This is a genomic window from Halobacteriovorax sp. YZS-3-1 (assembly GCF_047084945.1).
Taxonomy (GTDB): domain Bacteria; phylum Bdellovibrionota; class Bacteriovoracia; order Bacteriovoracales; family Bacteriovoracaceae; genus Halobacteriovorax_A; species Halobacteriovorax_A vibrionivorans.
The window spans coordinates 281785-397127 of record NZ_JBKIYI010000002.1 but is presented as its reverse complement, the minus strand read 5'-3'; the positions used below and the strand labels follow the sequence as shown (position 1 = coordinate 397127).

Sequence of the window (115343 nt, the reverse complement as noted above, 5' to 3'; positions counted from 1 at the left end):
CTAAAGGTGAGCCAAGGGGATTAAAAGATAAATCATAATCACACATTTGGCAGCGATCATTTTTAATATTATCGCTATTGCACTTAGGGCAAGTTATAAGATGCACTTCCTGTGCAAGTACTTCGTCCTTGAAGAGATGTTGATGTTTTTGTACGTCGTTTAGAAATTCTGTATCCATAAGAATATTGTAATTTCATAAGGTTAGTATTGGCAAATGTTAAATCATATATAACAATAGAGTATGATTGGAATTCTTAAGCACAAATTTGCTCTGCCCGTACTGCATGTTCTTGCAGGAATTATTTATGCTTTAAACTTTCCCTTTATTGGTGAATTCACAATTTTTCCAACCATATTCATTAGTGCGGCCATCATCTTCTATGGCCTAGATAAAGAAAGACGCTTCAAATTCAATCTCCTCAATATCTTCTTATTTTGTTGGGGTTATAATTTAGCAGGCTACTATTGGTTAATGTTCACTTTAAATGAATTTGGTGGACTATTTTTTCCATTTAACTTTCTAGTATGGCAGCTCTTCTCTTTAGTGATTGCACCACAATTCTATCTCTTCTTAATCATCTTCTACTTTTTAAGAGATCGTATTAAGCTGGAAAGTTTAATCGGTGGCATCTTCTACTGCCTAGTATTTGTGATACTTGAGATATTTACACCACAGCAATTCCCTGCTCTCTTTGGCCATCCTTGGCTTAAGATTTCACCTTATTTAAAACCAGCAAAGTATTTAGGTCAGCCTTTTTATAGCTTTCTGACTCTTTATATCGGACACCTTATTTTTAGTTTTTCAAAAAAGAGGCGTCTTCCATCCTTTGCGGCCGTGGCCATCCTTGTTCTCTTATCGGCCAATTTTCTTATGGGGCCGATTAAAAATGAGCTCAACAATGAACTTAATATTCGTGTTGTTCAAGGAAATATAGGAAATGATCTAAAACTTAAGTCGGAGCAAGGAGTTCGTCTTGCCGCTTCAGAGGTCGTTAATATCTATAAGTCGATGAGTCTAAATGACGGCATTGATAAAATGGACTTAGTCATTTGGCCTGAGACTTCATATCCAAGATTTGTTTTTACAAAACTAAATAAGAAAGTGAATGCTGAACTAAGTGAGCTCTTTATAAATTCAAATTCAAAGTACTTTATTGGGACTTATGATCTAGCATCTACAAAGCCAGATGTTTTAGAAAATACATACAATGCTACAATCTTGGCATCAAAAGATGGCGATATTGAGCAAGCCTACCACAAACAGGTTCTTATTCCATTTGGTGAAGGTCTTCCATTTGGCCCATTAAATAAGTATGTGGCCCCATACCTCACTAATGTTTCACTTTTTGCTAAAGGTAAATCTTTTACAAATTTTAAAGTGAAAGATAAGGGATTCATTTCCCTAATCTGCTATGAAGTACTCTTTCCTCGTTATGTCTCAAAGTATTTAAACGCAGTAAAAGAGCGCGGAGAAAAAGTCGACTTCATTGTTAATGTAACCAATGATTCATGGTATGGGCCTTACTCAGAACAGGAACAACACCTATTTCTTGCAAAGTGGCGTGCGGTGGAATTTGGACTTCCAATCATTCGCGCAACGAATACTGGAATCTCATCAGTAATTCTCCAGGACGGAAGTGAGTTAATTCGCACTAAGAATTTCGAACAAACTAATATGGACTTTAAATTCTAAAAGCCTTCTTTTAAAAGGTCGTGCATGCGGATGAAGCCTTCAAATTTACCATCAGTAATTACTGGTAGAACGTAAATTTTATTTTGCTCCATAAGTTTTAAAGCATCCATTGCAAGCTCATTAGAAGTGATATACTTTGGCTCTTTTGTCATGATTTCAGAAAGTGGTTTTTCAAGAGCATTCTCTTCTTTTGCAATAGATCGGCGAATATCACCTTCAACAAGTATTCCACTGAATTTGTTATTATCCATTACTGCAAGAGCACCTAGAGGCTTATTAGTCATCTCTAGAACAGCATCTTTTAATAGCTTTTCTGAAGTTAGAATAGGACTTTCTTTCAATGGCCACATGAGATCGCGAACTTTCATCGTTAATGACTTACCTAGTTTTCCACCAGGGTGATTAATTGCAAAGCCTTCCTTTGAAAGCCCTACAAATTTCTCATAGGCAACTGCAATAGCATCTCCCATAGCAAGAGCAACTGTTGAAGAAGTGGTTGGAGCAAGGTCATTTATACAAGCTTCCCTTTCAACAGAGCAATCAAATGCAATTCCACATTCCTTTGCAATTGCTTTTGATAGGTCTCCAACAAGAGCAATTCTATGGTCTTTGTGAATGCGAAGAAAAGGCATAAGCTTCATGATCTCACTAGTTGTTCCCGACTTTGATAAGAAAATAATGGCATCATTCTCACTTGTTCTTCCAAGATCCCCGTGAAGGGCCTCAGTTGGGTGAAGGAAAATTGAACGCAGCCCCAGAGAGCTAAATGTTGAAGAAAGCTTTTCACCAATTAGGCCAGACTTCCCAACACCACAAAGAACCATTTGGCCCCCTTTAGCGTGAAGGAACTCAAAAACATTTGTTAACTTGTTGCACATTTGCTCATCTAATAAGCCGATAACTCGGTTTATTGAGTCTGCTTCAAGTTTCAATACTTCCTTCATTTGACTAAAATGGTCCATTATAACCTCATTGTGTACCAAATTTTCATTCTCGATCGAGTGTATGACTATGTTATTATAAATATATGAAAATGTTAAAATTAATCGTCATCTTTACCCTACTTTTTAGTTGTAGTTCATATGAACAATTTGAACAATTAGTTGAAGAATCAGAAATGCCAGCTAAGACCTATAAGGCCAATTTCAATCAGACTTGGCAGGCCGTCTTAGAAATTATGCAACAATATGATATTTCAGTAAAAAACCAAGAAGCTGGGACAATTAAGACACGTTGGATAAATAACACGAGTCAGGTTAATTTCTCGGATGCATTTGGATCAAAAGAGATGGTTAAGGCCGCTCAATTTAAACTCGTTATCAATGTCATTAAAGGATATCGAGGAAAGAGTGAGGTTTCTAAAGTCTCAATCTATCGTCGCCAAATGATTGAAAAAGACTTTCTTCAAGGTTGGAGGGTTGTAAGATCTGATGGAATCCTTGAAAAGACGATTCTCTACCGAATTGATCGTATTCTAAAAAGAGAGAAGATGATCAAAGGTATCGAAGAACAAAAGGCCCGCGAGGCGGAGAAAGAGTTATTCTAATGAATAACGCTTTCTTCCTCTAAATTTTGATTTACGAGAACAATATCCTCTTCAACTTCAATCGTATCATCCATATAAGAATCTCTTCTTCTTAGAATCTTACGGCTAAAGAAAACCATAAAGTCTCTCTGCACTAGAAGCATACACGGTAAAACGACAAGAGTTAGAACCGTCGCAAAGAGTAGACCCCATCCCATACTCATGGCCAGACTCTTAGTGAAGCCAGCATCTCCACCAATTGCATAGGCCATTGGGAAAACACCACCTAGAGTTGTAATACTAGTTAGAATAATAGGTCTTAGACGGCTTGCTGCCCCATCAATAATCTCAGGGCGGTGAAAGCTAAACCAGTCCTTACGATTCTCATTTATCGTTACCACAAGAAGAAGACTATCGTTTACAACAACACCGGCCATACCGATAATTCCAATAATGGCCATTAAGCTAATATCTAATCCCTGTAGGTAGAATGCCCAGATAACACCAATTACACCAAATGGAATTGCAGTACAGATTAGGATCGGTTGCATAATACTTCTAAGAACAATTGCTAAAATGAAGAAGATACCAAGTAGTGCAAAAGCAAACTTTTTGGCCATGGATGCCTTATTCTTACGAGACTGCTCATCTGCATCCTGAGCGTTAAATGTTAAATCAGGATATTTCTTTGAAAGCTCATCTGTAACAAGTTTTACTTTGTTAATTAAGACTTCTTTTTTAATCACTTCTTTGTCAAAAGGAAGATCAACAACAACTCTTCTCATAAGATTTGAGTGCTTAATCACTGACTGCCTCTTCTCCTTCTTCCAAGATCCAAGCTGAGAAGCTCTAATGATATTTCCATTAGAAAGAACAACCGGTAGTTTTCCAAGATCTTTAAAATTCAATTCATCACCGTCTTTTACATATGTGTAGAATTTAATCTTACGATTACCTACTGCATACTCATAGACCTCATTCTTATTAATGAATTGCACTAGTTGATTTGAAACCTGAGCTAGAGTTAGGCCCCTTGATTGGATTTCATTCTTCTTTGGTGTAAATATCCATGCATCTTTAAATAGAGAGTCGTCTAGATCGACTGACTTTATCCCCTCAATTTTTAGATCTTCAATTGTCTTCTTTGTATCAGCAGTTACTTTCTCCACGTTAAATGGAGTTTGTGAACGAATTGTTACCTCAACTAGGTTTTCACGACTTTCATCATTTCCACCCTTAGCTATCTTCACTTCTAATCGGCTAAAGACACCTGTCTTTTGAAGCTTATCAAGCTTATCTTTTAAATAGGCTTCGACATCCTTCTTATTAGCTTCCACATTATCATCTAGCTGAGAAAAAGATAAACGGTAACTAAAGTATTGCGGGCCAACTTGTTTTTTACCATTTGTATAATTCTGACCTACTGTAATTTGATAATTCTTATATTTATCCTTATCAATACCTTCCATGATCTTCTCGACTGGAGCTAGTTGCTTATAAGTATCCTTAAGCCCCTTCGTCTCTTTTAACTCTCCAATAAACTCTACAGACTCTGAAGAGATACTTAGATTGAAGTTAAAGTTGATATTCTTACTAGCAAAAATCATCGAAGCGATCATGATAACCACAAATGAAGCCAGAACGATATAGCGCCACTTTAAAGAGAACTCTAGTAGCTTCACATATCCTCTTTTAAAGCGTTGAAAAACGCTAGACTCATGATGAATATTGGCCTTTGAAACAAAGTGATGTAAGTGATTTGGAAGAATAAAGAAACTTTCAAATAAACTTAAAAGAAGTGCTGCAAACACAACGACAGGAATGGCCAGTAAGATATTTGACATCGAATCTTTTCCTACAAGGATAGGAGTAAATGCGATAAGTGTCGTTGCAACTGTTCCACAAATAGGCTTCCAAGTAGAAAGTACTGCTCCAATAGCAGCATCTCGTGAAGAGGCGCCCTTTTCTAAGTTTTGCATATATTGTTCAGCAATAATAATTGCATCATCAACAATAATTCCGATAACAAGAAGTAGACCAACGACAGAAATTAGATCAATTGAAATTCCAAAAGTATCAAGAACTGTAAAAGTGAAGAAATACGCTAAAGGCATTCCTAAAGAAGTCATTAGAGACGTTTTTAATCCTAGGAATAAAAAGAGAGTGATAACAACGAGGATAATTCCTAAAAATGCATTTGATTGAAGAGCATTAATTTGTCTCTCAATAAATGCAGGGCCATCCTCTACACTAATGACATGTAGCCCTTCTGGAGCATTTTCATTAATTTGAGCAACTTCTTTTTCTAATACATTCTTAAGTGTAATAGAGTCTGCTTCAGTATCTTTGAAGATATTAAAGCTGCTTGAACGCTTTCCATTTGTATAATACTCTCTCGTCTTCTTTGGTAGTCTGTACTCAAGAGAAGCAATATCTTTTAGCCTAAGGGTGTGGCTAGAATTATTTGATCGAATAATAATATTATTTAGGGCCTCTAGATCATATTCGTTATTTTCTATCTCTACAGAATATGTATCACTTCCCTTAGTAATTGAACCAAGTGGATAAATTCTAAAAGTATCATTGATCTTTCTATAGATATCAGCAGGAGAAAGACGATAACGAGCAAGTTTTTCTTCATTTAATTGGATATATAAATTCTTTTCAGCGTTGTAATTATCAACTCTTGAGACTCCATTTACTCTTTCAAGCTGCTCCTTAATTTTAAGCATCCATTTTTGGTGAGTATCATTTTGTTCATCAAAGTTTTCAATTGCATAATAATTAAACCAAGATTCAGTCTGTTTAAGGTGGCGTACAACAATATCTTCCGTCTCACTTGGAAGATCTCCACGTATATTTTCGATTGCATCTTTGATTCTTGATTCTAACTCAGAGATATCTTCGTAATCATCTTTTACATTAACGTTTATTTTCATGTAGCCTTGTTGTGAATTCGACCAAATCTTATCGATTCCAGCACTACCTTTAATGGCACGCTCAATTGGATAAGTGAGAAACTTTTCAACTTGTGATGGCCCTGCTCCAACAAGAGTTGCAGTAATTTGAATCCTCTTGGATGCCCAATTAGAAATAAGATCTCTTTTCATATGACTTAATGAAATAATTCCAAATAGAATCATCATGACACTTAAAAGATTTACTAAGAAGCTATTATCAACGAAGTATGATACGAGTTTTTTCACAAGCTACTGCCTTATTTAATAAAATAATAAACAGTAGCTTCTAACATTAAGTATGTGAATAAATTAGATTTTTTGAATAAATGATCGAATTTACATGACCTAAGTATTTAAAAATACTTAGTAGGCCATGATATAAGTCACCCAAGACTCACAATTTTCTTCATCATTTGATTGGTAGAAGTTTCCGTCCCCTGTTCCGTCATCGTCCTCACCTTCCCAGTAAGTAACAACGTTCTCGAAACCAGCATCCTTCATAATGTCTTTAATTTCACCAACTGACCAATGTCTCCAATTATAAGAGAAAGCTTCACGGTAAAGCTTATTATCGTGGTGAGTTTTAAAATGAATATAATATTGTACTTCTTCTGTAAGAGGATTGTAGCTATCGCAATCCCAGAAGTATGTATGGTCTTCGTGCTCAGTCTCTTCTTCTAGTTCTTGGCGACATTCTTCTCCACCAAAGATATCAACCATGAAGATACTCTCAGGGCCCATATTCTTTTTTACTTGTTTGAAGTAATTTAAAAGAACATTTCTTTCTTTAAAAATGAAATATGAGAAGTTAAATGCAACAGTAACATCTGCAGTAAAGTCATAATCATCAAGAACATTTCCACGAATATAGTGCATACGTGTTTTTTCTTCTTCAGTTAATCGAGAGTAATGATTTTCGATACCATAGGCCTGTGGTTCTTCATCAAGATCAATTCCCCAAGCTTGGCGATCCTTACCTTCTTTAACCCAGTCACAGGCCATTGCAGCTGTTCCACCAAAGTCTTCACGAAGTGTCTTTGGCTCACGACCAAAAACTTTCTTATATTCTTTGTTAATAAATTCAATATCAGCTTCATGATTTTGAACTGACTTTTCATACAATTCGTACTTTAAATTCGTTGGAATTTTACTCATTCTCTCTTCTCTTTTTTATTTTAAAAATTACTTGTAAGACTTTACTTCTTTAATGCCAGAATTGTAACTCATATTGATTGAATTTTTAACCTTAAATCTCAAATCATTTGTCACATAGACACTACGTGCCAGAGAAATAAAACCTTCACCAAAATCACCCTCTTTTTCTTTAATTCGGATATCATCTTCGATCACCCAAAGCTTTTCATTTATCTCTTTAAGCTCACTCATATACTTATCGAGACCTTCTAAGTTGAGCTCATTTAATCGTTTGGCCAATTGATCATATTCTTGTTGTGCTAGCTTCACACGCTCCGGATCTTCAATTCTTTCTGTTTTAATCTTTAGGATTGTCATCTTATCCACAAGCTCACCTAGCGATACTGGACATTCAATAATCATATTACACCTCGATATCAATATATTTAATTTCCACAATTGTGTATTCAAAATCTTCTTCAGGAGCCTGAACAATGACATCATCCCCTTCTTCTTTTCCAAGCATTGCTCTTGCAATTGGAGACTTCCAACTCACAAGTCCACGAGTTGTATCAACTTCATCGACTCCAACGATTGAATATTTTCGCTCACGACCCTGCTCATCCTCTAAGGTCACGGTCGCACCAAATTGTACTTTTTCAGCTTTTATTTCAGTTGGATCAACGACATTTGCCGCATTAATTCTCGTATTGAGAAAACGAAGTCTTCGATCAATCTCACGGAGTCTTTTTTTTCCATATTGATAATCTGCATTCTCAGATCGATCACCAAGTGAAGCGGCCCATTTTACAGTGGCCGTCACTTCAGGACGTTCTACCTTTGTTAAATGCTCATGCTCATCCTCAAGTTTCTTCAAACCTTTAGGTGTAATGTAATTATCTTTCTTAATTGCCATAGCGTCTAAGGATCTCCTCGACTCCATTTTCCACTAAGTTTAAAACTTCTTCGAAACCTCGTGCTCCACCATAGTACGGATCAGGAACCTCTTCATAAGAGGCATACTCTCCCGTGCAATAATCACAGAATAACTCAACTTTCTTCTTTTGCTCTTGATTTGGATTTAACTCTAAAATATTGCGATAATTTGACTTATCCATCGCAAGGATCAAATCAAATTTTTCAAAATCATCCTTATTAAATCCACGGGCAGTACTCGTAAGTAAATAACCGCGACGAAAAGCATGCTCTCGCATTCTTTTATCGGCTGCTTCTCCAGCGTGATAGGCACTTGTTCCTGCTGAATCCACTTCAATTACAGACTCAAGCCCCTGTTCTCGTACTTTATGAACAAGCACACCATCGGCAGCAGGGGAACGACAGATATTTCCAAGACAAACAAATAAGATTTTCATAATAGAATTATGATAGAATCATTGGTGAAAGTAAATCGAAGGATTTTTCATGACAGTACAAAAGATTAGAACAATGGGTGATCCAGTATTAAGAGAGATCACACAAGAATTCACAAAAGAAGAAATTTTAGCTCCTGAAACAAAAGAGCTCATTCAAGATATGCAAGATTCGATGAAAGCTGCTGGTGGAATTGGAATTGCGGCACCTCAAATTGGAGTTTCAAAAAGAGTTACAATTATTGATGTCCCGGAGGAGTCTCGCTATGAAGAGGCCCAAGCTAGTCAACGAATGATAATCTTTAATCCAAAAATTGAATTTTTAACTCAAGAAGAAGATGGATATTGGGAAGGTTGTCTATCTGTGCCAGGCCTAAGGGGTTTTGTAGAAAGACCAAATCATATTCGCGTATCTTTTCTTGATGAAAATGCCAAAGAAGTTGTGATTGAAGCACAAGGATTTTTGGCCACAGTATTTCAACATGAGATCGATCATTTATTTGGAAAACTCTACGTTGATCAAATCAAAGATATAAAACAATTAGTTTTTGAAGAAAATTTGTAAGTAAAAGGGCCCGAAACCGGGCCCTCTTTTTTTGATTGTTTAATTATTCAGAAACAATCGCTCTCATAACATCTAGTGTTTCTGGAGATACTGAATCTTCATAACGTGCCCAGATTGCTTTTGCTTCAGAAACTGAAGTTTCACGATCAATTTGAGTCACGACTTCTTCAAGAATTAGGTTCGCCTCTTCAACTTCAGAGTTGTAGATAGCGATTTGGTCAGCTGTCACACCTTTTAGTGTTCCATTAACTGGACCAAACTCTGCAAGTCCTTCATCATCAAGAACGATTAATCCAGCAAGTCCAATTTTAGCTGCCTTTACCCAATCTTTTGATTCACCTGAGAAGATTGCCTTAATTGAGTAACCTGCACTAACTTTCATTGCAACTAAACCAGTGTAAGCTAGGTAGCAGTTACCTGAAAGCATACCAACAGCAGCAGATGCATTAAAAGTTAGACCAGAAGCTAAAAGTAAACTTAGAATAATCTTTTTCATTTTTTCCTCCATGTTTTTTTGGTTGTAAATAACGATAGCTATTTCTGTAAAAAATCTAAACTTAATTAAAGGTAATTTGTTTTCTGCTGATTCAGTAAAATTCGTTGGCCATTTTTTAGAAGGTAAAAACTCGGTCTCTACTGCGCTTCTAAGACAAACAAGTATTTTTAAGTGTTTAGCATTGCTGGCTAAAGTTATTTTTCTTAATAACCGACAAGAAAGCAGGGTTATATAAAACTAAGAGAGATAAATATGAGTCAAAGTAAGAAGCAAAATATTATTGCACTAGTGGGTGTACTCAGTGTTAATGCATTTGTCGCCTATCAATTCTTATCAACGTCGCAATTTGATAGCGTCTATTCAAAAGAGAAAATTCATCAACCTCGAACACCAGCATCACAAAAGGCTCCCGGTGACTATAAAGAATATGAAGTACTCTATCCATTAGAAGACTATGTCATATACGATGACTTTAATGGAACCGTTGATTATAAGATGAGCGTAGACTTCTGGTCTGATAAAGGTGCTAAATACTTTACTGAAAATGGGAAAGAGGCCATTTCAGAAGGTTTAACAAAGGGCTTTGAGAGACTCATTAAAAAAGGAAATGATGAAGGAAAGACACTTAAAACAGAAGTTCTTCCTGAGCTGACAAAAGAGTTTTTAAATACATTTGTTTATACTATAAAAGTTGTAAAACTTATCGATTCAAACTTTGAATTTGATATTATGTTTACTCCTTATGAAAAAGACTCCGCTACTTATAAAGACGAATTACAAACAAACCAACTAGTAAATATTGACTCCACTGGAAGCCTTTATAAAGAATATAAGAAATATAATGCAAATTTTTCAAATGCTATTATTGAAACACCTATTCCAGTATCAAATGAAGATTATCAATACCTAGGCGGTGCAATTACCCTTGCAGCTGAAGTTATTGATACAGATTGGAAGATTTCACAACCAATCCCAAATCCTAAGAAGAATGGTGTAAAAGGATTTCTTCGTTTAAGAAAGTACTTTAGAGTTAATTCTCCAACAGATTTAAAAGTGGATTCATTCAAGTCGAAGTACCTAAATATTACGGAACAAGACTTCAACGCAAAAAATGATATGCCTCAAGTTGTCACAGTTGACACGATCTACGAATACAATTTGAAAAATATTATCCCAAAGAAAACGAAAACAATTATTCACTTTGGTGAGATTGTCTCTCTTGATAAGAAATACGATAGCTTCTTTAAGAGACTATTCACTTTCTTTAAAAAGAAGAACGATATTAAAACATCAGAATTTAATTTCAAAGGTGATTTCTCAAGTGGGCCTATTAAAACCAACTTCAAGGGACAGATCAAAAAGCTTGTTTACGATCATCAAGAGAAGAAATTCACAAGTAAGAGTCGTGTAACAGCAAACCCTCGTGATTTTGATCAACGAATGAAGCTACGTCATGCGATAAAAAAGACGTTCCTTGAAGATAATACAGAATTTATTATTAAGAATTTAAATTTAAGCAAATTTATCAATAACTAGGTTGTGAATATGAAAAAGATTCTAACGAGTACAATTCTTTCAGCTCTTGCGATGCAATCATTTGCTGGTCAATTCAATATTAAAGATCGCATTGAATCTCAAAAGCTAATGCTTGAAAGCTACGATTCTCTCTATGGACAAAGAGAATACTCTCATCCACCAAGCTTCTTTGATGCGCTCAAAGACCTCAAGGGGCTAAAAGAGAAATCCGCGGTAAAGTTCATGAAAAAAGCCGATGAGATTCTTCCAAATAAGATTGCGATGCCAGTTACTTACTGGGCAAAGGTTAATCCTAATGAGAAGAATCTAGCAGAAGTTATTCACTACTATATGGCCTACAAGCTCTTTATACTTAGAGATTATATTGATAATCCATTAACAAGTGAAAAAGATAAGGCCCAAGCAGCGAAGCTATTAGAGAAGATAACAAGAGATGGTATTACATCAAATTCTATTTCTAATTATTTTTCGACTTTAAAAATACACTCTTTAAAAATTGCCACATCAAAAGATGTCATTGAAGAACTTTCTAATAATGAAATTATCAATATTGACTTCAATGAATATTTTAAGGATATCAATACATACTCTCTTTCGGCCCTGGGATTTGTTCCTTCTAATAAAACTGAAATTGTTTCAGAAAATGATCGATCTCTAGAAAGAATTGACTGGCTAAATCAACGAGTTATCTTTGCTGGTGGAAAACTAGATTTTGATTCTGATTATATCAAGATGCCAACAGGAGAAGATCCAACAGGAAATATCATTTTTCAAGAAGATCCAATTTATATTAAGATTCGCGATATGATTGATAGTGCTGAGCATTCAGTATTTATCGATATTTTCTTATTTGGTGGAACGCTAGGTGCGACTCTTTCAGAGTATCTTCTTGACCAGACAAAAGAGAAGCTTAAGAAGAATCCTAATTTTAAAGTTGTTCTTCTCCACGACTATGCAACAAATTACAATATGCTCGATGAGATGATGCCTATATTTGAATATATAAAAAAGCGTATTGAAACAGAGGATGAGCTAAAAAATAATGTTTCACTTCTTCAGGCAAATATTCAACGTCACCCTCCAGGGATTCCTTTTGGGATTACGAAATTAATTCCAAAAACAAAGGAAGCGATTCAATACTTTGAGTCAGGTAGTACGTATTTTGAATCAAAAATTGACCACTCAAAAGTAATTGTGGTTGATGGAAATACTGAAAATGCACAAGCATACTTTGGTTCAAAGAACTGGACTGACCACAGTGGTGGTTATTACTACGATGATGCCATTTATGTCACAGGTGCAGCCGCCGGACTAGTTCAAGCATCATATTATCGAGATCTAGAAGCGGCCTTAACTGAAGACCCGAAGGAATTACTTGGCTTTTATTATAAAGAACAAGGCTTTGATAATCGCGCTTATCTTGCAAAAAAAGACCAGATTCTAAAGGATATGAGTATCACAAAAGACAAATACGAAGTGAAAGGAGACTCTGTTATTCGCCTAGCTGAAGCCGATGTCGATGGAACAATCAAAAATGTTCGAAATATCTTAATTGATATGATTTCAAAAGCAGAAAAGAATATCTTCATGGAGCAGCTATTTCTGTATGATTCATATGTTATCGATGCACTGATAAAGGCAAAAAGACAGAATCCACTACTTGATATCAAACTTGTAATTGACCACAATGGAAACTTTGGAATGAATGGGCTACCAAATACTCTCTTTGTTAAGAGGCTTGTTGATGCAGGTATTGAAGTTCGTGCTCGTAAAACTTATGGTATTACAGCAAATTTCCCAGATGGTACAACAAAAGAATATCACCAAGAAAACCATCGTAAGATCACTTCAGTCGACGGGATTACAGTTCTAGGTGGATCTTCAAATATTAATCCAGATACTCTTCAAGGATCTTTTAGAGAGTTTGGTGCTCAAATCTTTGATAAAGGTGAAGTACTAAGTTTTGAAAAGCGCTTTAAAAGAGATTGGAACGATTCAGAAAAGATGGAAATCTTTGATATAGAAAATTTTGAAGCTAATATCCAAGGTGTTGCTTTTGGTAAACGCTCTTCTGCGATTATCAATGCAGTTGGAAGTATGGTTTACAAATCAAAAGATGGAATTGAAAAGAGACACAAATAATCTTATCTAATCAAGTAGCTGCTTATCCACAACAGCTACTTGATTGTTTCTTATTAGCTTTATAAAGCTTATATCTTCTTGGTAATTCTACTAATAATAAAGATCTCAAAATCAACAAAGTAAAAACGACAGCAAGAGAAATCTCCCACCAACTTGATACTTCGTGGTCATGATGAGCAACTTTGAAGTCTAATGGCCAAGTGAAGGCTTGATATAGATAATCTGTTAGAAATGAAAATACTAATGCGACAACAGCAATTGCTACAACATTGATTACCACTCCTCTTTTTCCAATATACTTACCTATGACAAGAATATTTGAGATATTAGTTGCAGGTCCTACAAGTAGGAAAAGTAATGCCATTCCAGGACTCATTCCCTTCATCACAAGTGATGCGGCAATTGGAGTCGTTGCAGATGCACAAATATAAAGAGGAATACCAACTAATAGAATTGCACCTCTTCCGGCCCAACCGTGAAGTCCATCAAAGAAGTTTGCAGGAAGCGCGAAGTCGATAAAGGCTCCGGCCAAGATTCCAAATGCAAGCCAGACGGCCATATCGTCAACAAGCTCAAAGTAACCAAATTTAAAAGAGTCCTTTAATTTCTTTGAAAAGCTCTCACTGGCCACTTCCTTCTTCTTACTTCCACAACAGCTCTTAACTTCAGGCTCTTCATTTTTAACGAATTTATCTGTTTTAAAGACAAGTTGAAGAACACCGGCCACCATTGCAGAAAAGAATGCGGCAACGGGCCTAATTATTGTCATTGGAAGATCCATCATTCCATAAGTCATGGCAATTGAATCGACACCTGATTCAGGAGTTGAAATAAGAAAGGCAGATGTCGCAGAATTTGATGCTCCCTGCTTCTTTAAAGTAGCAGCGGTAGGGATTACGGCACAACTACATAGAGGAAGCGGGATTCCTAGTACAGAGGCCTTAAAAGCTCCCCATATTCCTTTTCCACCCATGGCCTTCTTGATGCGATCAACAGAAATAAAGGCCTTAATGATTCCAGCGGCCAGAAGCCCAAACATAAGAAATGGCGCTGATACTAATATATAATTCCAAAGTGATGTTAAAAAACCCATAATTACCTTCTTTTATTGAGCATATCATAGCAGAGCAAACACTGTTCGTCCTGCGTAGTTGCGTAATTTTGGGCAGTTGATAGACAAATTTTATAGATGAGACGAAAAAAGATGAACAATTTTTTATTTTTTCTATTGACGAATGTGATCCAAATCCCTATATTAATTCTTACGAAATGCGGGGGCGTAGTTAAGTTGGTTATAACGTCTGCCTGTCACGCAGAAGGCCGAGGGTTCGAGTCCCTTCGCTCCCGCCATTTTCATTTCGTAACATTCAAGTTTTAAACTCTTCGGAGTCTAAGATATTAAAGCCGAGTTAACCCACTCGGCTTTTTTTTTGGAGGCGTCATTTGCCACGATGGCAAAATGACGACGAACAACGCATGACCGACCCGGAAGGGAGGTCAGGTGAACCAACCCTGCAATCTCACTTACATTTTTTGAATGACTATTTTCTTACAGGAAAAGCAGTATGCTAATTGAAGCCGTGCAACCCTGACGACCGAGCACGATGCGAGGGAGAGAGGGTTCCCCGCAAAATTTCCAATCTACATTTATAAGTACACATCACAACGGGAGCTTTCGGGTAACCAACTAAGCAACCCACGATACATTTTCAGAAAGCAACTAATAAACCTACATCGATAACATTTGATTCAAGTGAGGGACCTGCAATACTCCACTTTGAGAGTGAGCTAATTTTCCATTTTTAAAGAGAAGAGTTGTAGGTATTCCTCGAATACCAAACTTAACCGAAATCATTGGATTCTTTTCGGTATCAATTTTATAGAACTCCCCTGAGCGCCAATTGCTTTGAGCAAATTCAGAGAAAATTGGGCCATACATTTTACATGGGCCACACCAGTCAGCATAGGCATCCACAAAGACAGGTAGTTGTGCATGTTTGATAATCTTTTCTAGTTTTTCAAAGGAGATACTTGTAACCTTTGCACTGGTGTTTAAATCTTTTGAACACTTTCCACAAACGGCACCAGATGATTGAAGTTTATCATTATCAATTCGATTAATTGCACCACATGAATCACAAAGAATTATCTTTTTCATTTCATACTCCTTATTTTCATTATAACAAAGTCTGGATTAAAAATATTTGATTTAAGTCAAATATTTATTAAAAGAAGAATCGATAATACAAAGAACCGAAGGATCTAATTTGGGAATAAGTATTATAGTCGGACGTATTAGATAACCTTTTACTATTTATCATAATTCCAAAAAGAGATTGATCGAACTCATAACCAATATCACCACCAATTCCAATGGCCGTACCAATAGTGACATCATCTTTAAGATTGGAGTTTTTAAATTTCAGATCAGAGATATTTAAACCAATTGTCCCTTTCAATAGAAGATAGAAATTAGATAGTTGAAATTGTCTCGTATAACCATAAGAGAGTGCGTACTGAGTAGCGTCGACTCTTGTTACTTCCCCAAAACCACTAAATTTGGGTTGAAGCTCAGTAGGTATTAAACTTTCATTACTTTCAAATTTAACATCAGAGATATTAACTTCAATAATTGATGACTTTTGAGGAGAGCGGTTTTTCTCAGTATGGCCAAATAGAGTTGCTGGCCGAAAGGACTTATTAAAGAAATAAACTGCTGTCACACCATAATTTAAGCTCGAAATATTTGACCTTATACCGTCGTCTGAGCCTTCTATCTTATAGCCTTTGTAATCTTGATAGAATAGTTCATAGTAAACCCTTCCCCATGTCGAAGATAATTGGATATCTGTGGCATTTGATTCACCTTTTGACTTCGTTTTATCTTCTTCGCTAATTGGATTTTGTAAACTAACACCGATTGTGAAGTCTTTATGGGAAAGACGAATCGAAGAATACGAAAGACCTGTTGGTTGGTATTCGATAACTTCATCTGCAACTTCTAGAGTGTGATTAAGTGATGCAAAATCAAGTGAATACTCAACACTTTCAATGAGTTTTTTTGGAGGATGGATTTGATCCCCCCATATTGCCGTTATGATGGCCAAGGCAAAAACAATTCCAACCACTTCAATTCTTCCTTCTAATTATTGGCGTATTTTAAATAAGCAAAGAGATCAATCTTTTAATGTATCAAATTTTTCGTATTCAATTCTGTAAGTATTTGTCGTCACTTCTTTCATAATATCCACAAAGTACTTATCTTTTACGATATCCTCTCTACCATAGAGATGCTGATCATAAACAGTGGTTGAATATGTTCCGTCATGTCCTGTTACTGTTAGCATGAGTCCAACTAGCTTATGCTCTGAATTCTCGTAATCAAATAAAGGGCTTGTTTCACTAATGGGATGAATAATGAGCCAGCTTAATCGAAAGAAAGGACTATAATCACGCTTAAGATCTAAATTGTAGATACGCCTAACCTTCTCACCTTCAGATGTGACTTCATTAAAGAGAGCAGAAAGGTGAACCTTTGCTTCAACAATATCATTACCTCTTGTATTCCCAATTCTTAAACATACAGATCTAATTCCATCATGCTTTGTAATAAGAACATTCTTTGAGAAGCGAATTCGCGCTTTTGGGCGACTAAGTTTTGCAAAGACAATACCAGTCATAACTGCAACTGCAATTATTCCAATAAATGACTCTACTAAGACGAGGAAATTTGCAAGTGTACCAGTAGGACTTAAGGCCCCATAACCAATTGTGGACATGGTTTGAACACTGAAGTGAAAAGCCTTTTCAAAACTAGGTGTTTCTCCACCAATTGAGTTTGGGATAAGGGTAAAGAGCAGTCCAAAGAAAACGTTTCCGATAAAATAAAGAATAAAAACAATAAGAACCAGCTTCAACCAACTTGTGTTGAGAAGATGAAAATAAAAGTCTTTTCGCATACTTCCTAGCTTTAGTTTTCTTATTTTTATTTTTTACTCCTTTTTAAGCAGCGCTACCTTATTTAACTTAGACATGTGTCATTTAAGGATTATAACAGCTATATGCTCAATTTTAAAAAAACATAATATAAATATTCTCTATTAAGCAATGTCGCTTTGAGTAAATTGATTATTAATTACTCAGGTATTAAAGAATATGAAAAGCTTTGAGTTTGCACAATATTTATTTCAAATGATAGTATTTAGAGTACCACCAACGATGAGATCATTATGAAAATAATTGTTTTTAGTGCCCACAATTTTGAAAAAGAATACTTACTACATTATGCAAATGAGCACATTATTACTTTTATTAGTGGCCCACTAAATTCTGATACGGTCACTCTTGCAAAAGGTCATGACGTCGTTAGTGTATTTACAAATGATAAAGTGAATAAAGATGTAATCGATCAACTAAGTGATTTTGGAATTAAACTTATCGCTCTAAGATGTGCAGGTTTTAATAATGTTGATCTTAGTCACGCAAAATCAAAAGGAATTCCTGTAACGAGAGTTCCGGAATATTCACCACAGGCCATCGCCGAACATACAATGGCAATGATCTTAACTCTGAATAGAAAGACTCATAAAGCCTATAATCGAGTTAGGGAAAATAACTTTAATCTCGATGGCCTAGTTGGTTTTGACTTATATCAAAAAACTATTGGTGTTATTGGAACAGGAAAAATAGGAAAAGCATTTTCTAAGATTGCTCTAGGATTTGGCTGTAAGGTTTTAGCATTTGACTTGAGTAAAGACAGTGAATTAGAAGAACTGGGAGTTCGCTATGTTGAATTTGATGAACTTCTAGCTTCTTCAAAGATCATTTCACTTCATATTCCTCTAAACAATAATACATACCATCTTATCAATGACTCTAGTATCTCTAAGATGCAAAATGGTGTCGTATTCATTAATACAAGCCGAGGTGGATTGGTTGATACAAAAGCATTAATAAAGGCCTTAAAAGAAAAGAAGGTCTTGGCCGCAGGCCTAGATGTTTACGAAGAAGAAGAAAACCTATTCTTTGATGATCATTCAATGGATGTTTTACAAGATGATGATCTTGCAAGATTAATGACTTTTCCAAATACCCTTATTACGTCACATCAAGCTTTTCTAACTCACGAGGCCCTAACAAATATTGCTCAGACGACATTTGAAAGTATTAATTCAATTGAAAGTCAAAATTTTGAATACTCAATATAGGGCCTAAATTATTTCACTAAGAAGTATGCGCTCAAAATACTAATAAATATAGTGAGCCTAATAGCGACATCTCTCCAAACAGAGTAGCTTTTAAGTAAATCAGAAAACTCTTCTGGAATTGGCATCGGCTTAACCGCACTAATATTGGCGCCACCAGTATTGCCCTTTGGAACCCATCCAAGAAGATATCCAGGAAAACATGCAAATATTCTTAAAGCTTGACCAAATATTTCCTTATTATTACTCTGCTTAACCCCTATCTTAAACATCCACCAATGAGTTTCAAGGTGAGGAAGAAGTGATTGTTGTCCCAATATATGGGCCCTTTCTAAGTTTTTAAAAGATTGGTCGTAAAACCTCTTATTATAAAGATCTTTTGCTTTATTTATTTCAACAAAGTAGGCTTTTTTTAATGCTCTATTCATTATCTTCTCTTCTGTATTTGATTCACCAATATATTATTTACTATCAAAGGTATGGTCAAATGGCCTAAATCCACAGGCAACGTATGTTAAGTGTGTCACTTCCTCAAGAGCATCTCGCCCATAAAGTAACTCTTCTCTTTTTGATCTTTTTGCAAACTCGTGTGACACTTCATTGAAAGCATCAAGCATCTCTTTTAGAGTTTCTTTCTTTAGATAAAGTGTTCCTCGCCCGCCGTGAGAAGTTCTCTTCTTTGCTTTAAATTCACTTTGCGCATAATCAAAGAAAGCACGGTCGATACTAAAGGAAACCTTTTCTCCAAGTTGCGCCGAAATACTAATATCAGTTCCCTTAAATAAAGGCCTAACCCTATTACCTGATCCAAATTCAATTAAATCGACTTTATCAAGAGCTCTTAGAATTGAATGACAATCTTTTTCTGATAATTGAAATATCCTCATAAGCTTTTGCCACTCATAATTATTTGCCATTAACTCTGTAAAAAAATGATAATGTGTTGGATGCTTTAAGAATAAGTCTTCTTGCTTCTTATTTAAGACTAAATTTGAATCAGAAATATCTTTTGAAATAGCAACCAGATCAGAAAAACTCATCCCAAGTATATCGCAGATTTGATCTAATTTACTCATTGAACAATCTTTTGAAGCCATTAACTTCTTTAGTCCAGACTCAGACATATCAAGCTCAAGGGCAAGTTCTTTATAATTCATTCCACGACTTTTAATAACTTCTTTTAAAGCAATAAATATTTCATCTCTCATGGTTATCTCCTCTATCTGTTAAACCGATAAAAGTAAGATACACAATACCGAACCATTAAATAAGAAACAATGCAAAAGTACCAATTTACGGTACCAAAACGATAAAAGCTTTACCAGACACAATATAAACCACTGGAATCACGTTGAGGCTATTTTGTAAATAAAGTCTTATTATTTTACGACGTGTTTTAGAATCTCAATCCCCTCATTTATCTTTTGCATAAATGAATCCCTACTCGATACAACATAGAAATTAGGATGAGCCGACCATACTTCTTTTAATTTACGGTCTAACTCGATAGCTTGATTATTCGTTTCATTGCGGTAAATATTATTTGAAGTAATATCACCACCAGAACATGCCCCTGTTTCAAAAAAGATAACAGCATCATATCGTTCTAATTCGTCATGAAAATTTGATTTAACTTTATCAAAGAACTCATCTCCGCCAGCAGGCCAATAAGCGAGCCCATCAAGAGTTCCCCGGTCACACAGAAGAATATGGTCTTTCTTTTGCTTTTCATAAATTGCCTCTAAGTTGACTTGATAATCGTAAATCATTTTTTGAATATCTTTAACAACTTCAGGACGTTTATCTCTTTCAACACCAGATTGAAAAATCGAAGAAGCAGCTTCTGGAACAATCGCAAGTTTTGCAGTGACTAACTCTCTTTTAAATAGATCTAGGGCCGTAGTTTTTCCACCACCTGGTCCGCCTGTAACGACAATTTTCAATTTAACTCTCCATGCTGAATTATTTAAACTCTACTAACCATTCTATCATAGCTTTATAGAGTATTTAGAAATTCCTCTAGTCGATCACATGCTTTTTTAAGTTGAGGACAATTCGCTTCAACAAAAGAATAATCTAGGCTATCTGAATCTTTAAGACTTGCTTCTTTATAAACATTCTCACCTTCATAATCTACGCTAGCGACTCTTACGGCCATCGCATCCTTAGGGAAGTAAAAATCACTACCAGGCAAAAGTGCAACATTATAGTTCTCAAAAATAAATTCTGATAATTCCACATCGTTGTGGATATTCTTACTTTTTAATTTCTCTTTAAAACTTCCAAAGTCTGGAAATAAGTAAAAAGCACCTTTTGGATGAGAACAAGATAGTCCCATATTTTTGAAACGATCATGAAGGTAGTTTCCACAAACTTCATGAACCCTAGTACAAGTTCTTATATAATTATCAATATCATTATCTATTGAATAAGCCTTTACAGCAGCATACTGAATTGGAGCTGATACGGCACTAAATGTTTCACTAATCATTGCACTTAAGCATTTAATTACACTTTCCATTCCCTCAGGTGCATATAAGAACCCTAGTCGATAGCCACCGGCAGCGTGAGATTTAGATAATCCGCTAGAGATTAGTGTTCCTTCAGGATATATTTGATGAAAGCTTGCAAACTTACTTCCTGAGAAATTAATTAATGAATAGATTTCATCAGCAATAACAATAACATTATGCTTACGACAAACTCTTGTTAACTCTTCAATCTCCTCTTTGTTATAAACGGCCCCAGTTGGATTACTAGGACTATTAAAGATCAGAATTTTTTGTTTTTCATCAATATGTCTCTGACATGCTTCTTCAAGTTCACTTGCCGTTAATTTATACGAATTATCGACACTCGTAATCACAGGGTCAATTTCTCGACCTTTGATATTTAATTGTGGACCATAGCTAACCCATGAAGGGGCAGGTACGATTACAGGACCTTCTAAAACATATAATGCTTGAAAGATTAGCTCCTTACTCCCTGGCCCTACTAAAATTCTATTTTCATCCAAGTTGTATTCAAATTTTTGGTTATAGTAATTTGCAATTGATTCACAAAGCTTAGGTAGACCTCTAGTTGGTAGATAATCTTTTTGATGTGAGTTATTAGCGAGTTCAGACTGTATTTTTTCATGGACGTGAAACGGTGATTGGCCAAATCCAAGATGACAAATATCAAGGCCATCTGCTTTGGCCTTTCTGGCACGCATATTAATTGCAAGAGTTGCGGATTCTTTTAATTTTAAGACATTTGGGTTTAGAATTGGCTGTGTTTTTCTTTTCATAATAAATTTTTAAATAAAATACAACGAGTGGCAATCAGAAACTTTTTCCGAAGATTATAAGAAAGGACATCCTTTTATTAATACCTTAGACGATGAAATATCAAAGAATATTTGATTTCTATCAAATTATTTCCGCATTATACGTAATATGATCTAAGTTAGAATTATATAAAGGTGGATTTCAATGAAAAGAATTATCATATTAACATTTGCTCTATTTCTCACAGCTTGCTCAAATTTTGACTCAGGCACAGCTCAGTTATCAAAAGAAGTTCGCGATAGCCAAGTCATTCAAAATACTGTCTATGTAGACAATCTTGCAATTGCAGCACAGCCAACAAAAGAAGACCTTAATAATGTAAAAAAAGAAGGATATGAAATAGTTGTAAACTTAAGAAACCCAAATGAGTTTAAAGACTACAATGAAGCAAAGTATGTTTCAGAATTAAACCTGAGATATTACAACGTTCCTTTCTTTAATAATAAGAAAGAAATCAATATGAGATCCTTAAAAATGGTTTCTAAGCTTATAAAGGATAATCCAAATAAGAAAATATATATTCACTGCTCAAGTGGAAATAGAGTTTCTGCATGGTACCTCACTCACCTACATTCAGAAGAAGGTCTAAGCCTTGATCAGGCAACAAAAATTGCACGAAGAACTGGATTAACAAAACCAGCACTTGAGAAAAGAATTCTAAAATCAATCAGTAAGAACTAATAAAATTCAGTATCATCAGTATTAAAGACTAATAAATATATTTAGAAGGGATGTTAGTTAAATAGCATTCCTTTATTTCTTGATAAAAATCATATCTTTTTTCTTAATGTAGTTCCTACAGTAGCCGAAAAGAGGTTTATGGGAATACTAAAATTTAGAAAGCAACACTCAAAGAAAGTTGAAAATGAGAAGGTTAAAACTCTTATTCAGGAACAAATTGTTCAAGAGAGAACCCTTCAAGAAAACCTTGAACGTGTAAACACATTAGAAGTTGAAAATGACTTTCTAAAGAGAAAGATAGCGCTTCTTGAAAATGAAAATTACAAATTAAAAGAAGGCCTAACTAATATTCAAGGGAATATGGGTGACTCTGTTGAAAATAGTTATCAAGCGCTAGAAAAGCTCAATGAGGTTGACTCTTCAATGGATGAAATCCGCCAAGACTCTAAAGAGATCTTAGATGATATTATGAGCCTAGAAAGTAATATGGAATATACTTCAAAGTCCTCAACTGATATTGAAGAAGGGGTAAATGCAATCCTAGAAGCGATTGAAGGAATTTCTACAATAGCTTTTCAATCAAAGATGCTCTCATTTAATGCTTCCGTTGAAGCGGCCAGAGCAGGAGAGGCAGGAAAAGGATTTGCTGTTGTTGCAGAGGAAGTCCAAAAACTTGCAACTTCTACGACAGACTTACTAAATCATATTAAAGAGAAAACTGATTACTTCACAACAATATCTAAAACACTTCAAGAGTCAGCACAAGAGTCCTTGAGAAAAACAAAAGATATTAATACTCGAATTGATAATTTCAATACTACTATTGCAGATACAACGGTGAAAAATAAAGATGCACTTAATGATATTAGTGCAACTAATGATGAGATCTTTATGAGCTTAGCAAAACTAGATCATGTCATTTGGAAAATTAATACTTATATTTCAATTATTGAAGAGAAGCCTACATTCGACTTTGTTGACCACCATAACTGTCGTCTTGGTAAGTGGTATTACCAAGGAGAAGGTCAAGAGAGCTTCTCACACTTGAATTGTTTTTCTCACATAGAAAGTGACCATGCCCACGTCCACAATGGCACAAAGCATATCTTCGACTATCTAAGTAATGTAAAAAAAAATATTGAGCATATTACAGATGGCATCAATGAGATGGAAAGAGCAAGTGAAGGTGTTTTTGATGGGCTTGATCGAATCTTAGATGAGAAGAAGCGAAGTGCTTAAACTCGACTATAATACAGTAGTATATTTAAGATGATTTCTATTTCTTAGCATGAGATAATCCAAAAAAGACGAAAAAGGATGCTTATGGATTATCGAATTGAGACAGATAGTAATGGTGAAATTAAAGTTCAAACTAATCACTACTGGGGTGCTCAAACCCAACGCTCACTTCAAAATTTCAAAATTGGCTCAGACCATTTCCCTCGAGAAATGATCCGTGCCTTAGGTATTCTTAAAAAAGGTGCGGCCCTGGCCAATCTAGAGCTTAAGAAGATATCTAAAGATAAGGTTGATCTAATCATTCAAGCCGCTGATGAAGTAATTGCTGGCAAATTAGATGAGCACTTCCCTCTTGTCGTTTGGCAAACAGGCTCTGGAACTCAAACAAATATGAACGCCAATGAAGTTATTTCAAACCGCGCAATTGAATTAGCAGGTGGAGAGATGGGAAGTAAATCACCTATCCATCCAAATGATGACGTTAATAAATCACAGTCTTCAAATGACACATTTCCAACAGCTATGCATATTGCAGCTGTTGAGCAAATTGAAGATAAGCTTATTCCTAGTCTCGAAAGACTTATTTCATCATTTGATGAGAAAACAAAAGACTTTCAAGATATTGTTAAGATTGGAAGAACTCACCTAATGGATGCAACTCCCCTAACTTTAGGTCAGGAGTTCTCTGGTTATACAGCACAACTTAAAAGTGCAAAGAAAGACATTTTATACACTCTAAATAACTTAAGAGAATTGGCCCTTGGTGGAACAGCTGTAGGAACAGGTCTAAACACTCACCCAGACTATGCAGACTTAGTCGCTAAAAAGATTTCAGAAATTTCTGGTAAGAAGTTTATTACGGCAGCTAATAAATTCGAATCACTAGCAGCACATGATGCAATTGTTGCAGGATCTGGTGCAATGAAAAGACTTGCGACAGCCCTGATGAAAATTGCTAATGATATACGTTGGCTTGCAAGTGGACCACGCTGTGGAATTGGAGAAATATCTATTCCTGCAAATGAGCCGGGCTCTTCAATTATGCCAGGAAAAGTGAACCCTACTCAATGCGAGGCCATAACGATGGTATGTGTCCAAGTACTAGGAAATGATGCGGCTATTGGCTTTGCTGGATCTCAAGGAAACTTTGAACTCAATGTCTATAAACCAGTCATGATTCATAATTTTCTTCATTCCCTAAATCTTCTTGCTGATTCAATGGAATCTTTTAACGATAACTGTGTTATTGGAATCGAGCCAAATAAAGACAATATAGAAAAACATCTAAATAATTCTCTAATGCTCGTTACAGCACTCAATCAACATATTGGCTATGATAACGCAGCCAAAATAGCTAAGAATGCTCATCATAAAGGAATTACTTTAAAAGAGTCTGCAGTTGAGCTTGGTATTCTAACAGAAGAAGAGTTTCAGATGTATGTTGTGCCATCTAGGATGACACAACCTTAGAAAAGTTATTTTTTATTGTAGTAGTATATTGGTGATCCACCAGCTTCACGACATGTCTTATAATTTGTAAAAGTGTCTTTTACACTTAGAATAAGCTTTCCGTCATTGTACTCGTAATCAAAGATTGAACCATTAGATTCTACACCAAAATGTTGCTTCTTAAGTATTCCTTCCCATATTCCAAGGTTACAATCTACGTAAGACATTTCTAGTCCACCTTGATACTGACCTGGACCAACATATTTAAAATCTCCTGAATTGATTTGAGTACAGTTTAGAAGATATGGTGCCCACTTTGCACTCTTAGCAATTGCAGTCATTTCAGCTTTTTCTTCTTTAACTTCAAGAGTTACATTGTATCTCATGAATGCACCTCCAAGTTTAAGAGTCTCACCTGTCGTACATTCAATACGATCAAGAAGATAAGTCCCCTGTGGAATCATTGCAAAGCTAGATGCCGTAAATAATAAGGCCAAAAGTGTTTTCATAAAAACTCCGAATTGTTAAAAATGTTTTATCTTATATTGAATACTTAATTTAAAATTTTGTCCTACTTCAGGAATATAAGAGCCATGTCTACGATATGACTTATCAGTTAAGTTATCAAGTCTTGTTGTTAGCGTCATCCCTTCAAGGGCACCTTTTCTAAATTCTTTCGAGGCAAAGATATTATGAAGTGTATAGCCTGCTGTCGCAGTTGTACGCTCAAGAGTATTTGGATTGACTCGATCTTGTCTCATTGCCATTACAGCATCGTATCCAACTTTAATTCCATATTGATCAAGATGATAATTAATACCAAATGAATATGTATTGGCCGGCATATTTGAAAGCCAAATCTCTCTGGACTCATCCCAACCGACATTTCTGGAGTAATTTGCACGAACCTCTAATTGGTCATATAGATAACCGATTTCCACTTCTTGCCCATACAATGAAACTCGATCACGATTTACAAATTGCGTTGTTCCGTTTTTACCGTCCACAATTGCGTAATCAGTGATCTCTTGATCAATATAATCTTTCGCAACAGATTTATAGCCACTCGCCTTAAAAGTGAGTAAATCATAATCTGAAAATAATTGTTTTTTAAATTCGACACCAAGCTCTATTGTTTCAGATGTTTCAGGTTTTAGGTTTAAATTGGAAACAAAGTAATTATCAGAGATAAAGAAACCATCTCCTGGACGATGAAGCCCTGTAGCATAAACCTCTTGAACATCAGGACTATTAAAACCTTGAGAAAGACTACTAAAGAGATTCAATCCACCTACTTCATAATTAATTAAAACTTTTGATGATAGATTACTATCTTTAACATCACGATAATCAAATTTCTTAGACTCTAGCTCATAGTCACTGAAACGAATCCCTGGAGCAATTGTCACCCCACCAACTTTATAATTAACTTCTCCAAAGGCAGCAAGTTCTGTTATTTGTCCATCTGGATAATCTGAGACATTCTCATTTGAGCTCTTACCAGTCACATTATCAATCGTTGCATCAGAGCCAATAAAGAAAGAAAGTTCATCATTGATTTTAAACTTCTTCTTTGCTCTTGCTCCAATCGTTTCGATATTTCTTTCTTCAGTGCGATTATCACTATCACGCTCTTGTTTATTGAATTGCTCAGAATAATAAACTAATCCATTTATATCAGTAGATATATAATTTAGAGTTGCAGCATGCCTTTTGATATTTGTCTTACCCTGTAGACTTGTAAGGGAGCTTGGTGGATCTAGAGTTGCATTTAGAGGCGAATCATCCTCTAGCTCATAGAGCTCTCCAGATACTTTTAATCTCCTTGCCTTTCCTAAATCAAAAGAAAACTTAGACAAGAAATTTAAACTTTCAAACTCTGAATTTCTAAGCGTCGTTCCATCACTTAATTTGATATCTTTTGCATCTTTTACATTGGCACTTAAGAGATAGTCTCCCTTATCAATAAGACCAAATGTCTTAATGGCCTGCCCATTTAAATTAGAGGCTTCTTCATAAGAGTACTTTAAAATACTTCCAGCTTTCTCCCCTCTGGCCAAATAGTCTCGCCCATCCTTTGTGACAAAAGACATTCCTCCACCAAGGCTAATCCCTTGAGAATAATCTGTATTCGACTTGAAGATATCTACTTTTTTAATACTGTCTGGATCAATAGCAAGATGTGAATAATTGTGGTTTGAAAAGAAGAAGGTTTGACTAACACCGTCCACATTAACAAATATCTTATTTGCTTCAAGCCCTCTAATTTGAGGAGTCTCACCTATTGAGCGCGGTCCACCTTTTGTTGTGGCACTTGCTGTTTTCTTTAAGACATCATCTAAACTTTGTGCAACCTCTTCTTCTAAATCATCTGAGCTTACTTCATCTTGTAAGCCTAGAGTTTTGGATTGAACTTCTTGGGCACTTTCAATTTCATCGGTAATATAAATCGACTCAAGACGATTTACGTCTTGTGCAAGAATAGGTGAATTTGTGAGAAGGCCTAATAAAACTATTGAAAACACAGGAGTGTATTGGCCGTCAAACTTTTTTATCATGGAAGCAAACTACCATAAATGAACCAATTTTTGGAATGGTTTTCAAGCACTTGCTAGATATTACAATATATTGATTTTACAATAATTCGTATTTAATTGGGATCGCAATTTTAAGAACTTCAGACTTCAAAAAGTCAGGCATCTCAGGCAGCTCGTTTAAGTCTTCTATGGTTTCAAGGGCCGACTTATCTAAGATGGCATGGCCGCTACCTTTTTTAATTCGAATATTTGAAAGATTCTTTGGGTATGAGACTTCAAAGTATATATCCACAACACCTTGTTTTTTAAGCATTTTTGCAATTTTAGGATAGCGCTTTCTTGCAAGAATTTCATCTCTGACTCTCTTTAGATATCTTGCCTTTTGCGTTTCTTGTCCACTGTTAACGACCTTTTTTGGATTAGGTGCATTTTCAAGACTATGCTCTTTTGCAACCTTCCTTTTTTTAGAAACAACTTTCTTGGCCTTCTTTACAACTTTCTCTTCTACCTTTTGTTCAAGGCTATTCTTTATTTTAACTATACGCTTAACTTGAATTCTTTGAGATTGATTCTTTGAATAATGAAGATTTGCGCTATCTTCTTTACTTTGAGTAGAAGATGCAAAAAGCAGCAGGCCATGAAGACCTGCTGATATGATTGCTGTATATAAAAAAGTATTTTTGCGCATATGAACTATTATTATCACTAAAATAGTTAAGATTCTCAAATCCTTTATCTATAATGTAGATTTTTCATCACATTTTACGCTGATTTTTAACTTTGCATCTCTCTTAAAACCATTTGTAGGATTCCACCGTGTTCGTAGTAGTCTACTTCTGCTGCAGCATCAATTCTTAAAGTAACAGCAAACTCAACAACACTTCCATCTTCGCGTATCATCTCAACATTTAAGTCTTGTCCTGGCTTTACACCACCGTCGACACCGATGATATTAAAAGTTTCAAGACCTGTTATTTTATGGGACTCAATACTCTCTCCTTCTTTAAATTGAAGAGGAAGAACACCCATACAAACAAGGTTACTACGATGGATACGTTCATAACTCTCAGCTAAAACGGCCTTGATCCCTAGCAGATTAGTTCCTTTGGCCGCCCAGTCTCTTGAACTTCCAGAACCATATGCACTGCCGGCCACAACGATAAGAGGTACGTTTTCATTTTGATATTTAAGTGAAGCATCATAAATACTCATTTGCTTGCGACTAGGAAGATGAGTTGTCCAAGGCCCTTCTGTTCCAGGGGCCATTTGATTTTTAAGCCTAATATTTCCAAAAGTTCCGCGAACCATGACTTCATGATTTCCTCGACGAGAACCAAAACTATTAAAGTCCTTCTGCTTTACACCTTGTTCAATTAGGTATTGTCCTGCAGGTGAATCTTTTCCAATTGAGCCAGCTGGCGAAATATGATCCGTTGTAATCGAGTCTCCTAAAAGACACATGATCTTTGCTCCTTCAATATCTCTAAGAGGGGCAGGATCTTTTGGAAGGTCAACAAAGAAGCTAGGTTCACGCACATAAGTAGAATCTTTATCCCATTCAAAGAGATCACCTTTTGGAGAGGCCATACTCTTCCACTTATCATCCCCTGCAAAGATTCTGCCGTATTCATACTCATATTGCTCAGTTGATACAGAAGAAGAGATTAATTCATGTACTTCTTCAGGTGTTGGCCAAATATCTTTAAGAAAAATATCTTTTCCATTCTCATCTTGTCCAATTGCTTCTTTAGAAAGATCGCATAAGAAAGTACCAGATAAAGCGTATGCCACACAAAGAGGTGGAGAAGCTAAGTAGCTGGCCTTAATTTGACTATGGACTCGCCCTTCAAAATTTCGATTCCCTGATAAAACAGAAACAACGGCCAAATTATTCTCATTAATATCTTTAGATACCTCTTCTGGAAGAGGACCTGAGTTTCCAATACATGTCGTACAACCATAACCAACAAGATTAAAACCAAGTTGCTCTAAATATGGGAGAAGGCCTGACTTCTTCAAATAATTTGTCACAACTCGAGAACCTGGTGCAAGAGAAGTCTTAACCCAAGGCTTTGTCTTTAATCCTGCTTCAACTGCCTTTTTTGCGACAAGGCCTGCGGCCAACATGACAGACGGGTTAGAAGTATTTGTACAACTAGTGATTGCCGCAATTGCAACATCACCGTGCTTAATTGTCTTGCCTTCGTTTTTGTTAACTTTGAAATTATCATCAAATGATTTTCTAGCATCAGAAAGATTCACTCGCTGTTGAGGAAGCTTAGGGCCAGCAAGACTTGGAACAACTTTACTTAAATCGAGATCAAGGATTTCACTAAATTTTGGCTCCACATCACCATCTTCTCTAAATAGTCCCTGCTCTTTTGTGTATTTTTCAACAAGCTCAACCTTCTCTCCACGCCCAGTCATTCTAAGATATTCAAGTGTGACTTGATCCACTGGAAAAAGCGTTGCTGTAGCACCAAACTCTGGCGACATATTAGAAAGTGTAGCGCGATCGGCAATACTTAAACTAGATAGCCCATCACCAAAGAATTCAACAAACTTACCAACAACACCATGAGCTCTTAGTTTTTCAGTAAGAGTTAGAACAAGGTCTGTTGCTGTTGCTCCTGTTGGTAAGCTACCGATTGTTCTAACACCAATAACAATTGGCTTAGGTAAGAACATTGGCTGACCAAGCATTGCTGCTTCAGCTTCGATTCCACCAACACCCCAACCAAGAACACCAAGTCCATTAATCATTGGTGTGTGAGAGTCTGTACCAACAAGAGTGTCTGGTAGTGCCCATCCATTTTTCTTTTGAACAACATGACCAAGGTGTTCAAGGTTAACTTGGTGACAAATCCCCATTCCAGGAGGAACAACTCGAAAATCTTTGAAGGCTTGTTGGGCCCAATTTAAAAGGGCATAGCGTTCTGCATTTCTTTCATATTCTAATTCTAAGTTTTTTTCATATGAATCAGCATGGCCAAAGTTATCAACTTGTACTGAGTGATCAATTACAAGATCAACTCCAACATATGGATTCACGGCCTTTGGATCTCCTCCATTTCTAGCCATTGCACTTCTCATTGCAGCAAGGTCAACGACAGCTGGTACACCAGTGAAGTCTTGCATTAAAACTCTTGCAGGCATAAATGCTAACGAAGAATCCTTATCATTTGGCCATGTAGCAAGTGCCTCAACATCAGAGTCCTTAACATCTTTCCCATCAACTCTTCTTGCAATATTTTCTAAAAGAATTTTTACTGTATGCGGTAGTTTATTTAAATCAACATTGTGCTTCTCACATAGATCCTTAAGACTAATATACTTAAGTTCTTCATCTGCAACTTTAAGTAACTTTGTTACTTCATTCATTAATCACTCCTAATCGTTTAGGTTAATAATTATTTTTCTAATTTCACATTCTCTTTCTTTTCGAATTATTTTAACATAGATAAAGATAATTTTTTTCTTAAGGAGACAAATATGAGCGATGAATTAGCACCACATAACGTAACTGTTGAGGAATTTAAGGGAAATAAGATTTTAAAGATCTACAAAGTTGATGAAGAAGGTAATGAACTTGAGAAATATGGTACTGTTGTTAGTTTTGGCCTAACAAAAGCTAAGTATATTCTTGAGAATATTGATCATATAAAGAAGTTTGTTGAAACTTATTCAAAAGATTAATTTCTTACTTGGTTAAAGCTCTTAATCAAACGATCTTTTTTCATGGCCACTTTTGACTGATATGTTTTAATAAAGTTTTTAGCTTGAGCGTAATTAGTGGCCTTACCAACTTGAATAACACCGGCCATGCCCATGACAAAGTGAAATTTACAATTATAGATATGGATACCTTCTTTTTCAAACTTTACAGTAATTGACTTCCCTTTTTCAGCTTGCCACTTTCTTTCACCATCTGGAGAGAAAATAGATTGAGGCTGGTGAGCAAAACTCTCCATTGGCTTAAAAGTTACAGTATCGCCTTTGTTAATTTGTAAATAACTGGGTTCGAAGAACATTGTCTCCCTCCCCTTCACCTCGTATGCTTTAACGAGATAATTCTTCGAGTAAGTATTTAATTGGAAAAGTAATACTATTGTAAGAATGGATATTTTCATAAGAAGAGAAACCTGACCGAAAATATTCGGTCAGGATTTTTTTAGTTATTTATATTTTAAATCAAAACGGTCAGCTTGCATCACTTTTGTCCAAGCCTTTACGAAGTCTTTTACAAACTTTCGTTTACCATCGTTAGAAGCATAAACTTCTGCAACAGCTCTTAGCTCTGCATGAGAACCAAAGACTAAGTCAACAGGAGTTGCTGTGTATTTAAGTTCGTTTGTCTTACGATCACGACCTTCATAAATTCCAGGCATACTCGACTTAACCCACTTATTATCCATTGTTAGAAGATTTACAAAGAAATCATTTGATAATCTTCCTGGACGTTTCGTGAAAACTCCATGCTTTGAACCGTCAGCATTTGCATCGAGAACTCTCATCCCGCCGACTAGAACTGTCATCTCAGGAACAGTTAGACCAAGCATATTTGCTTTATCGATTAGCATATAGATTGGAGTTCTTCCTGACTCTTCAGTGTAGTAGTTACGGAAAGCATCTGCTTTTGGCTCAAGGAATTTAAAAGATGTAATATCAGTCTGTTCTTGAGTCGCATCCCCTCTTCCTGACTTGAAAGGAACTTTGACTTTTACACCAGCATCACGAGCTGCTTTTTCAATAGCTGCTGCACCACCAAGCACAATAGTGTCTGCCAGAGAAGCTCCATATCTTTTACTAATCTTTTCAAGCTTAGGTAGTGCTTTTTCAAGAAGTTTAGGATTATTTACTTCCCAACTTTTTTGAGGAGCAAGAGCAATTCGTGCACCATTTGCACCACCTCGCATATCTGTAGAGCGGAAAGTTGAAGCTGAGGCCCAAGCAACTTTTACAAGCTCAGATACACTTAACCCCGACTTTAAAGCAGCTTTCTTTATACTATTAGCTGTTGCACTTGAGATCTTCTTTCCTTTTGGAGTTGGATCTTGCCACTGAAATGACATCTTAGGAACTTCCTTACCAATATAGCGAGCCTTTGGCCCCATATCACGGTGAGTAAGTTTGAACCAAGCCTTTGCAAATGCAAACTCAAACTTCTTTGGATCATCTAAGAAGGCCTTTGAAATTTTTGCATAAGCTGGATCTTTCTTAAGTGCGATATCTGTAGTGAACATAATTGGAGCATGACGCTTACCTTTAATATGAGCATCAGGAACCATCTCCGCTGCGCCCTCATCTGTTGGAATCCACTGATGAGCACCTGCTGGTGATTTCGTCAGCTTCCACTCAAATGCCCATAGATTATCGAGATAACCTGTTGTCCACTGAGTTGGAGTTGCATTCCATGCACCTTCAAGACCCGAAGTAATTGTATCTTCAGAGTGTCCTTTTCCACATTTATTCTTCCAACCAATACCTTGGTTTTCAATTGGTGCTCCTGCTGGGTCTGGCCCTAAACAGTCTTGTGGTTTATGGGCACCGTGTGCCTTACCAAAAGTGTGTCCACCGGCGATAAGAGCAACTGTTTCTTCATCATCCATTCCCATTCTTCCAAATGTTTCACGGATATCCTTTGCCGCAAGTAGTGGATCAGGCTTACCATTTGGTCCTTCAGGGTTTACATAGATTAGACCCATTTGAACTGCTGCAAGTGGTTTTTCTAACTTGCGATCACCTTTATATCTCTTGTCTCCAGCAAGCCATTGAGTCTCTGGTCCCCAGTAAACAAGGTCAGCTTCCCAATCATCAGTACGTCCACCGGCGAATCCAATTGTTTTGAATCCCATATCTTCAAGTGAAACGTTACCTGCTAGAACCATTAAATCGGCCCATGAGATTTTATTTCCATATTTCTTTTTAATTGGCCAAAGCAGTCTTCTTGCCTTGTCTAGAGATACGTTATCTGGCCAGCTATTAAGTGGTTCAAAACGTTGTTGACCACCGCCGCCACCTCCGCGGCCATCGTGACTTCTGTATGTACCAACACTGTGCCATGCCATACGAATAAAGAAAGGCCCATAGTGACCGTAATCAGCTGGCCACCAATCTTGTGATGTCGTTAGTGTTTTTCTGATGTCTTTTTTTACTGCAGAAAGATCTAATTTCTTAAACTCTTTTGCATAGTTGAAGTTACTTCCTAAAGGACTAGACTCTGGTGAGTGTTGTCTCAGTGGAGAGAGATCGATTCGGTTTGGCCACCAAAATGAATTTGGTTTTGCTTCACCTTTTGCAAATTGCTGTTGCATCCCGTCCCCTGAGTTTGATGCACAACTCAGAAGTGCGAAAGTGGCAATCAGCAAAGGAAGTTTTCTTTTCATGCTTAAAGCTCCTTTGAAAAATAAAAAACCATAATTTCGTTGAAACTATTATTGCGAATGAGTCTTTTTAAATACATTCTATTTTGTCTATTTAATGATAGATTTTAACTATAAGAAAAGTTAAGTTATTCAATAGATATAAAGATCTTTAATAAATACAGTAACTTAGAACTAGTTCTAAATTACTGTATTTGATTTATTGAGGATTTATTTTCCGCTTTGGCTTTGTAATTTTGCAAGGTTTTTACTCACCTTGTCAGCATCTAGCATCGGATCGACATCGCGATCAAGTGCCACAATTTTTAAATTAGGATCAATAATAAAGGTCCATCTTTTTGACATATTAAAGACGGCCATCTTTGCACCAAACTTCTTCGTTACTTCCCCACTTTCATCAGAAAGTAAATCAAAAGTAAGGGCATGCTCTTCATGAAACTCTGCTTGATCCTTTACCGAATCAACGCTTATACCGTAGACTTCGGCTCCTAGCTTTCGAATAGATTTAATACTATCGCGAAAGGCACAAGCCTGTTTAGTACATCCAGGTGTTCCAGCTTTTGGATAAAAGTAAAGAACTGTCCACTTGCCTTTACGTGAGGCCATAGTAAAGTCTTTCCCTTTATGATTTTTAACTGTGAAGTCAGGAACTTTTTGACCTAGCTCAACATCCTTGGCCTGAGCGCTAAAGAACATAATTAAGGTTAGTAAAGGTATCTGAATAAATCTTTTCATTATAACTCCAGTGTATAAATAATAATTAAACTTTAACCTATAAAACTATATACGCAAAAATAATACAATTGGATCATATTTAAATTATTTCTAATATTCATCTTCCTTCTTCACTCAAACTTGGCAAAACATAAGTTCTTCTTAAGATTTAAGAATGCTATAATCTTCTCTATGATAGGAAGCTTCACTGAAAGACAAATAGAATATCACTCGAAATTTGGAACAATCTATATTTGTGCAAATCCAAATGGAATTTCCTATATGGGCTGGGAAGACCAAGAACTCGACCCTCCACATCTAGATGATGATCAGCGAATTATCAAATATCTCCACGATGCAGAAGGCGAAATTGAAGAGTATCTTGCAGGTAGCCGCAAGAAATTCACGCTGCCAATAACTCTAACAACAGGAACTTCTTTTCAAAAGAAAGTCTGGTCCGAGCTTCTAAATATTCCCTATGGTAAGACTACGACCTATTCAGATATTGCCCAAAAAGTCGGCTCACCTGATGCCGTCCAAGCTGTAGGAAGTGCTAACGGAAAAAATCCACTATGTATCCTGATCCCTTGTCACCGCGTCATAAATAAGTCCGGTGAACTTTCAGGCTATGCTGGAGGAGCTCAAGTGAAAGAGGCCCTCCTCAATCTCGAGGGAGCTTTTGTATAGACGATGCTAGGCTCCAAATGTTAAATTATTTGTCATGACAAATGACAAGAATCAAAAGAAAAACATGCGTCCAAAACAGGACATTCCGACAATTTTATCTCGCGTTGAAAGACCTAAGAAGGCAGTCGTAACTGCAGGTATGCCATACGCAAACGGGCCAGTTCATATTGGTCACTTAGCAGGTGCACACGTTCCAGCTGATATTTATGCAAGGTGGACAAAACTTCTTATCGGTCAAGACAATGTTCTCTTTGTTTGCGGTACTGATGATCATGGATCAACAAGTGAAGTAGCAGCAAAGAAGCTAGGAAAAACAACACAAGAATTTATTGGTGAAGTTCATGCTAAGCAGTCCAAAACAATGGAGCGCTATTCTATTGGACTTGATACATATACAGGAACATCTCGTGAAGAAAATTACGAGGCCCATAAAGAACTATGCCAAGACTTTTTAAGAAAGATGCATGGTAATGGGATGCTTGATAAGAAGACAAGTGAGCAATGGTTTGATCCTGAATTAAATATGTTCCTTCCTGATCGCTACGTTCAAGGTGAATGTCCAAATAGTGAATGTTCAAATACAAAAGCATATAGTGACGAATGTGATGTTTGTGGTAAAAATTATGATCCACATGAGTTAAAGAACCCTGTTTCAACAGTAAGTGATGCAACTCCTGTTCTTAAAGAGACTGATCACTGGTATTTAAATATGTGGAAAGTGACTGACCAACTTATTGAATGGTTAGATACAAAGCAAAAGACATGGAGAAAACCAGTTCTTCAAGAAGTATTTGGAACAGTTTATCCAAGTGTGATCTTTTCAAATAAATCAGAAGCAGATTACAAAGAAATTAAGGGAGATCTTCCAAAGCACAAGAGCCGTTACGCTCCAGGAAAGAAAGTTGTTGTTCAATTTGAAAACCTAGCTGACCTTGAAACAGGTAAGAAACAATTAACTGATAAAGGTATTGAGTGTGAACTTAATGATGCTTGGGCACATAGAGCGATTACTCGTGATGTTTCATGGGGGATCCCTGTTCCAACTGACCTTGATGAAGGGATGGAAGGAAAAACTCTCTACGTTTGGCCAGAGTCTTTAATTGCACCGATTTCTTTTACAAAAGTAGCTCTTAAGAAAAAAGGACTCGATCCGCAAACTTATAAGGATTTTTGGACAGACCCAGAGGCCAATATTTATCAATTCCTTGGAACTGATAATGTTTTCTTCTACGTTCTCATGCAAGGAGCGATGTGGTTTGGTGCTCAAGAAGACCCAATGAGACAAGCGATTAAAGGAGAATTCCAACAAACAGATATCTTCTCTAATTTTCACCTACAAATTAATGGTGAAAAAATGAGTAAGTCGAAAGGAAACTTCTATACTGGTGATCAATTAATTGATGAGATGGGATACTCGGCAGACCAAGTTCGCTACTTCCTTTCAACTCTAAGTCTTTCAGAGAAAGCTTCTAACTTTGATTTTGAAGTTTTCAATGCCAAGAATGCATTCCTTGCAGGTCCAATGAATGCCTCTTTTGAAAAACCAATCTCAGCTTGTCACAAGCAATTTGGTGGCGTGGTTCCTAAGGGTGAGCTTATTGGTAAGACAGAAAAAGAGACTCTTAAGATCGTTCAACAATATACGAAGTTTATGGCAAAGGGAGAATACCCAAAGGCCCTTGGTGCACTAGAGAATTATGCTCGTATTATTAACGGACTATTTAATCAGTATAAACCTCACGATGATCGCTTTGATGAGAAAGAGCGTACTGATGCTCTTTATTCAAGCTTTTATATCCTAAGAAATATTCTTATTATGCTCTCACCATTTGCCCCTGAGACAATGGAGAAATTAAGAAAGTCGCTAAACCTTCCTGAAAGTGTTTATTCGATTGATGAGCTTGCAAAAGAATTCCCTGAAAATCATAAAATTGGGGAACAAGACGTATACTTTCCAGCAGTTGAAACTGAGTAAAGATAAAAGAAAAGGCCTCAAACGAGGCCTTTTTTTAATCAAGATCTTCTAGCTGACCTTTTATTTTATTCTTTAATTGATCAAAATTAATATCTTCAATTTCAACAATCATTCCTTCTTTTCTTCTTTGCGCTTCTACATCATCAAGGTCATCTTCATCAGCAACTCCGATAACTTGTTCTAATGCAATAGACATATCTCTATGAACAAATGGATCTAATTCATCAAGGCCTGCGGCCATTGCAGAAGCAGCAGCTGTTCCAGTCGGCGCACCAAAGAAGAATCCTCCAGCAGCAGCGACACCTCCATCAAGACTAACACCTGTTCCAATATAGTAAGCAGCTGTTGCTTTTGCTCCGATAATTAACCCCAGATAAGCTGAAACAGCTAAAATAGCGACGTCAGCACCGGCAGCATAAAGAGCGTGGCGGCCATTCATATCGGCCATTTTCTTAATGTCACTTCTTGCAAAGGTACGATAATCAGAAAATAGATTTCGACATTTTAGCTCTTCCCTATTTCCATGACATTCTTCAAAGATATAGCGATCGTTTACGATTTCAGTGGCCTTGATATACTTGAAAGCAGTTTCTTCGGCCTTAATAAAAGTCGCAGCATAGTTGATTTGTGAAAGGAGTAGAACTCCTGTTAAAATAGTTTTCTTTAGTTTCGGGGATAGATTTTTCATGACCTAATATTATCAAGATTATGAATAATTATATCCAATCCTGTAACTTCTTTAGGCCATGAAAAATCTTTAAACACCCAATTATCTCATGAAATTCTGGCTACTTAGATAATTTAAAAGATAGTTTCTCACTTGGAATAACAACTTGATTATGCACCAGTATAAGTTTCTGAGACATGGCCATCAACTAGAAAGATTTCTCGTTCGGCCATTTTAGAAAAGCCGCGATCATGGGTTACCAAAGCAATAGTTGTTCCCTTTTGCTCATTAGTTTCTTTTAAAATATTCATTACCACTTCTGCATTAGTAGAATCGAGATTTCCAGTAGGCTCATCTGCAAAGATATAGCGAGGCTCCATGATTAATGCCCTTGCGATTGCAACCCTTTGTTGTTCCCCTCCAGACATTTGACTCGGCAATTTATTTGCGACATAGCCAATATTTAATTGCTCCAAAAGAAACCTCGCTCGTTTTTGATACTCTTTTAATAAGCCTAAATTTCGGGGAGGTAGTAGGATATTTTCTAAAGCAGTCAACTCCGGCAATAGATAGTGAAATTGAAAAATGAAACCAATATGTCGACTTCTAAATTCATGAACAGAATCAACACTCATATGAGTTACATTCTTATTATCAATATAAATATGTCCTGAGGTTGGGTCATCTAGTGAGCTTATAATATATAATAATGTCGATTTTCCACTTCCAGAACGGCCTGCAATTGAAACAAACTCTCCATCTTTAATCTCCATGCTAATATCATGGAGGATGCGTTGTGGAGGTTCACCAAACTCTTTAACAATATTGTCTGCTCGAATCATCACTCTCCCCTAATGATATCAATTGGAGTCATACGGCTTGCGGATAAGGCCGGTAAAAAACTTGCTATCAAAGAAGCGATAAGGGCCGCAAAAAATGAGATAGCATATGTTGATGGTGCATAATCAATTAATAAATGATTATTTCCACCAATATCAATATTAAGTTCAATACTTTCAACTAATCGACTGACAACATAACCTAAAATCATTCCCAAAATTCCACCACTTATTCCTAAGAAGATTCCTTGGTACATGATGAGCTCTAAAATTTTCTTAGGTGCATAGCCGATAGAACGTAATATTGCGATCTCTTTTCTCTTTTGGTTAATCATAATTGTTAGTACGTTATAAACACCAAAAGCAGCAACGATAAGTACTGCTATCGTAATAAAATAGCGAACCATATCCTGCATCATGATCATCTCCATAAACATGGGATTTGCCTCTCGCCAGTCCTCAACTTTATCATGACTTAATAGAGACCATTGATCGGCCAACTCTCCAGACTTATCCATATTAAAGAGGGCCACTGCGACCTCAGAGATACGACCAGGAGTTTTATTTAACTTTTGAACATCTTCTATATGAGCAAAAGCAATGGACTTATCAACATTTTCATCTCCAAATGAAAGAAGCCCTACAACCTTAAACGAACTTCTCTGATCCAGAGATCCTGTAACCACTTCTACAAATTGTCCGACACGTACACCTATTTCTTCAGCGGCCTTTACGCCAAGAATAATCTTATTCCCACCACTGGATAAAGAGGAGAAGTCTCCCTCTCTCATATAATCAGCTATTTTACTTACTCTAATTTGACGTTTTGCCTCAGTCCCAACAAGGGCCAGATTATGAGTAAGGTCTCCTCTTTTAATCATGACCTGGATATTTAATCGCGGGCAATAGTCATAAACTTCAGGATGATTTGAAAGACGATTTGCCCAACCTTGATAATTTTCTAATTTTGCTTCACTTCGTTTTCCATAAGGAGGAGTAATCCAACTCACCGTTTGATTAGCATAAAACCATTCGTCCACAAGTTTACGATCGATAATATCCTCTCTTCCCGAGATGAGAATATGGGCCGTATTATTTAGTAGAGAATTAATAATATATTTGCGAAACCCTAGTTGTATTCCAGAGATTGAAACATAGAGCATGGTTCCAAAACTTATTCCTAATAAAATTAGAAACGTTTGCTTCTTCTTTGAAAAAAGTTGTTTCATCGCAAGAAAGAGCATCACTACCTCTTTATGAAAATAAGATCATCTAAATTGATATCACCCGAGACGACCTCAACCCACATGCCATCACTATTTCCAGTTGTGACATCCACTTTTTCTCGTTTCTTATTTCTCATGCGAAGAACTTTTCCATCGCTTATGGCCTTAACTGGAATGAGGAGTACATCCTTTTTCTTTCCTACTTCAATAACAACATCTGCCGTCATCCCAGGTAGAATGCTCTTTTCAAGGCCCTCAACTTCAATACGTGTTATAAACTCTCCCTCTCTAGGATAGATTGTTTTCACATATCCTTCATACTTAAGCTGAGACTGACTTTCAAAAACAAGTCTTGCTCTTTGTTTTGGTAAAACTCTTAAAGCAGCATCTTGCTCAAGTGATACTTCTATGTATTTTTGATTTAAATTTTTAAGTGTAAGAACTGTAAATTGAGGAAGTACAATTTCTCTCTCTTTATTTGCAACAAGAGTAACTGTTCCATCAAAAGGAGCTTTAAAAAGGACCCGACCTTCAAAGCTTATAAGACGATCCCCCTTCTTTACGCTTTGCCCCTCTTTAACGTAGAGCTTTTCAACTATTGATAACACTCCAATCTTTACGTTAAATTCCTGATCTGACTCCACTCTACCAAGTCCATATATCGCCTCAACCACATCACCCTTTTTAGGAGAAATTAATTCAAAGTTTTTTTTGAAATAAAAGACTCTAGCACCGATGGCCACTGCAATAAGAACGATTATAACTAATGCGATATAAACCTTTTTCAAGACATCCTCCGATTAATATCTAAAAATTTTCGCATATCTCATTATATAAGACCAAAGAAAAGCTAGTGATAAATATCAGTTTAATAAGTCAATAACATATGGCCTAAGATAAAGTTATAGTTTGTTATATTAATTAATTTGTCTTACCTAAAACAATAATTATAAAATGAAGAAAAGCTTACTATTAGGACTCAAGATGGCCGATAATATAAAAACTGCGACTTCTAGCCTTAAAGAAGTCCTTCGAATTATGGACCTATGCCTAGGTTCATTTACGGCCATTTTATCATTTTCAATTTTTATCTATAATCTTACTAATGGTCTCGATCTAATCGGTCCCCTATTCATTTTATTCTTTCTCATTTACAATCTTGTTCTATCTCAAATCAGTATAAGAACGACTAAATCCCAATCAGTAGAAGTCTTTAGGCACTTTACGACACTAACCTTTCTATGTCCTTTAAGTCTTGTTTTGGTAAAAGAGCCCTTTTCACCATTTTGGTTTCTATATTTAATCATGATTGTTTCAAGTAGCTCGATCTTCTTTGAAGTATCACGTGGCCATCTATACAGTATCTACGCGACTATTTATGGCATCCTAAGTTATGTGATTGCTTCACTTATTTTGATTCCTGATAAGCCAGTAACTGAAATAGCTCTTCATGTTTGGGTCATGGGAATGCTAAGTTTTCTTCTTCATCAAATATTAAAACTTGTTGATCGAAGTTATCGCCGAGAACAACATAAGTCCCAGGAACTATTTGAAACCCTGAAAGATCTTGAAGAAGCGCAACAAAGCTTAATCTATAGCTCAAGACTTAATGCAATTGGTGAAATGGCCGGTGGGATTGCCCATGAAATTAACAATCCTCTTACGATTATTTCCGGAAGTGTCTTTAAGCTAAAAAAAGAAATGCAAAGTAATTCTTTAAGTGATGAGGAATTAAAAAAGAATCTTGATCGAATCTCAGATACAGTGAAAAGAATTACTCAAATTGTCACAAGTTTGAGGATTGTCTCAAGAGACTCTTCTAATGGAGAAAAATTAATAGAGGTGGCAATTCGAGATATTCTTCAAGATGCTCTATCAATTTGTAGTGAAAGGTTTAAGGCCCATGGGATTGATTTAAAGCTTAGTCTTGATGATGAAGAATTTGATACTCTCGTAAAGGTTGATCGAGTTCAGCTATCACAAGTATTTCTAAATTTACTAAGTAATTCCTATGATGCCATTGAAGGACAGGAAGATTCATGGATTCGAATAAAAGCTTTTGAAGAAGGAAAAATGTTGGTTATTAAATTAACAGATTCTGGAAAAGGTATCTCACAAGAACATCACGAGAAGATATTTGATCCCTTTTATACAACTAAGGAAGTTGGTAAAGGAACAGGATTGGGACTATCAATATCAAAGAGTATTCTAGAAAAAAACCAAGGAGAATTAACCCTCGATACACACGCTAAAAATACAACCCTAATAGTGAAAGTCCCAAAAGCTTAAAGCCTTGGAAGCGTAACTGCTAGAAACATGAGATAAAAGAGTCTCCGATACTTCCAAGAACAATTTCTCCACTTTCGTCGAGAATATTTCCATATGAATTCCCACCATCGCAATGGTCTTCCATAGAGATAACTATTGTATAGATATTTCCTGTTTGAGTTGCCTCTAATTGCTTAAGAACTAGTGCATCTGCACAATATTCATAATCAAATTCTTTAAATGCTGGATACTTTGAGAACTCTTCTTTTGTTAATTTTGGTAAACTCTCAGAATGAACTTCTATATACTCATCACGATCATAGCTTGAGGCCAGATCCACGTTATTTAACTCAGGACATGCCACAACCTGACCAGCAGCGACACTTGAAACAATCATTAATAATAGAACAACAACACTTTTCGCTTTCAACATTTTCAACCTCGTAATTTTTAATTCGAGGCATTTTTATCCAAGACTAAACAAAATCACAATTATATTAAAAATATGAAAGACATATAATAATTAGATATCACACTCATACATCAATGGCCCTTCTTGGCCAAGAGTTGTCGAAGCTGGCCCACGGGAGGTTGTAACCTCATCGGCATCATCATATTGCATGAATGATCCAATAAAGGCAGTGAACAATATTAACAAGAATAATGGTGTCGCAAATTTCATATTAAGCATAATTACTTTATCGACACAATTGGTTGAGTTCTTTAGTCCAGATTCACTAAGTGCCCGTCTTTACTAGGAGATTGGGTAATTTCCCAGCGATTTTTGTCCGGATCAATGAGTAGGAAACTCTTTTCTCCCCAAGGATGATCCTTTGGCTCTCCACTCACTTCAAAGCTAAACTCAGACTTTAAGTTCATAAGCTGCTCATAGAATTGGTCCACATTTTCAACCGTAACTCCGTAAGAGACTTGAGCAGGATTATCAATGAGTTCAAAATAGTCTTTGGCCTTGCCCACTGGCCTAAAAAAGGCCACGCGACTCTTGTCTGGTAGAACAAAGTCAGCGAAGTCTTCATTTGCAAAATGGGCCTCAACTTCGAAGACGGCCGTAAAAAACCTTGAAATATTAATAACATCTGATGATGTTATCACTAAGTGAGAAAGTGCTTTTATCATAATCGATCCTATTTTATTTAATGCTATTACATTTTTATTGACTTAGATAGGTTTCCAGCATAAATCTTCTTATCAGTTTTCTGATCCAGTTTTAGTGGCCATCCTTCCTGCCACTTTTTTCGGTGCCTTTTTTGATAAAGCGCCTTGTGAGAACATTTAAAATGAAAGAGCTTGATAGGCTTGTCGATTCTCTAGCAAAGAATCGATACTATGTGAGTGATACACTCATTAATAACGAACTAGTGCGTGCTTTAAAAGATGAAGCACTTAGTCGTTTTGAAGTTGGTGAATTTGATCAAGCAAGAGTTGGCAGACAACTCACAAAACGACTCGATCAGCATATCCGAAGAGATAAAATCTCATGGATCTCTTCTGATACAAATGAGCAGACTAATGCCTTGAAAGAATATTTTAGCTTTCTTAACCAATTAAAAGATTATTTAAACCCTCTCTTCTATCTCGGGATTAGAAATTATGAGGGCCACTTTGCCTTCTACGATACTGGTGCCTTCTATAAGAAGCATGTTGATCAGCATCGAGGAAGAGGTTTGAGGCGTCTAAGTGTTATTCTCTATCTAAATGATATGAATGATGGAGATGGTGGAGAGGTTGTTCTCTATGATTTTAATCATCACGAAAATGTTCTTGATACAATTCGGCCAAAAGAAGGTCGACTTTTAATTTTTATCTCTGAAGACTTACCCCATGAAGTTCTGACTGCTCATATGCCAAGACTTTCTCTAACGGGGTGGATGAGAGCATAGAAAGATCAAGAAATTTTAAACCTTATTAATATTAATATGAAATAAAGATTTCATAATAAGAATTATTTCAAAGGAGCCTAAAATGAAAACTAATGAAGGAAATGCAGATCGCATTCTTCGCATCGTAGCTGGTTTAGTCTTATTATCGCTAGTTTTTGTGGGTCCCAAGAGTAACTGGGGCTATATTGGTCTAATTCCTCTCATAACAGGGGTTTTAGGAGTATGCCCAGCTTATAAAATCCTTGGTCTCTCTACTAGAAAGGCCCATCCCACAAAGTAGATATGTGTTATACTCTATTATAGAGTGAGGACATATCTGTGAACGAAAGAGAATTAATCAAATCAGAGCTAGGCTTTGATCAAGTATCCTTATACATTGATGATCGTAGTTATTACTTCTTTTTTATGAAGCATAAGAAAGAGAACTACATGGTTCTTTTAAAAAATGAAATTGAAAAAAAATCACATGAAATGCTTAGAAATTTTTCCAGTGATTTTCCTGAACTGCCAACCTTTCTAAAAGAAACGCAATCTCTAATGCTCTTTGATATTCCAAACGGAAAATTAACAAGACTTGTTGAAGAAAAAATCGATAAGGAAATTTCGGGCCAGGCAAAAAAACTACAACAACGTCTTAATGAATTTGTTCTTCAATATGGCTACTACTGGAACTGGGAATTAAATTACTTTTTTGTAACGAATAATCAACTTATGTATATTGACTTAGAAACTTTAGAGATTGGCACAAAAAGTCGAATACTTGATATGCCAATCTATAGTGAACTAAGTCTTGAACAAAGAGTTAGACTCAAAATTAAAAGAGAGAATAAACAACTAAGTAATCACGCCCGCTTTACCAAGTGGCTTAAATAACAGCTTCTCAGTCCTAATTCCTATCCCTTAATTCCACAGCGTGAAAATGCTTCTGGTAGAGAAAGTAAATTTAAGCCTATCTCTTCATCCATTTTTCTTTCAATTCTTTGTGTTATTGGAAAGAAATAAATTTCAGTAGTAACTGCAACCTTTGCTCTAAATAAATGGCCACCTTTACAAGAGAAGTCTTCATCACCTAATACTGTGTGAATATGAAAGAATGGCCTTCCATCAAGATATGATAAGTTTCCATCCAAACTTAATAATTCGAAATCTCCATTGAATTCTTTTCTGTCGTACGTTTTTGTCTCAAGGTGATAAAAACCTAACTCAACTTCTTTTAATGCCCCAATACCTTTGAGCATTCCCGCTGACAGCTCTTCGGCCACTGCAAACTCTTCGAGAGCAGAAAATAAATCTTCGTCTTTATATAAACGAATTAAATAACATTCCTCTTGCTTGATATATTTCATGTTAAACTCCTGAATTTACACAAATTATACAATGAGAAGAGCCTCCAGTCCCCCCGCACTGCACCCTGAAAATCTTCTAGCCTTGATGGACGCTAGCATTAAGCAATGCTAAACATAATACATGTATAAGATGCGTAAAATTCTCTTATTTTTCACAATTATTTCAGGACAAATAATTTTTGCATCAGAATGTTTTAGTGAGCACTTAAAAGAAGCTATTGAACAAAATCGCCAGCGTAGAGGCCTCTATGCATCAATATCAAATAATAAAAGTAAGTCCATTTCAAATAAATTAATATTTGCTGAAAAAATCGCCCACTTTTATTCAAAAGGCCTAAATAAGAAACTTAGGTCCTATCGTGAAGCAGGTATTCCAATTCTCTGTCTTGATTTCATTGAAATGAGTAAGTCACCGACCTATCTAGGTAAACAAGCTCCTCCAACTCTTATGTACAATGAAATAGATAGCATAGGAGCTAAAGACCTTAAAAAGAATCTAAAAGAGATGCTAAGTGAAGACAGATTTCACCATATTACTGACTTTATCGAAGAAGAACTCTCAAATGAGATCAAATATGGGCCATATAATTGCCTCTTTAAACACGTCCTTGAATCTCTTGGGCGTACATCATATCTAACTCCTTACTATATAGAACATGCCAAGAGCCTTGGCCTTAAGTCACCTCAAAAGCTTCTAAAGAATTATCTTAAGATGAATATCTCAGCATTAAGCTTTGCAAGATATCTCGACAAAAAGGCTAGCTCTCTTCAAGAAAAAGGAATTGGTATTTTATGTAGAGATGTTCCTCATATTCCGTTAAGATTAGACTATGAGATGGAACTTTCTAAATACTAAAATTGGTGTGGCCTTTGGCGGTGGAGCTGCTAAAGGAATTGCCCACATCGGTGTACTTAAAGCTTTTGAAGAAAAAAATATCAAGATATCGTACGTATCTGGTACAAGTGTTGGCGCAATTGTCGCTTCCTACTATGCGTTTGGAAAGAATTATGAAGACTTCCAAGAGCTTGCAAAGAAACTAAATTATAAAGATTCAATAAGCTGGACTATTCCAAAGAAAGGCTTCTTTAGTACAAAGTCAATCAGGGAAATGATCATCAAGGACCTGGGAGATGTAAATATTGAAGATGCACAGATCCCTCTTGCAATTTGTACAACTGATATTTCAACAGGAGAGCAAGTCATCTTTCACAGAGGAAATTTAGCAGATGCAATTTGTGCTTCAGTATGTGTGCCAGGGGCCTTCATTCCTCAAGTAATAGAAGGAAGAACCCTCGTCGATGGAGGAATCACGGAGAATGTTCCCGTCTCACCTCTTTATAAAATGGGTGCTGGAATTATCGTTGCGGTTGATTTAAATGGTGTACAAAAATACCAAGAACCAGATGATACATTTGCCATAATTAGCAATGCTATGGATATTGCAATTGACTTAAGAACAAGAGAACAAATTCAAGATGCAGATATCATCCTATCCCTGGATCTTAGTAAGTATAATCGTCTTAATAACTCAAAGTGTATTGAAGAGCTCATAAACGAAGGCTATAGGCCAATGATCGACTCACTTTCAAGTCTTTCATGGTATCGCAATGCTAATTATCTCGAGTTTCTCAAAAAGCTGATCATTGAGTTTCTACCGTTTAGGATACCGCGCGTTATTTCTAATATTTATAAAAAGAAACTTTCTCAAATTTTTATTAAATAATTAAATTATGAGAATGATTTTTTATTTTTCATAATTTTATCGTTATCATTAAGATATAAATTAAAATGGAGTTTAATTTGTTTAATCACGAAAAAATGATTTCACTTCTAACAGAGAAGCTTTCTCTTTGGTATGAAGCCGTTATCAAAAACATTCCCAATCTTGTTGTTGCCTTTGTCGTTCTTATTTTCTTCTTCTATCTAGGGGGAGTGATTCGAAAGGGAGTTAATAAAGTACTTCCAAAAATTTCTTATAAGAGATCTGTAAATAACTTAGTAAGTTCAATTGTAAATATCGTTGTCATTTTAATTGGTGTCTTTACAGCTCTTGAAATAATGGGGCTTGAAAAGACTGTTACTTCAATTCTTGCCGGTGCTGGGGTTATTGGTATTGCTCTAGGTTTTGCCTTTCAAGAAATTGCTGCAAACTTCGTAGCAGGTCTTCTTATCGCTTACCGCGAACCTTACCAATTAGGAGATATCATTGAAATCGATACTATTATCGGACAAGTTACAAATATAGAATTTAGAATTACAAGTGTAACAACTTTCCAGGGCCTTGAGGTCTTTATTCCTAATAAGGATATGTTCACTAAGCCTTTTATCAATTACACAAGTACACCAAGAAGACGAGTAGATCTAGCTGTTGGTGTTTCATATCGCGATGATTTAGATAAGGTTGAGCGAGTTACAAAAGATGCCCTATCTTCAATCAATGGCCGTATTGATGATATTCCGGTTGAAGTCTTCTTTGAAGAATTTGGCGATAGTTCAATTAATTTAAGTGCTAGAGTTTGGGTTCACTACAATAATGGAAATGCATATTTTCAGGCACGTCATGAAGCTGTAAAAACTATTAAGAAATTTTATGATGAAAATGGAATTACCATCCCATTTCCTATTAGAACACTTGAGTTTGGAAATTCTTTGGACGTTAATAAAGGCTAATTACACATCTGTTGCCAGCCTTTAACTTCGGCCAGAACTTTCTTATGATCTTCACGGCATCCCTCTATTGGTACGTATGAGTAATAGAGGGAGCCATTACTAATTTTCTCCATTACATCACGACCTTCACCTGGAACAAAGGCAGGACATCCAAAGCTTCGCCCCATAACCTTTCCTCGATTATAATAAGCTTCATGCATAACAACACCTTGTGACATGGCCTTATCATTTACTCCATCAACGAGCCCTTCCATTCTCATGCCATTATAGTTTCGCCCATTCACACTAAAAGTTGGCCAACCTCTTTGACCCTTAACCCTTTCGTCATGAGAAGCAGACATATAGAAGTTTGCAGTTTTAAAGAAGCCTGGACGTGTCATTGCCCATTGGTCATGCTTTTGTCTTGTTCGCGAATTTTGAGGGATACGACAACGTCTCATCATCCCATTATGATTAGAAGACTTTATGACTTTTCCATCTTTAATTGTAGCGTCACTATACTTCACGCCACCAAGTGAGCCACTACCATGAGAAACTTTCTTATATTCCACCTCTCCTGTTTTCATATTCAACAGAAAGAAGCGCTTTTGAGTAGAGCTTTGTGAATAGTCTGCAATTGAAATATAATTCTTATTTTTAAAAGTATTTTTATGATCTCGATAATAAAGTAGAGCCTGCTTTAGTGCATCTTCAGGAACACCTTGGTCTCTAAAGTCCTCAAAGAAATTACATTCTTCTCCACGATAAATATTATCTGTGACTTCAAAAACATCATCAATTGCATCAAGAATAATTTGAATCTCTGGTAAGACATCTTTTGGGGCACATTCAGTGCTAATTTCTGGATCTGACTCGTAAGAAGTTGGAATAACCTCTTCTGCAAGTATCGATAATTGCATGAATAACAATGAAAATAAGAATAACCTCACATCTCCCCCTAGATTCCTTATCGGAGGAAATGATCGAAACTTAATAAAGAATGTTGACGTTTAAAGGACTACTCATAGCCTATATCGTCTTTAATAACCTCTTCCATCACCTTATTTTCCTGAGGTGTAAAGACATCTGTTAGGTTCTTTATCCATCTATTCTTTTTAATAATTGTAATTGCCATTGCCGCACCAAGAATATTTCCAACGACAAATGAGAAATAGATTCCAACTTGAGCTAATTGAGTATGTTTTGAAAGAAGATAAGCAACAGGAAATCTGATTACCCATAATGAAATGATGGCCACCATCATCGAGATCATTGGACTTCCCCCACCTCTCATGGCACCGGAACATACTTGTTGAACACCTATGAGTCCAAATGTTAGAGCTATAACGCGAATAAATACTGCGCCTTCTTTAATGACGGCAAATTCTCCAGGGACAAAGATTTGCAATGTTTGCTCTGCAAAGATAAAGAATCCAATTCCAGCAATGGTTAGAACAATAAAGATGACCCATAATGCTTTACTGGTAACTTCTTTTGTTCTCTCTATCTTTCCTGCTCCAATATTTTGTCCTACTAGAGTTGATGTTGCCATGGCAAATCCAAGACTTGGAATAATCATTAAAGTTAATACACGAATTCCAATTCCATATGCAGCGAGAACGACATCTCCAAAAGTAGCGATAAGGAAAGTCATAATTGTCATGGCCAGTGCACGTGAAGATTGTTCAGCAGAAGCAGGGAAACCTAGATTAATAATTTTCTTAGCAAGAGTGAAATCAAAATCAATCTTTTTAAAATTAATTTTTATTCCACCTTTTCCTTTTGCTAAAAGATATAAGGCGATAATAGCAGAAAGCCCCTGCGTGCAAATAGTTGCAAAAGCAGCTCCATCAACACCATATGCAGGAACTGGGCCCCATCCCATAATTAAAATCGGATCGATTATAAAGTTTAAGATGACAGAGAAGAGAACAATATAAAAAGGAGTCTTCACATCTCCAACACCACGATAAAGAGACTGGAACATCATATAAAGATAACTAAATATAAGACCTATGAATGATATTCTAAGATATGATGTTGTAATCTTTTGAATCTCTACCGTTGGTGTCATTGCCTCAATAACATAAGGGATAACTGCATAAGCAATCCCAGCAAGTAGAGCTGATGTGGCGAGTATAATAATTAAGGTATGAAGACATACCTTAGAAACCATCGGTGTATTTCTTTGGCCTGTGTACTGAGCAACTAAAATCGTTCCACTAACAGCAAAGCCTGCTCCCATAGAAATTAATAGAAATAAAATTGGAAATGAAAGTGAAAGTGAGGCTATAGCATTTGTCCCTAAGCGACCCACCCAAAATGTATCAGTCAACTGATAGGCCGTTTGTAAAAAATTTGCCATAACAATTGGAACTGACAACTTAAATAAAGATTTGATGACAGATCCTTGTGTAAGATCTCTTCCTTCCACAAATATCCTTTAGTTCGTGACTTAACTAAGTTTAGGCCACTTTTAATTCCTCCGTATCATCAACTTCTTCAATCAAATCTTCAATCTTTTTTTTTATAAAACACTCTTGAGCTTTTTCTAATTCTTCTTTTAGTTTAGTCACTAAAAGAATTTTATCCCCTTTTTCAAATACAGTGGCACCATCTGGAATAATAAAAGCGCCATGCCTCTTAATGAAGAGTACAACAGAGCCAGTTGGTAGACCAAGATCAACAACACGATTATCAACAGCAAAGTCAGTCTCTCTAATTTCAAGTTGAACGATACCGTGCTTTGTTTGCTCAAGTAGCTCTAAGTCCACAGGGAAATTCGCTTCATCTTCTTGCTCAACGATAAGCCCAAGCTTTCTTGCCATTATCTTCAACGTTGAGCCTTGAATTAAAGCAGAAATAATAACAACGAAGAAAACAATATCAAAAATAGTGTGAGCACGCTCCCCCATGTGAGTTGCCGCAAAGCTTGCAAAAACAATTGGCGTTGCACCCTTAAGTCCTGCCCATGAAACAAAGATCTTTTCATTTAAGTTAAAGCGACTTTTTACAAGACAAAGAAATACACTAATTGGCCTGGCCGCAAAAGTTAGGAAGACAGCAATTAACAAACCAGTTGGAGCAATACTTGGTAGTCGGCTTGGAAATACAAGAAGTCCAAGCATAACAAATAGTCCGATTTGTGATAGCCAAGTCATTCCATCAAAGAAGAGTGTTAGCAAGTTTTTATGTAGGATCTTCTTGTTTCCAATAATCATCCCAAATACATAGACGGCCAAGAAACCATTTCCACCTAGCTTTGTGGTTACAGAATAACCCAAGAAGAGAGCAGCTATTGTTAATGGAGGGTATAGGCCATTGTAGTCTAGTTTTATTACATTATTAATTAGAATAAATGCACGAGCAATAACCCATCCACCAGCAAGTCCAATGGCCGGATTTGAAAAAAGTAGAAAGGCGGTATCCTTTACATCTCCAATCCCCTGCTCAATAAAGCCCAGAAGAACGGAAACAAGAAAGTAGGCCATCGGGTCGTTACTTCCTGATTCAAATCTTAAAATATTTTTAACATCACCTACTTGGGTATTTGGATCTTTAAAAGCTGAAAAGACTGCAGCTGCATCGGTTGCTGATAGAATGGCACCGATAAGAAGCGACTCTAATATTCCAATATCAGTGATAAGATGAGTGAAGCCACCAACTAAGAGTGTTGTAAAGACAACCCCAAGAGAGGACAAGGCCACACCGCGACCAAAGTCGCGCTTTATTTTATTAAATGGAGTTTCAAATCCACCAGTGAAAATTATTAAACAAAGAGCAACAAGACTTAATGAATGAGTTAGTTCAAAATTGCTAAAATTGATGCCTCCGATTCCATCTGAACCAGCAAGCATTCCAATAATAAGAAAGAGGATTAGAACAGGTAGACCAAATCGACTTGAGGACTTACTCAAAACCACGCTTAGTAGTAAAAGAATTGAAGACCCCAAAAGGAAATTATTTAAAAACTGCTCCATCAAAGCATCTTATCGGTTTATTGGCACAAAACTTTAGTAAAAACATCGGGTTATTTTGTTAATTATTAATATTTTCATACTCACTATACCGATTGATATTTAAAATTCTCTAATTTTTCTAATAAACAACCAAATAAGAAAAAGTAAACAAAGAGAGATTAGGATCTAAGCTGTGAATTTTATGTAACTTAGTATATTAAATTCCCCTAGACAAAAAGGGCAAAAGCAACTTAAGTTTGAAAAGTCTTATATGACACAAATACCTGAGTGTTTGGAGCTCAAAGAGAGTCTTGATCGCTACCTTTCACCTGGATTTAAATATATCATTAAATACAATGCCTATATCTCAATGTTATTTCTCTCAAAAGAATTAACAAGCGTGTGCGATGAGATCAGTGGTAATAAATTAATCGAGTTTCAATGGAAAATTTAGAATTAGTTGAAGAATATTGCTTAAAGAAATCAAATACTCCAAGTGAGCTATGTGTTCAACTTGGAGATTATACAAAGGATAAGCATCCTCTTGGCCACATGATCTCTGGTGAATTGGTTGCTTCACTTTTGGGCTTCTTCATTAACCTTAATGAATATAAGAACATTCTTGATATTGGTACTTTTACTGGTTACTCAGCTCTTTCGATGGCCGAGTTCTTACCAGAAGACGGTAAAGTGATAACTATTGATAAGAATAAAAAAATAAATACTTTTGCAAAATCTTATTGGGATAAAAGTCCACATGGTAAAAAAATTGAAGCTTTATTTGGTGATGCAAACCAGGTGCTAGAAAGTTTAACTGATCAAAGCTTTGATTTAGTTTTTATCGATGCAGATAAAGGAAGCTATAAGAATTATCTTGAATTTGCCCTTAAGCTACTTTCTACAAAGGGCGTTATCGTGGTTGATAATGTTTTACGAGCAGGACGTGTTGCAACTGATGATATGCCAAGTGAGGATAAGTCAGTAAATGCAATCGCTGAGTTCAATGACTACGTTGAATCTCGAGATGATCTTTTTAAAACAATGCTTCCAATAAGAGATGGACTTTATTTAATTCAAAGAAAGTAATTATTCATCAATGGTAAGACTCATATAGAATTTCTTCTCATTCATTTCGCCAGGTAATTGAAATGGAATCGTCACTGTACGAGGCCCTGTAATTCGACTTTCATCAACCTTCTCACCACATATGACTTCAGGAGTTGCTCTTTCAACTGTTAAGCCTGTGATCTTATTGATATCGGCCTTAGCTTGTCCTAATACCATATTTACGAACTCACCAGCAGAATCACAGATATCATCTGAAATCTCGCTTCTTTGTTCAGAGAACATATGGTTATAAATTGCTAGGTAGCTGTTTTTAGGAAAGCAGATTGCTAATTCCCCTGTTATCCTTTCGCTCTTTATCGTTATAAGACCTACAATTTCCAATGCCTCAGAAAACTCAATATTTGGATTTACCTCTCCAGCTAGTAGAGGAATATTTAACTGCTTCTTAAATACTTCTAGCAACGCATTCAAAAATGGCTCGATCAACTCCATTAAAACTATCTCCGTCTTATCAACTAATTTGATTTTAATTGGTTAAAGCATTTACTACAAATGAAGACCCATTTTGCCCTCATGTTTGATTCATTTAATAGACTTTTTTAGTTAACTACTTAACTATCTGATATTTCATCAAGGCAATCATCACTGACAAATAATGGTTATCTAAACACAGAGATACTTGGCAGTTTTCATCGTATTTTGGAAGTTAAAAACAAAGTTAACTCATTAACTACCCTGCATCACATTGTATAGGGTTAGGTCAAAGTAAATTTGAGTTAATTATATTAGACAGTTTTAAGACCAATGATTATAAAAATAAATATAGAATACTTACATAAATAAAGGATTTTACATGTTTAAAATAGTTTACGCTTTTCTAATTTCTACAATCTTATCTTCGAGCGCATTTGCGCAATTCACTTCGGAAGATGAGCTGACATTTATCACTTCAGGTGGAAATACAAATAATAAGACTTATGAATTTGCCACTCGAAATTCTTATAAATGGCCAAAGAATAAGTTCACACTTAATGGATCATACTCACGTGGAGAATCCGATGGTGTTTTAGATGATGATAATTGGACCGCTCTTTTAAGATTTGATCACGACCTAAATTCTCGCCTTGATATCTTTGTTGCAGACTTTTTTGAGTCTGATCAATTCAAAGGTTTTTGGGCCAGAAATAACATCGATATTGGTCTTCAATATAAATTAGTCGATGAAGAGAAACTAAAGGTCTTAATTGAAGCAGGTTATCGTTATACTCGCGAAAACTTTGTTCAAGACGAACCAGATAATCATGAGCATAAACTGCGTTTATATTCTGAAGTTAGCTATATCTACACTAAAGGAATTGAAGCAAAGTACTGGGTAGAATATATTCCAAGTTTAGAAAATAGTGAAAACTATATTGTAAAAATGGAACCATCACTACTAACACTAATCAATAAAACATTTACATTAAAATCAGCTGTACTATGGGAATATGAGAATGAGCCAGTAGAAGGTCGCGATCAGCATGACTATAAGACAACACTTAGTCTGATTGCAAAGTTCTAGGAGAGATGATGAACGAATTATTAAATGAAGCAAATATTGAAAAGGTAACAAAGCTAATGGCCGAATATGGGTTTATCCTTGTTAAGGTCATCATTGTACTTGTCGTTGGTTTAAAACTTATAAGCTATATTGAGAAGTTTTTCCAAAAGGTTTTAACTAAAAAGAAAGTTGATGTTTCAATTAGAAAGTTTATCGTAACAATCATTAGCATTACCTTAAAGGTAGGTCTTTTAATCTCAGTCGTAGGTATGGTTGGTATTAAGACGACAAGCTTTGTTGCTCTACTCGGTGCCGCTGGTCTTGCTGTCGGTATGTCTCTTAAAGATGCTCTAGGAAATCTTGCTGGTGGCGTTCTCATCCTTTTCTTTAAGCCCTTTAGAGTTGGTGACTTTATCGAAGGCCAAGGTTATTCGGGGAAAGTTAGAGAGATTGGATTATTTTGTACGAGTCTAAACACACCAGATAATAAGCGAGTAATCCTTCCAAATGGTGGTCTATCATCAGGAAGTATTGTTAACTACTCTGCTGAAGATGTGCGAAGAGTGGATCTTGTTTTTGGGATTGGCTATGATGACGACATTAAGAAGGCCAAGGAAATACTTAATAAATTAGTTAATGATCACCCTCTAACTCTAGATGATCCTGCACCAGTAGTTGCTGTCCTAGCACTTGCAGATAGCTCTATTAACTTTGCGGTTAGACCTTGGGTTAAATCAGCTGATTATTGGACTGTTCACTTTGAGCTACACGAACAAGTTAAATTAACTTTTGATAGCGAAGGAATTTCAATACCATTTCCTCAAAGAGATGTTCACTTATATCAAGAAAGTAAGTAAAAATATAAGCAAGGTTTTAGGGAGAGATCCCTAGAACCTTTGTTCAAAGCCGATTCCCAAGTAATGCTGAAGGTCTAAACGATCGTCGACAAAAGATTGTCCATAAAGTTCATATAAACGATTATAATAATCATCTTCAACACCCATTCCAACTTTAAAAAACACTCTCGACTTATCTCTTTCATAGAGGTTTGCTCTCGCCTCGACTCCATAGTTTTCATTAACTTCATTCAATTGAGTTATTTGAGCATCGTAATAAAAGCGCGTCTCAACAATTGGAAACTTCGACTTGTCATCATTGTTGATTTTAATTTTTAAATCTCCACCGATTGAAATAAAGTTCTCATTTCCACCGATATAAGAGACTTGCCCTCCGGTATAAACCTCAGAAGAAAGGGAGACTTTGTTATCAGGGTCTGTTAGATCAATGATTTTACCTATTCTTATATTTGCTTTAGGAGACATCACTCGTTCCATATGCTCAACATTCTCATACTGAACAGTCCCATTTTCTTGAGTTAACTCATGCCATCCTCTTTGAGTCGATGCTGCAAGACCTTTATCATCAAATGTTGTAATACCAACACCAACTTCAACAAAAGTAGATTTATCATCACCAATGCGACGATAAACCTTGATATCTAAATCATCTCGATTCAAAGCTTCTTGATTCCAAGTACCGTCCTCATTCTGATAACAATGTCTTTGATACATCAGTCCACCAATTTCAACTATTCCACAAGGCTTAGAAACTAGCTTTGTATAGACTTTAGAACTGTAACTAATAGATAACTCTCCATTTTCATATTTGAACCTGGCCGAAGGTTTTGCTCCAAAGGTTAAGCCTCGGTCATCTCCTTCAAACGTATCCCTCTTTTCATACTCAGTTACACCAACAAACATTAGTGCACCATGCAGAGGATTATCATTACTAGTGTTTAACTCAAATTCTGCAGATTGAAGTTCTCCAAGACCTAGAAAACTATCCTTCTTTAATTCAATCTTTGGAATTTCCATATCAACAACAAAGTCTGGACTCTCTTCATTGATTGAGATTCTTGAATCTCCACAATCGTAATCTTTAGCATTATTAATGGTTTCAAAATCCGAAAGAGCTGAAGAGAGAACTTCTTCAGGAGCAGCATCCCCCATTCGATATGTATTCTTAATCAGCTTAAGTCGCTCCTCAAGCTTCTGGCGATCCTCACTTGGGACTTGAATGAATTTTTCCAAAATCATATCGCGATAGCGAAAACGTGGGTATTCCTTTAAAAAATTTCCATTTTTAAAGATGAACTTATCTTCATTTCGATCATATTCAATTTGTATCTTTTCATGGCGATAAATAACACCAGACTCATTTGCAAATGAAGACAGGCCAAAAAGTAATAAGAATGACGTTAGAGACACAATTTTCATAACTTACTTATCGGTCACATCTTGGCCAAAACCTTATATTTCTTATAATATCCTTTTAAATCCGTATACTTAGCTAGTTAAAGTCTGGTATAAACATTTGGTGAAAAAGAAAATCCAAGTTCTATTTGAAGATGAGCACTATATTGCGGCCACGAAACCAAGTGATCTGCTAGTACATCCTTTTAAGGCGAGAAGCCAGGATCGTCGCAGCCTTCTTAGATCACTCAAGAAGCAGACCGATCTCTACCTCTTTCCAATTCACAGACTCGACAAGCCAGTATCTGGAGTCGTTCTCTTTGCAAAGAGTAAGGAAGCGACTCGGCTGATGAAAGAACAATGGAATAGTGAGAATGTTTCAAAACACTATATTGCAATGGTAAAGGGAGTTACTGAGACTGAAGGTGTCTATGACTTCCCCATTAAAACAGACAAGGGACTACAAGAGGCCAAGACTTCATTTAAAACTCTTACATCAAATGATGAGTATAGCTTAGTTGATATTGAGATATTCACAGGTCGCCAGCATCAGATTCGAAAACACTTTTCAAGAAGAATGCACAATCTTGTAGGTGATACGAAATACGGACATTCTTCGATTAATAATATCTTTAGAAAGGATTATAAATTCTATCGAATCTTTCTCCATTCTTATCAGCTTAGATTTATCCATCCCTTCACAAAAGAAGAAGTCATAATCTCATCTCCAGTAACTGAGGATTGTATACATATTGCTAATGATTTATTTCAATTCGATCTTACTAATATAGGAAATGAAGCCAAAGAAAATTGACCATATCGCTGGATCACTTAACTTCTCTTCTTCAATACCTTCAACTGCCTCTAATATTGTTTGAGACTTTTCAAGGTTTCTAAGTAATAAGTAAAGTCCTTCTGATAAAATTTGAATTTGGACACGCTCATGATTCTTATAGAGAAGAGTGTATTCTTTATTTTGAATTTCATTGAATGATTTATCAACGTCACCTTTTCGCATTTGCCAAAGCTGTGAAAGTTCAACATCACTTTCAAATAAGAAATATGAATTAGGAACTAGCTTTAACCTTTGTTCAAAGATGGCCTCTCCATATTTTTGAGGATCAAAACTTAGTAAGCAATCTTTTTGATGAAAGAGATGCCAAAAGCCACGTTCAAATTCAGCGAGATCCTTTATAAAACTAACATCATTGGCCTTCTTTGCGAGAAATTCAGGAAAGTCATCCCCATAATGAAGGAGATTGGTAAAACTTGAAGGATTTGCCTCCACGTATTCATATGAATAACTTAGAAAGTCTTCGTCACCTAAAACAAACCAACAAGCTTCGTAATTATCACCTAGGACTTCCTGTAAGCGAGCACGATAATCATTTTGATAGACTTCCATCACTTGAGAACTCGATAACTCTCCTATTGGTATCATCTCTTCGAGAATATCTTTTGAAATATCCTTTGTAATAACACCTTTTAAAAAGTCATTTTGAAATTTACTGTTGTTCATAAATCTCCTTTGACTTTAAAAGCTCTTTTTCAAGAGTTGGAAAATCAGGGATATCTTCATCCCACTCTAAAAGGATTGGTACATTAAATTTATGACAATACTTTTTAAATAATTTCCATACATCTTGATGTACTGGATGAGAGTGAGTATCAAAGAGATGAGTGCCTAAATCAGAAAAGCCGGCCAGATGAATTTGGGAAACATTCTTCGAATCAATCGTTTCGAAAAAATCTTGCGCTTCAAACTTTTGGTTAATGGCATTCACGTAAACGTTATTGAAGTCTAAGAGTATTTTACAACCTGTCTTATTAGCAAGATTATTTAAAAACTCGGCTTCAGTCATCGTTGAATTTTTAAGAGTAAAATACGCCGAGAGATTCTCAAAAGTCATCTCTCTTCCATAGAAGTCCTGGGCCTTCATGACCTTATCAGCAATGCGATCGAGATTATCTTGAGTATATGAAAACGGTAGTAAGTTATGAAGATTTGAATGAGCATGCCCAGTCCAGCACATATGATCACTTATGACAAAGGGCTCAAATTGGTCATAGAGCTCTTTGGCCTTTTTCATATAATCAAGGTTCAGGTCTTCATCTGCGGCAATTGAAAGAGAGACCCCATGAAATGCAATGGGATAATCCGCTCTCACTTTTTCAAGCATCTTATATGGGCGACCTTTTGTTTCCATATAATTTTCCAATAAAGCCTCGAACCACTCTACTTCGGAGTGGTTCAAGTTCTCTTCTTTTTCTAAGAATGGAAAATGAGTATGTCTAAGACCGACACCATATTTATGCATAATATAACCTTAGCTTATCTTTGAGCTACTTTTCCACCTTTAGCTTCACACTCTTCTTTAGTCAGTTTAATTAAACCTTTACCTTTACAAGAGTTTTGACCACCACACTTAGTCTCAGCTTGGCATCCATTCTTCCCATTACATGCATCAACTTTTCCGTGACAAGCCCCTTGGCCCTTACAAGAGTTAACCCCGTAACACATTACTTCGTTAGCAGATACCTCAGGCATCTTCTTTTCTGTTCCAGTACAAGAAATCATAAGACCAGCAACAGCAGCACCCATTAGTAGTGATTTTTTTGAATTCATTTTTTTCTCCTTATTAGAATATAAAATTATATTCTCTATTCCTTGTTCGAAATTATTTATTGTTTTGTTACATTTTTTTATTCTTAAATTTTAAAAATAAAACTCCAACTCCTGTTATCACTGCAACCGGTAGATAATGTGATACTAAGAGATGTTCAGTTGAAAATGAGCATGCAAAATAAAGTATGATAATTGGAATCATAGCACTTGTTAGAAAGCTCAGTGTTAGCATTGAGCGCTCAAAAGCAATAAAGCCTTTCTTAAGCATATAATAATTCTGCGCAAAGCCTATTACCATTAAAATACTAAGCTCCAGTAAACAATGTGGACGATGATGTTCCTCTACTGGAAAGTTTGTTGGAAAAAAGTAATTTATCCCCAGTAATAAAAATAAAAGTAAGAACGGGATAAATGAAATAAGGTTCTTCTTTTCACTTAATAGCCCAGGTATCGAATTAGCAAAAACGAGATAGCCCCCTACAAGTAGAGCAATATTGGCAACGATGACCTGCAAAAGAAATTGTATATTTGAAATGTACTTTAGCTGAATTGGAGAACTTAGATAAATTGCTACGACACTAATAATAATTTGTGATCCCATCCAAACAAGAGTGCGAATCCATGGAGCCGGTAGTGGTTTAATTGGCTTCAAGTCATCAACTAATGTATTTATTAATTTATTATCATTCATAATATTCCCACTTCTACTTTACGACTTTCTTAAGTTTTGCCATAGCGCGAGATATTCTCGTTCTAGCAGCTGACTCAGTGATCCCTAAAGTTTCGGCCACCTCTTTTGTTTGATGGCCCTCAATTTTTGCCATGAGCAATGGCCGTTTCAACTCCTCAGTTAAATACTTGTTTATGAGTACTGATAATTGTTCGTTAATAATCAATTTTTCAATACTATCTATTCCTGTATTCGTAAGATCTTGAGGATTTGTGACATCTTCCTGAAACTCTTCTTCTCTTTCTTTTAATTTTGAGTACTTACGGATGTAGTCAATAATTCTTCGTTCAATGATACAATTTACCCATGGCGTTACCGGTCGTTCAGGTGAGTACGTCGGTAGTGAATGATGAATACTCATTAATATTTCTTGGCATATATCATCTCGATGAGACTCGTTAAAAACTTTCACTGAGACGATCTTTTTCACAATATGTGAAATGGCCTCAAGAAAGATGCGGTAAGCCTCCTGATCACCATTTTGTGACAATATAATGAGTTTTTTTAAATCATTCACAAGGCAATTCTAACATAGTATATTTAAGGGCGTACATCTACTTTGTATCAAAACACTAGAGGAGAAAAGTTGAAGATATATCATATTGTTTGGTCAATGATCGCCATTTTGGCCTTCTTATTCATACTTACACCTTACTATCGTAAGAAAGAAGAAAGAAAGAATCAGAATGAGCGCGAATATTTTACTTTAATTAAGAAGGAACTCGACCAAGAAGATATTTCAGATGAGTTAATCGATGCTGCTAAGAAAGTGCATACTTCTAATTATATTGATACTGAAGAAAAGTTACTAGCAATAATAAAAGAAGATAAGGATTCAATGAGATCATTATGAGCGATGAGAATAATCAAAACTTATTAGAAAGACTGACAAGTGAAATTGATGACGCAAGATGGGACATCTTAAAACCTCACCATGAAAGAGAGGCCCTCTTTATGATTAATGATGAACTTGAACTACCAGCTGTCGGATACACAATGGCATCTGATCAAGTTGAGTATATTAAAAAGTGGTTAGCAGATGGCCAAATGTATCGTCCAACTGACGAGCAAATTGAACTTTGGGAAAAGAATAATACAGAGTTTAAATATTTAATTGTTCAACCATATGTTCTAGTTAAGATAAAAAAAGAAGGACTGGTCTAATGAAATACTTGATGACTTTATTGCTATTAGTTTCATGTGCAAAAGAATTCATTATTCAAGAGTCATCAAGTATCGACAACTTCACTTGTCCGGCCATTGAAAATTGCCTCTCTTCTTTAGAAAAAGACTCGTCTCCAAATTATATTATGCCGTTCAAAATGATAGGGGCCAGCGCTAAAGAAAATATGGATATTATTGAAAAAGTTATCCGTAAGATCGGTGATTTTAAAATTGAAAGAAATAGTGAATACCTAAAAGTTACTAATGATAATGTTCATCTTGAATTTATCGCCAATGGAGCAAAGAAGCGCATCGAAGTTCGCTCTCAAGTGAAAAAACAGAGCTTCTTCTCTTACGACCAAGGCCGTAAACAAGTAGAAAATATCCGTTTTAACTTCTATCAGGGTAATTACTAACACAATCCTTCCCAGTTAAAGCAATCCTTAAGATATGTTAAAATTTCTTCAGTGAAGAGATTTATTCTACCTATATTCTTACTAATTTCATCAAGTACTTACGCCGCAATTGATATTGGTGATGGTTCTGATGGAGCTTGCTCCCTTGGTGGTGCAATTAGTGTTACATCAACTGTATCGGGAACAGCATTCAATTGTACCTCTCTAGTAACAACTGGAGCTATTACAGTCTCTGATGGAAACCCACTAATTATTAAGGTTCAAGGTGATGCGACCATTGATCATACAATAACTCTCTTAGGTACAGCTGGTGGTGCAGCCGCTGGTGGCGGAGTTGTTGCTGGAGCTGAAGGTGGCGATGCTACAAATGCGGTATGTGGTGGTTTTAGTTTTGCTGATATCGGAGGAAGTGGTGGTGCCGGAGGCTCACACGTTAACCTCGGTGGAAATGGTGGCGTAGGTCAGGCATCAGGGCCAACAGATGGGCTTGATACAATGAGTGCCCCTGGATCAACAACCACAACTTATGACTCGGCCCTTTCACTTGAGACACAGATTCGAGGTGGCTCCGGTGGAGGAAACGGTGGAGATGGTTGTGAAAGTAGTGGTACTTTTACTGAACCAGGTGGAACACCGGGTGGTGCAGGAGGTGGTGCACTTCATCTTGCCGCCGGCGGTGATATTTATATCAATGCACAAATTGATGTAAGAGGTGGAAATGGTCAACCAGGAACAAGTTCAGCAAACGGCCAATCTGGTGGCTCAGGTGCGGGAGCAGGTGGAGTCATCTTCTTACAATCATCTTTAAATATTGAACTAAACTCTGCCCTACTTGCCAATGGTGGAACAGGTGGTGCCGCAGGAGGTGCCCTTGCCGGAGCAGGTGGAGATGGTGGAGATGGAATTATTCGACTCGATGATCTCGATGGAACAATAACGGGAGTCGGTGGCTCTTATTCACCAAGTCCTACAATCATTACTCACGGAGCAACAAGTTTAGAAACACTTTCTTCAGGAATTGAGCCAGGGTGTGCCGTAAGAGAAGACATGACACCGAAGAATCAAACGATCCTCGGTGCCTTATTACTTTTAATCTTAATGATTGGATTAAATATCAAAGAGACTAAGAAAGCTAATTGAAGCTGGAGACTCATTATCCCCAATATCATCAGTATTAGCATTACCTAGCTGACCATGGGCCCCATAACCAATACATTTCACAAGACCTTCATCTGTTGATAAGAAACAGTGATGATGGAAACCACCAGATACTTGAGAAACACTTAGTCCTAGATCAATGGCCGGCAATTGGGCAAGTCCATCTACAATATTAGAAGTGTCTTGTTGTCCAAGTTTCCCCATTGCACCACTACCCCAACACTTAGCTTCTCCAGCTTTAGAGATAGCACATGTTGATGTATTTGAAGCAACAACTGAGGCGGCTTCAAAACCTAAATCAAGAGCTGAATGAGACTCTGTTGTCTCATCGTCACCAATTGACTCACCAGGATTTGAACCAAGTTGTCCAAAGTTATTATTACCAAAACAAAATACTGTTGAATCAGACTGTAGAGCACAAGAGTGAATCCCTCCCGTTGTTACAGCGATAACTCCTTTTGGAGTATATGTTGGCTCAACTGGCGTTAAGACATTATTTAAATGGCCAAGACCAAGTTGTCCGTGAGAATTACGTCCCCAACATTTTAATGTTCCACCAGATAGAATTGCACATGCATGGAAACTCATCGATGAAATATCCATTTGAATGGCCTTACCACCTAAGTCGACTAGACTACCTGTAGATACAGGTTCATCATCTCCGATCGCTTCAGTGTCACCTGTGCCAAGTTGGCCAAATGTATTCATTCCCCAACAACGAACGTCACCAGTCGTTAGAAGAGCACAATTATGATAAGTTCCACCATATAGCTTTCTAACAATTCCACCAATATCAGTATAACCATAAGAAGATAGAGGCTCATCATCGCCTAACTTTTCAGTAGAGCTCATCCCTAGCTGCCCATAGGCACTATCTCCAAAACACTTAACTTTATTTGACTCTGTTAAGACACAAGTGTGAAGGTTACCAGCAATGACCTGAAGAGCTTTTTCTCCACTTAAATCAATTGGAGCAATCGAATCAATTGATTCATCATCACCAATTCTTTCTGTATTACCTTGCCCTAATTGGCCATAAGTATTATCTCCCCAGCATTTAACTTCACCAGAAGCTAATAATGCACAAGAGTGGTTACCACCAGCAACGATTTGAATTACTTGTTTTGTTACAAGAGGCTTTTCACAATATTGTACTGCCGCTGTAGAAAAAGGTCCTCTCTCATCATTTAAAGAGACAATATTAGTTTCTGCATCATATGAATACTGAACCTCTCCACCATCAACAAATGTACGAATTGTATTAGTATCAATATTTGATACTTTTAAATTAAAGTCATTAATAGGATCAATACGAGTCATGGCAAGTGTACCTAACTTTGATAGTCCATCACCATAATCACCTGTTGCCATATCAACAGTGAAGCCACCACCGAATTCAACAAACTCTTTATAACCATAACCAATTTCGTTTTCTCCACCAAATGGCATTGTTGAAGCGTTATTATAAATTACTCCACCAGTAACAAGTGGGCGGTCATTATAAAGAGCACTTAATTTATCATAAACACTCTTTGGCGTTACAACTTGAGTTTCACCATCAAAACATTCAACTAAACGTGAACGATCCTCTCCCCCTTGTGGGTCAGCGACAGGAGTTACACCATCTGGATAAATTGCACAAATATCTTGTTCATCAGCAACAAAGGCAATAACAAGTGCGGCATCTGGCCTAAAGAATCCTTGTTCCTGAATTGCTGCAAAATAGTCGGCATCAAGAGCACGATTAAGAGAAGCTAAACCAGCTTCACCACCATCGGTTGCATAATCTCCAGCTGGATTTTGCATCTTTGTTTTTAAATGAGTCTTGATCTCTTCAATTGTTAAAGAACGATTAGATAGAATCGTTGGCTCAGTACCTTTTGTATAAAGTTTTCCAAAATGAGATGAGGTTGAACCGTGTCCTAGCATAACTGCAATATTAATATCCGCAGCAGCAGGTATTACATCTAAGAAGGCATCGAATCCCTCAGCAATGTCGGCCCTTTCTTCGATAATAGAACCAGATGTATCTGGAATGATAAGAATATCAATATTTCTCGTTATATCCTCTTCTTTAGGTGCATAAATATCCTGATAGCAGGCAACATCTAGGTTTGGTAATGTTGGTAGATCTGCCCCTGGTACATCAACTAAGTCATCAAGACTTTCTGGTACACAAGAAGATGTGATAAATGAAATCCCAAGTATAAAGACCAACGTCTTCAACAAATATAAATGTGAATGTGGCCTTTTCTTATTACCCCTCAAAATAGCCCTCACTAGTTAAGTTTAACTTGGTCTTATTATAAGTGGCTGTTCGGTGAGGTTCTGAAATGGCCTAAGAATTTCAAGATTTCAACTACTTAGGTGTAAATATGAAGATTTATGCCCTTATAAACTGACCAGTATTATGGCCATTCAATAAATTACATTTCCTAGAAGTTGTATTGAAGATTAAAGGCCATACTTTGCTGATTGGATTCGATGTCGCTATTGCTAAAGTCTTCATAGCTAAAAGATGCCTGATACATATCACTTATTTCGTAAGAAACTTCAAAGTTTAGGCCAGAATAATTTAGAATAAAGTAATTTAGCTCAGCTGAAACCTTACCTATTTTGTAATTAAGAGATGGAGCGAGGTTAAGGTAAAACTCTGCATTTGATTCAATAGAATTGTCGCTTAGAACACTTAGTTCATTTCGATATTCAACTTGAGTGACGACTCCATACTTAAGCCCAGCGACAGAGTTTAAAGGGCTTAATACTTGTGCCCCTAGACGTGTACGATTAAAAGCTAGATCTTCAAAAACAACTCCACTTGAATGCTTGAGAGAAAACTTAGCATCATAGTCCTTAATCTTTGTTTTATAACCACCAATGATAGAAATTAGATTCATGTCATCGACTTCTAGTTTCTTTGAATTACTAATAATATCGTAAGTTAATAATTCGGGACTAAACCCTAAAAACCAATGGGTATCTCTTTCACTCTTTTCTAGCTTAGGCTTTGATTTAGAGATTCTATTTTCTTTAATCTCTTTTTTAATATCGATTCGACGTTTCTTTGAGTAAATGACATCACCTTTTTCTATTGCTTTAACTCTCCAGTAAAAGCTTTCTTCAAGCTGATTTTTAAATCGATAAGACGTCGCCTTCCCCAAACTAACTTCTTTAATATTTCTAAAAAAGCGATCTTTAGAGAATTCGATATAGAACCTATCACCTCTTACTTGTTCAAATTGAAGTTCAATGACATCGTCTTTCTTAAATCTCTTACCATGTCTAGGTGATAATAAATTAATGCCTTGAGCACCACCAAACTTCTTTGTAACAATTAAGTCTTCTTTAGACGAGAATTCACTCTCTTGGTTCCAATAATCAATAGCAGATACACGCCATTGAAAATGTCCAACTGAATAATCCTTCCATTCATAGCGATTTATTTTCACCTTCTCATCGACGACAATGTCATCTCCATCAAGGATTTGTACACGATATTCTTTTACATCATTAACAGCTTCCCACTTAAGTACAATATCGTCTTTTGCATGAGCAACAGGAATAAACCAATTCAAAACTCTTCCAACAAATGGCCCTAACTGATTCATCTCAACACGCTTTTCTATCTTTTTAATCTTCGGTGCTGGCGGTGGCGGTGGAGGAACAATTATAATCTTTACTGGAGGAACAAATTTTCCAGACTCATTTTTCACTCGCCAATAATGAACACCAAGCTCTTTAATAAGTAATTTTGTATTGGCCTCAGTTGTTTCAATCTCTTGAACAATATTTTTAAAGCTACGATCTTTTGAAATCTCTACCTGAAAAGAGCGCTCTCCTGGAGCAGCTTTATTTGCCCAAGTTAAGTCAATCATATCTCCTGGCTTTTTAACGACTACCTTTCGTCCATTTTCAAGAGCGGAGTTATCATTATCAAATGTTACACTAAACTCATTCTCATCAGATGCTGATACTTTTTCGCCATTAAAGTAATACTCTAGGGACCATTCATAATCGCCACTTTCTTCAATAGGAATCTTATAAGACTGACCGGCCACTAGGTGTCTCTTTCCATTTAAAACGAGATAAGTCTCAAGTCCCTCAGGAAGATCTGCTGTTTCCCAATTAAACTCAACGAGATCTTTCTGGTAGAAATAATATTCTTCACCATTAAACGGTCTTTTAAGAACAATCTTCTCAGGTGCCTTAATAACTTCAATTAAATGACTTTTTGATTTTAAAGCAAATGGGTGTTCAATGGACTTATTACGATAGCTTAATTTATAAGAGCCAACTTCATCGAAATTAACTTTTAAAACGCCATCATCATAATCGACATCTTCAATAATTTCATCATTAATGAAAAAATCGATTGAATCAAAAGACTGTGTATAAATTGTCTTTTCTTGCCCAACAAGTAATCTTGATTCATTTTCTAAGTTCTCAAATGTTGGAATCTCTTCAAATATTATTTCAAATGACTTCTCTGTCGAAACCTCTTTATCATTGGAAACCTGCCAGTAATAAATCCCCTGCCCTAAGTCCTTTATTGCGATTTGATTATTTGTTACATCAAAGACTTCCCCATTTTCAAATGCAGACTTAGTTTTTGAAAGATGTAGTTTTTCTACATCTTCATTGAAATTGAATTTCACTTGATTATTTTCAACAAGGTAGAAAAGCTTACCATCAGTAGGAGCAAACTCGCTTGGCCAACTTTTCTTTACCGTATAAGAGTCATTCGTTAAAAGTACACGAACACCTTTTTCAATTGTTTCCTCACGATTTCCAAGGCGGACCTTGGCCTGTCCTTCTAATACTGAAAGTTCTTTATTCTTACCATCTGTTGAAATCTTAATCTTTGAACTATCTGACTTGATTTCATAAATCTGATCACCCACTTTTACAACAAACGCTTCACTAGAATTACTTAATGTAGCAAAGACTACACCTTGCTCAATATTAAGATTAATTCCATCAGTATCTTGTGTAATTTTAAAAAGACTTTCTTCAGAAACTTTCAGTCGATTTCCAGAACTAAATTCAAGCTCAGCTGTGGAGTCCTTGTCCGTAAAGATTCGGTCATTATGATATAAGGCTTCATTACTTCCAAGATCATGCCATGAGAAATTATCGAAACTTCTGCGACGGACATCATTTCGAAGTTCAAAGACTTGGCCTAAAGTAATGCGCTCTCCACCAATTATCGGTGGATAATATGAAGTATTAAAAACTTGATTGCCAGCAAAGGCGGCAACACAAATACATACTAAGATAACGAATGTATCTAATAGTGAATTAACTCGTCCCACTATCCTCTTTCCATACTGGTACTCTTTTCTCATTCTTGCGCATGACGCAAATCGTTAATATCATTGTATCTAAATATTTAAGAGACTTCTACGTAGGTAAATAATGGGCAAGAAACCGATCTTTCCGATCAAGTTTAAACTGATTACTTTAAATACTGCATTGCTGATTGTTGTTATTGCTTTTCTGACAAAGTATGCGACGCACTTATTTGAAAAAGATAAGAAAGCATATCTCTACGAGAACTCGCTCTTTAACGTTACGAGTGTAGCAAAAGAATTCAATTATACTCTTAATCGAATTACTTCTGATCTTCAAAACTTATCACTTATTAAAAACAAAAAGCTTAAATCAAAAGCAATTAGTGAAACAAAGTATATTCTGGCCTACCTTGAAAAAGGCGAATTCATCATTAATCGCGACTTTGATAAAGATGAGAACCAATTCAAATTGGCCATACCAAAGAATCAAAGGAATGATTCAATTGCATCATTTACTTTTGAAGATGAAAAATTTGTTATTCTCACTAAAAAGTTTAAAGACAATCTTGCTTCCATAGTTATTAAGGCCAATATTTTAAATAACCTACTCTCACAAAATCGCACCTATAATACTCTCGTCTTTCAAAATGGAAAGCTAGTCCTAGGAAATGATCTTATTGGGCTAAGTGAGTATGATAAGAATGAATTCAAAGGAAATAATATTGTTAAAAAGGTTCGATTCAACAATGATGACTACCTTATATCAACAGCACAAACAAAGGCCTTTGAGCTTTCTGTTGTTTCCACTATCTCTGAATCAGATGCTCTTTCAGTAACAAAGTTTTTAACTCAAAGAGCTTTATATTTTGCCATTTTCATTATCGCACTTTCTACAATTATTATCGTCTTATTATCGAGAACAATTTCAAAGCCTATTGAAAAACTTTACAGACGTGCACTAAGTATTGGACAAGGAGACTTTGAGTCAACAGTAGAAATTAAAACAAAAGATGAACTAGGAACTCTCGGTGATTCATTCAACCAGATGTCTCGCGATATTTTAGACTATATTGAAAAGATGAAGGAGAAGGCCCGTTTAGACGAGGAAGTAAAAGTTGCAAAACTTGTCCAAGAAGAGTTCTTTCCACCTAAGGACATTGAAACCAACGCTGTCCGTATAAGCTCTTATGCAGCACCAGCAAGTGAATGTGGTGGTGATTGGTGGGGACATCATGAATTTGGTGACTTTATCATAACAATTATTGCAGATGCTACAGGACATGGCCTACCAGCAGCGCTTCTAACATCGGCCATTAATTCGGCTTTTAATAGTATTAAAATAAGACTAGAAGAAGAGACATCTCTTATTTCTCCAGCTGAAATCACCCAGTACTTAAATAAGGTCATCGATCTTTCAAATAATAAAATTCTTCTTACAGCATTTGTTTCGGTCTACAACACCAAGACAAGAGAGTATTCATATACAAACGCCAGTCACTTGGAAGTATTAAAAGTTCCAAAGAAGAATGAGATCACTAAAGCAGATATTATTCCACTAATTGATGCTAAAGGACCTCGACTTGGTGAAAGTAACGACTCTTCATACTCTTATGAAACGATCAAACTAGAGGCCGGTGAGCTTCTTGTTTATATGACGGATGGAATTACTGAAGCTGAAAATAGTGAGGGTAAACAATGGGGACTTAGAAAACTTCTTAAGATCCTTATGACCTATGGGCAGAACACAAGTAAAGAAATTCGTGATACAATAGTTTCTATTGTATACGACCACAGAGGGTCTGACTCATTTGATGATGATCTAACGCTAATTTGTCTTGAAGTAAAGTGATGTAATTATGGGAATAAAGTTAAATATCCAACATTCAGAATTTGAAGAAATTGAAAATCTCAATCTCCATTCTCCAAATCAAAATATTGCAATTGGAGATGAGCTTCAAAAGGCCAGTGATATTTTTATCAGCCGCTATGACACTCTTATTAACTTAAAATATCTAGTTGATAATGGTGCAAACCATATTATTGCAAACTCCCCTAGCCTAAAAGATGAAATTAAATCTGTCGTGGACTTTATAAATGATGAACGAAAAAATAATCTCGAAAGTCGTATCGCTCCCAAGGTGCAAAATAAAGTAATTATTGAAAGTGAAGATGGGTTTGATAAAAGCCTTCAACAGCTTCTTCAAGATATTGACTTCGATGGTTATCACGAGAGTATCTCAAGTAAACTAAATCTAGTTACCAACGAGTTCTACACAAATGATATATTTCATAGGACAAGTACCCAAAAAAAGGGAGAAATACGCGTTTCTCAAGATGATTGCAAGATTATTATCCACTACAAGAGTTATACTAAAGTGAAGAAATCCTCAATTGTTTCATCCCTTTACCGAGCAGCTAAAGAGAAGAAACCAAGGCAAGAGGGCCGTGGAGCAGGACTAGGACTATACTTCATCTTGCAAAATTGTGATCGCTTGCAAGTTGTTCAAAATCCTGAATCAACAGACTTCTATGTCTATATTGAGAAGAACAAAAGATACAAAGATATTAGTAAAAGAATACCTTCAATAAACTTATATAATTTAAAGGAATAAAACTATGAGTAACTTAAGTGTTGAAGTCAAAACAGAAAATGACACAACCATTGTTAACCTAACAGGAAGAATTGACGAGGATGCTGATCTAAAGCCTATTCTCGATTTGAAAGATAAAAAGTTACATATCAACTTTAACAATGTTGAAATGATAAACTCATGTGGAATTAGAGAATGGATCAATATGCTAGGTGAATTATCTGGCAAGATCACCTACTCTCATTGTCCACAAAGTGTCATCGAACAAATTAATATGGTCCACGGCTTTATCAAGCCTGGTATTGATGTTGAGAGCTTCTATGCTCCATATTACGAAGAATCAACTGACGAAGTAAAAATGATTCTAATTAATACAAGTGACGTTGTTGATAATAAAGCACCTGTTATGAAAAATGATGCAGGAGAAGAACTTGAGTTTGATGCTATCGAAGCACAATACTTTCAATTCATTAAACAGATGAGCTAATATGAGCAACTACAATCTCTACGATTCAATTTTCGAACCTATCTGTGTTGTAAACAAGAGCAATGAAATTGTTTATTATAATCACTACTTTGCTTCATTCTTTAAGAAGTCACCACGAATTTTAAAGAAAGGACCAAAACTTAGAAGCTTATTTACAGGTTTTGAAATTGAAAGCTTTCTCTATGATATTCAAGGTGTAAAAGTCGGTCCAGAAGTAGAGATCTATCTTGACGATCAAACTTTTTACCACGTTATTATTAAAGCGATTGAAGCAAATGATGAAAAGATTGTCTGCTTTAATGATATTAGTATTGAAAAGAATCTTTATACAAAATATCGATATCAAATTGAAGAACTCAAAGAGATACACAACCAAATTATTCAAGCCGATAAACTAAGTACTATCGGAGAGATTACTGCTACGATCTCACATGAGATTTCAAATCCTCTTACGATCGCATCTGGAAACCTTGAATTAGTGGATGCTCTAATTAGTAATGAGAATATTGAATCAAAAGATCTAATTACTGGAAGTATTCACGATACTAAAGACTCTATCGATCGTATTACAAAAATTATAAAAGGCCTAAAGAGCTTCCTACATAATAAAGATAGTAATAAGAAATTCATTTCTGTTGAAAAAGTAGTTGAAAGATCTCTTAGCCTTTTGAAAGTTCCACTCGAACAAGATGGAATTAAAGTTGAATTTGACTGCAAATCGTCTTCAATTATTTTGGCCAACCCAATTGAAATGGAGCAAGTTATTATTAACTTAGTAACTAATGCAATCCACGCCCTTGTAGACGCTAAGGTAGCCTCTCCTACTATTACAATAACAATTACAAAAGATGATGTTTGCCACATTATCAATGTTATTGATAATGGACCGGGAATTAATGCAGAAAATAAAGATCAAATATTTGAGTCTTTCTTTACTACAAAAGAAGTTGGAGAAGGTACAGGGCTTGGCCTTGCTATTTCTTCTAAAATTATCGATTCATATTCAGGTAGTTTAAAGCTTGTGGATTCTGATAGCGGATGTAATTTTGAAATCACTCTTCCAAAAATGGAGACGACTTCATTTACAGATAGTGAACTTAGTATCAATTTAGATTTCAAAAGAGTTCTAGTAATTGATAATGAACCACAAATATTAAACTTATTTGCAAAGTATTTTAAAGATGGGCCAGTAAATCTTATCTTTGCTTCCGATGCAATTGAAGCTCAAAGACTTCTATTGGGTACAAATGTAGATGCCATCATCACAGACTATGATATGCCTGAGAAGAATGGTGTTGAGTTTGCAAAAGAGCTTGCTAGTCAAGGAGATGAGACACCTGTGTTTATAATGTCAGGTGTAGCTCAAAAGAACTTGATAGCAGGTTATCAGGAAATAAAAGGGTTCCTTGAGAAGCCTTTTGAAAAAGAAGATATTCTAGATTTACTTGGAATTAAGAGTGAGGAGAATAACTAATGGCAATGTCTCCGGCAAGTCCACCATTAGCAAAAAAACCTTCTGTTCTCATTGTTGATGATGAGGAAAAGATCTGCTTTCTTATCAAAACATTTTTAGAACAAACTGGTGCATTTAAAAATATTGTTACTGCTGATACGGTAAGTGTGGCACTTTTAAAACTTAGAAATGAAGATTTTGATCTTGTTATTATTGATTATAAATTACCTGATAAGGATGGAACTTATTTTATCGATGTTGCAAGTAAATCAATGAAGTATCAGAAAATGAAGTATCTTCTTATTTCAGGATTTTTAGATAATCGCTCAATGGTTAGTGTTATTAATTCTGGTGTAACAAATGTTTTAGTAAAGCCATTTTCAAGAGATGATCTCATCGATAAGGTCTACTCTCTCCTAAAGATTAAATAGGCTCGACTTCATTTAAAAACTCATCTTTTGTTAAAAGATAAGACTTATAATGATTACTATATGTATTCACCTCTTCTGGTGTGAGCTTTCTTTTGGCAACAGCAGGAGTACCTATAATAAAGCTCTCAGGGGGATAAACTTTTCCAGGAGGAACAACACTTCCCCCTGCTACAATAGAGTTTTTTCCAATGACAGCACCATCAAGAACAGTGGCCCCCATTCCAATAAGACAGCCTTCTTCAATTGTACACGCGTGCAGAGTTACACTATGGCCCACACTAACATTCTCTTTGATAATTAACGGAATATCTTCAACAACATGAAGCATTGTCAGATCTTGAATATTACAATTATCACCTATGTGTATTTCATTCACATCACCACGAGCAACAACTTGAAACCATAGAGAAACATTCTTTCCAAGAAAGACCTTTCCTATGACATCTGCTGAGTCGGCGACAAAACATCCCTCACCAAGACTTGGTTCAATTCCTTTATAACGATATAGCGTCATCTATCTCCACCCAATTACTTCATAACCTTTTTCTGCAAGACAGCGATTAACAAAGCGCTGTTTTACTTCATCTTCACTTAGACCTGCTGATGCGGCACCACTCGCTCCGCCAATAGCTGCGCCCTGAGCGGCTCCTCGTCCAGCATTTCCACCAAAGACAGCACTTGCTACAGCACCAACGATAGCACCCCATGCAGCACCTTTTCCACCTTCACGAATCATCTGCCTTCCACGCTCACTTTCTAAAAACTCATCGGCCTTATCCATGCAAAGAGAGATATCTCGATCAGCTTGTTCCTTTCCATATTTTTGATAGGCCTTATTTGGGTAGAGTTTAGGTTTAGAAGCGCAGGCAACTAAGACAATTAAAAGCGATAGTGAAAATATCTTCATGATTGCTCCCAAAAAAAAAGCCGCTTAAAGCGGCCTTATTTAGATTTGAATTTTATTCTTCTTTAACTCCACCCCATGGAATCTTTGAAAGATAGGCTGCTAAATCAGCAATATCCTCTGGGGAAAGTTTTTTAACAATAGTTAACATTTGCTGGTTAACACGTACTCCGTTTTTCATATCAAGAAGTTGCTTCTCAATATACCATTCCATTTGTCCACCAATACGAGGTGCCTTATTAGCGGCTTTTCCTGAACCATCTTTAGCGTGACATGCAATACATTGCTTATAAAGCTTATCTGCTCTTTCAAGTTGTGGAGTATCTAAAGGGATAATTGTCTTTTCTTCGATTACTTCATCAGTGATAACTGGTGGAGCTGTAACTTCAGCGTGTATTTTTGCAAGTTCTTCAACTTCTTTTAAGTGAGCAATATGAGCTTTTTCAGCTGCTTCAAAATTATATTTCTCATTGTTGACTTCAACGCTCTGGTAACTTGATAAGTTCATAACAAGAACTAGCCCTACTAAAGTGAGGGAAAATAGCACTAAACGATACATCGTTTCTCCATTCCAAAAATTAATCTACTTTTAATGGCTTAAGTATAATTGTCCTGACTGATTTTGGCAATCGTAAAGGTATCAAGCTCAAATCTTACTACCTTGTGCGTCATCAATAACGCACGGCTAATACATGGACGTTCTACATTATAGGGTTTATAATTCGGCCACAAAAACTTAAGTAAATTCAGGAGCTTTTAATGCAGTACAACTTTGGTGAGATTGAACCAAAATGGCAAAAGTTTTGGGAAGACAACAAAACTTTTAGAACCGACTCAACAGACAAAACGAAACCTAAATACTATGTATTGGATATGTTTCCTTATCCATCAGGTGCAGGACTTCACGTTGGTCACGTTGAAGGATACACAGCAACAGATATCTTAGCTCGTTTTAAAAGAATGAATGGGCACAATGTTCTTCACCCAATGGGTTGGGATTCATTTGGACTTCCTGCTGAGAACTACGCCATCAAAACGGGAACTCACCCAAATGTAATTACAAAAGAAAATATTGGAAACTTCACAAGACAACTAAAGGCTTGTGGATTCTCATATGATTGGGATCGTGAGATCGCAACTTCAAGTATTGATTACTATAAGTGGACTCAATGGATCTTTACTCAACTTTATAATAAAGGCCTAGCTTTTGAAGATGAGATCTCTGTTAACTGGTGTCCTGAACTTAAGACAGTTCTAGCTAACGAAGAAGTAATCGATGGAAAATCTGAAGTTGGTGGTCACCCAGTTGTTAGAAAACCAATGAAGCAGTGGATGTTAAAGATCACTGAATACGCAGACCGTCTTCTCGAAGATCTTGATGATCTTGATTGGCCAGAGTCTCTAAAAGAGTTACAAAGAAATTGGATTGGTCGCTCTGAAGGTGCACAGGTTTCTTTTGAAGTAAAAGGTGCAGATTCGAAAATTGATGTTTTCACAACTCGTCCAGATACTCTTTTTGGTGCAACGTACATGGTCCTAGCTCCTGAACACGACCTAGTTGCAAAAATTACCACTGAAGATCAAAAAGCAGATATTGAAGCCTATATCAAAGAAGCGGCCCTTAAGTCTGATCTTGATCGAACGGATCTAAATAAGAATAAGTCCGGTGTTTTCACTGGCGCTTATGCAATCAACCCTCTTAATGGAAAAGAGATTCCAATTTGGATTGCTGATTATGTCCTAATCTCGTACGGAACAGGAGCGATCATGGCAGTTCCAGCTCATGACGAAAGAGACTGGGAATTTGCTAAGAAATACGACCTTGAAATCCTTCCAGTCCTTGAAGGTGGAGACGTTAATGAAGCGGCCTTCACTGGAGATGGTACCCATATTAATTCAGACTTCCTAGATGGGCTAAATAAAGAAGATGCGATTTCAAAAGTTATCGCTCACCTTGAAGAAAAAAATATCGGAAAGAAAGAAATTAACTACAAGCTTCGTGACTGGTTATTTTCTCGTCAAAGATACTGGGGAGAACCATTCCCAATTTTAAAATTTGAAGATGGAACTGTAAGATGTCTTGATGAAGATGAGCTTCCAGTTGGTCTTCCTGAAGTTGAAAAGTATGAACCATCGGGAACTGGTGAGTCACCACTAGCTCGCATTGATGATTGGTTATACTTAACTGATCCAAAGACAGGCAAGAAAGCAAGACGTGAAACAAATACAATGCCTCAGTGGGCAGGCTCTTGTTGGTACTACCTACGCTTCATTGATCCAAAGAACTCTGAAGTTGCATGGGATAAGCAATTAGAAGAATACTGGATGCCAGTCGATCTGTATGTTGGTGGAGTTGAGCACGCTGTTCTTCACCTACTCTACGCTCGCTTCTGGCACAAGGTTCTATTTGATCTTGGACTTGTTTCCACAAAAGAGCCATTCCAGAAACTTTTCAACCAAGGTCTTATCCTAGATGAGCATGGTGAGAAGATGAGTAAGTCAAAAGGAAATACTGTAAACCCAGATGATATCATCAAAGAATACGGTGCAGATGCTCTTAGACTTTATGAAATGTTCATGGGGCCACTTGAAAAAGTTAAGCCGTGGCAAACAAAAGGTGTAAAAGGAGTATTTAACTTCCTTAGAAAATCATTCACTTTCTATGGAAACCCAGAAAATACTTACGAAGGTGAAGAGAAGAATCAAGATGTTCTAAAGCACCTACACAAGACAATTAAAAAAGTTACTGAAGATGTAGAAAACCTTCGCTTTAACACAGCGATCTCAGCAATGATGGTAATGAATAACGAAGTTATTAAACTTGGTCAGGTTTCAGTTGAGACGGCCAAAGCATTTACAAGACTTCTTTCTCCATTTGCTCCACACGCTGCTGAAGAGATGTGGGCAAATTTAGGTGAAACAACTTCTTGTTCACTTGCTCCGTGGCCGGCCTTTGATCCTGAGCTTGCTAAAGATGACCTAATCACAATGGCCATCCAAGTAAATGGTAAAACGAGATCTACAATTGATGTACCTGCTGATATCTCAAAAGAAGACTTTCTTGCACAGGCCAAGGCCGATGAGAAAGTAGCAAAGTTTATCACGGGAACAATTGTTAAAGAGATCTACGTTCCGGGAAGAATTTGTAACATTGTAGTTAAAGGATAAACTATGAAAAATACATTCTATGCAACAACAGCTATCGACTACCCAAATGGGCGTCCTCATATCGGACATGCTTATGAGAAGATTGTAACTGACTCATACGCACGTTGGAATAGACTCCTTGGAAAAGATGTTTACTTCCTAACTGGAACAGATGAAAACGGACAAAAGCTTATTGAGTCGGCCAAGGATGCAGGTCTTGATACACTTGAATTCGTTAATAAGAATGTCGAAGTTTTTAAAGACCTTTGTACAAGAGCAAATATTAGTCATGACGACTTCATCAGAACAACTGAGAAGCGTCATGAAGATTCATGTGTTGAACTTTGGAAGAAACTTGAAGAGAAGGGATTAATTTACCACGGGCACTACTCTGGTAATTACTGTCTTTCTTGTGAGTCTTTTTACACTGAAGCACAAGCACCTGATGGAAACTGCCCTGAGCACCACAAGCCACTTGAACTCAAAGAAGAAGAAGGCTTCTTCTTTAAACTGAGTGAATACCAAAAATGGATTATCGATCACCTAAAAGCGAACCCTGATTTTATTGTTCCAGGTGCACGCTATAAAGAAATTCTTTCTCGCCTTGAAAATGACGATCTAAGAGACCTTGCTATTTCACGTCCAAGCCAAGGATGGGGTGTAAAGGTTCCGGGTAATGATAACTTTGTTATGTATACTTGGTTTGATGCTCTTATCAATTACTACTCTGCTCTTGATTCAGATCAAAAAGAAAAGTTCTGGCCAGCAGATATGCACGTTATTGGTAAAGATATCCTTTGGTTCCATTCAGTAATTTGGCCATGTATGCTAAAAGCCGCAGACCTTCCTCTTCCAAAACAAGTATATGTTCACGGAATGGTACTTGCTGAAGATGGAAAGAAAATGAGTAAGTCTCTTGGAAATGTTGTTGATCCATTTGAGATGCTTGAAAAATATCCAACGGATACTTTCCGCTATTATATGCTAAAAAATATTTCATCATCTGGTGATGGAAAATTCTCTGAACAAGAATTAGTTGATAAGCACAATACTGAGCTTGCAAATGACTATGGAAATCTTTTAATGAGAGTTATCAAACTAGGTCTAAAGAGCTTTCCTGATAAAGTCTACACGCCAGAAGGTGTGGCCCAAGAAATCGATGCTCTTCCATATTTTGAGCGTGCTAAGGAGTTCATGGATAAGCGTGAGCACAACAAGGCCATTGATGCGATTTGGGACCTTATCGTTAGCCTTAATCAATACGTAAATGATAAAGAGCCTTGGAAGCATAAGAAAGATGAAGCGGCATTTGCTCCAATCGCTTATAACTGTTTCTACGGTATGGCAGCAGCATCATATATGCTTCAGGCCTTCCTTCCAGAGTGTACGAAAACAGCTCTTGAATATATTGGTTCAAGTGCTCTTGGAACTGAACTTATGGAATTTGGGGCCGCAACTTATACGCCTCAGCCACCGGAAGCTTTATTTCCAAAAGTAGAACTTAAATAACAGCGGCATCTTAGCGAAGCTAAGATTTGACGCTGTTATAGCTCCCCTACACTTTAGCTAGAAAACAATTTCAACAAGCCTGCGTTTATGCAGGCTTAGTTGCCTCAGGAGCAATGGGAAAGTCAAAGTATATGAAAAAAGAAAATCAGCAAATAAAATATAAATAAAGTTACGGAGTGCACTCGTTCACAACATCATCATCAGAGTAGAAGAGCACGCGCCCAATTTTAGAATCTGTCTCAATAATATTCCTGATATCGTCAGTGATATTTATATGCGGAGAAATTTTATCATTTTCAACTGTTGCTCTAATTGTTCCAAAGTTATTTAAGATAAGCTCATTATCCACAACGTCATAGGTCTGAGTAAAAGAAGTTGAATATATACTTTGATCAATATTTGAAGGAAAAGGATATTCGCTATAACTTAAGTCATAGGTTTTAGTTTGGCGATATAATGTAATAAGAACTTGGGCAACAAAACGATCTCCAGCAACATCCTCTGTAATTAAACCTGTAAAGGACATGGCCTTATGCTTACGAGTATTAGCTGAACATTTGCCAACAGACTCCATATGAAAAGCTTCTTCAACAGAAAGATTCTCTAGTGGATTTAACTTTGTTCCTACAACATAGTCATTTTCACCGCATGAAAATAGAATTAGTATCAGTAGACTTAAAGAAATAACACTCTTCAAAAAAACGCTCCATAATTTAGTTTACTAAATTGTAGAACGTTTAAATCGTTAATAAAAGATGTTTATTAAGAACGTCTTAAGAAAGCATCAACTCTCTAAAATGCCTAATCTAATAACAAGGAACTTCAATATTAAAGTCACCCCATTTCTTTATTCGATATCTCTTCATGTCAAATCGGCCAGAGCCTGGAACATTTCTCGTATGTTCGCCATCAATAATCACATTTCTATTTTTATCCCGTGCATGTAAGTAGAGCACTCCATTCTTCGTTTGAAAAAACCTTATGGTTTCACCTGGTTTAAGCGTATAAAAACCTTTCGCTTCCCAGCTATCGGTTTTGTGATCCTTATAATCAAATGCAATTAAAGCCTCTTTTGATGAACAATTATTTTTAATCAAAACATTAATGATACTTTCATGCTTCATTTCTTTTGAAACCCATTTTTCGATAAAGTCATTATCTTCACTAAATGTTCCGGAGAAAATGGCCTGTGCAATTTTCCCTCTTTCATCTGTTAGAAATGATCCGTAATTTACGCTCTTATATTTATCTTCTCCAGTTATCACACCATGTATATATGAGTTGCCATACTTTTCAGAGTAGACAAGAATTGGTGAACCACTTTGGCCACTTATTACATCACAATAAATATCAAGACGTTTGTCACTTGCTTGCTCAATATCACAATTCTCTTGGAAGTATTGTTGACCATCAGGCTTATCACCTGGATAACCTATCGTTAGAGTTTTTCCATCTGGTAAACTAGACCTACCCCAATAACCGGCAGTACCAACTCTTTTTCCGGCACTTCTTCCCTGAGAGTCTAGACCTAGCTTCATAATAGCAATATCTTCATCTGGATAATGTGAAATATTTGAGTAATCTTTTGGATAATAAACTCTCTCAATTGGAAATCGACCGTACTTTGGTTTATTTTTATTTGTTAGACCAGGGTAGAAAAATGAGTTTTGTAAAAGATCTTCTGTCTCTGCTTTAAAGGCACAATGAGCGGCAGTTATAATATAGCTATCATTAATTAGAGTCCCTGAACACGTATTTACTGTCGCAACACCTGTACTTGGATTAACAATCTCAGTCCTAATCTGCCCAACTTTTTTAACAATTTCTTTATTTAAGCGACCAGTTGTTTCAGCGCGATCATCACTACCAATAATTTGATTAGAGCTTTCTACATTCACTTCTTTACTAGAAGCGACCTCGCTATTTTGGCATGAGATGAAATTAAATAAGATCAATGACGTATAAATTAACTGCTTTCCAGTAAACATTCGCTCCTCTCTATTCTAATAAATCAATATATTTATTTTAATAAAAAAGAGTGTTTCTATCCTTTTAATTGGAAGTTTTATAGAGGATGTTTATTTCATGTACAGCCTGAAAAGACAGTGTTTTCAGTAACTTAGAAGAAAAAGGCTTCCTATGGAAGCCTTCTTATATTAATCATTATCGTATTGATTTGAGCAATTCATATAGATTGGTAAATGGTCGCTAATAACTTCTTTTAAGTAATTATAATAAGTCTTATCAAAAAGCTGTGAATCGATAACTCGATCGTAAAACTCTTTTTGACTTTCTTCCATGTCAAATCTTGGAACTAGCTTATTATTTTTTACCGTTAGCTTATTTTGAATTGAGCGAGTGTAATTATCCACAAGATTTTCAACCTTCTCGCGGCCACCTGCTTTAAGGCGATACATTTCGACATCTCTTGTTTGAGATTGGTATTTTGCATTTGAGCGTACAAGGTAGCGTCGATTAATTAACTTTGAGAAGTCACCTTCAATAAAGTTAAAGATCTTTGCAGTATTGCTACCTTTGCAATTTCTTGTTTCATTAGGATCAAAAAGAAAGTGATCATAATTACTTTTTGTTCCATGAGTGATTGTTCCATCAGATAATGACTTACCTAAGGCCATTGAAGTTGCACCTTCAATTTTTAGCTCCAACCCTCTAAAGTCATTAAAGAAAGTTTCCCAGTAATCATTTGTACTCTCAAGATTAAAGTCACCAAGAATAATATAATCTTGCTCATAGTAACTCTTCTTTAAGTACTCAACTAGTTCGGCCATAAGTCTAACTTCAGCAAAGCGTGCAAATTTTAACTGAGTTACCCCTGGACCAATATCTTTATAATCTTCTACACCATAAACATTTCGTAGAATTTTCTTTTGAAGATCTTCATCTGAAGGCGTGTTGTGAATAACGTGAGTTGATAAAAGAGTGAAGTCAAATTCACCTGATTCAAACGTTGCAAGAAATGGCCTTCTTGAGAAAAGTCCATCGACATCACGGCCAAAAGTCTTTTCATCTAAGACTGGTAGACAGCCGTACTTTCCGTTTCTTCCATACTTATCACGACAATATTGTGTAGCCTTTAAATCAACAACACTACTACGATAGTAGAACCCTGTTAATTCTTTAACAGTCGAGTTCTCGCTTCCTTCCTGCTTTCCAGAAAGTACAAGAGACCAAGACGCATCAAGTTTTTGTAGCTCTTTTAAAACTTCAATATATCCAGGAAAATCAAATTGTTCACGAATAAGAGCAAGTTCATTTCTCGTTACACTTGCAGAAAGATCAGCTCCTTGCTCAGTCATCTGAGCAAGACGAGAAGTATAGTACTCAACGATACCTTCATTATGCCTCTTACTTAGGCCATTATTAGAAGTTAATTCAACTGCTGCAACAACATCCCAGTGGTCAATAATTTGAGCAACAAGTTGGTGGTCTTTGTATTCAGTTTGAGTAGCACCTGGCTTGAAAAGATTAAAGGCTGCAATTCTTACTTGATTATATTTAGATTTAACTTTTGAGCGGCTGTATTTACCAACAAATTTAGAGTAGATCTGGTACTCAGATTGACACTCTACTTCACCAACATTTCCATCAAGAAAGACCTTCAATTGGCGACAAGTTTCAATTTCCGATTCAGTTGCACCATCAAGCTCTGCATGAACAAGATTTGGCAATAAAAAAGTAGATAAAACTAATACCCTAAATAAGTTTACCATAATACTCTCCCCCGAGTGAGCTAGCATTGTACCCAAGTCATTTTCTTAATTCAAGCCTTGTGAAGACTTGTAAGGTACCGAAACTAAAGTGTTTTTTATCATTTTTTTCGCCTTAGCATATGCGTCAAGCTAAATATCTGAGTAAAAATAGCCGATAAAGATCTTAGATATATCTTGATGGGGGAATTGATGAAAGTATCAACGAGAATTTACACGCTTATTATGGCCCTAATGCTTACGAGCACTTCGGCTTACGCTTCTGTTTTTAGTCTAATTGAAGCGACTGGCGAAGGACTAAATCAACTACTTTTAAAAAGCGGTGTTTTAGACTCTGAAGTTAGAAGTGTCGTAACTAAAAATCTCGATCTTGCAATGAAAGACCTGTCTCATACAGGAAAAAAAGAGGACTTTAGCTTTAATACTTTAAAGATGATGGTTAAAGGCTCTCAAGATAAGGCCAGGCTACAAAAAGTTAGTGAAGTCTTTGCCAAAGAAAACCCAGAAGCAAAAGAGCTAAAAGAAGCTATTAATAGCTTTGTCTATCTGTCTCAAAGATATGGATACAAAAAAAGCGCTATTCTATCATGTGCACCATGTGTGAATAAGAATCTATCTGATAATGGCTTCGACTTTGTTCTTTCTGAAATGAAAGATGAAAGTTCGGCGAGAATCTTTAAAGTTATGTCTCGATATAACTCACCTGCAAAGGTTCAAAGACAGTTATATTCTCAAGTAAAAAATGAAGGATGGTCTGCCCGTGTGCCAATGCTTAACCCTACAGATGAAGAGGCCCTATTATATTTCTTAACGGCCCAAAAGTATGGTTCGTCTGCACAAAAAGAGCTGATCTCAGCAATCAAAGAAGTATCAGTTAGTAATGGGAAGGTAGATCTTTTTAGTAATTTTAACGGACATAAGTTCTATTCATTTCTATCAAGTGGTTTTAGTGACAACGAAATGACAGAACTAGCTCGTATTCTAAAAGCGACAGCAGAAGAGATGAAAGAGTCTAAAAAAGGTACTATGGATGCTTTCTATGACGTTCTTCAAAAAGAAGCTGATGAAGCAAGAACGCCAGCAGCTCGTCAAAAGAAGCTAGCGTTACTTGAATATTTACGCGATGATGCAAAATGTTTTAAAAAGTAATTTCTAAAATAACTCGACGCTACCTAAAGCTCCATTATCTTTAATTTGTAGGATTTTGAGGGCATTAAGGTAGCGTTGTAAACTTCCAATATTACTCTCTTCAATCGTATCTCTCATAACTTTATATGCTAATCCTGTGAACTCTGGTGACTTGAATAATCCTTCAACATCAGCACTCGCCCATAGGTAGCGAGATAATGCATTCTCAACTTCTCCACTTGGAGAATATAGAATTCTATTAAGTTCAGAAAAGATTTGCTCAGGACTAAGTCCGTCAAAGCTAACACCATGCTTATTCATAAATTGAATAATAGCGCGATCACTTTCGAGGTTATTATAGATTCCAGAGATTGCCTTTTCTTTAACTTTAGCAATCATCTTTTCCACTTCAGCTACTTCCTTCTTACTCATCTTAGGAAGAGCCTCTAGTACTGAAACTTCAAGTCCACGATATAAATCACCTACTGTCTCGGCCATTAGAACTCTTTTAAGACCAAGTGTTTCTCTTGCAGTTCTTCTTGCCACTTCAGAAGTAAGCCTAGCTCTAGCTGTAAAGATCTTTCTCATTAAAACACCTTCACCGATTGCAGAGATTACTGGAACTCTTCTTCCAAAGAACCCACCAGTGTGAGGTGCCCCTTGAACTAAGAGATATGGAAAGTCTCTCTTTCTAAGAGGTATTTTAATAAAGATATCAGTAAGAGTGTCTGCATTCTTAGAGATATATTCTACTAGCTCACCTTCTGGTAATCTTTGTAACTCATCATAGATTCTTAAAAACTCTCGACGGCTTTTTGCAAGGTTAGCTGTATTTTCATTCCATGCATGCACAATCCAGTTAGTCCCTTTTAGATACTTACCTTCTGCTGCTTTTCTTAAGCGAAGTCTTGCTCTAGCTGCTTTTGAAGAATTTCTAAACATCGACTTATTCAGCCTTTTTACATAGCTACTCATGTAATGTCTCAATTCAAGAGGACTTCCGTTAAATAGTTTTGCAACAGTTTGTCCAAGAGCTCTATCCACATCAGCATAGCCTAGATCGACAACAACATCACTTGTGTAACGATAGATTCCACCATTAGATTTTGTAATGGCCTCTTCAACACTATTTACGATATTGCGAATACCTTTATTATAAGTAGACTTTGATAATCTTCCTGCTTTATAGCTTTCTTCAATTTTATTCATCTTCTTAAGTGTTGCTTCAACAAATTCTTCATCTAGATCTAAGTTCTTTAAGTTGTATGCAACTTCATCCATTGTCTTTGCAGAAAGCATATTCTTAAATACATCACGATATTTTTTAAGACCTAAAACAAGCTTAGCAAACTCAACTTCTGATTCATTTACGATAACTGAAGCATCTTTACCTGATTGCTTTAGTGATTCTTTAATTCCTAACTTTGAACGGTTTCTAACGATTGATTTTAAAGACTCTTTAAAAATCTTCGATCCTACAGATATACTTCTCGTTAGAATTGAGATCATTGAAATTGTACCAATTACTTCAAATGCAACGGCCATCCATCCTTTTGCTACATTTTCAGCAGCATTTGAATCAGTGAATCCAAGGTCGGCCATCTCACCAACATAGTCCTCACTACGATCTGCTCTACGCTTTGCTTTTGTTTCTAGTCTGATTGCATTTGCCTGCATTCCAAAACCAACAGTTCCAACTCCTGCAATAGCAATTCCACATAGTCCACCAGTTAAAACAGTACATGATCCAGCTGCTAGAACGGCCCCCATTCCAAGAAGGAATCCAAAAACACCATTAAACATTGCCCATTTTTCATCACTATTCCAGTCTCCCATACGATCCATTAGTTCTTTAGGAACTGCTGGGATTCCAAGAAGCTGATTAAGCTGATCTTGAACTTTAACTGTCGCATAAAAGTTTTCTTTTAAACTATCAACATCATCTTCTTCGATTTGACAGAAACGATTAAGCTTACGATATGTCTCTTGTTGACGCTCAAGTGCCGATCTTTTCAAAATATCTTTATAAACTGGAGTCTTTAGATCCATATTTAGTTTTAAAAAACTATGTACTAATTCGTAGTCATCAAAGATATCGATAGTATGTGGACGAGATTCAAATATAGCTTTTCTTTCCTCGTGAGACTTTGCTGCAAGAATTTCTTTAAAGAATGCGACTTTTTCAACATCTTCTTCTAAAAGACGATTATCGATATCTTCTTGTGTTTGATATAGTAAGCGACCCTCAACTGCCTTATGTGCAGCATCTTCAATTTGAGAACGCTCTATTGTAACTTTGTTTGATAGTCCTTCAATTGCTTCATATGCTTTCTTACCTGAGTGTAATTCAGCAGTCATAATCTGAGTTGTATCTTTATTATATTCATCAAAGATATCATTCCATAATTTCTTATACTCATCTTTGTCTAGATTTCTCGTTAAGAAGTTTGGTGTTATCACCTTATCGGCCATAAGTACTTTAGCTGCCTCATCTAGGTTTTCGATATACTTCTTCATGTTATTGTTAAAACATCTATAATCATAATCAACACGCATCCCACGTGATGTTTTTCTCATTGTCTTAACTCGACCATTCTTAATACTCTCAAGTTCCTCTCTTGCAATTAAGTAACCTAAACGTACTTTTGCAAGTGGATTAAGGGCCTGCATTTGAGCAATAAGATAATCGTATTCATTAGTTATAAGTTCTGGAAATACTCTGGCAGTCGATCTTAGATAGTTAAAGATCTTGGCTAAAACCTGATAGCTTTCTTTTGTCTTTGACTGATCTAGACGTGAAACTGGAATATACTTACCATCAATCTTAAGAGTCTCAATATATTCAGCAACTCTTTTTAAAATATTAGTCTGTCTTGAAACACCTTTACATAGATTTCCTGGTTTTCTGTAGCAGTAACCAACCATCATCATATTATGGCGTGATCCTATTTCGAAGTTTTTATCATCTAAGAGCTCTACTGCTTTATCATGAAGAGTATTTAATCCCCAGTTTCTATATCCCTCATTTGCGTAAAGTGATGGGAAGTCTACAATGATTGTATTAGACTTTAGCTGAGACTTTACATTCTCACTTATGATGTCTTCAATTTTCTCAGTTCTAGCCTGGGCCATTTTCGAAGCGATATATGGAGATGCATTAATTGCTGATGGATAAATCTGCTCAACATACTTTTGATCTCCTTCAAAAATATCAACCTCAATTGTCTTATTTTCTGGAACAGATCCCGTAATATCCTTAAATAGAGCGATATCTTTAGTTGTAACATCTTTTGAAGTACGTGCTCTTCCCTTATGAGAATAAACCTTTTTCATATATACAGAAGATACTTCAGGCATCTTCATTTTCATAAATTTCTCATATGCTAAAGCTTCATCAAAACCAGCTTTTAAGCTTCTACGATAGAAGTCCTTAGCTTCCTTACCTTTAGCTGCTCTTAAAAAGTTCTCAATAGATGTAGATGAAACCATTGTTTCGGCCATTGGATTTAGCTGCTGAGCTTCTTTGACACTCATTAGTTCAAGATTCATCTCATCATAAGCAAGTCCAGAATTCTTAATTAGATTATCAAGGTATGTCTTAGCTACAGATTCATCTACTTTTAGCTCTAGTAGATGAGGCCAATCACCGTTAACCTTATTACGACAACTCTTTGGAATAACAACATGATTCTCTTTTGACTCAATCATGATGTCATAATTTCTAATTTGTGTTGCCATCATTTGAATTGTTAAAATACGAAGTGCTCTAAGATAGTTCTTACCACTTGGAGATTCATTAATAATTACGATATCTCTTTTAAAGTTTTGAAAAGTATCAAGTTCTAAAGTTACATCACTTCCTTCAAAGTTTACTTTAAAAAAGATCTTATCTTTCATTTCTCCATTAACAAGAAAACTATATAGTTCTGTCTCTTCTTCAATGAAGTCTGTCGTCAACTTTGGTAGGATAGTATTGATATCAATACTACTCATATTGATAAAAGGAGTTAATGAAACCTTTACATCATGTAGACCTTTTACAAATGAATCGTTGTAAGCAAGAAGTAATTCTTCTTTATCAGCATAAGCTTCATTCGTTTCATTAATAAAGTCTTCTACCTTTGCTTTAAAAGACTTTGCTCTTTCAAAATATTGAATTGCTTTTCTTGCATATCCTTGAATATAACGTTTTTGGCTACGATTTGGAGAATCACCAACTTCGATTTCAGAAATTACTTTTGAGATATCAGTAAAAAGGCTCTTACCTCTTCCCTCATCTTCTTTTTTCTCTTCAGGTCTTTCTTCTTGGATATAATCCCTTACTCCACAAGAATTCTTCTTTAAAGAACCAAGAAACGTAATGAAGTCATTCTCTTCACCAGTCTCACCTTGTGACTCATTATCATTTTGCATTCTAAAGGCTTGCTCATAGGCCGATAGCTCTTCTTCAGAAAGTTCAGACGAGATATTCCCTCTAAGTTCTTTCTTTACCTGGGCAAGCTGCGCTTTAAGATCTTCTAAATCGATATAGCTAGCAATTTGTCTCGTATTTTCAATAGTTTGAGCAAATGCCATCTGAAATGAACAAAGAGAAATAATAAGGAATGTCACAAGTCTTTTAAATACCATGGGTATATAAGAGCAATATGAGTGCCAAAATCTCTTTAGGGAATGGACATAATTTCAAGTAGATACGATTGAAGAAGTGTTCAAACTCTGAACACTGTGTAGCTATATTGCTTCATTGAGTGCAAAGTACATCGTAAAGACATCTTCACGCCCGTAGGCCATATCAATTCGCATATTTAGGTTTTGTTTTGGTAGAACCTTATAGCGAATCCCCCCACCAATATGAGCAAGAGGATCAGAATCAAATAGGTCTGAAGAAATATCATTTCCAACACGAGAGCGGCCTCCAAAAACAAAGCCAACTCCAGCAAATCCCGCTAATCCAAAGCGAGAGGATAGAATACTTTTAAAATAATACTTATACTCTCCTTCAAAACGTAGCATATTTGCACCTTCAAACACCTTACCTGTGTATCCTCTTGGGCCACGGGAACCAAAATTATAATTGTAGTTAGGATTCGTATCACCAAGGTTGAAGCTTGAGTCATATATCCATGAGAATAAATGCCCATTGTCTGAGAGAGAGAAGTATTGAGAAAATGAAGCGTCGATCGTTGTTATATTATCATCTCCTCCTAGATCCTTGCGATAAAAACTAGTTCTTGTATTTAAGAAGAAACCATCTGTAGGAGAGAAAGTATTATCTCTAGTGTCATAGAATAAGTTAAACTTAAAGCCAGTATTTGAAGTACCTAGAGGAACACTTCCTTCAGATGTAAAAATGACCTCATTCCAAACTGCTCCAAAGCCTATAAATAATTTCTTCCAAACCCTTCTATTTACGTTTACAAGAACGGCCCGAATTTCATTTGAAGTATCAATAAATCGATCTAATTGTACTTTAAACATCTCGCTTAGAATATCACCCTCAAAGTATCCCCCGATATTCTCCATAAATCAGGGCCTAGAAATAATTGTGTACCAACGGCACCCATGGCCGAATCATTTGTTGTTACTTTTGCGAATGCACCAAGTATAGAGGGAGGTACGTTCACATCTTGATTTTTATATTTTCCACTATTGGCATCAAAGAGATACATTCCGATTAAGCTGAGTCCTAGCTTGGTGCTAGGCATATATGAAGGGCCAGGAACAAGTACAAAATTTCCTTTTTGTGAATCATTGCTCACTTTTTCAATGACCTTTTGTGCACGTTGCGATTCTTGAGCAAAAGTCATAGAATTGAGAATAAGTAAAAAGAAAATACAATACTGTAATTTCATGTGAGTAGACCTATGTTGAAAATAATATCTTTAATTCTTATGACGAGCACTTCTATCTATGGAAATGATATCAGTTTTTACAAAAGCATCTTTCCTAAGATTTCTAAAGTTAAGAAAATTAAAGTTGAAGATAAAATCAGTGAGAACCCTATTAATACGACTATTCAGGTCGCTTTTAATAAAGAGGGTAAAAAACTTGGTTTCATAAGAGAAGTAAATACAACAACAGGATGTAATAGCGCATGCCTTCCTGTTATTTTCACACTATTTTACAATACTAAGTATGAGTTTTTAAAATTAAAATCTAAAGCTGGTTTAACAAAGAAACTCCATAGGCCAATGACAGAAGATGATATTAATCGCCTTCACCTATTACTTGGAATCAATCCACCAATTTTCAAGACCGTTAAGCATCCAACAGATATGACAGATGCTCTAACAGGAGCAACAAAGCCACAATATGTTGATGCCGTCGTAAAAGAGGCCGCTTATTCCACTTTAAGAATTAACACTTACAATCAGGATACAATTTCTCAACTAAAAAAGCTGGCGTTATGAATTTAACTTAGCATTAAATAAAAAGGGAGCTAGTAGCTCCCTTTCTTTACTATTGACCTCTTAGGTCTTTTCTTAAAATTTTTCCAACATTTGATTTTGGAAGTTCATCTCTAAACTCAATGAACTTTGGTCTCTTGTAACCCGTTAAGTTCTCTTTACAGAATGCCATTAACTCTTCCTCAGTAAGAGACTGATCGTTTTTAACAACAAAGAGTTTAACAACCTCACCCGACTTTTCATTTGGTACACCAACAGCTGCACATTCAAATACTTTAGGATGAGTAACGATAATTTCTTCTACTTCATTTGGATAAACATTGAATCCTGAAACAAGAATCATATCTTTTTTACGATCAACAATTTTGAAGAAACCTTCTTCATTCATAACACCAATGTCACCAGTCTTAAAGTATCCATCAGTAGTCATAACTTTAGCTGTCTCTTCTGGACGTCCCCAGTAACCCTTCATAACTTGTGGACCTTTAATACAGATCTCACCAACTTCACCTGCATTTAAAGTATTTCCATCGTCATCTTTAATACATGCATCAGTTGATGAAACAGGAAGACCAATCATTCCATTGTAATCTTTAAGGTCCATCGGATTAATACATGCTGCTGGAGAAGTTTCAGTTAGTCCATAAGCTTCGATTAGAGGAGTCTTAGTAACTTCCTTCCATCTTTCAGCAACTGCACGTTGAACGGCCATACCACCACCAAGAGTTAACTTTAGGTGAGAGAAGTCGACTGTTTTAAAGTCTTCATTATTTAAAAGTCCGTTAAAAAGAGTATTTACTCCAGTAAGTGCAGTGAAGTTCCACTTCTTTAATTCTTTTACGAAACCAGGAATATCTCTTGGGTTAGTAATTAAAACATTTAATGCTCCAATCTTTGAGAATGTGAAGCAGTTAGCTGTTAATGAGAAGATATGATAAAGCGGAAGAGGTGTAATAATAATCTCTTTTCCTTCTTCAACTACTGGAGAAATCCACTCACCTGCTTGGCAAAGGTTTGCCACAATATTTCTGTGAGTTAGTTCTGCACCTTTTGATACACCAGTCGTTCCACCTGTATATTGTAGAAAAGCTAGGTCAGAATTAATGATCTCAGGTCTTTTGTACTTAGACTCGTCACCTTTATCAAGGGCCTCAAGAAATGACTTAGCACCTGGAAGATCCCAAGATGGAACCATTTTCTTAACATGCTTAATAACAAAATTAACTAGAAGTGATTTTGGAAATTTAAGCATATCACCAATTTGAGTTACAAGTACGTGCTCAATTGGAGTATTCTTAACAACTTCTGCAAGTACAGATGCTGAGTTTTCAAATATAATAATCACTTTTGATTGTGAATCAGTTAACTGATGCTCAAGCTCTCTTGCTGTATAAAGTGGGTTTACATTTACACAAACCATACCTGCGCGAAGAATACCAAATAGAGCAACTGGATATTGAAGAATATTTGGCATCATGATGGCAACGCGATCACCCTTTTGAAGACCAAGATCATTTTGTAGGTATGAAGCAAACTTCTTCGATAAGTGATCAATTTCACCATACGTAAGAGTTTTACCCATACAATGAAATGATGGCTTCGAAGCAAACTTCTTAAAACTCTCTTCTAATAAAGAAGGAATTGAAGCGTACGATTCAGGATTAATTTCTTCAGCTACACCATCTTGATAGTGTTTTAACCAAGGCTTTGTCACAGCAAAACTCCATTTGTTAATAATTAATAATTTTAAAGTACATTTTATTGTATTTTAATTTTTAGCTACTTACAATAAGCATTCTGTGCGCGCGTTGCATTATCTCATACATATTCACAAAAGTTCTTGAAGTAATAAATTTTATTCGATATAAGAATGACCGTTTTGCAAAACACCACACACACATTAGGCCCCCTGAATTAGGGGCCTTATCTTTAAACCAAGCCTATGAATGACGGAAAGAAAGATTTCTATATAAATAAAGACGGAAACACTGTCTTTACTGAAGAGTTTCACTTACGTCGTGGCTACTGCTGTGAAAGTGGCTGCCTTCACTGCCCTTATGGCTTTAATGACAAGCATGATAGCGCTAAAAGTGACGTCCCTCACGAGCTTCGTCGCCAGACAGAGATCACAGAAGTCTCAGATGAAGAGATGGCCGAATACTACCTAAATAGCATCGAAAAAATTGAAGAAGCTGAATAAACTTTAGACAGATGTCTGAAAAAATCACAAAACCACCTAGCTAATCACCTGAAATTATAGACATTCATCTTGGCATCCTCTGTGCATTATAAATAGTGTTTTAAACTTGGAGGAAAAATGAAATTACTAAGCATTCTCGCACTTACACTAATTCTAGGTCAGTCTACAATGGCAGCAAAGCCAGAGATTAACTTTAAGTGTTCTTCAAAACGCAAGAATATTGAATTTCAAATTAAGAACAACCTTATTAAGACTGAAGGTCGTATGCCGGCCCAATCAATTACTGGTCGCACTAGCAAGGTTGGAAACTCTGTTACGAATCACTACTCTATGGGTGGTCAGAAGTTTCAAATTCACTTTGATGACATCACTGATTCAAACGAAATGAATACTTATATTTCAATTAGAACTGATAAAGGTCACGAGGTAACTTATCCACTAAATTGTGAGGCTTTATAAAAGATTAAACCTGCTTAACAACTAGTACTTGTGAGTCTGTCGTTGCCTTCAAGATGGCAGACTCAATATCTTTTAATACGGCCGTCTGATATTTTGACAATGAGGTTCCATCAATCTCACACTCTCCATCTAAAACTACAACAGAACTAATTCCATTTAATGAAAGAACACTTTCATCATTGGCCTTTAAGATTTTTAAACGGGCATTAAAATATTTATTACTTGTAAGTAGTCCACTTTCCTCTAGGTTTTTATATTGGAAGTGCTCTGGGATATTCTTTTCAAGTTCAAAATTAATAACATCCATGGCCTTTTTCACATGAAGCTCTCTTGGATTTCCATCAAGTCCTACTCGATTCCAATCCCACACTCGATAAGTGACTCCAGAGTTTTGTTGAACCTCAACAAGAGTTACACCACTTCCAATAGCATGGATTGATCCAGCAGGGATATTAAAGAAGTCACCTTTTCTAACGTTATGAAAATTTAAAAGTTCATTAACGTCTTCATTATTTTCAATGGCCGTTTGTAATCTTTCTTTAGTGACACCGTCTTTTAAGCCGAGATAAATCCCAGCATCATCTTGTGCCTCTAAGATATACCAACACTCATCTTTTCCTAGAGCATCTTCATGGATGTGAGCATATTCATTATCGGGATGTACTTGAATAGATAAATTCTGAGCAGTGTCGATAAATTTAATAAGATAAGTTAATTCTTTGCCTTCCAGATCATCTTTTAAACTACGACCTGATTCACAATGAGAAAGTCCATTTTCGAGAGTCGAGACTTCCCAAGTCTCACCTAATGGGCCATCAAAGGACTCGCCTTCTTGAAGCTTAAACTTTTTTAACTTTTCACCACCCCAAACTGTGGTCACTAAATGTGGAAGCTGCTTTAAAATCATATAGATATCCTACCAACACTACCTTAACTATGCTAGCTTTACCTTTATTAATAAGGTTTAAATATACGCGTCAGACTTTTTGTCGATATGATAAATCATGGCAAAAAAGCTCTCAAACCGTATGGAAATTCCAATTATAACTCTTCCCAATATTGTGTTTTTTCCGGGGACATCCCTTCCTCTATATGTTGTAGATGAAATCTTTCAGGATATATTTGAAGAGGCAACTTGTGCTGGAAATCCTATTGGAATCTCCCTTGCAATGGAGAAGGATTTTGAAACATACTTCTCTTATCCTTGTGAAATTCTAGGTTACGGAAAACCTCTTATGATTGAGAGAGTCGATGGTAATACCTTAAAAGTATTAATGCGATGTACGGGAAAGTGCCAAGTTAATTATCCCACCCAATCTAGTCCCTACCCTGTCTACAATGTAACGGTATTAGAGGATGAGCATTCTATTATGGGAAATATTGACGACTTTTATCGCCTTGAAAATATTCTCTTTAGCTGGCTTGATGTTAATATCACTGATGATCGAGACCGCGACCACTTTATTGAGACTCTTAAAACCCCACACCAAATCATTAACTATGTTTCAACGTTTATAATAAAAAGTCGTATTCTCAGGCAGATGTTACTTGAACAAAAAAGCATTAATGATCAGATCAAAATCCTAAATTCATTAATAACTGATGAGCACAGCTTTCAAGAAGACCCTATCGTGGCCCAAGCATATAAAGAATTTATTAGTGAAAAACTTCAACTCAAACAGGCAAATTAAATTATCTTTCTTAAACTAGAACTAAAAGAATATTTAATAAGGCCATCGCACTTGCTGTAAAAAATGAGAGAGTAAAATTATCATCGATCTTAGTTGAAAGTAATTCAATAATAGCGGTAGCTACTCCCGTAAAGAAAGCAAAGATGACAATTTTTAGACTGAGAGGAAAATAGAGCATCCCATATGTTGCCACAACTAAGAACGTCATAATAAAACACGCATACGATCCCTCAAATGTACGATCTTCTAAAACCTTCCTCTTTCCATAACGTATTCCTACAAATGAAGAGGCTGGATCAGCTAGAGAAAGAATAATCGTTGCCAATAAAGCAATCTGTTCATCAAAAGCAAGAAAAGAAAGACCTATTCCCAACAGAAATAGTGGTGTTCCAGTAAAGCCGTTAACTTCAGAATCTCTTAAAACACTGCGACATGCATTCACAAATACTTGATTCAGACCGTCAAATTTCAGACGCAAAATTTCGATCAAAGTGAAAAGAGCACTTGCTCCCAAAACAATATAAGAAAATAAAAGAGAATCAATATTTGTCAGAAGATAAATAAGGACTATTCCTAGTCCTGAAATGATGTGGACTAATTTTCTTAATATATGTGGTTCAAACTTACTTGGGAACCGATAAATACTTTCCATTCATTAAATATATAATTTTAGAAAAATAAAATAAAGACCTTTTCGAGGCTTTTTAATTTTGGCTATAATGAAGAAAACTTAAGTAGCGATACAAGGATGTATTTTGAACAACTTAAATAATACACATAATAATTCTAATTCTCACCTAGCAGATGCTGGTAAGTACTTAGGTGCATCAAATAACGGAAAGAAGATTTGGGCCATTGGTGGTGGTAAAGGTGGCGTAGGAAAAAGTCTTGTGACGTCAAACCTTTCAATTTGCCTTGCACTAATGGGGATGAAAGTCATTGCCATTGATATGGATCTCGGGGGAGCAAACCTCCACACTTGCCTTGGTGTCAGTGTTCCATCCAAGACTCTTAGTGACTATTTCACAAAACCAAATACAAAATTATCTGATTTAATCACACCGACTCCATTAGAAAACTTAAGCCTAATCAGTGGTGCACAAGATAATCTTGGTATGGCAAATCTAAAAGCCGCTCATAAGTCAAAGGTTCTTAACGACCTGCGTGAACTTGATGCAGACTATATTCTACTGGATCTTGGAGCTGGAACGACAAATAATACTCTCGACTTCTTCTTAGGAGCCGATGAAGGAATTCTTGTGACTCTGCCAGAGCCAACTTCAATTGAGAATACTTATCGTTTTATAAAATCTATTTACCATAGAAAACTTCAATCAGTTGATGACTTCTTAGAGCTTGGTCCATTGATTGATAAGGTAATGAACGGAAAAGTTGGCGAAAATCGCAAGCCATCAGAGATTATAGAAAAGGCCATGCAAATCAATGAGCAACAAGGCCTAAAGCTAAAAAGAGAGATAGAAAGTATCACTCCAAAGCTCATAATTAACCAAGCTAGAACCCAAGCAGACATTGATATTGGGTTTGCCATGAGAATTATCTCAAAAAAATATTTTGGTATTAATTTAGATTACGTTGGCTTCCTTGAATACGATGCGACAGTATGGCAAAGTGTTAAGAAGAAAAAGCCACTTATACTTGAGTTCCCGAACTCATCACTTGTTAAGAATTTTGAGCATGTAATCAATCGTATTCTTAACCTGACAAAGAAGATGGTATAAAAATGACAACTGAAAAGAATTACTATGAAGTATTAGAAGTAGCACCAAATGCTTCAGCAGACGAGATTTTCAAAGCCTACACAACTGCTAAAACCGCTTATAGTGGAGATAGTATTGCACTCTATTCACTTCTATCTGAAGAAGAGGCCCATAAGGTTCTTGAGCTTATCGAAGAGGCTTATAATATTTTAAGTAATCCAACAAAGAGAAAGAAATATAATCAAGCTCGAGGAATTGTTGTGGAAGATGAAACAAACTTCATGGCCACATCAAAGCCAAAAGAAGAAAAAGAGACTGAAAGTCAGGTCATGAGTCAGATGAATAAGCTTGTGGCAAAGAAGCGTTACGGTCTTGAATACGAGCAAGATACAGAATTTGAAAAAGAAATTGAGCAATGTTCTGAATATACCGGCGAATTCTTAAAAAGAGTTAGAGAATACAAGAAAGTTGATATTGCTCGTCTTGCAGATATGACTAAGATTTCTAAAACTTACCTTCAATATATTGAAAATGAAGATGTTGAGAAAATGCCAGCGATAGTCTATGTCAGAGGATTTGTTTATCAATACGCTAAGGTTTTAAAATTAAACCCAGACCTTGTTGCCAACTCTTATCTGCAAAGAATTAAGGCCCTCAAAGAAGCAAAGTAATCTATGAGTGATCAGGCCAATTCTTTTGTTATAACAGTTACACAAGAAGACCATGATGAGTTTAGTCGTCTCGATCAAGTTCTCGCATCAAAATTAGAGCAATCAAGAAGCTTTCTTAAAGAACTATATAAGAAAGGCGCTATTACATCTGAAACAAAGATTGAGTTAAAGAAGATGCCTCCTGTTGGAACACAAGTTCATGTAGACGTTCCACCTCCTCGAGAATCAACTGCAAAAGCAGAAGATATTCCATTAAAGATTCTCTTTGAAGATGAGCATCTGGCAATCGTTGTAAAACCTGTTGGAATGGTTACCCATCCTGCCCCAGGAAATTATACAGGAACTCTTGTTAATGCGATCCTCCACCATTGCAAAGATATTCAAGGTGTCGGCGATGAAAAACGCCCAGGGATCGTTCATCGTCTAGATAAGGGAACAAGTGGTGTAATGGTTGTGGCAAAGACACAAAAGTGTCATGAAGGATTGGTTAATTTATTTCAGGCCCATGATATCGATCGCTACTATGAGGCAATCAGTATAAGTACGAAGCTTCCGCCAGAAGGAAGGCTTGAATCAACTATCGGTCGCCATCCTAATAATCGCCTTAAGATGGCCGTTGATGTTCGCAATGGAAAAAAGGCCGTAACAAATTTTAAAGTACTAAAATATTACCAAAATCTAAGTCATGTGGAATTAAAGCTTGAAACTGGACGCACACATCAAATCCGCGTTCACTTAAGTCAGCTTTTAAACGGTCATATTCTAATGGACCCTCTTTATGGGGTACCAAAGAACGACTTAAAGAAAGTTGATACTCGTCTTAGAGCAATTATTAAGGATTACGAGCATCCATTCCTCCACGCAAAAATCTTAGGCTTTGTACATCCAATCACAAAAGAGAAGCTCTACTTTGAAGAGCCACCACCTCCAGTCTTCCAAGAAGTGCTGGATTTTTTGGAGTCTGAATCATAATGACCAATCGACTTTATCAAAAACAAATCGGTGAATATCTCTTTGAAACCTATGACGATAGACCTGAATTTGAATTTGATGAAGTAAAGCAGATTCACTCTTCGGTCATCGCAAAATCACCAACAAATGAAGAAATCGAAGCAGATGGCCTCATTAGTTCACTCACCTTAGTTACTCCTTTGGCCATTAAAACTGCCGACTGCCTTCCTATTGTCGTTATTGGTGAGCTGGGAGTAGCAAATCTTCATGCCGGATGGCGTGGGCTGGCCCAAGGTATCGTTATCAGTGATGAAATCAAGGCACTTAGGCCACATACTTTTCTCATTGGCCCTCATATAAGTGCTAAGAATTACGAAGTTAGTGAAGAATTTAAACAAAACTTTCCTAATTCAAATGCCTTTAAGATGATAGAAGGCAGCCTGTGCTTTGATATGCAGCAAGAAGTCGAGGATCAAATTAGAAAAAACTTTATGAGTGCTCAAGTCATTTGTGCCAATATATGCACATTTGCAAATCTCAACTATAATAGTTTTAGAAGAAATCAAACAACTAAGAGAAATTACAATATTTTAAAAAGGAATTAAAATATGAATGACAGTTTTTTAAACAAATTAAGCTTTAATAAAAAGATCCTATTCTTTGTAACGGGTCTTGTTATGTTTGTCTTATCAATCTATCTGACAAACCACTTCTACCAAGTAAAATTCCCAACAGGGTTTGGGGCCGCATCAGCTTGTAATATCAATTCATTCTTAACTTGTGATGCTGCGACTCTTTCTCCTCTTTCAAATATTGCAGGAGTTCCAATTTCAATATTCGGTATCATTATCGGTGCCATGATTATGTTCTTTTACATGGTTAATAAGAAGCAAGCAGAAGGTGGACTCTTCATTCTTCTTCTACTTAATGGAATTGGTTGTCTCGTTCTCTTCATCTACTCTCTTGTAATGCTTGGAACTTTATGTCCATTCTGTACACTCTACTATATCGCCTCATGGACAGCTCTCTATATGATGTATAAGAACGATGCTTCTCGTGACTTTGATGTGAAATTCTTTGGAATAGCTATTCTATGTATGGTTATTAGTGGAGCTATTGCTTATAGCTTTACTAGCTCAAAAACAAAGAAGTCTTCAGCAAGAAGTGCTCAAATTGTAACAATGTTTAAAGCGCTAAAGAGTATGGGAAATCCAACGAACCCTTCTCCATATCGCCTAGCTTCAGCAACTGAAAAATTTGAAGATGCACCTATTCAATTATCTGTATTTTCAGACTTTCAATGTCCAGCATGTAACGCTCTAAACCTAGTACTGCCTAAGATTGAAGAGAAGTATCACGGTAAGATCAATATTCAATACTTCTTCTACCCACTTGACCACAACTGTAACGATGGAATGCAAGGACCACTTCACCAATTAGCATGTCAGGCCGCTTACCTAGCAAGTTGTTCAGGAGAAGAGAAGTTTAAGTCAGTTCATGATGAGATTTTTGAAAATCAACAAAACCTTTCTCAAACATGGATTGATGAAAGAGCAAAAGAGCTTGGTGTTACTGAATGTATGGCAAAGCCTGAAACTAAGCAGCTTGTTGTTGATATGATCAATCAGGCCAATACTTTCAATGTACAATCAACTCCAACTCAGTTAATTAATGGTGTAAAGATTGAAGGTGTTAGACCTTTAAGTGACTACACTGCGATCATGGATCACCTTTTAGAGAAAGCTAAAAACTAAGTATGAGTAAAAAGAAAAAAGAAAAAATTATTCCTAAATATACAGTGGGTCCAATTGAGACCCACTGTCATCTCGACTACCTTAAAGGCCAAGAGTTAATTGATACATTAGAAAAGTGCCAAGAATATGGTGTTGACCAAATTGTGACGATTGCTGTTTCTCCTAGCAACTTAAGTAAGGTCAGAGAATTAACAGAGAATAATATTGTCTTTGGAACTCAAGGGATCCACCCACACGAGGCCAAAGAGATTACACCTGATACATACGAAGAAATAAAAGCAAATATCTCCCATGAGAAAATCGTTGCAGTTGGTGAAATTGGACTTGATTACTACTACGAATTCTCAGATCCCAAAATTCAAAAAGAAGCATTTGAAAAACAATTACAAATTGCTGTTGATAGTGACATGCCAGTTGTTATTCATACTCGTGAAGCAGATGAAGACACAAAGGCCATTTTAAAAAACTTTTCTCAAACCTTGAAAAGAAAGGGCGTAATTCACTCCTTTACGTCGAGTAAAGAATTAGCTGAGTTTTGTCTCTCAGAAGGTTTTAACATTGGATTTAATGGTATTGTAACTTTTAAGAACGCTCAGAATGTTAGAGATGTTTTAGATATTGTTCCACTAGAGAAACTTCTTCTTGAAACAGACTCTCCTTATTTAACTCCTGTCCCATTTAGAGGACGAGAGAATGCTCCATTCTACTTACCTTGTGTTGCTGACTACATTGCAAAACACAAAGACATAGATGCTCAAGAATTAATTGAAATTGCAAATAAGAATGCCAAAGAATTATTCTATAAATTGACTTAAGAAATCATTTGAAATTCCATTTGCACAACGAAGAATTTCATCCTCATCTTTTAAATGGAAGCACTTACTTTCGATACGATACTCTCTGTCACATAAAGAATCAGTAAACTCATCCTCAACACCGGCTACATCATTTATCCAACATGCGGCATGATAAGTTAATGCATATAAGGTGGCATACTTTCCTTCAGCACAAAAGCCGAGAGAAGCCGATACGATGGCAGCAATCTTTCTTTTACCGTTTACATCAACAAAGATTGGTCCCCCACTATCAACATAGCAAGTATCCGTTTCTTTATTTCTCATATCTAAATAATTAAATGAAGTTCCGTATACTGGAATTTGCGCCTTTCTCTTTTGTCCGTAGCTAACATCATCATGTATTTCTTCATAAGGAAGAAATCCCAACTCTCCTGTGTATCCATAACCAACAGCTGTTGTTAAATTTCCAGGACGAAGATAATTATAAACATCCACAGGATTTGTAAGCAACGAGTAGTAGCGAGGAATTCTAAGTGGGTTCCAAAGTTCTAAGATAGCAAGGTCTACAGTTCGCACATCTGCTAGGTTTTCAATTGGGCCACCTGGAAATTGAAATTTTACAGAAGGATGGATAAACGCTTTTTTAACTGAGTATTGTGCATTTAATTTATAATCTCTTGTATTAGATAAATCTTTACCGGCCCCCGTATACACCTTAATCGTATGGGCCTTTTTACTCTCTAAACAATGAGCTGCTGTAAGGATATGATTTTGAGAAAGTGCTACTCCAGTACAGAATGCTTTTCCTCTTCTAACGAGGGCCACTACACTTTCATAGTCTTTTGCACCAACTAGCTCTCCACCAACAATGGCAAAGCTAGATGCAGTAAAAATAAGATATGTTAAAACGACGCGAATAAGCATGACACTTCATAGCATATGGCCAAGTAAAAAGCTATGATATTAAAAGAGTTATGTTGTGACTTTAGTCACATCTGGAGAGCGAAATACTTGAAATAATGAGATAAGTTCCCGTTTTCTCTTATTCATGAAATTTTGATCTAGAATCGATGTGATTTCCTGATAGATCTCACGGTGCACATCACTGGCCTCATCAATTTCTGTATGGCCTTCTGACCTAAGAATATTAACAACATCAGTTTTTTGGTGATCACGCGCGACATTTGGGCCATCGTTAAAAATAAATGAGCGATCAAGGATATAGTTTAAATTCTTATCAACATTATTTGGAATGATATCATTATCAAAGCCTATAGAATCGAGAGTCACGAGTAGATCAACTTTTCGAAATCCACCTTCAATACTATTTAGGCGATTTGCTAAATTAACAACAGCATCTCCACCAAGTGAGTGACCAACTAAGACAATAGGCTCATTATCACCTCGTCTCATAATCTCCTCAAAGACTTGATCTTCATCTTGCCAACTAACAAATTCAGAATCAGAAAAGGACTTAGCGATATCCTCAAGTCCACCTTTTGAATTCAAGGTTGAAAGGTGTAGCCCTTCTAGGAAATAGATAGCAGGCTTATTTATTGGTAATTTTGCATCTAAAGCATCTTTAAGTTCTTGGGCCTCACTAGGTCCATTACTCACTGGAGCACCAGCTGCTGACTTTGCAATCGTCGCCACAGCATCCACGGCCAGCTTCTTTCCGGCCGAAGCCAACGCAACAGCATCCTCAGATATCGATGCCTTAGCAGCAGTTTCAGCAATATCACCTACTTTCTTTGCCACTTCCTTAGCGGCCTCTTTTAACTCAGGAGCCTTTTCTTTGACGACGTTCTTAACACCCTTGTCGTAATCCGCTTTGGATTTATAGTGAATAAGTTTTGATGTGCTTTGATTATTGGTCTGCATTAGTAAAATTATACAGCGCTCACCACTTTATTGGGCAGTGAGCAAAAACGTCGCATATCCTTAGAAATATGTGCTTTCAGTAGGCAATCCCTCCTGATTGTGGCATATTACAGGGGAATTTTATTTTAATAATTAAGTACAGGAGTCAGGTATGTCTGGAAAAATCAGAATTGGTATCAATGGTATGGGCCGTATTGGTCGTACAGTTCTAAGAGAAATTTTTAATCGCAACATTGAAAACTTAGAAATCGTTGCTGTAAATTCTCCAGGTGATATCAACGACTACGTTCACTTAATTAAGTACGACTCAGTTTTTGGTCGATTTGATGGTGAAGTAAGTGTCGATGAAGCACATAAAATGCATGTTAATGGAAAAGAAATTTCTTTTCACAAATATAGAGACCCAAGTGAGATTCCTTGGACTCAAGACAAAGTTGATATCGTAATTGATGCTACAGGTGTTTTTAAGGATCAAAAGTCTCTAATGAAACATGTTACTGGATCTGTAAAAAAAGTAATCCTATGTTGTCCAGGTAAGGATGTTGATAACACAATCGTAATGGGTATCAATGAGAATACATACGATCCAGAAAAGCACACAGTTGTTTCAAATGCTTCTTGTACAACGAATTGCTTATCGCCAGTAGCAAAAGTTCTTAACGATAAATTTAGTGTTATCAATGGTCACATGACTACTGTTCACTCATATACTGGGGATCAAAATATTCTTGATGCTTCACACTCTGACCTTCGTCGTGCACGTGCAGCAGCTGTTTCAATGATTCCAACAACAACAGGTGCAGCAAAAGCTGTTGGTCTTGTTATTCCAGAACTAAAAGGAAAACTAGACGGTTTCGCAATCCGCGTTCCAACTCCAAATGTTTCTCTTGTTGATTTAACAGTAAATCTAGAATCAGAAGTGACAGAAGAAGAAGTAAACGCTGCTCTAAAAGAAGCGAGTGAAACTTCAATGAAAGGTATCCTAGGTTTTGAAACAGACCCACTTGTATCAGTAGACTATATGGGAATGAGAGAGTCTTCATGTGTTGATGCTTCACTAACGAAAGTTATTGATGGAAAGAGCGTTAAGGTTGTTACTTGGTATGACAACGAAGCTGGTTTCTCTAATCGTGTTATCGACCTTGCAAATTTCATCGGAAGCCAACTTTAAGAATTAGGAAAAACTATGGCATTACAATTTATTGACAGCATTGATGAGTCACAAATAAAAGACAAAAGAGTTCTAGTCCGTTTTGACTTCAATGTTCCATTGAATAAAGAAACGAAAGAGATTACTGATTCAACTCGAATTGATTATGCTCTTGAAACAATTAAGGTCATCCTAGAAAAAGGTGCTTCAAAATTAATTATGATGTCTCACCTAGGCCGTCCAAAAGGTGAAAGAAATGAAGAATTCTCTCTTGAGCCTGTTGCAACTTACCTTGCTGATAAGCTCGGAGAAGAAGTAACTCTTACTGAATCTTGCCTAGATCGCGGAATTAAAACTCTACTTAGTCTTAATTCAAATAAGATTATTCTTCTTGAGAACCTACGTTTCCATAAAGAAGAAACTGAAAATGACCGTGAGTTTGCACGTAAACTTTCTGAATATGCAGACGTCTATGTCAATGATGCCTTTGGTGCTGCTCACAGAAAACACGCTTCAACTTATGGAATAAATGCTTTCTTTAAGAATCGTGCATATGCAGGACTTCTTATGAAAAAAGAAATCGAGGCCCTAACAAAGATCACAGAAAGACCAGAGACTCCTTTTGTAGCAGTCGTTGGTGGTGCAAAAGTTAGTGACAAGATTAAAATTATTGAAAGACTACTTTCTAACGTATCAAACCTTCTTATAGGTGGGGCAATGGCCTACCCTTTCCTAAAAGCAAAAGGAAATGAAGTAGGTATATCTCTTTGTTCAGATGAGGACGTAAGACTAGCGAAGAAGATTCTGTCACAAAAAACAGCACATAAAATCGTTCTACCAATTGACCATTTAGGATCAACTGAATTTGGTGGGAAGCCACAAGTAATCGATAAAGTTGGTATTCCAAACGATCTTATGGGACTTGATATCGGAGAGCAAACTTCAGCTAAATATTCACAAATACTTTCAGGTGCTAAGACAATTCTTTGGAATGGCCCAATGGGTATTTTCGAAAATGAAGACTATGCTGGTGGAACACTTTCCATTGCAAAAGCTTTAAGTGAATCAGATGCCTACACACTAGTTGGCGGTGGTGATTCTGTAAGCGCAGTTAATAAGTCAGGACTTGCTGATAAGATGAGCCATGTTTCAACTGGTGGCGGAGCTTCTCTTGAGTTTATTGAGAAAGGTAGCCTTCCAGGAATTAGTGCTCTAAAATTTGGTGTTGAATAACTAAGAAATAATAAGGGATGAAATATGACTGAGAGAACGAAGTATATCGTAGGAAACTGGAAGATGAATCAAAATACAGAAGACGTTATCGCCTTCTTTGATGCCATCGACAGCACTAAACTTCGTCACGAAGCATGGATTGCTCCACAAGCAATCCACATCCCTATTTGCCTTCAAAATACAGATGACTTCAAAATTGGTGCTCAAAATTGTGCCACTGAAAATAGTGGAGCTTTTACAGGTGAGATCTCACCTGCTTCACTAAAAGATATCGGTGCAGAGTTTGTCATTATTGGCCACAGTGAAAGACGCTCAATTTTTAAAGAAGATGATCAAACACTTAATAAGAAAACAAAGCTAGCTCTTGAAAATGACCTATTTGTTATCTTCTGCATTGGTGAAACACTAGAAGAAAGAGAAGCTGGAAAAGTTGAAGAAGTTCTTGCAACACAACTTGCCCAAGGTCTAGCTGGAGTTTCAAGCGAAAAAATAATTATTGCATATGAGCCAGTTTGGGCAATTGGAACGGGTGTAACTGCTAGTCCAGAGCAGGCACAAGAGGCCCATGCATTTATTCGCCAATATATTAATGAAAACCTCTCTCTTGATGGAGAGAAAACATCGATTCTCTACGGTGGATCTGTTAAGCCAGCAAATGTAGAAGACCTCCTATCTTGTAAAGATATTGATGGAGGCCTTGTAGGTGGTGCTGCCTTAAAAGCAGACAGCTACTTAGGATTACACGTTTAGTAAGATAAAAGCTTAGTAAACTCTCACTTTCATTTCTTCTGAATCATTACAACTTAGCTCATCATAAGTTACTAAGTCTTCATGCCCTGGAACTGTTCCCCTTGGTAAGTATAGATTCTTTGTTATACCTAAGATTTCTCCATCAGGTTTTGCAAAGACTCGCCAATCAGTTCCCCATTCAGAATTAAAATCAAATTCTCCTAAATATTGCTTATCATCTGAATAATGAATCATGCTATCAACATGTAGTTTTAAATCACGACGTGAAATATCTGGGTGATATGGAAGATAGAAATTAAACTCCTGACGATCACCAGCTTTTCCCCCTGGAAGAATTTTTAAAATTCTTTCATTGTTTCTAATAGCAACTGGAGCCGAGTCCTTCTCTAAGATTCTCACTCCGCTTACATAGAAGCCATCTTCTTTACCGCATCGAAAGTACTTATTAACCGTCAGGTATTCTCCTGAAGCATAGAAGTCACTACGAAATAGAATCGAGTTTATCAAACGATCAGCTTTCTTCTTTTTTAAGAAGAATAAGCGCTTCTTGGCATAGCCAAGAGAGCCAACAGAAGCTTTTAGAGATTCCCTTAATCCCTTTCGAGCATCAATCTTTTCTTTAAATGAATGAGTCATTAGGTTTGGATTGTAACGGTAATGTCCCTGGCGATAAATTTCTCTAAGGATTCCATCTGCATCGCAACCAACAAGTCCAAGAAACCTTAAATTTGGATGTACTGATTTAAATAACTCCTTAACATCCTTTCCGTTAATACTTAAAACTGCTCCCGTATTATTTGAGCCCGTTGTGTACTGATTTGTACCAGCAGCATGAGATGCCCAAAAGACAGCAATATTATTTGGATTGTGAAGTTCTCTTCGCAATTGATGAAAGTCAACAGCGTGTTTTACGACGATATTGTAACCAGATCTTCTAAAGTGCTTTTTGAAAATCTTTTCTAGTTTACCATCGATTTTCCAATCTTTTGGACGATACCAAATTCTTGGGGTTTCAAGTGAAGTTAATAAAACGACGTTTGGTACTGCTTCCTGAGCATATGTGAACTGGACAGAAAGAAACGTCAAAACTGAGAGTGACAAAATTAATATAGTTTTCATGGCCAAGAAATTATCACAAAAATATGAACGCACAGGCCTAAGAAAACTTAATTTCAATTGTTAATATTTTTTAACCTTTAAACTTCTACTCTATTTCAGGTCTAATCGAAAACTTACAGGACAGTGATCTGAAATAAATCTCTTATACCATGAGAGGTTCTCTAGCCTCTTTGCATTTGGGATACTCTTTCCACAAGTGCGCCAGACTTCAACATAGCGAGAGTTAAAACGATTTGAAACAAAGGCGTGATCAAATGAATGACCTGAGGTATTTGAACGATAAGTCCAATCGTAATCACTAGTTCTTCTTGAAAGTCCAATTGAGTCGAGCTGCTTTCCAATTAACTCAAGGTCTGATTTTTCAAGCTCTGTCGAATAAGTTGGATACGAGTTTAAGTCACCTGCTATAACAAGTGGAATACTTTCATTTTTAAACTCTTTTATTCTTTTAATAAGTGTTTCAACTTGATGCATACGAACATTTGTACTGTATGGGCCAGCTTTTAAATGAAGGCCAACTAAGTGAAGTAGCGGCTTCTTAGAATAGCGATCAATTACCTTCCCATAAATCGCAGGCCTTAAGAAGGGACGGTTCTCAATAAGAGGAAAAATATAGTCATCATCACCCTTTACCGGAACAATATCGAGAGCCTTCTTTAAACAAATCATTAAATGTTGATGATTAAATTGCTCGTGATTATATGTCACACAATGATGACCAAGCCCATCCATTAGATCTGCTAAGCGGGCCGTATCAATAATTTCTTGAAAAACAAAAATGTCAGTATTGATATATTTAGTTGTGAGAAACTCTTTAATAAAGGGGTCGCGATATTCATCACCACGGTGACCACTAATCTCCCCTCCAAGACCATACCAACGAATATTGAAGGTCGTGATTTTTAAACTGCTTGCGGCTATATTTAAACCAACAAGCGCACAGGCCAACCATGGCCATACTCTCTTAAGTTTTCCCATATAAAAATGGTAGATAAGAGATTACCGATGGTCAAAATAATTTTAATAGTAAGTAGCTGATTTTACGTCTATGTAATTTTATTTATTGAAAAATATTCTCGAGTGCTTCTCAACTTATATTAGCTAGGATACACAAAGCTGAAACCAATTAGGGAGAATACATGAAAAAGCTAATTATCCTTGCACTTTTCGCCTCGAATATCTTTGCAGGTACAAGCTTCTGGGCCCTTTTCTCACCTCATCAAGGTGAAGAAGCCTTTAATCAAATTTATCAGGCCATTGAAAACTCTAAGAGTAAGGTTTGGCTAACAGTCTATAGTTGGTCTGACTCAACTGTTGCAAAAAACCTAGAAGTGGCTTGTCTTTCTGGTGTTGATGTAAAAGTCGTTCTCCATCCGGCCCTTAGACGAAAGTCGAGAGTAATTGATTACGCAACGGCAATTGAAGATGCTGGTTGTGGTGTAAAAGTTTCAGTTAAAAATATGCATGAAAAGTTTTCTATTGTTGATGATGTATGGGCCTTCAACTCAAGTGCCAATCTTTCAGGTGGAGCCAAGTCACGTTATTCTGAAAACTTTATTTTCAATAATGACACAAGTCCAGAAGGACGCCTTGTTATCAAAACATTAAATCGTGAATTCAAATTCCTTTGGAACTCTTCAAAGGATCTTTATACAAATAAAGATGCAAAGGAAGAGAATCAACCAGCTCTTGATTTAGTTGATCTAACAAATAATCCTGATGCACAGGAGAATCCTAGCTTTGTTTCAAGTTCTATGAACTTTAAATATAGCGAATATAGCAAGACAACAAAGAGCTACAAAAGTGGACGCTATTACCGTGTCTCTTCAAGAAAGGTTAATAAAAAGAGAACGTGGTTTGTTCGCGATACTATGCTGAAACTTATTAATGAAGCTCAAGAAAATATTCTTGTAAACGTAAACCACCTTGTCATTGAAGAAGTTTCAGATGCTCTAATTGAAGCAGTAAAGCGTGGAGTTGATGTAAGGATTGTCGCTGATAACCAGGAATATAAAAGTGGAACAAGCTCAAAAGAGATGGTTCCAAATTTTGTCAATGATTGGTTAGAACTTGAAGGTAACGAAGGTAAGGTTCCACCAGTAAGAATTAAGTACTATTCTCACGCTCCTTCTCCAAGGCATTGGGCCTTAAATCACCACAAGTATATGATCTTTGATTATAACGAAGATGATTTCTCTAAGACAAAATTAATGAGTGGATCATATAATATATCTGAAACTGCTGAGCATTCTCAATATGACAATATGTTCACTTACTCTGGAGAAACTTTCTCAAATCTCTTTGAAGACTTTAAAGGTGAATTTGATAATCTTTGGGGACTTAACCGCGATGAAAACGATAGGCCAACAAAAGAAGCTTGGGACCGTGTAGCAAAACCATATAATGGGCGTATCTATCTTCATACAAAAATGCCAGTGTCACTGACTTGGCCAGAAATTGAAGAAGTTCGTAGCGCTGTCTACCAAGCAGCACCTACGTTCTTCCGTGATGCTTACCGTAAAAGAGATTGTTACTTCTTTGATATCGAGAAACAAGTCTTCTCTGGTTGCCCTCGCTAGTCGAAATTCATTCATTTTAATAAATTACCATTTCATAACTCACTTGGTCATAGACAGTACTTGTCATGGCCAAGTTGAGTTGATATAAATTGTTGTTAATTTGTCTAAAATATTTAAAGGAATATAGATTATGGTTACTGGATTAATGATTTTTCACGGTGTTATTTCAATCCTTCTTATCGTTACTGTTTTACTTCAGTTTGGTAAAGGTGCTGAGGCAGGACTTCTAGGTGGTGCATCAGAAGCCGTTTTCACAGGTAGCCAGCAAGGAAATATCTTAAGTAAGGTTACTGTTGTTCTTACGATCCTATTCCTAGGTAATTGTATTCTACTAGCAAAGATTCAATCAGGTGGAGAAACAAAATCACTTCTTGATTCAGCAGCGCCAGTTGCAGCTCCTCTTAACTCTGATGCTCAAGCACCAGCGACAGCTCCAGAAGAAACTAAGACTGAGCAAGCTCCAGCTACAAAATAATTTCAAAAAGAAATTCATATAAAAAGAAAAGCTCCCGATGGGAGCTTTTTTTATCTGCGATTGATTAATTTTAAAATTGAGTTTAATTCCATCTCTTGCGCATATTGAGCAACGCTCTTACCTGAAGCATCTGGAATATTTGGATCTGCCTTTAGTCGTAGAAGTGCTCTTACATTTTCAAAGCGATTATTCTTTAAAGCAATATGAAGAGGTGTATCCCCTTGACCATTTTTCTTATTAACATCAAGACCTTTATTCTTCACAATATAGCGAATCGACTCTGGTGTTGATTTCTTGGCCATGGCAAATAGACTTGCTGGCCTTCTCTTCTTATGAACTTCGCTTACTTCTGGAATCGAAGCTATGCCGCGAGACTTTCTCGCTTCAGATGCCTTAGCTTCCTCAACAAGCTGACGCTCATGCTTAAACTTATCTTCCACAAAAGTAACTTCATAATCATTGATTACAAATGAGGTATTTTCGATTTCATTTAGATTAACTTGCTCAAGGTCCCAATCTTTTTCGGTTTGAACAACTCTCTTTGGCTTATCATCTTTAATTCTGAGCTCTTCTTCGGAAAGCCCATAAAGGTCTGCAAGATAGCGATACTCTGCTTCTTCAGTTTCTGATAAAAGCATCTCATTGCTTTCGGCCTTGTTTAAAGGCAGTAGGTCTCCATACTGCTCAAGACTTCCGCAAGACACTAAAATAGTAAGTAATGTTAAAATTCTTAACTGACTCATCAACTCACTTATCGCCAATAATTAAGAATTTCTTTAGAAAATAGTAAGGCCTCCGATTGGAGGCCTTAAGTATTGAAAATGTTTAGAATTTTCTAAAATGGGATGTCATCAGCAGTGAATGAAGCATTTGATGAGATATCATAACCTTGGTTCATATCATCTTGCTGCTTTGGCTCTTGGTTAAAAGAGTTGTTATTATTTTGCTGACCCATTGAAGCGCCTTGACCTGCACTTGCGTTTCCACCTAGGAATTGTACAGTTCTAGCGTTGATCTCAGTTGTGTATCTCTTGTTACCATCTTTGTCTTCCCAAGATCTTGTTTGAAGTTGACCTTCAAGATAAGCTTGGCGACCTTTTGCTAGGTATTGACCACATAATTCAGCTAGTTTTCCCCAAACAACAACTCTGTGCCATTCAGTTCTTTCTTGTTTTTGTCCATTCTTGTCTGTCCAAGACTCACCTGTTGCAAGTGAGAAATTACAAACTGCCATTCCAGATGGCGTGTACTTAAGCTCAGGATCTTGTCCTAAACGTCCTACTAAGATAACCTTGTTTACACTCATTTTGTTCCTCCAATTTCTTCGCGTATAACCGAAACAATCCTTTAGAATTCAGCTATAACCGCAAGGTTGTGTATTAGTTAAAATACATTACTAGAATAATACGACTTTCACCTATCTGAGAAGTCATAAATGCTAATGCAAATAAAAAAATACTTACGGCTGCGTCAAGAGCCCGAAATGAGATATCGAATAAATTGGAGATTCTAAATATTATTGAGTCATGTCTTCAAAAGCTTGGTCAACATTGTCAGGAGAGATTTCCCCATGGCCACCTTTTGTCTGCCAAAACTCTTTTACCTTTGCCTTTGCAATGCGAACATCTTTCTTATACCAAGAAGCGTCAAATCCACAATGAGGGCATGGAATTTCTTTTTTAAAAGTTAAGCGAAGAGTTGCTTCAAATCCTGCCCAATAAAGAAAGAAAGAGAAGACTCCAGCAAAACTCATGAATGGATAAAGAATTGCAGTTGTCACAACTGTCAGCATGAAAATCTGTAGATAGTTCTTTGCATCTAGATGTGGATTGGTAACGACCGCCCTTTGAGTGCGACAAAGAGGACAGAAGAATTCAATATGAGCTTTCTTAAACTTATAAGTTCTCGACTCTAATGGATTAAAAGAATTCAATGTCTTCAATGGTCGCCCTCCTAAGCAGTGACAAAGTTAAAAACTTCGACTCCCCCATTTTACCAATATAAACGAGCATTTATAAGCAGGTAAAAAAGGTACCAGGCCTTGTCCTTATTCATCCATGAGCGAACAAAGCCTAGGCCTGGTAGTGATAAGCCCCTGAAATAAGGGCTTAAAGAATGACCGAAAGGCCAAAGTAAGGTGGTTAGCCTTGCCTGTACCAACGTTCTACATCCAGGGATCAGGCACCATATCCTTGGTACCCTTAATAGATACAAGTTCAATGCCAAGATAACTCAGTGCAACTAACTGAAAATAGAAAGTGTTCATATGAATTGACGCATAAACGACACTTTCGGTAGCATTAAGTTACCAGCAAAATTAAGGCATTATGACACAAGCAAAAAATAAGCATCATTCACAAGTAATTAAAAATAGGAAGGGACAGATTAGTGTCTTCTTTGGTGTTACCCTTGTAGCAATTTTCTCATTTATAGCCTTTGTGGTTAATGTTGGATTATTCGTAAAAGCAAAGATCAATATGCAAAATGCAGTTGACTCTGCTGCATGGTCAGGAGCGGCCGCTCAAGCAAGACAGCTCAGCAATATCGCCTACCTCAATTGGGAAATGAGAAATACTTATAAGGAATGGATGTTTAAGTATTATGTTCTCGGTCAACTGGCCAATGAGAACACTCATGAAACTACTGGTGGAAACCAGATGAACTTTGCCCTTAAACGATTTGACGAGACGGGAGCAGGATTCAGTAGTGGTATTCAAGGCGACCATTATAATATTCCATCAATATGTCTTCACTTCGGTTCTGAAAATAATGAAAACCTTTGTACTATTTATCAGATCCCAGGACTTCCACGATTTCATGTTGCAGGTATTCCTGACGTTAGTGAAGAATTTGAAGCGACGATGAGTGCCTTTGTTGATTTAAAAGCAAAGAACTGTATGGTTCGTTCAACTTATAATTTCTCGGCAGCAAAGAATTATGCTTTTGCTGCGGGTGTTTCACAAAACGATATTCCTATAGCAGCAGCAGATCGTACGGGATCATGGATTCAATCGATGGAACTGGCCCTTCGCATGAGAAATCTTGAAATGATTGTTAACCGTCCTCCTGTAACAGAAGGTATTTGTGGTGGTGGCGGAGCCCCCGGCTGCCTTAACCCGGAAGTACTTAATAATGAAAATCAATCAATGGGGATTCCAATGAATGATCGGCCACTAAAAGCATATATGGCCGCCATGAAAAATATCTCCGGTGGAGTTTTTAAAAATAATACCGCTTTTGCCAATACATTTGTTCTCTACGAGTTAGCACCAGATACTTATAACCCTTCTCCACAATCCCTATCGAATTTCTTAATTCCAAACGATGCATCGTATACGAATGGAGAAACGGTTGTTTCGGCCAAGAGATATCTTGACCTCATCCCAATGGTGATGAACTTCTCAACATTCTTTACAACTTTTGCACCAACGACAGAAGCACTTTCGACTCTAGGTGTATCTGATAGTAGTGGAACAGCCGCTGAAGCCTCATGTGCTTCAACTAAGACGGCCTTTCCTGTACCTGGCTATATTCTAGGATTTTACAAGAACCCTCGTGTTGTCACTTACTATGCAGTAAAAGCAAAAGCTCAATACACAGGTCTTTTAAACCCATTTGGAAAACCAATTGAGATGGCCGCTTATGCTGCTGCTAAGCCTTTTGGTGGAAGAATAGGGCCAGCACTAGTTGCACCAGGCTCTGAATATTCTGAGTCCAGCTACAATATTCCAAGAAGTGACAATAGCGGAGGCTCACGTAGTACCGATTATATTATGGGCTTTAGTACTACAAATGACCCAAGACTTGAAGATGGGGCCAAAGTTCAGGGGCTACCACTTCCCGCTTCAAATGATTTCTTCTTAGATGTAAGCTCTTCCGATATTGCAATTGGTGGTGTTCCTTCAAATGTCGATACGAAGTTCACTCTTCCCAATATGATTTATAATCTCAACTCTGAAACAACAAACGATGGAAGGCTTCAAAACCTCCCATATAATACAGATCTCAATAGTCCAGCGCCAGTAACAGCAGGGCTTTTCACAAGACAACAATACGAAGACCTAAGAAGAAATATACCTAATTATACTGGGATGCAGGCCGGTGTTTCAGCTCAGGATCTAATTGAGAGTTATAAGAATGTAAGATCTCCTACCAATTATGACGTTCTAAATTATATGGTTCCAACACTTCTTGAGCTTGAGACAGATGATGATGCTGAACACTACTCAACACATCGCTACTTTAACCGTGATAATGAAACGATAGGATATTTTGCTCCTCTATTTCACGCAAACCTTCTCTTTAAAGACCAGTCTAATGTAAAGGGTGTACTTTACAGCTATATTGAAGGCCTAAAGGATTCAGTTATTGTTTATCGTAAGGCACTACAAGCTTATGCTCAAAAAGTAAGAGAAACTCCTGCTCAAGAAGCAGATGCCTATGTTGCCGCTTCAAAGGCCATCTTCAATGAAGATACAGATGGCGATCCTAGCGATGTCTCAACTGGAACAATTGGTGGACCTTTTGGAAATTGCCAAAAACAAAGTATCGCCTCTCGCTTTAGCTATTTTATATTAGGTGAAGACCAGCCACCATCAGAAGATAATTGTAATACCGCTCCTCTAATAACAACAATTGGTGAGTACTTAAACAATTTTCGAGGAAGCTCAAGCTTGTTCTATATAACGTCATATAGACAAAACAACAACGCACAGGGTCCAACACCACTCCTCAATAATAATTTAATGAGAACTGGATACTCACCAGGAAAGGATTATGGTTCAGAAAATAATGGCCGTTCATCAAATCCCCTATCAGGACGTGACCGTAACCAGCGACGTAATGCCTACTCTACAAAGTTAATAAGTCTCGACTCGATTTCTAGCACAGATGTCGGCTATGGGAATAATGTTTCAAATTACCTGGAGTCCCAAAGGGGCTTCTCACCAGAAGGTGAAACACCGCGTACTCCTGAAGATATCAAGACAGGAGCAGATACTATTTACAATCTACTGCCAAGAGAACAGCTTAGTGAATTTGGTAGTGACTTATTCTTTTAACAAAGTTTCCTATTTGCCCTTAAAATGGCCTCTATTGACCTAAAGTCAACAAAAATAGCTTGCGAAAATTTAAATTTCTTTTATATACTAGGGTCGATTCTAAAACTTTATCGCGAGGTAAATAATGGCAAAGAAGAAAGCGGCCAAGAAAAAGGTAGCCAAAAAAGCTACAAAGAAAAAAACTGCAAAGAAAGTAGCTAAAAAAGCTACTAAGAAAAAAACTGCAAAAAAAGTAGCTAAAAAAGCGACAAAGAAAAAAACAGCAAAGAAAAAAGTTGCCAAAAAAACTACAAAGAAAGCAACGAAGAAAAAAACGGCCAAGAAAAAAGTTGCCAAAAAAGCAACGAAGA

Annotated in this window: 115 protein-coding genes and 1 tRNA gene (1 of these 116 running past the window's edge); 54 read left to right on the top strand and 62 right to left on the bottom strand. The window is 36.4% G+C overall.

Features of this window, described 5'->3' with window-relative positions; translation table 11 throughout:
- A protein-coding gene (locus tag ACMAZI_RS11890) for a hypothetical protein (RefSeq protein ID WP_115361536.1) crosses the window boundary here: on the bottom strand, positions 1–178 show its 5' portion. The gene continues 485 nt to the left of window position 1, outside the view; the window shows 178 of its 663 coding nt (coding positions 1–178); it begins with the start codon at positions 176–178; the stop codon falls past the left edge of the window.
- A gap of 63 nt (positions 179–241) precedes the next feature.
- On the opposite strand from ACMAZI_RS11890, the gene lnt reads away from it, so the two are divergent.
- On the top strand, positions 242–1693 hold the full coding sequence (lnt, locus tag ACMAZI_RS11885) for an apolipoprotein N-acyltransferase (protein ID WP_115361538.1): 1452 nt from the start codon (positions 242–244) through the stop codon (positions 1691–1693).
- Here the strand turns inward: lnt and ACMAZI_RS11880 are convergent.
- The gene (locus ACMAZI_RS11880) at positions 1690–2655 is read right to left on the bottom strand and encodes a KpsF/GutQ family sugar-phosphate isomerase (protein WP_115361540.1); all 966 of its coding nucleotides are present in this window, start codon (positions 2653–2655) and stop codon (positions 1690–1692) included. The two genes, lnt and ACMAZI_RS11880, sit on opposite strands and share 4 nt — an antisense overlap.
- A 65-nt stretch (positions 2656–2720) precedes the next feature.
- Here ACMAZI_RS11880 and ACMAZI_RS11875 point away from each other — a divergent pair, with 65 nt between their 5' ends.
- A complete protein-coding gene (locus tag ACMAZI_RS11875) occupies positions 2721–3239 on the top strand; it encodes a hypothetical protein (protein WP_133296929.1) in 519 nt (172 codons plus the stop codon).
- On the opposite strand, the gene ACMAZI_RS11870 is transcribed toward ACMAZI_RS11875, so the two are convergent.
- The 5 genes from ACMAZI_RS11870 to ACMAZI_RS11850 all read right to left on the bottom strand — a co-directional run bounded on the left by ACMAZI_RS11870 (position 3236) and on the right by ACMAZI_RS11850 (position 8685).
- Complete coding sequence (locus tag ACMAZI_RS11870; RefSeq protein WP_120404232.1) at positions 3236–6424, bottom strand: efflux RND transporter permease subunit; 3189 nt, start codon at positions 6422–6424, stop codon at positions 3236–3238. The two genes, ACMAZI_RS11875 and ACMAZI_RS11870, sit on opposite strands and share 4 nt — an antisense overlap.
- A gap of 117 nt (positions 6425–6541) precedes the next feature.
- Positions 6542–7333 (bottom strand): class I SAM-dependent methyltransferase, encoded by a 792-nt coding sequence (locus ACMAZI_RS11865; RefSeq protein WP_115361547.1) that lies wholly within the window; start codon positions 7331–7333, stop codon positions 6542–6544.
- 27 nt (positions 7334–7360) lie between these two features.
- Positions 7361–7735 carry a DUF6165 family protein gene (locus ACMAZI_RS11860; RefSeq protein WP_115361549.1) on the bottom strand — a complete coding sequence of 125 codons (375 nt, stop codon included), beginning with the start codon at positions 7733–7735 and terminating at the stop codon, positions 7361–7363.
- Position 7736: 1 nt separating this feature from the next.
- Positions 7737–8228, bottom strand: coding sequence for a transcription elongation factor GreB (gene greB / locus ACMAZI_RS11855; protein WP_412474140.1), 492 nt, complete (start codon positions 8226–8228; stop codon positions 7737–7739).
- On the bottom strand, positions 8218–8685 hold the full coding sequence (locus ACMAZI_RS11850; RefSeq protein WP_115361553.1) for a low molecular weight protein-tyrosine-phosphatase: 468 nt from the start codon (positions 8683–8685) through the stop codon (positions 8218–8220). The genes greB and ACMAZI_RS11850 overlap by 11 nt, the downstream gene beginning before the upstream one ends.
- Before the next feature lie 49 nt (positions 8686–8734).
- On the opposite strand from ACMAZI_RS11850, the gene def reads away from it, so the two are divergent.
- Positions 8735–9247 carry a peptide deformylase gene (gene def, locus ACMAZI_RS11845; RefSeq protein ID WP_120404231.1) on the top strand — a complete coding sequence of 171 codons (513 nt, stop codon included), beginning with the start codon at positions 8735–8737 and terminating at the stop codon, positions 9245–9247.
- A 43-nt stretch (positions 9248–9290) separates the two neighbouring features.
- Here the strand turns inward: def and ACMAZI_RS11840 are convergent, their stop codons facing one another.
- The gene (locus ACMAZI_RS11840) at positions 9291–9743 is read right to left on the bottom strand and encodes a hypothetical protein (RefSeq protein ID WP_115361557.1); all 453 of its coding nucleotides are present in this window, start codon (positions 9741–9743) and stop codon (positions 9291–9293) included.
- 252 nt (positions 9744–9995) lie between these two features.
- On the opposite strand from ACMAZI_RS11840, the gene ACMAZI_RS11835 reads away from it, so the two are divergent.
- On the top strand, positions 9996–11279 hold the full coding sequence (locus tag ACMAZI_RS11835; protein ID WP_115361559.1) for a hypothetical protein: 1284 nt from the start codon (positions 9996–9998) through the stop codon (positions 11277–11279).
- Between the two features lie 9 nt (positions 11280–11288).
- Positions 11289–13421: a phospholipase D-like domain-containing protein gene (locus ACMAZI_RS11830; protein WP_115361562.1), complete on the top strand. Its 2133-nt coding sequence runs from the start codon at positions 11289–11291 to the stop codon at positions 13419–13421.
- A gap of 22 nt (positions 13422–13443) precedes the next feature.
- On the opposite strand, the gene ACMAZI_RS11825 is transcribed toward ACMAZI_RS11830, so the two are convergent.
- Positions 13444–14514 (bottom strand): SO_0444 family Cu/Zn efflux transporter, encoded by a 1071-nt coding sequence (locus ACMAZI_RS11825; protein WP_334678902.1) that lies wholly within the window; start codon positions 14512–14514, stop codon positions 13444–13446.
- Between the two features lie 180 nt (positions 14515–14694).
- Between ACMAZI_RS11825 and ACMAZI_RS11820 the strand changes: the two genes are divergently transcribed.
- A tRNA-Asp gene (locus ACMAZI_RS11820) sits at positions 14695–14771 on the top strand.
- 379 nt (positions 14772–15150) lie between these two features.
- Here ACMAZI_RS11820 and ACMAZI_RS11815 read toward each other — a convergent pair.
- The 3 genes from ACMAZI_RS11815 to ACMAZI_RS11805 all read right to left on the bottom strand — a co-directional run bounded on the left by ACMAZI_RS11815 (position 15151) and on the right by ACMAZI_RS11805 (position 17380).
- Positions 15151–15579: a thioredoxin family protein gene (locus ACMAZI_RS11815; protein WP_115361566.1), complete on the bottom strand. Its 429-nt coding sequence runs from the start codon at positions 15577–15579 to the stop codon at positions 15151–15153.
- Between the two features lie 67 nt (positions 15580–15646).
- Complete coding sequence (locus ACMAZI_RS11810) at positions 15647–16549, bottom strand: DUF4421 family protein (RefSeq protein ID WP_158536859.1); 903 nt, start codon at positions 16547–16549, stop codon at positions 15647–15649.
- Positions 16550–16597: 48 nt separating this feature from the next.
- On the bottom strand, positions 16598–17380 hold the full coding sequence (locus ACMAZI_RS11805; protein ID WP_115361570.1) for an ion channel: 783 nt from the start codon (positions 17378–17380) through the stop codon (positions 16598–16600).
- Between the two features lie 270 nt (positions 17381–17650).
- Between ACMAZI_RS11805 and ACMAZI_RS11800 the strand changes: the two genes are divergently transcribed.
- Positions 17651–18628: a 2-hydroxyacid dehydrogenase gene (locus tag ACMAZI_RS11800; RefSeq protein ID WP_115361572.1), complete on the top strand. Its 978-nt coding sequence runs from the start codon at positions 17651–17653 to the stop codon at positions 18626–18628.
- Between the two features lie 8 nt (positions 18629–18636).
- On the opposite strand, the gene ACMAZI_RS11795 is transcribed toward ACMAZI_RS11800, so the two are convergent.
- From ACMAZI_RS11795 to ACMAZI_RS11780, 4 genes are all read right to left on the bottom strand, one after another.
- Complete coding sequence (locus ACMAZI_RS11795) at positions 18637–19053, bottom strand: DUF3703 domain-containing protein (RefSeq protein WP_115361574.1); 417 nt, start codon at positions 19051–19053, stop codon at positions 18637–18639.
- A gap of 33 nt (positions 19054–19086) precedes the next feature.
- On the bottom strand, positions 19087–19833 hold the full coding sequence (locus tag ACMAZI_RS11790; RefSeq protein WP_115361576.1) for a helix-turn-helix domain-containing protein: 747 nt from the start codon (positions 19831–19833) through the stop codon (positions 19087–19089).
- 171 nt (positions 19834–20004) lie between these two features.
- Positions 20005–20568, bottom strand: coding sequence for an AAA family ATPase (locus ACMAZI_RS11785; protein WP_115361578.1), 564 nt, complete (start codon positions 20566–20568; stop codon positions 20005–20007).
- Positions 20569–20621: 53 nt separating this feature from the next.
- Positions 20622–21914, bottom strand: coding sequence for a pyridoxal phosphate-dependent aminotransferase (locus tag ACMAZI_RS11780; protein ID WP_115361580.1), 1293 nt, complete (start codon positions 21912–21914; stop codon positions 20622–20624).
- Positions 21915–22098: 184 nt separating this feature from the next.
- Between ACMAZI_RS11780 and ACMAZI_RS11775 the strand changes: the two genes are divergently transcribed.
- The 3 genes from ACMAZI_RS11775 to fumC all read left to right on the top strand — a co-directional run bounded on the left by ACMAZI_RS11775 (position 22099) and on the right by fumC (position 25344).
- Positions 22099–22635, top strand: coding sequence for a hypothetical protein (locus ACMAZI_RS11775; protein WP_115361582.1), 537 nt, complete (start codon positions 22099–22101; stop codon positions 22633–22635).
- A gap of 138 nt (positions 22636–22773) precedes the next feature.
- Positions 22774–23874: a methyl-accepting chemotaxis protein gene (locus ACMAZI_RS11770; RefSeq protein WP_412474139.1), complete on the top strand. Its 1101-nt coding sequence runs from the start codon at positions 22774–22776 to the stop codon at positions 23872–23874.
- Positions 23875–23958: 84 nt separating this feature from the next.
- Positions 23959–25344: a class II fumarate hydratase gene (gene fumC, locus ACMAZI_RS11765; RefSeq protein WP_412474138.1), complete on the top strand. Its 1386-nt coding sequence runs from the start codon at positions 23959–23961 to the stop codon at positions 25342–25344.
- Between the two features lie 5 nt (positions 25345–25349).
- Here the strand turns inward: fumC and ACMAZI_RS11760 are convergent, their stop codons facing one another.
- The 4 genes from ACMAZI_RS11760 to acnA all read right to left on the bottom strand — a co-directional run bounded on the left by ACMAZI_RS11760 (position 25350) and on the right by acnA (position 31241).
- Positions 25350–25832 (bottom strand): hypothetical protein, encoded by a 483-nt coding sequence (locus ACMAZI_RS11760; protein WP_412474137.1) that lies wholly within the window; start codon positions 25830–25832, stop codon positions 25350–25352.
- Positions 25833–25847: 15 nt separating this feature from the next.
- Positions 25848–27881 (bottom strand): TonB-dependent receptor domain-containing protein, encoded by a 2034-nt coding sequence (locus ACMAZI_RS11755; protein WP_412474136.1) that lies wholly within the window; start codon positions 27879–27881, stop codon positions 25848–25850.
- A 76-nt stretch (positions 27882–27957) separates the two neighbouring features.
- Entirely contained in the window at positions 27958–28548 is a 591-nt protein-coding gene (locus ACMAZI_RS11750; protein ID WP_412474135.1) for an energy transducer TonB, read from the bottom strand.
- 86 nt (positions 28549–28634) lie between these two features.
- The gene (gene acnA / locus ACMAZI_RS11745; protein ID WP_115361592.1) at positions 28635–31241 is read right to left on the bottom strand and encodes an aconitate hydratase AcnA; all 2607 of its coding nucleotides are present in this window, start codon (positions 31239–31241) and stop codon (positions 28635–28637) included.
- 111 nt (positions 31242–31352) lie between these two features.
- Between acnA and ACMAZI_RS11740 the strand changes: the two genes are divergently transcribed.
- Positions 31353–31556 (top strand): hypothetical protein, encoded by a 204-nt coding sequence (locus ACMAZI_RS11740; RefSeq protein WP_115361594.1) that lies wholly within the window; start codon positions 31353–31355, stop codon positions 31554–31556.
- Here ACMAZI_RS11740 and ACMAZI_RS11735 read toward each other — a convergent pair.
- The 3 genes from ACMAZI_RS11735 to ACMAZI_RS11725 form a co-directional block, all read right to left on the bottom strand.
- Positions 31553–31891 (bottom strand): plastocyanin/azurin family copper-binding protein, encoded by a 339-nt coding sequence (locus tag ACMAZI_RS11735; protein ID WP_412474134.1) that lies wholly within the window; start codon positions 31889–31891, stop codon positions 31553–31555. The two genes, ACMAZI_RS11740 and ACMAZI_RS11735, sit on opposite strands and share 4 nt — an antisense overlap.
- Positions 31892–32035: 144 nt before the next feature.
- Positions 32036–34174, bottom strand: coding sequence for a catalase/peroxidase HPI (katG, locus tag ACMAZI_RS11730; protein ID WP_199506648.1), 2139 nt, complete (start codon positions 34172–34174; stop codon positions 32036–32038).
- A 279-nt stretch (positions 34175–34453) separates the two neighbouring features.
- Positions 34454–34978, bottom strand: coding sequence for a peroxiredoxin (locus ACMAZI_RS11725; RefSeq protein ID WP_115361600.1), 525 nt, complete (start codon positions 34976–34978; stop codon positions 34454–34456).
- Positions 34979–35149: 171 nt separating this feature from the next.
- Here ACMAZI_RS11725 and ACMAZI_RS11720 point away from each other — a divergent pair, with 171 nt between their 5' ends.
- The gene (locus tag ACMAZI_RS11720) at positions 35150–35644 is read left to right on the top strand and encodes a methylated-DNA--[protein]-cysteine S-methyltransferase (RefSeq protein ID WP_412474133.1); all 495 of its coding nucleotides are present in this window, start codon (positions 35150–35152) and stop codon (positions 35642–35644) included.
- 34 nt (positions 35645–35678) lie between these two features.
- The gene (locus ACMAZI_RS11715; RefSeq protein ID WP_412474132.1) at positions 35679–37619 is read left to right on the top strand and encodes a methionine--tRNA ligase; all 1941 of its coding nucleotides are present in this window, start codon (positions 35679–35681) and stop codon (positions 37617–37619) included.
- 34 nt (positions 37620–37653) lie between these two features.
- Here the strand turns inward: ACMAZI_RS11715 and ACMAZI_RS11710 are convergent, their stop codons facing one another.
- The 4 genes from ACMAZI_RS11710 to ACMAZI_RS11695 all read right to left on the bottom strand — a co-directional run bounded on the left by ACMAZI_RS11710 (position 37654) and on the right by ACMAZI_RS11695 (position 41139).
- Positions 37654–38307 (bottom strand): hypothetical protein, encoded by a 654-nt coding sequence (locus ACMAZI_RS11710; protein ID WP_412474131.1) that lies wholly within the window; start codon positions 38305–38307, stop codon positions 37654–37656.
- Between the two features lie 149 nt (positions 38308–38456).
- Positions 38457–39128 carry an ABC transporter ATP-binding protein gene (locus tag ACMAZI_RS11705; RefSeq protein ID WP_115361608.1) on the bottom strand — a complete coding sequence of 224 codons (672 nt, stop codon included), beginning with the start codon at positions 39126–39128 and terminating at the stop codon, positions 38457–38459.
- Entirely contained in the window at positions 39128–40354 is a 1227-nt protein-coding gene (locus tag ACMAZI_RS11700; protein WP_412475127.1) for an ABC transporter permease, read from the bottom strand. The genes ACMAZI_RS11705 and ACMAZI_RS11700 overlap by 1 nt, the downstream gene beginning before the upstream one ends.
- 17 nt (positions 40355–40371) lie before the next feature.
- A complete protein-coding gene (locus ACMAZI_RS11695; protein ID WP_412474130.1) occupies positions 40372–41139 on the bottom strand; it encodes an efflux RND transporter periplasmic adaptor subunit in 768 nt (255 codons plus the stop codon).
- Positions 41140–41305: 166 nt separating this feature from the next.
- Between ACMAZI_RS11695 and ACMAZI_RS11690 the strand changes: the two genes are divergently transcribed.
- Complete coding sequence (locus ACMAZI_RS11690) at positions 41306–42640, top strand: sensor histidine kinase (protein ID WP_120404216.1); 1335 nt, start codon at positions 41306–41308, stop codon at positions 42638–42640.
- 19 nt (positions 42641–42659) lie between these two features.
- On the opposite strand, the gene ACMAZI_RS11685 is transcribed toward ACMAZI_RS11690, so the two are convergent.
- The 3 genes from ACMAZI_RS11685 to ACMAZI_RS11675 form a co-directional block, all read right to left on the bottom strand.
- Positions 42660–43052, bottom strand: coding sequence for a hypothetical protein (locus ACMAZI_RS11685; protein WP_115361617.1), 393 nt, complete (start codon positions 43050–43052; stop codon positions 42660–42662).
- 90 nt (positions 43053–43142) lie between these two features.
- Positions 43143–43310, bottom strand: coding sequence for a hypothetical protein (locus ACMAZI_RS11680; protein WP_162929507.1), 168 nt, complete (start codon positions 43308–43310; stop codon positions 43143–43145).
- 32 nt (positions 43311–43342) lie between these two features.
- Positions 43343–43756, bottom strand: a complete 414-nt coding sequence (locus ACMAZI_RS11675; RefSeq protein WP_115361619.1) for a VOC family protein — start codon at positions 43754–43756, stop codon at positions 43343–43345.
- A 146-nt stretch (positions 43757–43902) separates the two neighbouring features.
- Between ACMAZI_RS11675 and ACMAZI_RS11670 the strand changes: the two genes are divergently transcribed.
- From ACMAZI_RS11670 to ACMAZI_RS11660, 3 genes are all read left to right on the top strand, one after another.
- Positions 43903–44520 (top strand): 2OG-Fe(II) oxygenase, encoded by a 618-nt coding sequence (locus tag ACMAZI_RS11670; protein WP_115361621.1) that lies wholly within the window; start codon positions 43903–43905, stop codon positions 44518–44520.
- Between the two features lie 82 nt (positions 44521–44602).
- Positions 44603–44800: a DUF2892 domain-containing protein gene (locus ACMAZI_RS11665; RefSeq protein WP_120404215.1), complete on the top strand. Its 198-nt coding sequence runs from the start codon at positions 44603–44605 to the stop codon at positions 44798–44800.
- A gap of 38 nt (positions 44801–44838) precedes the next feature.
- Complete coding sequence (locus ACMAZI_RS11660; RefSeq protein ID WP_115361625.1) at positions 44839–45393, top strand: hypothetical protein; 555 nt, start codon at positions 44839–44841, stop codon at positions 45391–45393.
- Between the two features lie 20 nt (positions 45394–45413).
- Here the strand turns inward: ACMAZI_RS11660 and ACMAZI_RS11655 are convergent, their stop codons facing one another.
- Entirely contained in the window at positions 45414–45866 is a 453-nt protein-coding gene (locus ACMAZI_RS11655) for a PPC domain-containing DNA-binding protein (protein WP_115361627.1), read from the bottom strand.
- A gap of 121 nt (positions 45867–45987) precedes the next feature.
- On the opposite strand from ACMAZI_RS11655, the gene ACMAZI_RS11650 reads away from it, so the two are divergent.
- From ACMAZI_RS11650 to ACMAZI_RS11640, 3 genes are all read left to right on the top strand, one after another.
- On the top strand, positions 45988–46722 hold the full coding sequence (locus ACMAZI_RS11650; protein ID WP_120404214.1) for a hypothetical protein: 735 nt from the start codon (positions 45988–45990) through the stop codon (positions 46720–46722).
- Positions 46697–47590, top strand: coding sequence for a patatin-like phospholipase family protein (locus ACMAZI_RS11645; RefSeq protein ID WP_120404213.1), 894 nt, complete (start codon positions 46697–46699; stop codon positions 47588–47590). Before ACMAZI_RS11650 ends, ACMAZI_RS11645 begins: the two co-directional genes overlap by 26 nt.
- 77 nt (positions 47591–47667) lie before the next feature.
- Positions 47668–48537, top strand: coding sequence for a mechanosensitive ion channel family protein (locus ACMAZI_RS11640; RefSeq protein ID WP_412474129.1), 870 nt, complete (start codon positions 47668–47670; stop codon positions 48535–48537).
- On the opposite strand, the gene ACMAZI_RS11635 is transcribed toward ACMAZI_RS11640, so the two are convergent.
- The 3 genes from ACMAZI_RS11635 to ACMAZI_RS11625 form a co-directional block, all read right to left on the bottom strand.
- On the bottom strand, positions 48534–49466 hold the full coding sequence (locus ACMAZI_RS11635) for a murein L,D-transpeptidase catalytic domain-containing protein (RefSeq protein ID WP_412474128.1): 933 nt from the start codon (positions 49464–49466) through the stop codon (positions 48534–48536). The genes ACMAZI_RS11640 and ACMAZI_RS11635 overlap by 4 nt on opposite strands.
- A gap of 68 nt (positions 49467–49534) precedes the next feature.
- Positions 49535–50950: an MATE family efflux transporter gene (locus ACMAZI_RS11630; RefSeq protein ID WP_115361637.1), complete on the bottom strand. Its 1416-nt coding sequence runs from the start codon at positions 50948–50950 to the stop codon at positions 49535–49537.
- Positions 50951–50981: 31 nt separating this feature from the next.
- On the bottom strand, positions 50982–52496 hold the full coding sequence (locus ACMAZI_RS11625; protein ID WP_115361639.1) for a potassium/proton antiporter: 1515 nt from the start codon (positions 52494–52496) through the stop codon (positions 50982–50984).
- Positions 52497–52746: 250 nt separating this feature from the next.
- Here ACMAZI_RS11625 and ACMAZI_RS11620 point away from each other — a divergent pair, with 250 nt between their 5' ends.
- Both ACMAZI_RS11620 and ACMAZI_RS11615 read left to right on the top strand, forming a co-directional pair.
- Complete coding sequence (locus tag ACMAZI_RS11620) at positions 52747–52929, top strand: hypothetical protein (RefSeq protein ID WP_412474127.1); 183 nt, start codon at positions 52747–52749, stop codon at positions 52927–52929.
- The gene (locus ACMAZI_RS11615) at positions 52917–53561 is read left to right on the top strand and encodes an O-methyltransferase (RefSeq protein ID WP_115361643.1); all 645 of its coding nucleotides are present in this window, start codon (positions 52917–52919) and stop codon (positions 53559–53561) included. Before ACMAZI_RS11620 ends, ACMAZI_RS11615 begins: the two co-directional genes overlap by 13 nt.
- Here the strand turns inward: ACMAZI_RS11615 and ACMAZI_RS11610 are convergent, their stop codons facing one another.
- Entirely contained in the window at positions 53562–54035 is a 474-nt protein-coding gene (locus tag ACMAZI_RS11610; RefSeq protein ID WP_115361645.1) for a chemotaxis protein CheX, read from the bottom strand.
- Positions 54036–54396: 361 nt separating this feature from the next.
- Between ACMAZI_RS11610 and ACMAZI_RS11605 the strand changes: the two genes are divergently transcribed.
- On the top strand, positions 54397–55104 hold the full coding sequence (locus ACMAZI_RS11605) for a YdiY family protein (protein ID WP_115361647.1): 708 nt from the start codon (positions 54397–54399) through the stop codon (positions 55102–55104).
- Positions 55105–55112: 8 nt separating this feature from the next.
- Positions 55113–55940, top strand: coding sequence for a mechanosensitive ion channel family protein (locus ACMAZI_RS11600; protein WP_115361649.1), 828 nt, complete (start codon positions 55113–55115; stop codon positions 55938–55940).
- A 30-nt stretch (positions 55941–55970) separates the two neighbouring features.
- On the opposite strand, the gene ACMAZI_RS11595 is transcribed toward ACMAZI_RS11600, so the two are convergent.
- Positions 55971–57359 carry a hypothetical protein gene (locus ACMAZI_RS11595; RefSeq protein WP_115361651.1) on the bottom strand — a complete coding sequence of 463 codons (1389 nt, stop codon included), beginning with the start codon at positions 57357–57359 and terminating at the stop codon, positions 55971–55973.
- Positions 57360–57459: 100 nt separating this feature from the next.
- Here ACMAZI_RS11595 and ACMAZI_RS11590 point away from each other — a divergent pair, with 100 nt between their 5' ends.
- Positions 57460–58149, top strand: coding sequence for an RluA family pseudouridine synthase (locus tag ACMAZI_RS11590; protein ID WP_158536862.1), 690 nt, complete (start codon positions 57460–57462; stop codon positions 58147–58149).
- Here the strand turns inward: ACMAZI_RS11590 and ACMAZI_RS11585 are convergent.
- From ACMAZI_RS11585 to ACMAZI_RS11565, 5 genes are all read right to left on the bottom strand, one after another.
- Complete coding sequence (locus ACMAZI_RS11585; RefSeq protein WP_412474126.1) at positions 58099–58854, bottom strand: putative DNA-binding domain-containing protein; 756 nt, start codon at positions 58852–58854, stop codon at positions 58099–58101. The genes ACMAZI_RS11590 and ACMAZI_RS11585 overlap by 51 nt on opposite strands.
- Positions 58841–59653, bottom strand: a complete 813-nt coding sequence (locus tag ACMAZI_RS11580) for a DUF692 domain-containing protein (protein ID WP_412474125.1) — start codon at positions 59651–59653, stop codon at positions 58841–58843. The genes ACMAZI_RS11585 and ACMAZI_RS11580 overlap by 14 nt, the downstream gene beginning before the upstream one ends.
- Before the next feature lie 14 nt (positions 59654–59667).
- A complete protein-coding gene (locus tag ACMAZI_RS11575; RefSeq protein WP_115361659.1) occupies positions 59668–59961 on the bottom strand; it encodes a hypothetical protein in 294 nt (97 codons plus the stop codon).
- Positions 59962–60028: 67 nt separating this feature from the next.
- A complete protein-coding gene (locus tag ACMAZI_RS11570) occupies positions 60029–60652 on the bottom strand; it encodes an NrsF family protein (protein WP_412474124.1) in 624 nt (207 codons plus the stop codon).
- A gap of 13 nt (positions 60653–60665) precedes the next feature.
- Positions 60666–61208 (bottom strand): RNA polymerase sigma factor, encoded by a 543-nt coding sequence (locus ACMAZI_RS11565; protein WP_115361664.1) that lies wholly within the window; start codon positions 61206–61208, stop codon positions 60666–60668.
- Between the two features lie 69 nt (positions 61209–61277).
- On the opposite strand from ACMAZI_RS11565, the gene ACMAZI_RS11560 reads away from it, so the two are divergent.
- Genes ACMAZI_RS11560 through ACMAZI_RS11545 form a run of 4 tightly spaced genes read left to right on the top strand, consistent with a single transcriptional unit; the run spans position 61278 to position 63411 of the window.
- Positions 61278–61544, top strand: coding sequence for a hypothetical protein (locus ACMAZI_RS11560; protein ID WP_115361666.1), 267 nt, complete (start codon positions 61278–61280; stop codon positions 61542–61544).
- Positions 61541–61855 carry a DUF2288 domain-containing protein gene (locus ACMAZI_RS11555; protein ID WP_115361668.1) on the top strand — a complete coding sequence of 105 codons (315 nt, stop codon included), beginning with the start codon at positions 61541–61543 and terminating at the stop codon, positions 61853–61855. Before ACMAZI_RS11560 ends, ACMAZI_RS11555 begins: the two co-directional genes overlap by 4 nt.
- A complete protein-coding gene (locus tag ACMAZI_RS11550; protein ID WP_115361670.1) occupies positions 61855–62271 on the top strand; it encodes a DUF1499 domain-containing protein in 417 nt (138 codons plus the stop codon). Before ACMAZI_RS11555 ends, ACMAZI_RS11550 begins: the two co-directional genes overlap by 1 nt.
- Before the next feature lie 51 nt (positions 62272–62322).
- Positions 62323–63411, top strand: coding sequence for a hypothetical protein (locus tag ACMAZI_RS11545; protein ID WP_334678858.1), 1089 nt, complete (start codon positions 62323–62325; stop codon positions 63409–63411).
- On the opposite strand, the gene ACMAZI_RS11540 is transcribed toward ACMAZI_RS11545, so the two are convergent.
- Positions 63379–65655, bottom strand: a complete 2277-nt coding sequence (locus ACMAZI_RS11540; RefSeq protein ID WP_115361674.1) for an RCC1 domain-containing protein — start codon at positions 65653–65655, stop codon at positions 63379–63381. The two genes, ACMAZI_RS11545 and ACMAZI_RS11540, sit on opposite strands and share 33 nt — an antisense overlap.
- A gap of 209 nt (positions 65656–65864) precedes the next feature.
- The gene (locus ACMAZI_RS11535) at positions 65865–68774 is read right to left on the bottom strand and encodes a FecR domain-containing protein (RefSeq protein WP_412474122.1); all 2910 of its coding nucleotides are present in this window, start codon (positions 68772–68774) and stop codon (positions 65865–65867) included.
- 70 nt (positions 68775–68844) lie between these two features.
- On the opposite strand from ACMAZI_RS11535, the gene ACMAZI_RS11530 reads away from it, so the two are divergent.
- From ACMAZI_RS11530 to ACMAZI_RS11510, 5 genes are read left to right on the top strand one after another with little or no spacing between them, the layout of a single operon-like run.
- A complete protein-coding gene (locus tag ACMAZI_RS11530) occupies positions 68845–70569 on the top strand; it encodes a SpoIIE family protein phosphatase (RefSeq protein WP_412474121.1) in 1725 nt (574 codons plus the stop codon).
- Between the two features lie 7 nt (positions 70570–70576).
- Positions 70577–71332, top strand: coding sequence for a hypothetical protein (locus ACMAZI_RS11525; RefSeq protein WP_334678854.1), 756 nt, complete (start codon positions 70577–70579; stop codon positions 71330–71332).
- Between the two features lie 4 nt (positions 71333–71336).
- Entirely contained in the window at positions 71337–71798 is a 462-nt protein-coding gene (locus tag ACMAZI_RS11520; protein ID WP_115361683.1) for a hypothetical protein, read from the top strand.
- Position 71799: 1 nt separating this feature from the next.
- Positions 71800–73272 carry a hybrid sensor histidine kinase/response regulator gene (locus tag ACMAZI_RS11515; RefSeq protein WP_115361686.1) on the top strand — a complete coding sequence of 491 codons (1473 nt, stop codon included), beginning with the start codon at positions 71800–71802 and terminating at the stop codon, positions 73270–73272.
- Positions 73272–73682, top strand: coding sequence for a response regulator (locus tag ACMAZI_RS11510; RefSeq protein ID WP_115361688.1), 411 nt, complete (start codon positions 73272–73274; stop codon positions 73680–73682). The genes ACMAZI_RS11515 and ACMAZI_RS11510 overlap by 1 nt, the downstream gene beginning before the upstream one ends.
- Here the strand turns inward: ACMAZI_RS11510 and ACMAZI_RS11505 are convergent.
- The 3 genes from ACMAZI_RS11505 to ACMAZI_RS11495 are packed head-to-tail and all read right to left on the bottom strand — an operon-like array spanning position 73675 to position 75145.
- A complete protein-coding gene (locus ACMAZI_RS11505) occupies positions 73675–74196 on the bottom strand; it encodes a gamma carbonic anhydrase family protein (protein WP_115361689.1) in 522 nt (173 codons plus the stop codon). The genes ACMAZI_RS11510 and ACMAZI_RS11505 overlap by 8 nt on opposite strands.
- On the bottom strand, positions 74197–74589 hold the full coding sequence (locus ACMAZI_RS11500; RefSeq protein ID WP_115361691.1) for a cell envelope biogenesis protein OmpA: 393 nt from the start codon (positions 74587–74589) through the stop codon (positions 74197–74199). It abuts the gene before it with no gap.
- Between the two features lie 52 nt (positions 74590–74641).
- A complete protein-coding gene (locus tag ACMAZI_RS11495; RefSeq protein ID WP_115361693.1) occupies positions 74642–75145 on the bottom strand; it encodes a c-type cytochrome in 504 nt (167 codons plus the stop codon).
- Positions 75146–75345: 200 nt separating this feature from the next.
- Here ACMAZI_RS11495 and leuS point away from each other — a divergent pair, with 200 nt between their 5' ends.
- Positions 75346–77754, top strand: a complete 2409-nt coding sequence (leuS, locus tag ACMAZI_RS11490) for a leucine--tRNA ligase (RefSeq protein ID WP_115361695.1) — start codon at positions 75346–75348, stop codon at positions 77752–77754.
- 3 nt (positions 77755–77757) lie between these two features.
- Entirely contained in the window at positions 77758–79242 is a 1485-nt protein-coding gene (gene metG, locus ACMAZI_RS11485) for a methionine--tRNA ligase (RefSeq protein ID WP_120404209.1), read from the top strand.
- Between the two features lie 169 nt (positions 79243–79411).
- Here the strand turns inward: metG and ACMAZI_RS11480 are convergent, their stop codons facing one another.
- The 3 genes from ACMAZI_RS11480 to ACMAZI_RS11470 all read right to left on the bottom strand — a co-directional run bounded on the left by ACMAZI_RS11480 (position 79412) and on the right by ACMAZI_RS11470 (position 82973).
- The gene (locus ACMAZI_RS11480) at positions 79412–79939 is read right to left on the bottom strand and encodes a hypothetical protein (protein WP_115361700.1); all 528 of its coding nucleotides are present in this window, start codon (positions 79937–79939) and stop codon (positions 79412–79414) included.
- A 109-nt stretch (positions 79940–80048) separates the two neighbouring features.
- On the bottom strand, positions 80049–81230 hold the full coding sequence (locus ACMAZI_RS11475) for a trypsin-like serine protease (protein WP_412474120.1): 1182 nt from the start codon (positions 81228–81230) through the stop codon (positions 80049–80051).
- Between the two features lie 168 nt (positions 81231–81398).
- Complete coding sequence (locus ACMAZI_RS11470) at positions 81399–82973, bottom strand: hypothetical protein (protein WP_115361704.1); 1575 nt, start codon at positions 82971–82973, stop codon at positions 81399–81401.
- A gap of 189 nt (positions 82974–83162) precedes the next feature.
- Between ACMAZI_RS11470 and ACMAZI_RS11465 the strand changes: the two genes are divergently transcribed.
- Positions 83163–84119, top strand: a complete 957-nt coding sequence (locus ACMAZI_RS11465) for a hypothetical protein (RefSeq protein WP_115361706.1) — start codon at positions 83163–83165, stop codon at positions 84117–84119.
- Positions 84120–84122: 3 nt separating this feature from the next.
- Here ACMAZI_RS11465 and ACMAZI_RS11460 read toward each other — a convergent pair whose 3' ends face one another.
- The 3 genes from ACMAZI_RS11460 to ACMAZI_RS11450 all read right to left on the bottom strand — a co-directional run bounded on the left by ACMAZI_RS11460 (position 84123) and on the right by ACMAZI_RS11450 (position 89950).
- The gene (locus tag ACMAZI_RS11460) at positions 84123–88727 is read right to left on the bottom strand and encodes a hypothetical protein (protein WP_115361708.1); all 4605 of its coding nucleotides are present in this window, start codon (positions 88725–88727) and stop codon (positions 84123–84125) included.
- A gap of 102 nt (positions 88728–88829) precedes the next feature.
- Positions 88830–89621, bottom strand: coding sequence for a BamA/TamA family outer membrane protein (locus ACMAZI_RS11455; RefSeq protein WP_412474119.1), 792 nt, complete (start codon positions 89619–89621; stop codon positions 88830–88832).
- Positions 89582–89950 (bottom strand): hypothetical protein, encoded by a 369-nt coding sequence (locus tag ACMAZI_RS11450; protein ID WP_412474118.1) that lies wholly within the window; start codon positions 89948–89950, stop codon positions 89582–89584. Before ACMAZI_RS11450 ends, ACMAZI_RS11455 begins: the two co-directional genes overlap by 40 nt.
- 12 nt (positions 89951–89962) lie before the next feature.
- Here ACMAZI_RS11450 and ACMAZI_RS11445 point away from each other — a divergent pair, with 12 nt between their 5' ends.
- Positions 89963–90508 (top strand): hypothetical protein, encoded by a 546-nt coding sequence (locus tag ACMAZI_RS11445; RefSeq protein ID WP_135420499.1) that lies wholly within the window; start codon positions 89963–89965, stop codon positions 90506–90508.
- A 49-nt stretch (positions 90509–90557) separates the two neighbouring features.
- Here ACMAZI_RS11445 and ACMAZI_RS11440 read toward each other — a convergent pair whose 3' ends face one another.
- Positions 90558–92219: a long-chain-fatty-acid--CoA ligase gene (locus ACMAZI_RS11440; protein ID WP_115361714.1), complete on the bottom strand. Its 1662-nt coding sequence runs from the start codon at positions 92217–92219 to the stop codon at positions 90558–90560.
- Positions 92220–92447: 228 nt separating this feature from the next.
- Here ACMAZI_RS11440 and ACMAZI_RS11435 point away from each other — a divergent pair, with 228 nt between their 5' ends.
- A complete protein-coding gene (locus ACMAZI_RS11435) occupies positions 92448–92705 on the top strand; it encodes a DUF5522 domain-containing protein (protein ID WP_115361716.1) in 258 nt (85 codons plus the stop codon).
- 117 nt (positions 92706–92822) lie between these two features.
- Positions 92823–93164 carry a hypothetical protein gene (locus ACMAZI_RS11430; protein WP_115361719.1) on the top strand — a complete coding sequence of 114 codons (342 nt, stop codon included), beginning with the start codon at positions 92823–92825 and terminating at the stop codon, positions 93162–93164.
- 4 nt (positions 93165–93168) lie between these two features.
- On the opposite strand, the gene ACMAZI_RS11425 is transcribed toward ACMAZI_RS11430, so the two are convergent.
- Positions 93169–94071 (bottom strand): type I phosphomannose isomerase catalytic subunit, encoded by a 903-nt coding sequence (locus ACMAZI_RS11425; RefSeq protein ID WP_115361721.1) that lies wholly within the window; start codon positions 94069–94071, stop codon positions 93169–93171.
- A 97-nt stretch (positions 94072–94168) separates the two neighbouring features.
- Here ACMAZI_RS11425 and ACMAZI_RS11420 point away from each other — a divergent pair, with 97 nt between their 5' ends.
- Positions 94169–94855, top strand: coding sequence for an LON peptidase substrate-binding domain-containing protein (locus tag ACMAZI_RS11420; RefSeq protein WP_115361723.1), 687 nt, complete (start codon positions 94169–94171; stop codon positions 94853–94855).
- Positions 94856–94865: 10 nt separating this feature from the next.
- Here the strand turns inward: ACMAZI_RS11420 and ACMAZI_RS11415 are convergent, their stop codons facing one another.
- Complete coding sequence (locus ACMAZI_RS11415) at positions 94866–95507, bottom strand: diacylglycerol/polyprenol kinase family protein (protein WP_115361725.1); 642 nt, start codon at positions 95505–95507, stop codon at positions 94866–94868.
- A gap of 103 nt (positions 95508–95610) precedes the next feature.
- Here ACMAZI_RS11415 and ACMAZI_RS11410 point away from each other — a divergent pair, with 103 nt between their 5' ends.
- The 6 genes from ACMAZI_RS11410 to ACMAZI_RS11385 are packed head-to-tail and all read left to right on the top strand — an operon-like array spanning position 95611 to position 100764.
- Positions 95611–96594, top strand: a complete 984-nt coding sequence (locus ACMAZI_RS11410; RefSeq protein ID WP_158536863.1) for a P-loop NTPase — start codon at positions 95611–95613, stop codon at positions 96592–96594.
- A gap of 2 nt (positions 96595–96596) precedes the next feature.
- Entirely contained in the window at positions 96597–97244 is a 648-nt protein-coding gene (locus tag ACMAZI_RS11405; RefSeq protein ID WP_115361729.1) for a helix-turn-helix domain-containing protein, read from the top strand.
- A gap of 3 nt (positions 97245–97247) precedes the next feature.
- Positions 97248–98216: an RluA family pseudouridine synthase gene (locus ACMAZI_RS11400; RefSeq protein ID WP_412474117.1), complete on the top strand. Its 969-nt coding sequence runs from the start codon at positions 97248–97250 to the stop codon at positions 98214–98216.
- On the top strand, positions 98216–98800 hold the full coding sequence (locus ACMAZI_RS11395; protein ID WP_412474116.1) for a polyphenol oxidase family protein: 585 nt from the start codon (positions 98216–98218) through the stop codon (positions 98798–98800). The genes ACMAZI_RS11400 and ACMAZI_RS11395 overlap by 1 nt, the downstream gene beginning before the upstream one ends.
- 3 nt (positions 98801–98803) lie before the next feature.
- On the top strand, positions 98804–99949 hold the full coding sequence (locus tag ACMAZI_RS11390) for a thioredoxin domain-containing protein (RefSeq protein WP_115361735.1): 1146 nt from the start codon (positions 98804–98806) through the stop codon (positions 99947–99949).
- A 2-nt stretch (positions 99950–99951) separates the two neighbouring features.
- Positions 99952–100764: a TatD family hydrolase gene (locus ACMAZI_RS11385; protein ID WP_334678839.1), complete on the top strand. Its 813-nt coding sequence runs from the start codon at positions 99952–99954 to the stop codon at positions 100762–100764.
- Here the strand turns inward: ACMAZI_RS11385 and ACMAZI_RS11380 are convergent.
- The gene (locus ACMAZI_RS11380; protein WP_115361739.1) at positions 100744–101670 is read right to left on the bottom strand and encodes a S1 family peptidase; all 927 of its coding nucleotides are present in this window, start codon (positions 101668–101670) and stop codon (positions 100744–100746) included. The two genes, ACMAZI_RS11385 and ACMAZI_RS11380, sit on opposite strands and share 21 nt — an antisense overlap.
- 48 nt (positions 101671–101718) lie before the next feature.
- A complete protein-coding gene (locus tag ACMAZI_RS11375; protein WP_115361741.1) occupies positions 101719–102627 on the bottom strand; it encodes a hypothetical protein in 909 nt (302 codons plus the stop codon).
- A gap of 151 nt (positions 102628–102778) precedes the next feature.
- Here ACMAZI_RS11375 and gap point away from each other — a divergent pair, with 151 nt between their 5' ends.
- From gap to tpiA, 3 genes are read left to right on the top strand one after another with little or no spacing between them, the layout of a single operon-like run.
- Positions 102779–103798: a type I glyceraldehyde-3-phosphate dehydrogenase gene (gene gap, locus ACMAZI_RS11370; protein WP_115361743.1), complete on the top strand. Its 1020-nt coding sequence runs from the start codon at positions 102779–102781 to the stop codon at positions 103796–103798.
- Positions 103799–103813: 15 nt separating this feature from the next.
- Positions 103814–105010, top strand: coding sequence for a phosphoglycerate kinase (locus ACMAZI_RS11365; protein ID WP_120404196.1), 1197 nt, complete (start codon positions 103814–103816; stop codon positions 105008–105010).
- 24 nt (positions 105011–105034) lie between these two features.
- Complete coding sequence (tpiA, locus tag ACMAZI_RS11360) at positions 105035–105760, top strand: triose-phosphate isomerase (RefSeq protein WP_120404195.1); 726 nt, start codon at positions 105035–105037, stop codon at positions 105758–105760.
- A 12-nt stretch (positions 105761–105772) separates the two neighbouring features.
- Here tpiA and ACMAZI_RS11355 read toward each other — a convergent pair whose 3' ends face one another.
- The gene (locus ACMAZI_RS11355; protein WP_133296931.1) at positions 105773–106879 is read right to left on the bottom strand and encodes a hypothetical protein; all 1107 of its coding nucleotides are present in this window, start codon (positions 106877–106879) and stop codon (positions 105773–105775) included.
- A gap of 90 nt (positions 106880–106969) precedes the next feature.
- The gene (locus ACMAZI_RS11350; protein WP_412474115.1) at positions 106970–107857 is read right to left on the bottom strand and encodes an endonuclease/exonuclease/phosphatase family protein; all 888 of its coding nucleotides are present in this window, start codon (positions 107855–107857) and stop codon (positions 106970–106972) included.
- A 161-nt stretch (positions 107858–108018) separates the two neighbouring features.
- Here ACMAZI_RS11350 and ACMAZI_RS11345 point away from each other — a divergent pair, with 161 nt between their 5' ends.
- Complete coding sequence (locus tag ACMAZI_RS11345) at positions 108019–109458, top strand: phospholipase D-like domain-containing protein (protein ID WP_412474114.1); 1440 nt, start codon at positions 108019–108021, stop codon at positions 109456–109458.
- A 130-nt stretch (positions 109459–109588) separates the two neighbouring features.
- A complete protein-coding gene (gene secG / locus ACMAZI_RS11340; RefSeq protein WP_115361756.1) occupies positions 109589–109933 on the top strand; it encodes a preprotein translocase subunit SecG in 345 nt (114 codons plus the stop codon).
- A 50-nt stretch (positions 109934–109983) separates the two neighbouring features.
- On the opposite strand, the gene ACMAZI_RS11335 is transcribed toward secG, so the two are convergent.
- From ACMAZI_RS11335 to ACMAZI_RS11325, 3 genes are all read right to left on the bottom strand, one after another.
- On the bottom strand, positions 109984–110676 hold the full coding sequence (locus ACMAZI_RS11335) for an ankyrin repeat domain-containing protein (protein ID WP_412474113.1): 693 nt from the start codon (positions 110674–110676) through the stop codon (positions 109984–109986).
- A 92-nt stretch (positions 110677–110768) separates the two neighbouring features.
- Complete coding sequence (locus ACMAZI_RS11330) at positions 110769–111239, bottom strand: single-stranded DNA-binding protein (RefSeq protein ID WP_115361760.1); 471 nt, start codon at positions 111237–111239, stop codon at positions 110769–110771.
- A gap of 210 nt (positions 111240–111449) precedes the next feature.
- Positions 111450–111875, bottom strand: a complete 426-nt coding sequence (locus ACMAZI_RS11325) for a hypothetical protein (RefSeq protein ID WP_334678834.1) — start codon at positions 111873–111875, stop codon at positions 111450–111452.
- Between the two features lie 385 nt (positions 111876–112260).
- Here ACMAZI_RS11325 and ACMAZI_RS11320 point away from each other — a divergent pair, with 385 nt between their 5' ends.
- Together ACMAZI_RS11320 and ACMAZI_RS11315 are read left to right on the top strand one after the other, a co-directional pair.
- Positions 112261–114993, top strand: a complete 2733-nt coding sequence (locus tag ACMAZI_RS11320; protein WP_115361764.1) for a Tad domain-containing protein — start codon at positions 112261–112263, stop codon at positions 114991–114993.
- 124 nt (positions 114994–115117) lie between these two features.
- Positions 115118–115343 (top strand): hypothetical protein (locus tag ACMAZI_RS11315; protein WP_412475126.1); only part of this gene is annotated, 226 nt, incomplete at its 3' end.

Bases quoted from the DNA above. Each gene is read 5' to 3' on its own strand.
- lnt (WP_115361538.1), top strand. From the start codon at position 242: ATGATTGGAATTCTTAAGCACAAATTTGCTCTGCCCGTACTGCATGTT.
- ACMAZI_RS11880 (WP_115361540.1), bottom strand. From the start codon at position 2,655: ATGGACCATTTTAGTCAAATGAAGGAAGTATTGAAACTTGAAGCAGAC.
- ACMAZI_RS11875 (WP_133296929.1), top strand. From the start codon at position 2,721: ATGAAAATGTTAAAATTAATCGTCATCTTTACCCTACTTTTTAGTTGT.
- ACMAZI_RS11865 (WP_115361547.1), bottom strand. From the start codon at position 7,333: ATGAGTAAAATTCCAACGAATTTAAAGTACGAATTGTATGAAAAGTCA.
- ACMAZI_RS11860 (WP_115361549.1), bottom strand. From the start codon at position 7,735: ATGATTATTGAATGTCCAGTATCGCTAGGTGAGCTTGTGGATAAGATG.
- greB (WP_412474140.1), bottom strand. From the start codon at position 8,228: ATGGCAATTAAGAAAGATAATTACATTACACCTAAAGGTTTGAAGAAA.
- ACMAZI_RS11850 (WP_115361553.1), bottom strand. From the start codon at position 8,685: ATGAAAATCTTATTTGTTTGTCTTGGAAATATCTGTCGTTCCCCTGCT.
- def (WP_120404231.1), top strand. From the start codon at position 8,735: ATGACAGTACAAAAGATTAGAACAATGGGTGATCCAGTATTAAGAGAG.
- ACMAZI_RS11840 (WP_115361557.1), bottom strand. From the start codon at position 9,743: ATGAAAAAGATTATTCTAAGTTTACTTTTAGCTTCTGGTCTAACTTTT.
- ACMAZI_RS11835 (WP_115361559.1), top strand. From the start codon at position 9,996: ATGAGTCAAAGTAAGAAGCAAAATATTATTGCACTAGTGGGTGTACTC.
- ACMAZI_RS11830 (WP_115361562.1), top strand. From the start codon at position 11,289: ATGAAAAAGATTCTAACGAGTACAATTCTTTCAGCTCTTGCGATGCAA.
- ACMAZI_RS11825 (WP_334678902.1), bottom strand. From the start codon at position 14,514: ATGGGTTTTTTAACATCACTTTGGAATTATATATTAGTATCAGCGCCA.
- ACMAZI_RS11815 (WP_115361566.1), bottom strand. From the start codon at position 15,579: ATGAAAAAGATAATTCTTTGTGATTCATGTGGTGCAATTAATCGAATT.
- ACMAZI_RS11805 (WP_115361570.1), bottom strand. From the start codon at position 17,380: ATGCGAAAAGACTTTTATTTTCATCTTCTCAACACAAGTTGGTTGAAG.
- ACMAZI_RS11800 (WP_115361572.1), top strand. From the start codon at position 17,651: ATGAAAATAATTGTTTTTAGTGCCCACAATTTTGAAAAAGAATACTTA.
- ACMAZI_RS11795 (WP_115361574.1), bottom strand. From the start codon at position 19,053: ATGAATAGAGCATTAAAAAAAGCCTACTTTGTTGAAATAAATAAAGCA.
- ACMAZI_RS11790 (WP_115361576.1), bottom strand. From the start codon at position 19,833: ATGAGAGATGAAATATTTATTGCTTTAAAAGAAGTTATTAAAAGTCGT.
- ACMAZI_RS11780 (WP_115361580.1), bottom strand. From the start codon at position 21,914: ATGAAAAGAAAAACACAGCCAATTCTAAACCCAAATGTCTTAAAATTA.
- ACMAZI_RS11775 (WP_115361582.1), top strand. From the start codon at position 22,099: ATGAAAAGAATTATCATATTAACATTTGCTCTATTTCTCACAGCTTGC.
- ACMAZI_RS11770 (WP_412474139.1), top strand. From the start codon at position 22,774: ATGGGAATACTAAAATTTAGAAAGCAACACTCAAAGAAAGTTGAAAAT.
- fumC (WP_412474138.1), top strand. From the start codon at position 23,959: ATGGATTATCGAATTGAGACAGATAGTAATGGTGAAATTAAAGTTCAA.
- ACMAZI_RS11760 (WP_412474137.1), bottom strand. From the start codon at position 25,832: ATGAAAACACTTTTGGCCTTATTATTTACGGCATCTAGCTTTGCAATG.
- ACMAZI_RS11755 (WP_412474136.1), bottom strand. From the start codon at position 27,881: ATGATAAAAAAGTTTGACGGCCAATACACTCCTGTGTTTTCAATAGTT.
- ACMAZI_RS11750 (WP_412474135.1), bottom strand. From the start codon at position 28,548: ATGCGCAAAAATACTTTTTTATATACAGCAATCATATCAGCAGGTCTT.
- acnA (WP_115361592.1), bottom strand. From the start codon at position 31,241: ATGAATGAAGTAACAAAGTTACTTAAAGTTGCAGATGAAGAACTTAAG.
- ACMAZI_RS11740 (WP_115361594.1), top strand. From the start codon at position 31,353: ATGAGCGATGAATTAGCACCACATAACGTAACTGTTGAGGAATTTAAG.
- ACMAZI_RS11735 (WP_412474134.1), bottom strand. From the start codon at position 31,891: ATGTTCTTCGAACCCAGTTATTTACAAATTAACAAAGGCGATACTGTA.
- katG (WP_199506648.1), bottom strand. From the start codon at position 34,174: ATGCAACAGCAATTTGCAAAAGGTGAAGCAAAACCAAATTCATTTTGG.
- ACMAZI_RS11725 (WP_115361600.1), bottom strand. From the start codon at position 34,978: ATGAAAAGATTTATTCAGATACCTTTACTAACCTTAATTATGTTCTTT.
- ACMAZI_RS11720 (WP_412474133.1), top strand. From the start codon at position 35,150: ATGATAGGAAGCTTCACTGAAAGACAAATAGAATATCACTCGAAATTT.
- ACMAZI_RS11715 (WP_412474132.1), top strand. From the start codon at position 35,679: ATGACAAATGACAAGAATCAAAAGAAAAACATGCGTCCAAAACAGGAC.
- ACMAZI_RS11710 (WP_412474131.1), bottom strand. From the start codon at position 38,307: ATGAAAAATCTATCCCCGAAACTAAAGAAAACTATTTTAACAGGAGTT.
- ACMAZI_RS11705 (WP_115361608.1), bottom strand. From the start codon at position 39,128: ATGATTCGAGCAGACAATATTGTTAAAGAGTTTGGTGAACCTCCACAA.
- ACMAZI_RS11700 (WP_412475127.1), bottom strand. From the start codon at position 40,354: ATGAAACAACTTTTTTCAAAGAAGAAGCAAACGTTTCTAATTTTATTA.
- ACMAZI_RS11690 (WP_120404216.1), top strand. From the start codon at position 41,306: ATGAAGAAAAGCTTACTATTAGGACTCAAGATGGCCGATAATATAAAA.
- ACMAZI_RS11685 (WP_115361617.1), bottom strand. From the start codon at position 43,052: ATGTTGAAAGCGAAAAGTGTTGTTGTTCTATTATTAATGATTGTTTCA.
- ACMAZI_RS11680 (WP_162929507.1), bottom strand. From the start codon at position 43,310: ATGCTTAATATGAAATTTGCGACACCATTATTCTTGTTAATATTGTTC.
- ACMAZI_RS11675 (WP_115361619.1), bottom strand. From the start codon at position 43,756: ATGATAAAAGCACTTTCTCACTTAGTGATAACATCATCAGATGTTATT.
- ACMAZI_RS11665 (WP_120404215.1), top strand. From the start codon at position 44,603: ATGAAAACTAATGAAGGAAATGCAGATCGCATTCTTCGCATCGTAGCT.
- ACMAZI_RS11655 (WP_115361627.1), bottom strand. From the start codon at position 45,866: ATGAAATATATCAAGCAAGAGGAATGTTATTTAATTCGTTTATATAAA.
- ACMAZI_RS11650 (WP_120404214.1), top strand. From the start codon at position 45,988: ATGTATAAGATGCGTAAAATTCTCTTATTTTTCACAATTATTTCAGGA.
- ACMAZI_RS11645 (WP_120404213.1), top strand. From the start codon at position 46,697: ATGAGATGGAACTTTCTAAATACTAAAATTGGTGTGGCCTTTGGCGGT.
- ACMAZI_RS11625 (WP_115361639.1), bottom strand. From the start codon at position 52,496: ATGGAGCAGTTTTTAAATAATTTCCTTTTGGGGTCTTCAATTCTTTTA.
- ACMAZI_RS11620 (WP_412474127.1), top strand. From the start codon at position 52,747: ATGACACAAATACCTGAGTGTTTGGAGCTCAAAGAGAGTCTTGATCGC.
- ACMAZI_RS11615 (WP_115361643.1), top strand. From the start codon at position 52,917: ATGGAAAATTTAGAATTAGTTGAAGAATATTGCTTAAAGAAATCAAAT.
- ACMAZI_RS11610 (WP_115361645.1), bottom strand. From the start codon at position 54,035: ATGGAGTTGATCGAGCCATTTTTGAATGCGTTGCTAGAAGTATTTAAG.
- ACMAZI_RS11605 (WP_115361647.1), top strand. From the start codon at position 54,397: ATGTTTAAAATAGTTTACGCTTTTCTAATTTCTACAATCTTATCTTCG.
- ACMAZI_RS11600 (WP_115361649.1), top strand. From the start codon at position 55,113: ATGAACGAATTATTAAATGAAGCAAATATTGAAAAGGTAACAAAGCTA.
- ACMAZI_RS11595 (WP_115361651.1), bottom strand. From the start codon at position 57,359: ATGAAAATTGTGTCTCTAACGTCATTCTTATTACTTTTTGGCCTGTCT.
- ACMAZI_RS11585 (WP_412474126.1), bottom strand. From the start codon at position 58,854: ATGAACAACAGTAAATTTCAAAATGACTTTTTAAAAGGTGTTATTACA.
- ACMAZI_RS11580 (WP_412474125.1), bottom strand. From the start codon at position 59,653: ATGCATAAATATGGTGTCGGTCTTAGACATACTCATTTTCCATTCTTA.
- ACMAZI_RS11575 (WP_115361659.1), bottom strand. From the start codon at position 59,961: ATGAATTCAAAAAAATCACTACTAATGGGTGCTGCTGTTGCTGGTCTT.
- ACMAZI_RS11570 (WP_412474124.1), bottom strand. From the start codon at position 60,652: ATGAATGATAATAAATTAATAAATACATTAGTTGATGACTTGAAGCCA.
- ACMAZI_RS11555 (WP_115361668.1), top strand. From the start codon at position 61,541: ATGAGCGATGAGAATAATCAAAACTTATTAGAAAGACTGACAAGTGAA.
- ACMAZI_RS11550 (WP_115361670.1), top strand. From the start codon at position 61,855: ATGAAATACTTGATGACTTTATTGCTATTAGTTTCATGTGCAAAAGAA.
- ACMAZI_RS11535 (WP_412474122.1), bottom strand. From the start codon at position 68,774: ATGAGAAAAGAGTACCAGTATGGAAAGAGGATAGTGGGACGAGTTAAT.
- ACMAZI_RS11530 (WP_412474121.1), top strand. From the start codon at position 68,845: ATGGGCAAGAAACCGATCTTTCCGATCAAGTTTAAACTGATTACTTTA.
- ACMAZI_RS11525 (WP_334678854.1), top strand. From the start codon at position 70,577: ATGGGAATAAAGTTAAATATCCAACATTCAGAATTTGAAGAAATTGAA.
- ACMAZI_RS11520 (WP_115361683.1), top strand. From the start codon at position 71,337: ATGAGTAACTTAAGTGTTGAAGTCAAAACAGAAAATGACACAACCATT.
- ACMAZI_RS11515 (WP_115361686.1), top strand. From the start codon at position 71,800: ATGAGCAACTACAATCTCTACGATTCAATTTTCGAACCTATCTGTGTT.
- ACMAZI_RS11510 (WP_115361688.1), top strand. From the start codon at position 73,272: ATGGCAATGTCTCCGGCAAGTCCACCATTAGCAAAAAAACCTTCTGTT.
- ACMAZI_RS11505 (WP_115361689.1), bottom strand. From the start codon at position 74,196: ATGACGCTATATCGTTATAAAGGAATTGAACCAAGTCTTGGTGAGGGA.
- ACMAZI_RS11500 (WP_115361691.1), bottom strand. From the start codon at position 74,589: ATGAAGATATTTTCACTATCGCTTTTAATTGTCTTAGTTGCCTGCGCT.
- ACMAZI_RS11495 (WP_115361693.1), bottom strand. From the start codon at position 75,145: ATGTATCGTTTAGTGCTATTTTCCCTCACTTTAGTAGGGCTAGTTCTT.
- leuS (WP_115361695.1), top strand. From the start codon at position 75,346: ATGCAGTACAACTTTGGTGAGATTGAACCAAAATGGCAAAAGTTTTGG.
- metG (WP_120404209.1), top strand. From the start codon at position 77,758: ATGAAAAATACATTCTATGCAACAACAGCTATCGACTACCCAAATGGG.
- ACMAZI_RS11475 (WP_412474120.1), bottom strand. From the start codon at position 81,230: ATGTTTACTGGAAAGCAGTTAATTTATACGTCATTGATCTTATTTAAT.
- ACMAZI_RS11470 (WP_115361704.1), bottom strand. From the start codon at position 82,973: ATGGTAAACTTATTTAGGGTATTAGTTTTATCTACTTTTTTATTGCCA.
- ACMAZI_RS11465 (WP_115361706.1), top strand. From the start codon at position 83,163: ATGAAAGTATCAACGAGAATTTACACGCTTATTATGGCCCTAATGCTT.
- ACMAZI_RS11460 (WP_115361708.1), bottom strand. From the start codon at position 88,727: ATGGTATTTAAAAGACTTGTGACATTCCTTATTATTTCTCTTTGTTCA.
- ACMAZI_RS11455 (WP_412474119.1), bottom strand. From the start codon at position 89,621: ATGGAGAATATCGGGGGATACTTTGAGGGTGATATTCTAAGCGAGATG.
- ACMAZI_RS11450 (WP_412474118.1), bottom strand. From the start codon at position 89,950: ATGAAATTACAGTATTGTATTTTCTTTTTACTTATTCTCAATTCTATG.
- ACMAZI_RS11445 (WP_135420499.1), top strand. From the start codon at position 89,963: ATGTTGAAAATAATATCTTTAATTCTTATGACGAGCACTTCTATCTAT.
- ACMAZI_RS11435 (WP_115361716.1), top strand. From the start codon at position 92,448: ATGAATGACGGAAAGAAAGATTTCTATATAAATAAAGACGGAAACACT.
- ACMAZI_RS11430 (WP_115361719.1), top strand. From the start codon at position 92,823: ATGAAATTACTAAGCATTCTCGCACTTACACTAATTCTAGGTCAGTCT.
- ACMAZI_RS11425 (WP_115361721.1), bottom strand. From the start codon at position 94,071: ATGATTTTAAAGCAGCTTCCACATTTAGTGACCACAGTTTGGGGTGGT.
- ACMAZI_RS11420 (WP_115361723.1), top strand. From the start codon at position 94,169: ATGGCAAAAAAGCTCTCAAACCGTATGGAAATTCCAATTATAACTCTT.
- ACMAZI_RS11415 (WP_115361725.1), bottom strand. From the start codon at position 95,507: ATGGAAAGTATTTATCGGTTCCCAAGTAAGTTTGAACCACATATATTA.
- ACMAZI_RS11405 (WP_115361729.1), top strand. From the start codon at position 96,597: ATGACAACTGAAAAGAATTACTATGAAGTATTAGAAGTAGCACCAAAT.
- ACMAZI_RS11400 (WP_412474117.1), top strand. From the start codon at position 97,248: ATGAGTGATCAGGCCAATTCTTTTGTTATAACAGTTACACAAGAAGAC.
- ACMAZI_RS11395 (WP_412474116.1), top strand. From the start codon at position 98,216: ATGACCAATCGACTTTATCAAAAACAAATCGGTGAATATCTCTTTGAA.
- ACMAZI_RS11390 (WP_115361735.1), top strand. From the start codon at position 98,804: ATGAATGACAGTTTTTTAAACAAATTAAGCTTTAATAAAAAGATCCTA.
- ACMAZI_RS11385 (WP_334678839.1), top strand. From the start codon at position 99,952: ATGAGTAAAAAGAAAAAAGAAAAAATTATTCCTAAATATACAGTGGGT.
- ACMAZI_RS11380 (WP_115361739.1), bottom strand. From the start codon at position 101,670: ATGCTTATTCGCGTCGTTTTAACATATCTTATTTTTACTGCATCTAGC.
- ACMAZI_RS11375 (WP_115361741.1), bottom strand. From the start codon at position 102,627: ATGCAGACCAATAATCAAAGCACATCAAAACTTATTCACTATAAATCC.
- gap (WP_115361743.1), top strand. From the start codon at position 102,779: ATGTCTGGAAAAATCAGAATTGGTATCAATGGTATGGGCCGTATTGGT.
- ACMAZI_RS11365 (WP_120404196.1), top strand. From the start codon at position 103,814: ATGGCATTACAATTTATTGACAGCATTGATGAGTCACAAATAAAAGAC.
- tpiA (WP_120404195.1), top strand. From the start codon at position 105,035: ATGACTGAGAGAACGAAGTATATCGTAGGAAACTGGAAGATGAATCAA.
- ACMAZI_RS11355 (WP_133296931.1), bottom strand. From the start codon at position 106,879: ATGAAAACTATATTAATTTTGTCACTCTCAGTTTTGACGTTTCTTTCT.
- ACMAZI_RS11350 (WP_412474115.1), bottom strand. From the start codon at position 107,857: ATGGGAAAACTTAAGAGAGTATGGCCATGGTTGGCCTGTGCGCTTGTT.
- ACMAZI_RS11345 (WP_412474114.1), top strand. From the start codon at position 108,019: ATGAAAAAGCTAATTATCCTTGCACTTTTCGCCTCGAATATCTTTGCA.
- secG (WP_115361756.1), top strand. From the start codon at position 109,589: ATGGTTACTGGATTAATGATTTTTCACGGTGTTATTTCAATCCTTCTT.
- ACMAZI_RS11335 (WP_412474113.1), bottom strand. From the start codon at position 110,676: ATGAGTCAGTTAAGAATTTTAACATTACTTACTATTTTAGTGTCTTGC.
- ACMAZI_RS11330 (WP_115361760.1), bottom strand. From the start codon at position 111,239: ATGAGTGTAAACAAGGTTATCTTAGTAGGACGTTTAGGACAAGATCCT.
- ACMAZI_RS11320 (WP_115361764.1), top strand. From the start codon at position 112,261: ATGACACAAGCAAAAAATAAGCATCATTCACAAGTAATTAAAAATAGG.